Source organism: Lysinibacillus sp. FSL K6-0075 (genome assembly GCF_038592945.1).
Classification (GTDB): domain Bacteria; phylum Bacillota; class Bacilli; order Bacillales_A; family Planococcaceae; genus Lysinibacillus; species Lysinibacillus fusiformis_F.
In genome coordinates this window covers 346,030-461,372 of record NZ_CP151947.1, presented here as the reverse complement: position 1 = coordinate 461,372, position 115,343 = coordinate 346,030, and the positions used below count along the sequence as shown (strand labels likewise).

The 115,343-nt window shown below is 37.0% G+C and carries 108 protein-coding genes, 1 other RNA gene, 1 pseudogene, 1 riboswitch and 1 other annotated feature (2 of these 112 only partly in view); of the genes and pseudogenes, 45 read left to right on the top strand and 65 right to left on the bottom strand.

Annotation, left to right across the window (positions count from 1 at the left end; translation table 11 throughout):
* Together MHB65_RS02165 and MHB65_RS02160 are read right to left on the bottom strand one after the other, a co-directional pair.
* On the bottom strand, window positions 1-40 hold the start of the coding sequence (locus MHB65_RS02165) for an RNA polymerase sigma factor (protein WP_205446680.1). It extends 509 nt beyond the left edge of the window; only the first 40 of its 549 coding nucleotides appear in the window; its start codon is at window positions 38-40; its stop codon lies beyond the left edge, outside the window.
* Between the two features lie 303 nt (window positions 41-343).
* Window positions 344-1,474, bottom strand: coding sequence for a LuxR C-terminal-related transcriptional regulator (locus tag MHB65_RS02160; protein WP_342442350.1), 1,131 nt, complete (start codon window positions 1,472-1,474; stop codon window positions 344-346).
* 191 nt (window positions 1,475-1,665) lie between these two features.
* Here MHB65_RS02160 and MHB65_RS02155 point away from each other — a divergent pair, with 191 nt between their 5' ends.
* The 5 genes and pseudogenes from MHB65_RS02155 (at window position 1,666) to MHB65_RS02135 (ending at window position 6,971) form a co-directional block, all read left to right on the top strand.
* Entirely contained in the window at window positions 1,666-2,421 is a 756-nt protein-coding gene (locus tag MHB65_RS02155) for a glucose 1-dehydrogenase (protein WP_342442349.1), read from the top strand.
* 20 nt (window positions 2,422-2,441) lie between these two features.
* Complete coding sequence (locus tag MHB65_RS02150) at window positions 2,442-3,185, top strand: glucose 1-dehydrogenase (RefSeq protein WP_342442348.1); 744 nt, start codon at window positions 2,442-2,444, stop codon at window positions 3,183-3,185.
* Between the two features lie 15 nt (window positions 3,186-3,200).
* Window positions 3,201-3,362, top strand: a pseudogene (locus MHB65_RS02145) (thioredoxin reductase); the annotation flags it as partial.
* A gap of 175 nt (window positions 3,363-3,537) precedes the next feature.
* The gene (locus tag MHB65_RS02140; RefSeq protein ID WP_342442347.1) at window positions 3,538-5,349 is read left to right on the top strand and encodes an AraC family transcriptional regulator; all 1,812 of its coding nucleotides are present in this window, start codon (window positions 3,538-3,540) and stop codon (window positions 5,347-5,349) included.
* Between the two features lie 239 nt (window positions 5,350-5,588).
* Window positions 5,589-6,971 (top strand): dipeptidase, encoded by a 1,383-nt coding sequence (locus MHB65_RS02135; RefSeq protein ID WP_205446675.1) that lies wholly within the window; start codon window positions 5,589-5,591, stop codon window positions 6,969-6,971.
* Window positions 6,972-7,027: 56 nt separating this feature from the next.
* Here MHB65_RS02135 and MHB65_RS02130 read toward each other — a convergent pair whose 3' ends face one another.
* Window positions 7,028-7,600, bottom strand: a complete 573-nt coding sequence (locus MHB65_RS02130) for a nitroreductase (protein ID WP_342442346.1) — start codon at window positions 7,598-7,600, stop codon at window positions 7,028-7,030.
* 97 nt (window positions 7,601-7,697) lie between these two features.
* Window positions 7,698-8,192, bottom strand: a complete 495-nt coding sequence (locus MHB65_RS02125; RefSeq protein ID WP_205446673.1) for an amidase domain-containing protein — start codon at window positions 8,190-8,192, stop codon at window positions 7,698-7,700.
* A 181-nt stretch (window positions 8,193-8,373) separates the two neighbouring features.
* Here MHB65_RS02125 and MHB65_RS02120 point away from each other — a divergent pair, with 181 nt between their 5' ends.
* Complete coding sequence (locus MHB65_RS02120; protein ID WP_205446672.1) at window positions 8,374-9,396, top strand: DUF2804 domain-containing protein; 1,023 nt, start codon at window positions 8,374-8,376, stop codon at window positions 9,394-9,396.
* An 85-nt stretch (window positions 9,397-9,481) separates the two neighbouring features.
* On the opposite strand, the gene MHB65_RS02115 is transcribed toward MHB65_RS02120, so the two are convergent.
* Entirely contained in the window at window positions 9,482-10,198 is a 717-nt protein-coding gene (locus MHB65_RS02115; RefSeq protein ID WP_342442345.1) for a glycerophosphodiester phosphodiesterase, read from the bottom strand.
* 158 nt (window positions 10,199-10,356) lie between these two features.
* Here MHB65_RS02115 and helD point away from each other — a divergent pair, with 158 nt between their 5' ends.
* Entirely contained in the window at window positions 10,357-12,585 is a 2,229-nt protein-coding gene (gene helD, locus MHB65_RS02110) for an RNA polymerase recycling motor HelD (RefSeq protein WP_205446670.1), read from the top strand.
* A 536-nt stretch (window positions 12,586-13,121) separates the two neighbouring features.
* Here helD and MHB65_RS02105 read toward each other — a convergent pair.
* The 5 genes from MHB65_RS02105 to MHB65_RS02085 form a co-directional block, all read right to left on the bottom strand.
* Window positions 13,122-13,244, bottom strand: a complete 123-nt coding sequence (locus tag MHB65_RS02105) for a hypothetical protein (RefSeq protein WP_004229664.1) — start codon at window positions 13,242-13,244, stop codon at window positions 13,122-13,124.
* Between the two features lie 108 nt (window positions 13,245-13,352).
* Complete coding sequence (locus MHB65_RS02100; protein ID WP_342442344.1) at window positions 13,353-14,222, bottom strand: GNAT family N-acetyltransferase; 870 nt, start codon at window positions 14,220-14,222, stop codon at window positions 13,353-13,355.
* Window positions 14,223-15,027: 805 nt separating this feature from the next.
* Entirely contained in the window at window positions 15,028-16,860 is a 1,833-nt protein-coding gene (locus MHB65_RS02095; protein WP_342442343.1) for an ABC transporter ATP-binding protein, read from the bottom strand.
* Complete coding sequence (locus MHB65_RS02090) at window positions 16,860-18,581, bottom strand: ABC transporter ATP-binding protein (protein WP_342442342.1); 1,722 nt, start codon at window positions 18,579-18,581, stop codon at window positions 16,860-16,862. Before MHB65_RS02090 ends, MHB65_RS02095 begins: the two co-directional genes overlap by 1 nt.
* A gap of 64 nt (window positions 18,582-18,645) precedes the next feature.
* Window positions 18,646-19,539 (bottom strand): EamA family transporter, encoded by an 894-nt coding sequence (locus MHB65_RS02085; RefSeq protein WP_205446667.1) that lies wholly within the window; start codon window positions 19,537-19,539, stop codon window positions 18,646-18,648.
* Between the two features lie 186 nt (window positions 19,540-19,725).
* On the opposite strand from MHB65_RS02085, the gene MHB65_RS02080 reads away from it, so the two are divergent.
* A complete protein-coding gene (locus MHB65_RS02080) occupies window positions 19,726-21,753 on the top strand; it encodes an EAL domain-containing protein (RefSeq protein ID WP_205446666.1) in 2,028 nt (675 codons plus the stop codon).
* 41 nt (window positions 21,754-21,794) lie between these two features.
* On the opposite strand, the gene MHB65_RS02075 is transcribed toward MHB65_RS02080, so the two are convergent.
* Both MHB65_RS02075 and MHB65_RS02070 read right to left on the bottom strand, forming a co-directional pair.
* Window positions 21,795-22,262 carry a threonine/serine exporter family protein gene (locus MHB65_RS02075; protein WP_175400783.1) on the bottom strand — a complete coding sequence of 156 codons (468 nt, stop codon included), beginning with the start codon at window positions 22,260-22,262 and terminating at the stop codon, window positions 21,795-21,797.
* A gap of 21 nt (window positions 22,263-22,283) precedes the next feature.
* Window positions 22,284-23,036, bottom strand: a complete 753-nt coding sequence (locus MHB65_RS02070; RefSeq protein WP_342442341.1) for a threonine/serine exporter family protein — start codon at window positions 23,034-23,036, stop codon at window positions 22,284-22,286.
* Between the two features lie 336 nt (window positions 23,037-23,372).
* On the opposite strand from MHB65_RS02070, the gene MHB65_RS02065 reads away from it, so the two are divergent.
* The gene (locus MHB65_RS02065; RefSeq protein ID WP_342442340.1) at window positions 23,373-24,782 is read left to right on the top strand and encodes a polysaccharide deacetylase family protein; all 1,410 of its coding nucleotides are present in this window, start codon (window positions 23,373-23,375) and stop codon (window positions 24,780-24,782) included.
* 642 nt (window positions 24,783-25,424) lie between these two features.
* Here the strand turns inward: MHB65_RS02065 and MHB65_RS02060 are convergent.
* Window positions 25,425-27,524, bottom strand: coding sequence for a beta-propeller domain-containing protein (locus MHB65_RS02060; protein WP_342442339.1), 2,100 nt, complete (start codon window positions 27,522-27,524; stop codon window positions 25,425-25,427).
* Window positions 27,525-28,070: 546 nt separating this feature from the next.
* Between MHB65_RS02060 and MHB65_RS02055 the strand changes: the two genes are divergently transcribed.
* Window positions 28,071-28,229: a hypothetical protein gene (locus MHB65_RS02055; RefSeq protein ID WP_342442338.1), complete on the top strand. Its 159-nt coding sequence runs from the start codon at window positions 28,071-28,073 to the stop codon at window positions 28,227-28,229.
* A 111-nt stretch (window positions 28,230-28,340) separates the two neighbouring features.
* Here MHB65_RS02055 and MHB65_RS02050 read toward each other — a convergent pair whose 3' ends face one another.
* From MHB65_RS02050 to MHB65_RS02035, 4 genes are read right to left on the bottom strand one after another with little or no spacing between them, the layout of a single operon-like run.
* A complete protein-coding gene (locus MHB65_RS02050) occupies window positions 28,341-29,534 on the bottom strand; it encodes an acyl-CoA dehydrogenase family protein (protein ID WP_205446662.1) in 1,194 nt (397 codons plus the stop codon).
* Between the two features lie 9 nt (window positions 29,535-29,543).
* Window positions 29,544-30,716 (bottom strand): saccharopine dehydrogenase C-terminal domain-containing protein, encoded by a 1,173-nt coding sequence (locus tag MHB65_RS02045; RefSeq protein WP_205446661.1) that lies wholly within the window; start codon window positions 30,714-30,716, stop codon window positions 29,544-29,546.
* Between the two features lie 26 nt (window positions 30,717-30,742).
* Window positions 30,743-32,221, bottom strand: a complete 1,479-nt coding sequence (locus MHB65_RS02040) for an aldehyde dehydrogenase family protein (RefSeq protein WP_205446660.1) — start codon at window positions 32,219-32,221, stop codon at window positions 30,743-30,745.
* Window positions 32,211-32,408 carry a hypothetical protein gene (locus MHB65_RS02035; RefSeq protein ID WP_205446659.1) on the bottom strand — a complete coding sequence of 66 codons (198 nt, stop codon included), beginning with the start codon at window positions 32,406-32,408 and terminating at the stop codon, window positions 32,211-32,213. The genes MHB65_RS02040 and MHB65_RS02035 overlap by 11 nt, the downstream gene beginning before the upstream one ends.
* A gap of 407 nt (window positions 32,409-32,815) precedes the next feature.
* Here MHB65_RS02035 and MHB65_RS02030 point away from each other — a divergent pair, with 407 nt between their 5' ends.
* Window positions 32,816-33,616 carry a TIGR00266 family protein gene (locus tag MHB65_RS02030; RefSeq protein WP_004229711.1) on the top strand — a complete coding sequence of 267 codons (801 nt, stop codon included), beginning with the start codon at window positions 32,816-32,818 and terminating at the stop codon, window positions 33,614-33,616.
* Window positions 33,617-33,655: 39 nt separating this feature from the next.
* Here MHB65_RS02030 and MHB65_RS02025 read toward each other — a convergent pair whose 3' ends face one another.
* Window positions 33,656-34,618, bottom strand: coding sequence for a D-glycerate dehydrogenase (locus MHB65_RS02025; RefSeq protein ID WP_205446658.1), 963 nt, complete (start codon window positions 34,616-34,618; stop codon window positions 33,656-33,658).
* Between the two features lie 468 nt (window positions 34,619-35,086).
* On the opposite strand from MHB65_RS02025, the gene MHB65_RS02020 reads away from it, so the two are divergent.
* Window positions 35,087-36,424, top strand: coding sequence for an IS4 family transposase (locus MHB65_RS02020; RefSeq protein WP_342440973.1), 1,338 nt, complete (start codon window positions 35,087-35,089; stop codon window positions 36,422-36,424).
* A 595-nt stretch (window positions 36,425-37,019) separates the two neighbouring features.
* On the opposite strand, the gene MHB65_RS02015 is transcribed toward MHB65_RS02020, so the two are convergent.
* The 3 genes from MHB65_RS02015 to MHB65_RS02005 form a co-directional block, all read right to left on the bottom strand.
* Complete coding sequence (locus MHB65_RS02015) at window positions 37,020-38,312, bottom strand: globin-coupled sensor protein (RefSeq protein ID WP_342442337.1); 1,293 nt, start codon at window positions 38,310-38,312, stop codon at window positions 37,020-37,022.
* A gap of 293 nt (window positions 38,313-38,605) precedes the next feature.
* Window positions 38,606-39,439 carry an undecaprenyl-diphosphate phosphatase gene (locus MHB65_RS02010; protein WP_279381330.1) on the bottom strand — a complete coding sequence of 278 codons (834 nt, stop codon included), beginning with the start codon at window positions 39,437-39,439 and terminating at the stop codon, window positions 38,606-38,608.
* A 107-nt stretch (window positions 39,440-39,546) separates the two neighbouring features.
* Complete coding sequence (locus MHB65_RS02005; protein ID WP_342442336.1) at window positions 39,547-40,626, bottom strand: metallophosphoesterase; 1,080 nt, start codon at window positions 40,624-40,626, stop codon at window positions 39,547-39,549.
* Between the two features lie 308 nt (window positions 40,627-40,934).
* Between MHB65_RS02005 and MHB65_RS02000 the strand changes: the two genes are divergently transcribed.
* Window positions 40,935-42,083, top strand: a complete 1,149-nt coding sequence (locus tag MHB65_RS02000; protein ID WP_205446654.1) for an acyl-CoA dehydrogenase family protein — start codon at window positions 40,935-40,937, stop codon at window positions 42,081-42,083.
* Between the two features lie 36 nt (window positions 42,084-42,119).
* Here the strand turns inward: MHB65_RS02000 and MHB65_RS01995 are convergent, their stop codons facing one another.
* The 4 genes from MHB65_RS01995 to MHB65_RS01980 all read right to left on the bottom strand — a co-directional run bounded on the left by MHB65_RS01995 (window position 42,120) and on the right by MHB65_RS01980 (window position 46,112).
* Window positions 42,120-44,330: a histidine kinase dimerization/phospho-acceptor domain-containing protein gene (locus MHB65_RS01995; protein ID WP_342442335.1), complete on the bottom strand. Its 2,211-nt coding sequence runs from the start codon at window positions 44,328-44,330 to the stop codon at window positions 42,120-42,122.
* Between the two features lie 16 nt (window positions 44,331-44,346).
* Window positions 44,347-44,502, bottom strand: coding sequence for a hypothetical protein (locus MHB65_RS01990; RefSeq protein ID WP_342442334.1), 156 nt, complete (start codon window positions 44,500-44,502; stop codon window positions 44,347-44,349).
* Window positions 44,480-45,172 carry a response regulator transcription factor gene (locus tag MHB65_RS01985; protein ID WP_342442333.1) on the bottom strand — a complete coding sequence of 231 codons (693 nt, stop codon included), beginning with the start codon at window positions 45,170-45,172 and terminating at the stop codon, window positions 44,480-44,482. Before MHB65_RS01985 ends, MHB65_RS01990 begins: the two co-directional genes overlap by 23 nt.
* Window positions 45,173-45,248: 76 nt before the next feature.
* A complete protein-coding gene (locus tag MHB65_RS01980) occupies window positions 45,249-46,112 on the bottom strand; it encodes an EamA family transporter (protein WP_342442332.1) in 864 nt (287 codons plus the stop codon).
* Between the two features lie 155 nt (window positions 46,113-46,267).
* Here MHB65_RS01980 and MHB65_RS01975 point away from each other — a divergent pair, with 155 nt between their 5' ends.
* Window positions 46,268-46,498, top strand: a complete 231-nt coding sequence (locus MHB65_RS01975) for a DNA-binding protein (protein WP_205446650.1) — start codon at window positions 46,268-46,270, stop codon at window positions 46,496-46,498.
* Window positions 46,499-46,556: 58 nt separating this feature from the next.
* On the opposite strand, the gene MHB65_RS01970 is transcribed toward MHB65_RS01975, so the two are convergent.
* The 3 genes from MHB65_RS01970 to MHB65_RS01960 form a co-directional block, all read right to left on the bottom strand.
* The gene (locus tag MHB65_RS01970) at window positions 46,557-47,543 is read right to left on the bottom strand and encodes a homoserine dehydrogenase (protein WP_205446649.1); all 987 of its coding nucleotides are present in this window, start codon (window positions 47,541-47,543) and stop codon (window positions 46,557-46,559) included.
* A 464-nt stretch (window positions 47,544-48,007) separates the two neighbouring features.
* Window positions 48,008-48,394 (bottom strand): hypothetical protein, encoded by a 387-nt coding sequence (locus MHB65_RS01965; protein WP_205446648.1) that lies wholly within the window; start codon window positions 48,392-48,394, stop codon window positions 48,008-48,010.
* Window positions 48,395-48,729: 335 nt separating this feature from the next.
* Window positions 48,730-50,031, bottom strand: a complete 1,302-nt coding sequence (locus MHB65_RS01960; RefSeq protein ID WP_342442331.1) for an O-acetylhomoserine aminocarboxypropyltransferase/cysteine synthase family protein — start codon at window positions 50,029-50,031, stop codon at window positions 48,730-48,732.
* Between the two features lie 117 nt (window positions 50,032-50,148).
* Window positions 50,149-50,262: riboswitch (SAM riboswitch) on the bottom strand.
* Window positions 50,263-50,417: 155 nt separating this feature from the next.
* Between MHB65_RS01960 and MHB65_RS01955 the strand changes: the two genes are divergently transcribed.
* Window positions 50,418-51,050, top strand: a complete 633-nt coding sequence (locus MHB65_RS01955; protein ID WP_342442330.1) for a glycerol-3-phosphate acyltransferase — start codon at window positions 50,418-50,420, stop codon at window positions 51,048-51,050.
* Window positions 51,051-51,246: 196 nt separating this feature from the next.
* On the top strand, window positions 51,247-52,728 hold the full coding sequence (locus MHB65_RS01950) for a DASS family sodium-coupled anion symporter (protein ID WP_342442329.1): 1,482 nt from the start codon (window positions 51,247-51,249) through the stop codon (window positions 52,726-52,728).
* Window positions 52,729-52,813: 85 nt separating this feature from the next.
* On the opposite strand, the gene MHB65_RS01945 is transcribed toward MHB65_RS01950, so the two are convergent.
* Window positions 52,814-54,337 carry a succinate CoA transferase gene (locus MHB65_RS01945; RefSeq protein ID WP_342442328.1) on the bottom strand — a complete coding sequence of 508 codons (1,524 nt, stop codon included), beginning with the start codon at window positions 54,335-54,337 and terminating at the stop codon, window positions 52,814-52,816.
* Between the two features lie 365 nt (window positions 54,338-54,702).
* On the opposite strand from MHB65_RS01945, the gene chrR reads away from it, so the two are divergent.
* Window positions 54,703-55,434, top strand: a complete 732-nt coding sequence (gene chrR / locus MHB65_RS01940) for a class II chromate reductase ChrR (protein ID WP_342442327.1) — start codon at window positions 54,703-54,705, stop codon at window positions 55,432-55,434.
* Between the two features lie 204 nt (window positions 55,435-55,638).
* Window positions 55,639-56,064, top strand: a complete 426-nt coding sequence (locus MHB65_RS01935; protein ID WP_205446642.1) for a hypothetical protein — start codon at window positions 55,639-55,641, stop codon at window positions 56,062-56,064.
* A 41-nt stretch (window positions 56,065-56,105) separates the two neighbouring features.
* Here the strand turns inward: MHB65_RS01935 and MHB65_RS01930 are convergent, their stop codons facing one another.
* Window positions 56,106-57,785 (bottom strand): hypothetical protein, encoded by a 1,680-nt coding sequence (locus MHB65_RS01930; RefSeq protein WP_342442326.1) that lies wholly within the window; start codon window positions 57,783-57,785, stop codon window positions 56,106-56,108.
* Between the two features lie 132 nt (window positions 57,786-57,917).
* Here MHB65_RS01930 and MHB65_RS01925 point away from each other — a divergent pair, with 132 nt between their 5' ends.
* The 3 genes from MHB65_RS01925 to MHB65_RS01915 all read left to right on the top strand — a co-directional run bounded on the left by MHB65_RS01925 (window position 57,918) and on the right by MHB65_RS01915 (window position 61,025).
* Complete coding sequence (locus MHB65_RS01925) at window positions 57,918-58,568, top strand: lysoplasmalogenase (protein WP_342442325.1); 651 nt, start codon at window positions 57,918-57,920, stop codon at window positions 58,566-58,568.
* A 90-nt stretch (window positions 58,569-58,658) separates the two neighbouring features.
* Window positions 58,659-59,888 carry a peptidase T gene (pepT, locus tag MHB65_RS01920; RefSeq protein WP_342442324.1) on the top strand — a complete coding sequence of 410 codons (1,230 nt, stop codon included), beginning with the start codon at window positions 58,659-58,661 and terminating at the stop codon, window positions 59,886-59,888.
* A 174-nt stretch (window positions 59,889-60,062) separates the two neighbouring features.
* The gene (locus MHB65_RS01915) at window positions 60,063-61,025 is read left to right on the top strand and encodes a multidrug resistance efflux transporter family protein (RefSeq protein WP_205446638.1); all 963 of its coding nucleotides are present in this window, start codon (window positions 60,063-60,065) and stop codon (window positions 61,023-61,025) included.
* A gap of 264 nt (window positions 61,026-61,289) precedes the next feature.
* On the opposite strand, the gene MHB65_RS01910 is transcribed toward MHB65_RS01915, so the two are convergent.
* Window positions 61,290-61,721, bottom strand: a complete 432-nt coding sequence (locus MHB65_RS01910) for a DUF4395 domain-containing protein (protein WP_342442323.1) — start codon at window positions 61,719-61,721, stop codon at window positions 61,290-61,292.
* 119 nt (window positions 61,722-61,840) lie between these two features.
* Here MHB65_RS01910 and MHB65_RS01905 point away from each other — a divergent pair, with 119 nt between their 5' ends.
* The gene (locus MHB65_RS01905; RefSeq protein WP_342442322.1) at window positions 61,841-62,551 is read left to right on the top strand and encodes a Fe-S oxidoreductase; all 711 of its coding nucleotides are present in this window, start codon (window positions 61,841-61,843) and stop codon (window positions 62,549-62,551) included.
* Window positions 62,552-62,613: 62 nt separating this feature from the next.
* Here MHB65_RS01905 and MHB65_RS01900 read toward each other — a convergent pair whose 3' ends face one another.
* Window positions 62,614-63,297, bottom strand: coding sequence for a GNAT family N-acetyltransferase (locus MHB65_RS01900; RefSeq protein WP_342442321.1), 684 nt, complete (start codon window positions 63,295-63,297; stop codon window positions 62,614-62,616).
* A gap of 11 nt (window positions 63,298-63,308) precedes the next feature.
* The gene (locus MHB65_RS01895; RefSeq protein ID WP_205446634.1) at window positions 63,309-64,421 is read right to left on the bottom strand and encodes a dipeptide epimerase; all 1,113 of its coding nucleotides are present in this window, start codon (window positions 64,419-64,421) and stop codon (window positions 63,309-63,311) included.
* 80 nt (window positions 64,422-64,501) lie between these two features.
* Between MHB65_RS01895 and MHB65_RS01890 the strand changes: the two genes are divergently transcribed.
* Window positions 64,502-65,743 (top strand): hypothetical protein, encoded by a 1,242-nt coding sequence (locus MHB65_RS01890; RefSeq protein WP_342442320.1) that lies wholly within the window; start codon window positions 64,502-64,504, stop codon window positions 65,741-65,743.
* Window positions 65,744-65,798: 55 nt separating this feature from the next.
* Here the strand turns inward: MHB65_RS01890 and nhaC are convergent, their stop codons facing one another.
* From nhaC to MHB65_RS01865, 5 genes are all read right to left on the bottom strand, one after another.
* Complete coding sequence (gene nhaC, locus MHB65_RS01885) at window positions 65,799-67,247, bottom strand: Na+/H+ antiporter NhaC (protein ID WP_342442319.1); 1,449 nt, start codon at window positions 67,245-67,247, stop codon at window positions 65,799-65,801.
* A gap of 280 nt (window positions 67,248-67,527) precedes the next feature.
* Window positions 67,528-68,637, bottom strand: a complete 1,110-nt coding sequence (locus MHB65_RS01880) for an amidohydrolase (protein WP_342442318.1) — start codon at window positions 68,635-68,637, stop codon at window positions 67,528-67,530.
* A 204-nt stretch (window positions 68,638-68,841) separates the two neighbouring features.
* Entirely contained in the window at window positions 68,842-68,985 is a 144-nt protein-coding gene (locus MHB65_RS01875; protein ID WP_221679049.1) for a hypothetical protein, read from the bottom strand.
* A 207-nt stretch (window positions 68,986-69,192) separates the two neighbouring features.
* Window positions 69,193-69,744 carry a superoxide dismutase family protein gene (locus MHB65_RS01870; RefSeq protein ID WP_205446629.1) on the bottom strand — a complete coding sequence of 184 codons (552 nt, stop codon included), beginning with the start codon at window positions 69,742-69,744 and terminating at the stop codon, window positions 69,193-69,195.
* Between the two features lie 162 nt (window positions 69,745-69,906).
* On the bottom strand, window positions 69,907-70,668 hold the full coding sequence (locus tag MHB65_RS01865) for a 3D domain-containing protein (protein ID WP_342442317.1): 762 nt from the start codon (window positions 70,666-70,668) through the stop codon (window positions 69,907-69,909).
* A 298-nt stretch (window positions 70,669-70,966) separates the two neighbouring features.
* Between MHB65_RS01865 and MHB65_RS01860 the strand changes: the two genes are divergently transcribed.
* Both MHB65_RS01860 and MHB65_RS01855 read left to right on the top strand, forming a co-directional pair.
* Complete coding sequence (locus tag MHB65_RS01860) at window positions 70,967-71,149, top strand: YjfB family protein (RefSeq protein WP_205446627.1); 183 nt, start codon at window positions 70,967-70,969, stop codon at window positions 71,147-71,149.
* 36 nt (window positions 71,150-71,185) lie between these two features.
* Window positions 71,186-71,569: a response regulator gene (locus MHB65_RS01855; protein WP_342442316.1), complete on the top strand. Its 384-nt coding sequence runs from the start codon at window positions 71,186-71,188 to the stop codon at window positions 71,567-71,569.
* 253 nt (window positions 71,570-71,822) lie between these two features.
* Here the strand turns inward: MHB65_RS01855 and MHB65_RS01850 are convergent, their stop codons facing one another.
* A complete protein-coding gene (locus MHB65_RS01850; protein WP_205446626.1) occupies window positions 71,823-72,839 on the bottom strand; it encodes a GGDEF domain-containing protein in 1,017 nt (338 codons plus the stop codon).
* Window positions 72,840-73,290: 451 nt separating this feature from the next.
* Here MHB65_RS01850 and MHB65_RS01845 point away from each other — a divergent pair, with 451 nt between their 5' ends.
* The 4 genes from MHB65_RS01845 (at window position 73,291) to MHB65_RS01830 (ending at window position 77,659) form a co-directional block, all read left to right on the top strand.
* Window positions 73,291-73,980: a response regulator transcription factor gene (locus MHB65_RS01845; protein WP_342442315.1), complete on the top strand. Its 690-nt coding sequence runs from the start codon at window positions 73,291-73,293 to the stop codon at window positions 73,978-73,980.
* A complete protein-coding gene (locus MHB65_RS01840) occupies window positions 73,977-74,963 on the top strand; it encodes a HAMP domain-containing sensor histidine kinase (protein ID WP_342442314.1) in 987 nt (328 codons plus the stop codon). The genes MHB65_RS01845 and MHB65_RS01840 overlap by 4 nt, the downstream gene beginning before the upstream one ends.
* A gap of 103 nt (window positions 74,964-75,066) precedes the next feature.
* Window positions 75,067-75,828, top strand: coding sequence for an ABC transporter ATP-binding protein (locus MHB65_RS01835; protein WP_205446623.1), 762 nt, complete (start codon window positions 75,067-75,069; stop codon window positions 75,826-75,828).
* Complete coding sequence (locus MHB65_RS01830; RefSeq protein WP_342442313.1) at window positions 75,818-77,659, top strand: FtsX-like permease family protein; 1,842 nt, start codon at window positions 75,818-75,820, stop codon at window positions 77,657-77,659. Before MHB65_RS01835 ends, MHB65_RS01830 begins: the two co-directional genes overlap by 11 nt.
* A gap of 495 nt (window positions 77,660-78,154) precedes the next feature.
* On the opposite strand, the gene MHB65_RS01825 is transcribed toward MHB65_RS01830, so the two are convergent.
* Window positions 78,155-78,595 carry a DUF2269 family protein gene (locus MHB65_RS01825; RefSeq protein WP_205446621.1) on the bottom strand — a complete coding sequence of 147 codons (441 nt, stop codon included), beginning with the start codon at window positions 78,593-78,595 and terminating at the stop codon, window positions 78,155-78,157.
* Between the two features lie 172 nt (window positions 78,596-78,767).
* On the opposite strand from MHB65_RS01825, the gene MHB65_RS01820 reads away from it, so the two are divergent.
* Both MHB65_RS01820 and MHB65_RS01815 read left to right on the top strand, forming a co-directional pair.
* Window positions 78,768-79,406, top strand: coding sequence for a YfbR-like 5'-deoxynucleotidase (locus tag MHB65_RS01820; protein ID WP_342442312.1), 639 nt, complete (start codon window positions 78,768-78,770; stop codon window positions 79,404-79,406).
* A 103-nt stretch (window positions 79,407-79,509) separates the two neighbouring features.
* Window positions 79,510-80,022 (top strand): zf-HC2 domain-containing protein, encoded by a 513-nt coding sequence (locus tag MHB65_RS01815; protein ID WP_342442311.1) that lies wholly within the window; start codon window positions 79,510-79,512, stop codon window positions 80,020-80,022.
* Between the two features lie 51 nt (window positions 80,023-80,073).
* Here the strand turns inward: MHB65_RS01815 and MHB65_RS01810 are convergent, their stop codons facing one another.
* Window positions 80,074-80,412, bottom strand: a complete 339-nt coding sequence (locus tag MHB65_RS01810) for a zinc ribbon domain-containing protein YjdM (RefSeq protein ID WP_048393229.1) — start codon at window positions 80,410-80,412, stop codon at window positions 80,074-80,076.
* Window positions 80,413-80,659: 247 nt separating this feature from the next.
* Between MHB65_RS01810 and ssrS the strand changes: the two genes are divergently transcribed.
* Together ssrS and MHB65_RS01800 are read left to right on the top strand one after the other, a co-directional pair.
* Window positions 80,660-80,852: non-coding RNA, 6S RNA (gene ssrS / locus MHB65_RS01805), on the top strand.
* A 248-nt stretch (window positions 80,853-81,100) separates the two neighbouring features.
* Window positions 81,101-81,565, top strand: a complete 465-nt coding sequence (locus MHB65_RS01800; RefSeq protein ID WP_243456380.1) for a hypothetical protein — start codon at window positions 81,101-81,103, stop codon at window positions 81,563-81,565.
* Window positions 81,566-81,587: 22 nt separating this feature from the next.
* Here the strand turns inward: MHB65_RS01800 and ytxJ are convergent, their stop codons facing one another.
* From ytxJ to MHB65_RS01770, 6 genes are all read right to left on the bottom strand, one after another.
* Window positions 81,588-81,932: a bacillithiol system redox-active protein YtxJ gene (gene ytxJ / locus MHB65_RS01795; protein ID WP_342442310.1), complete on the bottom strand. Its 345-nt coding sequence runs from the start codon at window positions 81,930-81,932 to the stop codon at window positions 81,588-81,590.
* A 97-nt stretch (window positions 81,933-82,029) separates the two neighbouring features.
* On the bottom strand, window positions 82,030-82,443 hold the full coding sequence (locus MHB65_RS01790; protein ID WP_342442309.1) for a VOC family protein: 414 nt from the start codon (window positions 82,441-82,443) through the stop codon (window positions 82,030-82,032).
* A gap of 69 nt (window positions 82,444-82,512) precedes the next feature.
* Window positions 82,513-83,151, bottom strand: coding sequence for a 3-oxoacid CoA-transferase subunit B (locus MHB65_RS01785; RefSeq protein WP_342442308.1), 639 nt, complete (start codon window positions 83,149-83,151; stop codon window positions 82,513-82,515).
* Window positions 83,151-83,858 carry a CoA transferase subunit A gene (locus MHB65_RS01780; protein ID WP_342442307.1) on the bottom strand — a complete coding sequence of 236 codons (708 nt, stop codon included), beginning with the start codon at window positions 83,856-83,858 and terminating at the stop codon, window positions 83,151-83,153. The genes MHB65_RS01785 and MHB65_RS01780 overlap by 1 nt, the downstream gene beginning before the upstream one ends.
* A 95-nt stretch (window positions 83,859-83,953) precedes the next feature.
* Entirely contained in the window at window positions 83,954-84,850 is an 897-nt protein-coding gene (locus MHB65_RS01775) for a LysR family transcriptional regulator (protein ID WP_342442306.1), read from the bottom strand.
* Window positions 84,851-85,194: 344 nt separating this feature from the next.
* Window positions 85,195-85,833, bottom strand: a complete 639-nt coding sequence (locus MHB65_RS01770; RefSeq protein ID WP_342442305.1) for a LysE family translocator — start codon at window positions 85,831-85,833, stop codon at window positions 85,195-85,197.
* A gap of 227 nt (window positions 85,834-86,060) precedes the next feature.
* Here MHB65_RS01770 and MHB65_RS01765 point away from each other — a divergent pair, with 227 nt between their 5' ends.
* Both MHB65_RS01765 and MHB65_RS01760 read left to right on the top strand, forming a co-directional pair.
* On the top strand, window positions 86,061-86,483 hold the full coding sequence (locus MHB65_RS01765) for an SRPBCC domain-containing protein (protein WP_342442304.1): 423 nt from the start codon (window positions 86,061-86,063) through the stop codon (window positions 86,481-86,483).
* Complete coding sequence (locus MHB65_RS01760; protein WP_342442303.1) at window positions 86,483-86,803, top strand: metalloregulator ArsR/SmtB family transcription factor; 321 nt, start codon at window positions 86,483-86,485, stop codon at window positions 86,801-86,803. Before MHB65_RS01765 ends, MHB65_RS01760 begins: the two co-directional genes overlap by 1 nt.
* Window positions 86,804-86,842: 39 nt before the next feature.
* Here the strand turns inward: MHB65_RS01760 and MHB65_RS01755 are convergent, their stop codons facing one another.
* The 6 genes from MHB65_RS01755 to MHB65_RS01730 form a co-directional block, all read right to left on the bottom strand.
* Entirely contained in the window at window positions 86,843-87,622 is a 780-nt protein-coding gene (locus MHB65_RS01755) for a YqhG family protein (protein WP_342442302.1), read from the bottom strand.
* Between the two features lie 17 nt (window positions 87,623-87,639).
* Window positions 87,640-89,154 carry an SNF2-related protein gene (locus MHB65_RS01750; RefSeq protein WP_342443688.1) on the bottom strand — a complete coding sequence of 505 codons (1,515 nt, stop codon included), beginning with the start codon at window positions 89,152-89,154 and terminating at the stop codon, window positions 87,640-87,642.
* Window positions 89,155-89,259: 105 nt separating this feature from the next.
* Complete coding sequence (locus MHB65_RS01745; RefSeq protein ID WP_342442301.1) at window positions 89,260-90,096, bottom strand: AraC family transcriptional regulator; 837 nt, start codon at window positions 90,094-90,096, stop codon at window positions 89,260-89,262.
* 61 nt (window positions 90,097-90,157) lie between these two features.
* The gene (locus tag MHB65_RS01740) at window positions 90,158-91,207 is read right to left on the bottom strand and encodes an NAD(P)/FAD-dependent oxidoreductase (RefSeq protein ID WP_205446580.1); all 1,050 of its coding nucleotides are present in this window, start codon (window positions 91,205-91,207) and stop codon (window positions 90,158-90,160) included.
* An 806-nt stretch (window positions 91,208-92,013) separates the two neighbouring features.
* Window positions 92,014-93,351, bottom strand: a complete 1,338-nt coding sequence (locus tag MHB65_RS01735; protein ID WP_342440973.1) for an IS4 family transposase — start codon at window positions 93,349-93,351, stop codon at window positions 92,014-92,016.
* A gap of 295 nt (window positions 93,352-93,646) precedes the next feature.
* Window positions 93,647-94,648 (bottom strand): iron-siderophore ABC transporter substrate-binding protein, encoded by a 1,002-nt coding sequence (locus MHB65_RS01730; protein ID WP_342442300.1) that lies wholly within the window; start codon window positions 94,646-94,648, stop codon window positions 93,647-93,649.
* Between the two features lie 218 nt (window positions 94,649-94,866).
* Between MHB65_RS01730 and MHB65_RS01725 the strand changes: the two genes are divergently transcribed.
* From MHB65_RS01725 to MHB65_RS01710, 4 genes are all read left to right on the top strand, one after another.
* Window positions 94,867-95,445, top strand: coding sequence for a dienelactone hydrolase family protein (locus MHB65_RS01725; protein WP_342442299.1), 579 nt, complete (start codon window positions 94,867-94,869; stop codon window positions 95,443-95,445).
* 11 nt (window positions 95,446-95,456) lie between these two features.
* The gene (locus MHB65_RS01720) at window positions 95,457-96,413 is read left to right on the top strand and encodes a LytTR family transcriptional regulator DNA-binding domain-containing protein (protein ID WP_342442298.1); all 957 of its coding nucleotides are present in this window, start codon (window positions 95,457-95,459) and stop codon (window positions 96,411-96,413) included.
* A 146-nt stretch (window positions 96,414-96,559) separates the two neighbouring features.
* Window positions 96,560-97,408, top strand: a complete 849-nt coding sequence (locus MHB65_RS01715) for an ABC transporter ATP-binding protein (RefSeq protein WP_342442297.1) — start codon at window positions 96,560-96,562, stop codon at window positions 97,406-97,408.
* On the top strand, window positions 97,405-98,112 hold the full coding sequence (locus MHB65_RS01710) for an ABC transporter permease (protein ID WP_342442296.1): 708 nt from the start codon (window positions 97,405-97,407) through the stop codon (window positions 98,110-98,112). The genes MHB65_RS01715 and MHB65_RS01710 overlap by 4 nt, the downstream gene beginning before the upstream one ends.
* A gap of 17 nt (window positions 98,113-98,129) precedes the next feature.
* Here the strand turns inward: MHB65_RS01710 and MHB65_RS01705 are convergent, their stop codons facing one another.
* The gene (locus MHB65_RS01705; protein ID WP_342442295.1) at window positions 98,130-99,281 is read right to left on the bottom strand and encodes an ATP-grasp domain-containing protein; all 1,152 of its coding nucleotides are present in this window, start codon (window positions 99,279-99,281) and stop codon (window positions 98,130-98,132) included.
* A 118-nt stretch (window positions 99,282-99,399) separates the two neighbouring features.
* Window positions 99,400-99,984 (bottom strand): GNAT family protein, encoded by a 585-nt coding sequence (locus MHB65_RS01700; protein ID WP_342442294.1) that lies wholly within the window; start codon window positions 99,982-99,984, stop codon window positions 99,400-99,402.
* A gap of 96 nt (window positions 99,985-100,080) precedes the next feature.
* Here MHB65_RS01700 and MHB65_RS01695 point away from each other — a divergent pair, with 96 nt between their 5' ends.
* Both MHB65_RS01695 and MHB65_RS01690 read left to right on the top strand, forming a co-directional pair.
* Window positions 100,081-101,442 (top strand): PLP-dependent aminotransferase family protein, encoded by a 1,362-nt coding sequence (locus MHB65_RS01695; RefSeq protein WP_342442293.1) that lies wholly within the window; start codon window positions 100,081-100,083, stop codon window positions 101,440-101,442.
* 105 nt (window positions 101,443-101,547) lie between these two features.
* A complete protein-coding gene (locus tag MHB65_RS01690; protein WP_342442292.1) occupies window positions 101,548-102,354 on the top strand; it encodes an EcsC family protein in 807 nt (268 codons plus the stop codon).
* Between the two features lie 50 nt (window positions 102,355-102,404).
* Here the strand turns inward: MHB65_RS01690 and MHB65_RS01685 are convergent, their stop codons facing one another.
* Window positions 102,405-103,373: a zinc-binding dehydrogenase gene (locus MHB65_RS01685; RefSeq protein WP_342442291.1), complete on the bottom strand. Its 969-nt coding sequence runs from the start codon at window positions 103,371-103,373 to the stop codon at window positions 102,405-102,407.
* A gap of 64 nt (window positions 103,374-103,437) precedes the next feature.
* On the opposite strand from MHB65_RS01685, the gene MHB65_RS01680 reads away from it, so the two are divergent.
* Together MHB65_RS01680 and MHB65_RS01675 are read left to right on the top strand one after the other, a co-directional pair.
* Window positions 103,438-104,061 (top strand): hypothetical protein, encoded by a 624-nt coding sequence (locus MHB65_RS01680; RefSeq protein ID WP_342442290.1) that lies wholly within the window; start codon window positions 103,438-103,440, stop codon window positions 104,059-104,061.
* 52 nt (window positions 104,062-104,113) lie between these two features.
* Window positions 104,114-104,377 (top strand) — a binding site (T-box leader).
* Window positions 104,378-104,443: 66 nt separating this feature from the next.
* On the top strand, window positions 104,444-105,688 hold the full coding sequence (locus MHB65_RS01675; RefSeq protein ID WP_342442289.1) for an MFS transporter: 1,245 nt from the start codon (window positions 104,444-104,446) through the stop codon (window positions 105,686-105,688).
* 97 nt (window positions 105,689-105,785) lie between these two features.
* Here the strand turns inward: MHB65_RS01675 and MHB65_RS01670 are convergent, their stop codons facing one another.
* Window positions 105,786-106,514, bottom strand: a complete 729-nt coding sequence (locus MHB65_RS01670) for an IclR family transcriptional regulator (RefSeq protein ID WP_342442288.1) — start codon at window positions 106,512-106,514, stop codon at window positions 105,786-105,788.
* Window positions 106,515-106,951: 437 nt separating this feature from the next.
* Here MHB65_RS01670 and MHB65_RS01665 point away from each other — a divergent pair, with 437 nt between their 5' ends.
* Window positions 106,952-108,556 carry a M20/M25/M40 family metallo-hydrolase gene (locus MHB65_RS01665; RefSeq protein ID WP_342442287.1) on the top strand — a complete coding sequence of 535 codons (1,605 nt, stop codon included), beginning with the start codon at window positions 106,952-106,954 and terminating at the stop codon, window positions 108,554-108,556.
* A gap of 370 nt (window positions 108,557-108,926) precedes the next feature.
* Here the strand turns inward: MHB65_RS01665 and MHB65_RS01660 are convergent, their stop codons facing one another.
* The 5 genes from MHB65_RS01660 to MHB65_RS01640 form a co-directional block, all read right to left on the bottom strand.
* A complete protein-coding gene (locus MHB65_RS01660) occupies window positions 108,927-109,886 on the bottom strand; it encodes a methyl-accepting chemotaxis protein (protein WP_342442286.1) in 960 nt (319 codons plus the stop codon).
* A 127-nt stretch (window positions 109,887-110,013) separates the two neighbouring features.
* The gene (locus tag MHB65_RS01655) at window positions 110,014-111,198 is read right to left on the bottom strand and encodes an NAD(P)/FAD-dependent oxidoreductase (protein WP_342442285.1); all 1,185 of its coding nucleotides are present in this window, start codon (window positions 111,196-111,198) and stop codon (window positions 110,014-110,016) included.
* Window positions 111,199-111,243: 45 nt separating this feature from the next.
* Window positions 111,244-111,672 carry a DUF1641 domain-containing protein gene (locus MHB65_RS01650; protein WP_205446557.1) on the bottom strand — a complete coding sequence of 143 codons (429 nt, stop codon included), beginning with the start codon at window positions 111,670-111,672 and terminating at the stop codon, window positions 111,244-111,246.
* A gap of 83 nt (window positions 111,673-111,755) precedes the next feature.
* The gene (locus MHB65_RS01645; RefSeq protein WP_255349861.1) at window positions 111,756-111,887 is read right to left on the bottom strand and encodes a hypothetical protein; all 132 of its coding nucleotides are present in this window, start codon (window positions 111,885-111,887) and stop codon (window positions 111,756-111,758) included.
* 106 nt (window positions 111,888-111,993) lie between these two features.
* Window positions 111,994-112,662 carry a Crp/Fnr family transcriptional regulator gene (locus MHB65_RS01640; protein WP_342442284.1) on the bottom strand — a complete coding sequence of 223 codons (669 nt, stop codon included), beginning with the start codon at window positions 112,660-112,662 and terminating at the stop codon, window positions 111,994-111,996.
* Window positions 112,663-112,764: 102 nt separating this feature from the next.
* Between MHB65_RS01640 and MHB65_RS01635 the strand changes: the two genes are divergently transcribed.
* Window positions 112,765-113,556, top strand: coding sequence for a methyltransferase domain-containing protein (locus tag MHB65_RS01635; RefSeq protein WP_342442283.1), 792 nt, complete (start codon window positions 112,765-112,767; stop codon window positions 113,554-113,556).
* Between the two features lie 495 nt (window positions 113,557-114,051).
* Here MHB65_RS01635 and MHB65_RS01630 read toward each other — a convergent pair whose 3' ends face one another.
* The 3 genes in view from MHB65_RS01630 to MHB65_RS01620 are tightly spaced (at most 2 nt apart) and all read right to left on the bottom strand, a layout consistent with a single transcriptional unit that may run on beyond the window.
* Window positions 114,052-114,348 carry an AraC family ligand binding domain-containing protein gene (locus MHB65_RS01630; RefSeq protein ID WP_342442282.1) on the bottom strand — a complete coding sequence of 99 codons (297 nt, stop codon included), beginning with the start codon at window positions 114,346-114,348 and terminating at the stop codon, window positions 114,052-114,054.
* 2 nt (window positions 114,349-114,350) lie between these two features.
* Window positions 114,351-115,121, bottom strand: a complete 771-nt coding sequence (locus MHB65_RS01625) for an ABC transporter permease subunit (RefSeq protein WP_342442281.1) — start codon at window positions 115,119-115,121, stop codon at window positions 114,351-114,353.
* A protein-coding gene (locus tag MHB65_RS01620; RefSeq protein ID WP_342442280.1) for an ABC transporter substrate-binding protein crosses the window boundary here: on the bottom strand, window positions 115,096-115,343 show its end. Its footprint extends 814 nt past the window's final position; only the last 248 of its 1,062 coding nucleotides appear in the window; the start codon falls outside the window, past its right edge; its stop codon occupies window positions 115,096-115,098. The genes MHB65_RS01625 and MHB65_RS01620 overlap by 26 nt, the downstream gene beginning before the upstream one ends.

Genomic DNA, 115,343 nt, shown 5'->3' with positions numbered 1-115,343 from the left:
GATTGTATTCCTCGTATACGCCTTCTAATTTTTCATTCATTGTGTATGCCTCCGCTTCTTGTTCTTGCTTCTATACACATTCTCGCAAAATAATGTATTACACTCTATCGCATTGGCTTTCAATTTCATTACAATCGTGTAAGCTTAATCACTTTCACTTGTAATATTCGTAAAAATTGTTTTACTACTATACTGCTTTCCCTCCAAAAAAGCTTTTGATGACAATAGTTACCTATTATTCAAACTATATTTTCAATAATATTTATTATCAGAATATTATTTAGTCATTTATTGGCATTTGAAGAATCAAAAAATGCACTCCTAGTAGAAGTGCATTGGTTTGTTAGCTTAGCAGCCCTAGACGAAAAGCTGAGGCAACGACCTGTGTTCGATTCTTTGCTTTGAGCTTTGTCATCAGACTACTTACATAATCCCTGACCGTATGCTCGCTTAAAAATAATAAACTGGCAATTTTTTTATTATCATACCCTTCGGCAAGCAGACCAAGTATCATCGATTCCCTTTCAGTTAAATGAAGCTCTGTATTCTTTTCTACCTTCTCGCCCTTACGTGATAAAAATAGACCTAAACGCTTCCCTACTTCTTCAAGGAGTGATAATTCTTCCTTTGTACAATCAAACACCTCACCTAGCTGATCAAATGTTAGCCATCCAAATAATTGGTCTTGTCTCATAATAGGAATAAATATAATCGAGGATAAATTAAATAATTGAATATGCTCCTCTTTCACATAGTTTTTAGGGTTTTTTAAATAAATGGGTTTTCTTGAACTAAGTATCGTGTTTTCCCCAGTCAACTCCCCTTTCATGCTTTGCACCTTAGGTAGTTCTGCCCCAATAACTCCATAAAATTGATTGGTCCATGGAACATAAGCATAAAATACGCATCTTCTATAACTAAAATACTCCTCACACTTTTTTAAAATACGGGCTAAATCTTGATAGCCTGAGGAACTAATTAGCAATTTATCAAGCCTATCTAATAGCTGCAGATGCCTAAATTCCTGATTTTCTGTAGTTATGTTACTAGTTTGATTCTCTCTCTCACAGTCATCGTAAAGAAATACAAGAAATGTAAATATCGATAATACATACATTAAGATGGCGTTCGTTCGACTACTCTTCTGTTGAATCATAAAAGTAATCAATGCTTTCTCAAATATTAATTGAAATAGATTAAAGCTCTTCCTATCAATAATGGACAACTGTGATTGAAGCCATGTGTTAAAAAAATACTTATCATCATTATTTAATTCATCGATGTTTGCATGTGTCATTAAACGCAAAAACGAATCCAGTATCATTGCTGCTCTTTTTCGATCTGCCTCAGCTATAGAAGGTTCTAGATTAAGGTAAATATTCGTATTCTCTTCAATTTGCTTATGATGGATTTTAATAAATAATACAAACTCTTGAAGTGTTACTTCTTCAATCGACTGAAATGGATGCGCCATAGGAAATTCTTCTCCTTCACACTAAAATACCCCTATAAATGGAGGATATTCACTCACTATATTATACAGCATCTTATAGGATAGTATTTCAAATTGAAAAGAGTAAGATGAAAGTATCGCTAAACAATGCGAATACTTTTGAATCCTAAGGTAACCATATAACCAGAAATAATGAAAGGTGCGTGCTTGAAATGAGACTAGAAAATAAAGTAGCCATTATTACAGGTGGAGGTACAGGAATCGGGAAAGAAACTGCACTATTATTTGCTAAAGAAGGAGCAAAAATAGTTATTACTGATATAAATGAACAATCTGGTAACGATACAGTCCGTGATATCCAAGCTATTGGCGGTGAGGCATTATTTATCCGTCACGATGTTAGTAATGAAGAAGATTGGAAAAAGGTTGCAGATGAATCAATAAAAACATTTAACAAAGTGGATATTCTTTTCAATAATGCAGGTATCTATATCATAAAACCACTTGCGGAAATCGAACTTGCTGACTGGAACCGCTTAATGTCTATCAATGTAACAGGTGTGTTCCTAGGTATGAAACATATTATGCCACTTATGGCTAAACAGCATAATGGTTCTGTTATTAATGCTTCTTCTATTGCAGGCTTAACAGGTGCTGCTGGTCACGTCTTATACGGAGCGAGTAAAGGGGCTGTCCGCATTATGACAAAGGATGCTGCTATGGAATATGCTCCATATGGTGTACGTGTCAACTCCATCCATCCTGGCTATATTGATACAGGTATGGCAGACTATGCGTCAGCCGCAACTGGAAGCTCAAAAGATGAATTAGGCAAAAACTTATTCCCATTAGGACGTTTAGGCTCTGTTAAGGAAGTGGCGCAAACAGTATTATTTTTAGCTTCTGATGAGTCTTCCTTCTCAACAGGAGCAGAATTCGTCATTGATGGCGGAGCAACAGCAAAATAACAATAAAGGTGGTCATTTATATGAAACTAAAAGATAAAGTAGCAATTGTTACTGGTGGGGCTAGTGGGATTGGTGAAGCCACAGTTCGTCTCTTTGTAGAAGAAGGCGCTAAAGTCGTTATTGCCGATTTTTCTGATCGTGGACAAAGCGTCTCTGAAGAATTAAATAACAATGGTTTTGATACACTCTTCGTGAAAACAGATGTAACAAGCGAAGCAGACATTCAAAACATGATAAAGGAAACCGTTACTAAATACGGTAAACTTGATATTATGTATGCAAATGCTGGCGTGGCTGATGATGCACCCGCACACGAGCTCTCTTTTGAAAAATGGAAAAGAACAATTGATATTAATTTATCAGGTGTATTTCTTTCTGATAAATATGCCATTGAACAATTCCTTGCTCAAGGTACAGGTGGCGTCATCGTCAACGCTGGTTCTATTCATAGTTTTGTTGCCTTACCAAATCCTACAGCCTACTCATCTGCAAAAGGTGGCGTAAAATTATTAACGCAAAACCTATGTACAGCTTATGCTAAACAAGGCATTCGTGTAAATGCGGTTTGTCCTGGCTATATCGATACTCCTCTACTGGCTGAAGTAGATGCTCAAAAGAAAGAATATTTAGCATCCCTTCACCCACAAGGTCGACTTGGTAAACCAGAAGAAATCGCTAAAGCCGTTCTCTTCTTAGCTAGCGACGATGCAAGCTTTGTCAATGGTACAACGCTACTTGTTGATGGCGGTTATACTGCTCACTAATGAGACTTTGAATAGGTTCGCCTGATAGCTGGTGCATTTAATGATGCCATTCTAGCCGTTAATAGTGCGAAGCTATATTTAGATCCTACCGAAGTCGATATGGCTGGTGTATCCTCTCACAATGACCGCTTCGCTGAAAAAAATGAGGAAATTATTAAACGACATATGGCTAAGTAAATAGAAACATCTTGCATAACTGCACTTCAAATTATTGGAGAAAATCTAATAATTTGAATGCAGTTTATTTTTTTAAATAAATTTTTCACTTCTACGATACAAGCATCTATTTGAGAATCATTATCATTGATTGTATTATCGTAATATAAACTATTGAAAGAAGTGAATCCTCAAATTGAAAAATCTTACTTTAGCAGATTGGGACTCGGCAAAATTAACCATTATACATATATCTGATAATCCACTATTAAGGCCTGTCATTACTTGTAACTGCATTTTCGGTTTTATTGCTCAAGGAACTGGCGAATGGAACTTACATCATACTCCCCTATTACATAATAAAAACATCTTTTTGATTGTTCATGACCCTATAAACATACATGTCACGCAGGAACCATCTTCGGCATGTATATGGATCTATTGTAATGTTACTTTTGATAACACAAAATCTGAGCCCTTAGAGCCTCTCATTTTTTATGATGCACCGAAGCATTGGCTAACATTAATAGATAACATAAACACGCAATGGGAAAAGCACACAGACGCTAGTAAATATAAGACAAAGATATACTTAACAGAGTTAATCTATGAAATGTATACACTAGATTCAAATATACTGCATGAGGAACAGTTAACCTCTCAAACATTAGATTATATTAATAAACATTTTCATGAAAACTTATCTCGTCATACAATTGCAGAAAAAATGAATTACAGTGTATCTTATCTCTCTAAACAATTTAAATATCAAACTGGTTATGGTCTAATTGATTATTTATTACATACTCGTATCAAACATGCAAAGCGACTTTTAGTTGAAACACATCATTCAATCCAAGAAGTTTCGAAGCAGGTTGGTTACGAAGATTCTTCTTACTTTACTCGCCTATTTAAAAAACATACTGGATTAACACCTGGCCAATATAAAAGATTATATTTACCCACTTCTATAGTGTTGAATAATCCTAATTTTGAGTTAAAATCCTCCGGTGTATTCAATCGAGGACCTTTATATAATGATAATTGTTATCAATATGAAGGAGGCTTTATACCAATGAAATTTAATTGGAACCATACTATAGTAGCTTCATTTGTTTTATGTGCTGCTTTATTATTAACAGCTTGTACAAACAACGGCACTACTGAAGAATCAGAGGAAACAATGGTTTATCACTCCATCAATGGTGATATTACGTATAATAAAAATCCAAAACGTATTGTTACTGATTTTTACTTAGGTTACTTACTTGCTTTAAATGTCAAACCAGTTGGTTCGAATGAAGCACAGCTAAAAAACCCTTATATTCCTGAAAAAGATAAAAAAGGAATTGAGGTGATCGGAGACTCTATAGAAAAAGTACTTTCATTAGAGCCTGATTTAATTATTACAGGTAATAAAGAAATGTATGAGCAGCTTTCTAAAATTGCACCTACTATCTATATTGAATATGAAGAAAATATACCTAAACTCATTGAAGAATTTGGTATTATCTTAAATCAAGGAGACCGTGCCGAGGAGTGGCTGAAAAATTATCAACAACAAGTTCAAACCGCTCGTAAAAAAATTGCTCATATTATTAAGCCTGAAGAAACAATAACTGTTATGGATATACTGGATGGCCAAGGAACCATCACTATTTATGGAGATGGTTATACAGGGTATCCTGTTTATACTGGATTAGGCTTACAAATGGCGCCAGCTGTGAAAGCACAAACTACTATAAAAACGCCGTGGACACAAATTTCTTCAGAAAAAATTTCAGACTTTGTAGGGGACCGTGTTATCGTAGCAAGAGCTGCCGACACACCTAAAGTCGACTTTACAACCGCTCCTGTATGGAAAAATTTAGAGGCCGTTAAAAATAATGAAGTTTACGAAATAGATAATTTCAAGTTTTGGTTTACAGATCCCATTTCTGTTATTGGGCAAATTAACGATCTAACTGACTTATTTATCGAGCGTGCCAATGATAAGAAAACTAAGTAGGACAAGCTCTTTTTAGACCATATTCAAAATGCGACAAAACTCTCTATAGACTCTGTCGCATTTTTCTTAACCATCTTCTGCTCTCTAATTCATCATTCAAAGTTAATTGAAAAGTTTTAGATATAACGATTAGACTCCTTCCAAATAAAAATAGCATTGGCTTCTGATATTACGGCACTTCCCTTCCACATTATGCTATACTATTTCTATTATCGAAATATTGGAAAGAGGGATGCTAAATGACTAATTTACAGCAAATAGATGCTTATTTTGCAGAACATCGTGAGGCACATTTAAATGAACTGAATGAATTTTTACGAATCCCAAGTATCAGTTCGTTATCCGAGCATAAAGAGGATATTCAACACGCAGCTCAATGGCTAGCCGATGCGTTTGAAAAACTAAATCTTGAAAATATCTCTATTACACAAACAGCTGGACACCCTGTTGTTTATGCAGATTGGTTACATGCAGAAGGTAAACCAACTATTTTATTTTATGGTCATTATGATGTTCAACCTGTTGATCCATTAAATTTATGGGACAGTGAGCCTTTCAATCCTACGATTCGTGACAATAAACTATTTGCTCGTGGTGCTAGTGATGATAAAGGACAAGTCTTTATGCACTTAAAAATGATTGAGGCATTGTTTGCTACAACAGGGACATTACCAGTCAATGTTAAATTCATTTATGAAGGTGAAGAAGAGATCGGAAGTCCTCATCTCCCTGCCTATGTTGAACAATATAAAGAAAAACTAGCGGGAGATTTAATTTTAATTTCTGATACGGGCCTTTATGGTCCTGGTAAGCCTGCGGTGTGCTATGGACTACGTGGCTTAACAGGCATTCAAATTGATGTTCGTGGAGCTAAAGGAGATTTACACTCCGGTCTTTACGGTGGTGGTGTACAAAATGCCATTCATGCATTGGCTGAAATTTTAGCTTCCTTCCGTGATGAGCATGGTACGATTCAAGTTGAAGGTTTCTATGACAAAGTGTTGCCATTAACAGAAGAGGAACGTGAAGCTTATCTTGCACTTGGCTTTGATGAAGAATCGGTTAAACAGGAAGTGGGCGTAAAAGAATTATTCGGTGAACAAGGATATTCTTATTTAGAACGAACTTGGGCGCGCCCAACCTTAGAGGTTAACGGTGTATTTGGTGGTTTCTCAGGTGAAGGCATCAAAACAGTGCTACCAGCTGAAGCTGGCGCTAAAATCACATGCCGTCTTGTACCAAATCAAGAGCCAGATGAAATCGTAGCACTTTTAAAAGCACATGTTGAAAAGCACAAACCTGCTGGTGTGGAAATCAACATTTCTGAATTTGATAAAGGCCGTCCATTCCTGACACCTTTCGATCATCCATTTATCCAGGCTGCTGGACGCTCCTATGAAAAAGTATATAATGTACCCACAGCTTACACACGTGGCGGTGGCTCTATCCCTATCGTAGCTGCGTTTGATGAAATTTTAGAATTACCTGTGGTATTAATGGGCTTCGGTCTATCAAGTGAAAACTTCCATGCACCAAATGAACACTTCCATTTAGAAAACTTTGATAAAGGCTTACGTGTTCTAAGTGATTATTTATATGAGGTTTCAGGATTACAAAAATAAATATCGATTAATTAGAAAATCCCCTCACTTTTAAAGTGAAGGGATTTTTTGTTTGATTACTCACCAAAAATCGTAACAATATCAGCTGATTGTTTGCGTTCTTTGCCTTTTGGCACTTCATCAAAATAACCAACTTGTAGCATGGCAATGACACGCTCACCTGGCTGCACCTTTAAAGCTTCACGGAATTTAGGGTTATCTAAGAAGCCTGGCGTTTTCCAGCAAGAGCCTATGCCTCTATCCCATGCGAGTAACTGCATATTTTGAATAAATGTACTTGCCGCTGCATAATCTTCTAAACGTTCTTTTTGACGTGCATCCTCTGGCACGATAACAAAGGCATAGCCACCTGGCAATGTAAATTTCAACATCTGCTTCGCTAAATCTTCGCTTGAAAGCTCCTGCCATTTCGGAATTGTCAGGTCACGTAATAGCTGATGAAGGTTTTCCAATTCCTTTCCACAGGCAACAACTAATCGCCACGGCTCGCGATTACCATGGTTTGGAGCCCATACCGCATCGTCAATAATAGACATTAAATCCTCACGCTCTACAGGCTGACCATTAAATTTTTTAATCGATCGTCGTTGAATAATTGCATCTCTAACAGATAAAATTTGTTCGCTCATATATCTATTCTCCTTCTACCTTAAGACAACATATTAGAGTTTATCTCTTCTATCTTTCACATTATCATAAAATTGTATGCTTTAAAACTATCTGTTCTTAAGCAAAGCTGTCATCTATATGATAGAAAAAGTAAGTCATGCTTGGCGTATAGGCGGTGGAATCCTCGTAAAAGTAAGGTCGATTAATACTATCTGAGGTATGGGCATTCACATAAGGAATACCATTTTGAATACTTGTGACAATAACGGAGTGGTCAATTCTTCCATTCCCTTGAAAATCATAAAAAATGACATCCCCTAGCTCTAATTCCTCTGCATTTTGAACACGTCTACCCTTTAATCCTGTTGTAGACCCTTCTAAATACCATCGTAACGAATGGGCAACAGACCAGCTAAAGCTCCAATTCCCCTGCTGAATCCACCAGCCTTTATCTCTACTTGGTGCCCCTCGCATCGGTGCACCCCCTGCAAGTAAGCATTGAGATATATAGTTCGTGCAATCTACATCAAAGTTTGGAAAAGCTGGATTTCGTCTGTTCCACCACAAATTGGCGTATTGAACTGCAGCCTGCCTATTATACATTTTTGCCATACATCCCCTCCTCATGCCATCATATGTCTATTCAAGTATTTCTATTAGTTAGGTCCTTACTCTTATTCTTATTGAAATCCATTATATTCGGCATGTTCCTTTCCAATTTCAAGAACATTTTTGCTACAATAAGAATGAAAGATATGTCAATTTTATTTTATGATCAGAAGGGATGTTGAATGTGAAGCAGCATGCTGAGAAAGAGATTTTACAGCCAACTCTTTTATGCGATAAAAAAGGTAATTTAAATCCAGCAGCCATCGGATTTGCACGTAAGCCACTTATTAACAGCAATTTAAGCGGCCATCTCATGCGCAAAAAGAAATGGAACTATTGGTGTGTCTATGGTGATGAAATTTTGTTTTCAGCTACGATTAGTCATCTAGATTACGCAGCAGTCTGCTTCGTTTATTTTCTTGAATATGAAACACAGCGCTATTTCGAAAAAACGATCACAATTCCCTTCGGTGGTAAACTAAAAATGCCTACACAGGTTTTAGAATCTGTTTCATTTAAAAATAGCGAAATGATGATTGATTTATTATATATACAAAATGAAACGCATCTATCTGTTTCCATACCAAACTTTGATGGAGATGTTTTACGAGCAAAGCTTATCATTCAGCACCCACCAGCGGACGAAACATTAAATGTAGTCATTCCTTGGAATCGCAAAACATTTCAGTTTACAGGCAAGCATCACATACTGCCAACCTCAGGTGTTGTCACAATTGGTACTCGACGTTTTAATTTCTCAGCTGAAGAGAACTTTGCTGTGTTGGATTATGGACGAGGTGTATGGCCCCGTGAAGCATTGTGGAATTGGGGAATGGCCTCTCAACGTGTACGAGGAAGACGAATCGGACTTAATTTAGGGGGTAAATGGACAGATGGCACTGGTATGACTGAAAATGCTGTTTTTGTTGATGGTAAAATGACAAAAATACATGAGGATTTAATATTTCAATATGATTCCGGAGACTATATGCAGCGTTGGAAAGTGAAAACAAAATTTTCTAATCAGGTCTCATTAACTTTTTCACCTTTTTTTGAGCGTACTGCCCAAACGAATGCCAAACTAGTTAAATCAGAAGTACATCAACTATTTGGTTATTATGACGGTTCCATTTTACTCGACAATGGTGAAACACTAGTTATTCAACAAATGCTCGGATGTATTGAGGAACATCGTGCGAAATGGTAGAACAAATCTTCTAGAAGACGTTGCTTTCCGTGGGTATTTTAAAATGCAAATGATTCCACGGAAGCCTTTTGTCTCCTTCTTTGTTCTAACTAAGGGCAAGTAATATTTTTTCAGGGTCATCTGTAAATATCGCCTGTACACCTAGTTGTTGTAAACTTCGAGCATCACGTTGATCATTAACGGTATACACACGTACTGTTGCGCCTTCAGCGAGAGCTAGTTTAACTGATTTACGAAATGAAGTTGGTAGACTTACATGTAACGCCTTAGCTGGAATGAGAGCAATGTAAGTAGTAAAATCTACTAACACCTCTGCAAACAATGCTGCACTTTCGATATAAGGCGCTATTTTCGATATGGTTTGCAGTGATTCATGATTGAAAGATGAAATGATGACCCGCTCTGTCATTTGCTGTGCCGCTACTTCTTTGAGTACAAGCGCTTCAATCCCTTCATATGCAATGATATCTGTTTTCAGTTCTATGTTGATACGATGATTGGTACCTGCAAAAAGCTCTAGCACTTCCCCTAACGTAGGAATTACTTCATCTCCGAACTCCCGCGAAAACCACGAACCAAAATCAAATGTACGCAATTGCTGTAATGTAAAATCTTTTACATAGCCCGAGCCATTGGAGGTACGATCAATGGTTTCATCATGAATGACCACTACCTCTTTATCCGCGGTTAAATGAACATCTAGCTCGATCCCTGCTATAGGGAGCTTTGATGCTGCTTGAAAGGCTGCCATCGTATTTTCTGGATAGTTTATCGAAACACCTCTATGTGCAAATATATCCAAAATCATGAACCTCCTCTATTTATTATTTAAAGAATAACCTTCCATCCCCCATGTAATAGTAGCATAATTAACTTTTTAGCTTTCACTTGATGGTAAATATTATATATAGTAGTATGATAATCTACTTTGAAATTGTAAGTACCTAGGAGGTGCTAAAAATGACTGTACAACATCCAGATTTTCAGGCTGAAGTAGAGCGGTTAGCGTATACCCAAAGTTATATGCAGCAAATATTAGACGAATCACAACGAGATTTACAATCTGCTCAAGAAAATATCCGCAAATCCATGGCTGATCTCGATTACTTAGATTCAAGTTTAAGTTATTTAAATATCTTAACAAATGCCAGATTCTTTGAAATGGCACGTAATCAAAAAGAAGGTCTAGAGGCCGTTCGCAAGAAGCCCTATTTCGCCAGAATCCATTTCCAAAAAACAGGTGACCCTGAAGAATTTCTTTATATTGGGAAGACCTCACTATTTCATCGTGAAACCCATGAACCCATTATTGTTGACTGGCGCTCACCCGTAGCCAATGTTTATTATGATGGTCGTCTTGGTGATATGGAGTACGATGTCCGTGGAGAAGTTCATAAGGGACATCTCTTTGCTAAAAGGCAATACAAGATCGAGAATGGCGAATTACTCGATATACGAGATATTGACTTAACAACAAATGATGAACTACTACAAGAAGCATTGGCTGGAAAAGCAGATGTTCGTCTAACGGAAATTGTTTCGACAATCCAAAAGGAACAAAATGAAATTATTCGAGCACATCTTCGTCAACCAATTATTGTGCAAGGTGCTGCAGGCAGTGGAAAAACGACCATTGCTCTCCACAGAATATCCTATTTCCTTTACACAATGGGTGAACATTTTAATCCTGAGCAGCTCATGATTTTAGCACCGAATAAGTTATTTATTGATTATATAGGCGATGTTTTACCAGAGCTTGGCGTCGATAAAATTTGCCAAACTACTTTTACAGACTACGTTCTTTCTGCCACTAAATTAAAGCTTAAGCTTCAAAATCCAAATGAGCAATTAGAGTCGCTCGTTGCTGGAGGTAGTCATCAGCCTACTGCCTGGATTGCTGAAATGAAAGGCTCACTTTACTATCGTGATGTCATCGAACGCTACGTACAAAAGCTGGAACAAAAGATCGCAGAGCAATTCGAAGATGTCTATATTGAAAAATACTGTATCATGCGCGCTTCCCACCTGAAGAAGCTGTTTTTATATGAATTTTCATATATGCCTATCGAAAAGCGACTTGAACATATTAAAAAGGTGTTAGCAAGCCATGTTCGTCAAAAAAAACAGGCTGTTTTAGCTACACTCCATAAAAAGTATGATGAAGCATTGGGTAAAGCCTTAAATGGCATTCGAGATGATGAAAAACGACGACGTGTTGTCACAAAATTCATCGATGAGCGTGATGAGCGAATTCCTGCCATTGAAAAAGAAACGAAGACAACGGCATCAGCTTATATGCGTCGCTTTACCAAACATAATATTAAAACACTCTATCGTACCCTTCTCACAGATGCAGAACTTTTAGCAGAACTCGCCCCTGAATGGCATTACCTTGAACAGCAACAATTTTTACAGGCACATCGTAAAGAACAATGGGCACTCGAAGATTTAGCGGCACTATACTATTTACAAGCACGTTTAAAAGGCATTGCAGATGAATGGAAGATGCGTGTTGTCTTTATCGATGAGGTCCAAGATTATAGTTTATTTCAGCTTGCTGCTTTAAAAGCCGGTCTTGATACGGATATGTTCACAATGGTCGGTGATTTAGCCCAAGGTATTCATAGCTATCGTTCATTGACAGCATGGGAGCCTGTCCAAAACTTATTTCCTCGCGCAAGCTTCCGAACTTTGCAAAAAAGCTATCGTACAACCATTGAAATTATGGAAGTCGCGAATCAAATTTTAGCGCAAATGAATGAACAGCTCCCCCTAGTAGAACCCGTTGTGCGTCATGGTAACATACCAAGTTTTATTCAAGCAGAGCAATTTGATGCCTTAAAAATTAAAGGAATCTTTGAAGCCATACGTCAAAACGGCCATCGATCCATTGCTTTAATTTGCAAAACTACTGCAGAAGCCATTACTATGCAACAGGCATTAAAAGACAATGCTATTGCTTCACAACTACTAACGGAAAATGAATCTATTAATCAAGAAATGTTACTTGTTGTACCAAGTCATCTAGCCAAGGGACTTGAATTTGATGCCGTCATAGTAGCTGCCTACGATACACCCTTTTACGATACGCCAATTGACCGAAAGCTACTTTATGTAGCTCTTACACGAGCCATGCACGAGCTATACTTAATCGGTCCATCCAAAAAGACATTCCTATTAGAAAATTAAAAAGTCGCGAAAAGGCGACTTTTTCATGTTGTTGAAAAAAGAACATGTCACTAACAGAAAAAGACCTTTTAGCAGGGTGAGAGGTTGATTTCCGTTCCGCCAGCGTCCTTTCCAGGGGGCGTCCGATGAGCCGCTAATCCCCTAGGAGTGAAGCTGGCTCCTCTCCAATCAACCATTCTTCAAAAGTGGCTTTTCCTCTTTCATACTAATAGTAGTGAACAAAATAGCCCATTATCTGTAGTATTTGAGAGAGGATAGGCTCATATTTTCAAGGTGGAAAAGTGATTATTTACAACCCTCCTCAATAAAATGAGTAGTAAAAACCCTTGCTAAAAGGTTTGGAGTGGAAGCTACTTGACTCCCGTGAGATAGCGAGACAGGCGAGCCTTTAAACGGAGCGGCGCGGAGCTCACCCACAGGAAAGCAAATAGCCTGCAACGGAAATCCATTTTCACCTTTCACAAAAATGCTATTGATTATTTTGTTTTTCAACACTATGAAAAAGTCGCGAAAAGGCGACTTTTTTCTTTGCATCATTAATTTCTTGGTGGTAATTTATAAAACTTCCCTTTGGATAAATAAGCTTTAACAACTTTCCACCATGAACTAGGGGCTTCCTTTGGAGGAGACTTCTTCTTTGGCAATGCTGGCATGCGCATGATCACGACTCCTTTCTTAAAGCTTATTAATATTATATGAAGATAGTAGGTAATTATGATAAAAAAGGGCGATGAGTTGATATGAAATACCACTCATCGCCCTTTTTCCTATTGTTTTACATAATAATCAATTTGCTGCGCTTTCATAAAGCCTGCTTTTTCATAGACAGATAGTGCTTTTTTATTGTCTACTTCTACATCTAGCATGACGAATGCTGCACCAACTTTACTCGCATAATCCTTTGAGAAAGAAAGAAGTGCTGTCCCAATACCCTGTCCTTCACAATTTGGATGTACAGCAAGTGCTGTTACCCACTGGATTTCATTTTCCTGAGCTGTTGTCACTGTCCCAACAACAGCGCCATCCCGATAAGCAATCCAAAGCTTTCGTCCATTTGTTGATGTATTAAAGGCAATAAGCTCTTCTGATTCTTCTGGTAAATCTCCAAATGCTTCACAATAAATAGTAATCAGTTCAGCTTGCTCACCATTATAGGGTTGAATATTAATATCTTTTTGTAATGTAACGGGCTCTGCTTTTGTTTCTAAAGTAGCTTCTGAAAAACTATAGGTAAAACCTTTGTTTTCAATAAATGTGTGTCCATAAGGAGAGCCATCAATTACTACAGCTAATTGCCCCTCTGCCCCTCTTTCTTCTAGCCCAACTTGTATACCATCAACTAACGCAGTTCCAATACCCTTTTGTCGATATGCAGGTGTTACCACTAATGACCACTCATATGTATGAAGCCCCATTAAGTCAATTGCACTAGCAGCACCAACTAATAAATCCTTATCATCCTCATACGCTAGTACCATAAAGCCCTTAGTCTCGAAAGAGCTAGCCATTGGTACATTCATAATGGTTTCATATACTCGATAATCTTGAACTGTTGCTTCTTCACATAATAACTTTACTTCTTTCAATGTTTCTCCATCTAATGGAAAAGACACTGTCATCACTGAAATATTCATCATTTACTCCGTTCCTGTAACAGACTATTGCCTTATTGTAGCAAGAATGAAAATAAGCTGGCAACAAAATATATTAATGCCCCCTATTAATCAGAATTTTACTTCAAATATTGGAAAAATAAAAGGATTTATACTATAAAAATTTAGTAAAATGACTGAAATTTACTAGAATTAATAGATATAAAATAATATACTAATTTCTCGAAAATAGTGATCTTTATCCTTTTATAATCTATTACTTTTAAACTATATACTGCTTCCCATTTTACTAATGTTTTATAATAATTATACTATTTATTCAAATTAATAACATTTCGTTTCAATAAAAAGATGATGTCAACGGCAGAAAAAGCAACTTTGCAAGGTGAGAGGTTGATTTCCGTTCCGCCAGCGTCCTTTCCAGGGGGCGTCCGATGAGCCGCTTCACTCACTTACGTTCGCTCTCATACTAGCATAGCAATCAAATAGCCCAATTTCTGTATTCTTAGCGGGGATAAGCTCTTATTTTCAGTGTGGAGAAGTGATGCGTGACAACACCTCTTCATAAGGAATAGTGAACACCTTCACTTTATTTGAAAACCTTTGCTAAAAAGGTAACACTTTTGTTGATTGGAGTGGAAGGCTACTTGACTCCCGTGGGATAGCGAGACAGGCGAGCGGTAGCGGAGGAAGCGGCTCGGCGCTCGCCCACAGGAAAGCAAGTAGCCTGCAACTGAAACCATTTTCACCTTTTACAAAAATTCTATTGATGGTTTTGTTTTTCAACAATATGAAAAGAGCAATTTCAAATGAAATTACTCTTTTTCATCTATTCCTCAAGATGGTGTGAGGATGAATGCAGCATTTGTGCATAAAGACCACCTGATTCGATTAGTTTTTGCTGGGGTCCAGCTTCAACTAATTCCCCTTTATGCATAACTAAAACCATATCAGCATTATGGACAGTATTTAAACGATGAGCAATAACAAAGCTTGTGCGACCCTGCATCAACGTATCGAGTGCCTCTTGTATCGCCAGCTCTGTCACCGTATCGATACTGCTTGTGGCTTCATCTAATAGTAAAATTTTCGGATCAGCAATAAGTGCCCTTGCTATAGATAGTAATTGCTTTTGACCTTGTGAAATCTCGCGTCCATCTGCAGCAAGAATGGTATCATACCCATCTTTGAGTTTCATAATGAAGTCATGGGCATTAGCACGCTTGGCCGCTTCTTCAATCTCTGCATCACTCGCATCCAGTCGACCATAACGGATATTTTCGCGAACAGAAGCCTCAAATAAAAATGGGTCCTGCAATACAAAAGCCATCTGTGAACGAAGGGATTGACGATCAATTTGCTGCACATTTATACCATCAAATGATACCTCACCCTTTGTTACCTCATAAAACCTTGCAATCAGTTGAAGAATTGTCGTTTTCCCAGCTCCAGTTGCACCAACGAGGGCTACTGTTTGTCCAGGTTCCACTTTAAAATCTACATTCTTTAATGTGTATGCGTCTTCTTCTAGTTCATATTTAAAGTACACCTGCTTAAATGCCACATGCCCCAACAACTGATGCTTTTGTGCAGACACGGTTTCCTTCTCTGGTTGTTCATCAAGCAAGGCAAATACGCGCTCTGCACCAGCAATGGCTGATAGTACCGTATTAAACTGGTTTGCCAAATCATTTAAAGGACGTGTAAATTGTCGTGCATATTCAGTGAATATAACAATTACCCCTATGGATACATGTCCATATAGTGCGAGAACTCCTCCTATACCAGCTACAATGGTAAAGCTCATATTATTTAAGAAGTTCATGACTTTAGGAATATAACCCGAGTAAGTCTGTGCCCAAAAGCCGGTCCTTCTTAAGCGCAAACTTTTTTCACGAAACTCTGCTTTCATTCGCTCCTCTTGGGAGAATGCCTTCACAATCCGCTGTCCTGAAATTGTTTCTTCTATCATACCGTTTAAGGCGCCAATAGCTACTTGCTGTTCTTTAAACAGTGGTGCTGTACGACGTGTAATCCATCGCATTGCCCAAAACATCAGTGGAATAATGACCATCGTCAGAACTGTCAGCAATGGGCTTAAACTGAGCATAATAATGACGGTTCCTCCAAGCGTAAGTACACTTGAAAATACTTGGATAAAGGAACTGTTCAATGTGGAGCTAACCGCTTCAATATCATTCGTCATTCGACTCATCAATTCACCATGCTGACGACGATCAAAGAATGCCACTGGCAGCCGTTGAAAATGAGCAAATACACTTGTTCTTAATCTATAGATCGTTTGCTGGGCAATACCAATCATCCAATAGTTTTGTAGAAAAAGTGAAATCGCTAAAAGAACATAAATACCAATTAATGCGCCAATCCCCTTACCTAAGCCTGAAAGCTCACCGTGCATCACATAGTGATCAATCATTTGACCAATTAAATAAGGGCCAACTAAAGCTAAAATGGAGCTAATCATCACTAACAAAAGCACCACAATGAGAAGTGCACGTTGTTCGTCAACAATTTTCCATAACCGTAGCAATGTATTTTTCCAATCAGCTGCACGTGGCCCCTTCTTTTTCTTCACAACCTGTTTCAGATCATCTTTTGTCAAAATCGGTTCATAGCCAAAAGGTTTCTGGAAAAATCCCATTAATCCTCCACCTCCTGTTGAGAGATAGCTATTTTTTTATAAAGAGAGGAAGTCTGTAAAAGCTCTTCATGTGTGCCATACGCAACTACTTTTCCAGCATCAATCAGTAAAATGCGATCTGCACCTTTAGCTGTACGAATTTTTTGCGTGACAACAAGCATCGTTGCCTGTTCTTCACTCAATGCCTCCCATAAAGACCGTTCAGTTTTTACATCTAAGGCACTGGTACTATCATCAAGCATTAAAATATGTCCTTTTCTCAAAAGGGCTCTAGCTATGGATAGCCTTTGTTTCTGTCCCCCTGATAAATTAACACCTTTTTGCCCAACCTTGGTATCGTAACCATTTGGAAAATCTTCAACAGATGCATGTATTTGTGCCTGCATTGTAGCCTGTAGTACAGCATCCATTTCAGCCTGTGTATCTCCCCACCGTACATTATCTGCAATACTTCCGGTAAATAACAATGACTGCTGAGGGACATAACCAATTATTTCTCGCAGCTCTTGTAATTCCCAGTGTTGAACATCCTGTCCTTCTACAAGTATTCTACCTTGTGTCACTTCATAGAAACGAGGAATGAGCTGTAATAATGTTGATTTTCCTGCACCAGTTGCCCCCATAATCGCTAATTTTTCACCAGACTTAACTTGAAAGCTCACATCCGACAGAACAAGAGCATCTCCTCCTGGATAAGTAAAACTAACATGTTCAAATGTTAATTCTCCATATTGTGTTGTATGGCCTACTTCTTCTATAAGGGAAGTATCTTCAACCTCATTTTCTATAGAAAGGATTTCTGCCATACGTTCTGCAGAGGCCTTTGCACGTGCGTAGAAGATAATAATAAACGCGAACATTGAAAATGAGCCTGTCATACGCATTGCATAATTCACAATAGCGACAATATCACCAAGCGGCGTTGTTCCTGTCGCAATTTGTTTTGTACCAAACCATAGAACTGCGAGCAAGCTCATATTCATAATAAATAAAAGAACTGGCATAATATATTCCATTATGCGTAAAGCCTTTACAGTATCCACTTTTAAACGCGATGCAACTTCATCGAAGCGAGTAGCCTCATATGCTCCTCTTAAGTAAGCCTTCACCAACCGTATCGCCTGTAAATTCTCCTGTAAAACCCTATTTAAACGATCGACTCTCTTCTGTACACGTCCAAAATAAGACACACCTTTTGCCACCATAAAGATAAGAAAAATAAAAATAATCGGTGCACCGATGACTAAAAATAAAGCCAATTTCGCATTTACGACAAAAGCCATAATAATACTTCCTATAACAGCAAGTGGCGCCCGAAGCATAATACGAAGGCTCATAAACAGCACTGTTTGTACCTGTGTGACATCATTTGTTAATCGAGTAATAAGCGATGCAGTGGAGAATTTTTGATAGGTTGCTAGCGTAAAGGATTGAATTCTATCAAACAGGGCATTTCGTAGATCATACGAAAAGCTTTGAGCTGTATGTGAAGAAAAATACGAATTGATAACTCCCGCTAGAAAGGCAACAAAAGATAGCGTTAATAAAACCGCTCCCCATTGCAAAATCATCCCTTGATCTTGAGCCCTTACTCCTTCATCAATTATTTTTGCCATAATGAGTGGCTGCACAAGCTCCACGAATAACTCTAAAAGCATTAAACATAAAGCAAAAATAGCTGTCCATTTATAGGGCTTTACATAGGAAAAAACTTCTTTCATATTCTTTCCCCCTTGTTGTAGATAAAATTTAAGGTAGTCAAAAACTCCTAACTCTATAGTATATTTATGATTTTTCTCCAGCTATTGAAAGCCATGTTACACAAACAAGCATAACGAATACACCTATTAATTGCCAGAAACCTAAGGAAGTACCGAAAACAATAACTGAAATAACCATTGCTGTTAATGGTTCAATACTGGAAAGAATGCTCGTTTCAACTGCCGAAATGTATTTCATACTACTTAAAAATAAGATAAAAGCAACTGTTCCAAAAAATATTAAAGCAACTAATAACATAAAAATTTTAAAGTCCATTAGTACGCCCCATTGATTGGACTGCCAAACACGGCTTACTACACCTAAAGTGAAGCCACCCACCAGCATCCCCCAGCCAACTACTAAAAGCACACTCCACTCCTTCATTAAGCGTGCAGGATACAAGGTATAAAATGCAAATGTTAAGCCTACTGCTATACCCCACAACAAGGCTTTTGGACTAATAAGCAAACTTTCAAATGATGCGTTCGTTAGTAATAGAAATAACCCTATAAGGGTACCAATAATACCTAACACTTGATATTTTGGTGGCCATTTCTTTAAACTAAGAGAGACATATGCAACAACAAATATTGGCGCTAAAAACTGTAGTAAGGTCGCCAGCACAGCATTACTTTCATTAATTGCAGCAACAAAGGCAAACTGTACACCTAGCATACCTGCAATACCAAAAACAATGAGCTGCCTTCCCCATAGCTTGTGCTGCCAAATACCAAAAATATTTTTTCCTGTTAACAATAAGTATGTAAGTAGTAATATACCTGCAACCGATAAACGGATCGTTAACATAAAGGATACGGTCAACGGTGTATGATTAAGTAACCACTCCATTAAAGGGCCAGTTGCTCCCCATAGCATAGCACCCGAGACAATAAATATTATTCCTTTTAAACGTTTCATACCAATCCTGCTTCCTATATACGTACTAAAAATTGTCACTTTTCTTCAAATCATTTCTTGTACTTCACGAGAAAAGTCCTACTATTTTTCATTATCAAATATTTACAAATATATTCATAATGACTAATTCCCGATTATTATCTATAATATTAGTATATATTGATTACCCAAGGAGATCGAATAATCATGAGTCATATGCATAAATCATTTACGATTGATGAACATTATTTAAATTCACTTCCTTTTCCTGCAATTATCATTAATCAAGATGGACAAGCGACAGTCTGGGGAAAGAGCGCTGAACATCTGATTGGATTATCAGCTAATGATATTAAAGGAAATACTACTCCATCTATACACGAAAATCTACTGCGTCAGCTTCCTGTCGAAACATTTCAATCTATTTTACAAAATGAGGACAGCACGTATCTAGAAAAAATTCAAGTTCTTACCACTTCAAATGCAGAAATAACGACAGCTCTGCTAACTAAACCTTTTACAGATGAAGGAGAGCGTTTTATTCTATTGATTTTTATGCTACCAGAATTAATGACGCAAGCTATCTCCCATTGCAGTACCTTTGTAAACCTTAAGCAAGGTTTAGATGCAACCTTTATGACTGTTACACTCGATCACGACGGATTTATCTTAGAATGTAATAATGAATTTCTAAAAACAAGCCAATGGACACCAAAGCGTGTTATCGGCAAAACTTTTTGGCAGCTATTCCCGGATAATGAAACGAGTGAAAAAATAACACATACGATTTGGCGTAATTTAAACAATGGTCATACGTGGCAAGGAGAAGTTGAAAAAGTCACAAAAACAGGGCAATCCTATTGGGTACTACTAACGGCTATCCCTCTTGTCAACCTTGAAACAAACGAACAACAATTTATCTTAATTGAAAAAGATGTGACGAAGTCAAAAACGATTCAACATCAACTTGAAAAAATTGCTTACATCGATACAGAAACGGGTCTGATGAATGCACATCGACTTGAAAAAGTAATTGCCAATATGATTGACGATGAAAGACATTTTTCATTTGTTTATCTAAGTATTGATAAATTTTATACGCTTAAAGAATTGCATGACCAACAAATCGATCAAAGCCTTATTGTTGAATTTACAAATCGTATAAAAATGTATTTCCAAGATAGCACGATGGCCCGTATCAATGAAAATGATTTTGTTGTCATCACGCCTTTAAGTGAATGGTTTATTCAAGGCTTTTTATCTTACTTACAACAACATCCGATTTATAGTGGCAATATTGCTGTACCAATTTCTATTAGCGGAGGCATAACTAGATATCCTGAGGATCAATCAACATTCTCTCAGCTTATGAAGGCATCCATTGCTACTATTTCAACGGTACGTGAAGCTGGTGGAGACAAAATTGTTTCTTTATCAACAGCAACACATAAAGCTTTAAATCGTAAAGCATTAATTGAAAAGCGCTTACTTCAAGCACTTGATCAAAAGAACTTAAAGGTACTCTATCAGCCACAAATCGATGTGTATTCTGGAAAAGTTACTGCTGTTGAAGCACTCGTACGTTGGGAAGATGAGGAAATAGGCGTCGTTAAGCCTGATGAGTTAATTCCTATCGCAGAAGAAACAGGTCTGATTAACAATATTGGGTCCTTCATGCTGGAAAAGGCTTGTGAACAAGCTTTACTTTGGAAAAAGGCTGGCTATGATTTAAAAGTATCTATTAACTCTTCTGTACGTGAATTCCGTGATAAAAATATGGCAAAATCCATACTTGAAATGATCACAAAAACAGGTTGTCCAGCGAACCTATTACAAATTGAGATTACTGAAAAATTTGCTTTAGAAGCTGAAGCCGCAACATCTATCGCACAGCAAATGCGTAAGCTTGAAAACGAAGGCATCTCCTTTGTATTAGATGATTTCGGAACGGGCTATGGTTCATTTAGATATATGCAAATATTACCAATTGATACGCTAAAAATCGATCAAACTTTTACAAATTCACTATTGAAATCTGAAAAGAGCCAAAAGCTTATGCATGGTATGGTACAACTAGGTAAATCCATGGAATTGAAAGTTGTAGCTGAAGGTGTTGAAACAGCTGAACAAGCAGATCTATTAATCACTTATGGTTGTGATGCCATTCAGGGCTATTATATTAGCAAACCTGTTACACCCGAAGAGATTGAACTATTACTGACTAAAAAGCAATAAATGAATAAGGAGGCTGCGTGTATTGTGCACGCAGCCTCCTTCTATTTTTTATAAACCTTTTGCAATTTTACTTTACTTGAACGAACGGAGCGGAATATGAGTTGAATAATTACTTCTGCAAAAACAAGGCCAATAACAATGGCACCTGTAATTAAAAACGCCTTTAAGCCATATTGCAAGCCTTGTAAGTAATCATCTTCTACCACATTTCTCATCGCATTATAGGCCATGCCCCCTGGCACTAACGGTATAATTCCACCAACAATAAAAATAATCATCGGTATTTTAAAACGTCGGGCATACAAATGAGCAACAATCGCTATGACAAATGAGCCAAAGAAAGAGGCTTTGACAACATCCATCCCTTGCTCTGTTAGAACATAGTAAATAATCCAGCCAATTACCCCAACAAGACCGCAATGAAGTAATGTTTTTCTAGGAACATTAAAAATAATGGCAATCCCAGCCGTCGCAAAAAAACTAACAATTAATTGTATAATAATGTCCATCATCTGCATATTGTCCGCCTCCTAAAATCCTAGTGTGACGGCAATTGCTGCACCAATAGCAAAGGCTGTTAAAAAGGCCTCTGCTCCCTTTGCCATCCCTGACATAAAATGACCTGCCATTAAATCACGAACAGCATTTGTAATCAAAATACCTGGTACGAGTGGCATGACGGAACTAATAATAATTTTATCAAGTTCAGTACCATAACCATACTTTACTGCCAAGAAGGCCACAAAGCCGAGGCCGAGTGATGCTGTAAATTCAGAAAAGAACTTTACCTTTGTTAAATGATTGATTATTACAAGTACTAGGAAACCTAGTCCACCTGCTAAACAAGCTATAGGAAAATCAGACCAACCACCTTTAAACATAATTAGGAAACAACCACTAGCAAGTGCAGCTGCCAAAACTTGTAAATAAGTTGGTAAAAAATAATTTGTTTTTTGTATCGACTTTAGCTCGTCATAAGCTTCTTCTAATGTTATGATTTGAGATGTGAGTCTACGAGATACTGAATTTACCAAGGCTATTTTTTGCAAATCTGTAACCCTACTGGAAATTGATGTAATTCTTGTTGGCTGTGTCTTGCCTAACGAAAAAATGATGCCAGTTGGTGTGGCATAACATTGAGCATTTGGCATATTTTGAGAATGTGCCATACGCAGCATCGTATCCTCTACGCGATATGTTTCTGCACCACTTTCAATCATAATGCGCCCTGCAAGCAACAAACAGTCAATCGTAAGTTCATTATCCGCATCTTGTAAGACCATTGCAGCTATCTGCCTCCTTCAAAAGGTTCCTTGCCAATATTAACGAACTGCTAATAAAAACTCAACTGAAAATTTTTTCATAAGCAATTAGTTATCTTTCAATTTATTTTCACAGTCTCACTAATATTGCGCATGATTTTTTCTATTTTAGTAGGTATTTTACAACCTCTTAAAAAGAAGTACAACTACAATTAATTCACTAACTATAGAAGGAAAAGTGATCTTTATAAATTCCCACAAAATAACCTAAAAAGATTATAGATTTGTATAACTTTTTTAATGACTGACACGTCTGATTGTATAGAAAATAAAAAAGAGGGGAGCGTATCCAACACCATGCAGGAACGCAGAAAAAGACGCGGTCCAATAATTGATTTCTTATTACTTAGCCTTATTGTGACCTTAACAACTATTATACTTTTTATTATCCTTTCAAAGGATGAATTTAAGTTTCAAAAGATTAGTGCTTCAAAAGAATCCGAGACGGAATCGGTGAATAGTCATTTATCGACCGAAAGTTCTGCGTTTCCCGGCATACGTATTGTGACAGACGTTTCAAATGACAAACGAACACCATTTGCTATTCATTACCCACAAACAGATAACGAAGTTTTTAATGATGCCGTATTACAATACATATCGGATTCAAAAGAAAACTATCTAACATCGATGAAAAAAATTAAAGATAAAGAAGCTATGGGTGAATTAAATATTAGTCTTGAAACGTTTCCATACCGAGAGCATTACTATTCCTTTGTGCTAACAAAGATGCTATATCTAGGTGGAGCCAATCACGAAGTCTCAACAAAAACATTCTTTATTAACAACGAAACTGGCGAACAAATTACGATCCAAACACTCTTACAAAATGATGAGAATAACTTATCTACGTTGGCGGTAAACGTCCGAAAAGATTTGCAAAAAAACCTCCAATTAAAGGATGAGCTTTTCAACGATGAACTATTAAAAGCTACGGAACCAAAATGGTCTAACTTCAATCGCTTTGCTATTGTTGACGATTCATTACAATTCTATTTCGATGAATATGAGATTGCTAGTGGAGCAGCAGGTACCCCAATAGTGAAACTACCCCTTTCGCTTATTAACCCATTGTTAGCCTCCGAGTTTCAAATCGCAATGGAAAATGTAAAACCAATTAATCCACCGCCAACTGGTGATCCAAATAAAAAACGTATTGCCTTAACGTTTGATGATGGTCCACATCCAAAAGTGACGGAGCAAATTTTAAATATTCTCGATAAGTATCACGCAAAAGCTACCTTCTTCATGCTTGGTAGTCGTGTACAATATTATCCCGACATCGTAAAAGATGTTCTTGCGCGCGGTCATGAAATTGGAAACCATTCATGGAACCACCCTGTATTAACAAAGCTTACGCAAGAACAAGTAATGAAAGAGTATAACACTACTGCCACTGAAATAGAGAAAGCAATCAATCAAGGTGCGACTGTTTTTAGACCACCCTATGGCGCAACTAATGATACAATTAACGCGGAGATTCCTGTCCCTGTCGTGCTCTGGACGATTGACACATTAGATTGGAAACATCGCAATGCACAGCAACTATTGCCACATGTAAAAAATAATTTACACAATAATGCCATTGTCTTAATGCATGATATTCATCAATCCACTGCAGACGGACTTGACGCTGTTCTTGCCTATTTACAAGAGCAAGGCTATGAATTTGTAACTGTTTCAGAGATACTGCCATATCGCCAATAGTATTGACAAATAAAAAGTCCAATGAATTTCGATATTCATTGGACTTTTCTTTGTATTGAAAAACAAAACAATCAATAGAATTTTGGTAAAAGGTGAAAATGGATTTCCGTTGCAGGCTACTTGCTTTCCTATGGGCGAGCGCCGAATCGCTTCCTCCGCTACCGCTCCGTTTAGGGTTTTGCCTGTCTCGCTATCCCACGGGAGTCAAGTAGCCTTCCACTTCAACCCACTGACTTTTTAGCAAAGGTTTTCAAATAAAGTGAAAGTGTTTACTACTCTTTATAGAGGGGTGTTATCACGCTTCACTTCTCCACATTGAAAATAAGAGCTCATCCCCTCTAAGAATACAGTTAATGGGCGATTTGATCGCTATGCTGCTATGAAAAAAAGTAAAGACACTTTGCAGCATGGTTGATTGGAGTGGAGCCAGCGTCACTCCTAGGGGATTTAGCGTCACAGAGGAGACCCTGGAGCGAACGTAAGTGAGTGAAGCGGCTCATCGGACGCCCCCTGGAAGGGACGCTGGTGGAACGGAAATCAATCCCTCTTACCTTGTCAAAAAATCTTTTTCTACAAGTGACAATATCTTTTTCAACAACATGAAAAGCCCAATGAATTTTGTTATTCATTGGACCTTTCTTATTATTTTATTGTTAATGTATCTAATGGCTTGAAGTCATTTAGCTGATAGCTCTTTACTTCGTTACGCGCAATTGTATAAAGAGTGTCATCTATATAGACAACTCGTTGTACAACCTGCTCCCACTTTTCATATGACTCATCATTATTACGATTGATTATATTTCCTTTCAATACAATCCCTTTCTCAGCAGTAATCTCATAAATTTGAGCACCCTGACCTTGATATACAACTTCATCTCCCTTCCCCGCCTCATACAGTACTACTGGGAAGCCAAAATAGTTGAATTCTTTATTGCGGAATAGCGCTTTAGGATTGTATTGCACTTCAGAAGAGGAGCCTTTCCCACCAATTTTTACGGTCGATTGCTCTTTCGGATTTCGGAAGTCTGATACATCGAATAGGGACATCTTCATATTGGTTGTCACGGTAAAATTACGTTTTGTATAAGAATCATAGCGCTGCTCCGTATCATAACCAATACCAATTAAATGCGTTTCATCTAATGGATGTAGGTAATTACTGAAGCCAGGAATCTTCAATTCTCCTAGTACAGTGGGCTTTTTAGGATTCGCTACATCAATAACAAACAGTGGATCTACTTGTTTAAATGTCACCACATATGCTTTTTCCCCCATAAAGCGAGCTGAATATATTTTTTCTCCAGGGGCCATATCTTTAACTGAACCGAGCGTTTTTAAATGTTCATCCAAAATAAAGAGATGGTTATAGGAAGTACTTTTCTCATCCCACGTATTACCTTCTGTTGTAAAGATTCGGAAGTTCCCCTTATATTCATCCATTGAATACTGATTTAAAACAGTTCCCTTTACTTCAGTACTTCCAGCAAAGTTCAAAGTCGTTCCATCGACATTCCATTTAAAAATTTGGGTGTCAGCTGATCTCGGTAACCAAATCATATCCATAACACGCTTTTCTGATGAAATATCATTACTGCTTTCATACATTGGTGTCGTTAGATACAGGGCGTTTTCTGACATATAAAGACCACTACTTCCACCTAAGTACCCTTTCGTATTGGCCGTTGTCTTAGCCCCATTTTTTAAATCGACAGCCGTAATTAAACTATAGGTACCATCCATCGTATTTGGTAATATTGAGATTTTTTCTAAAGGCAGATTTTTGTACTCTGATCCTGCCATACTATCAAATGTTTTCGGCTTTAAATCGGTTTTATTGTCTTCTTGTAGCATCCAATAATTCGGATACATATTACCGATTAAATATAATGTGTCCTTCGTTATTCGAATATCCTGTAAGAAGCCTTCTTGCCCCACATCACGTACATGCTTTGGATTGCTTGGATTTGAAATATCATAAAATGATGCTGTTACCATGGCTGTTCGTGCTTTTTCAATATATTGATCCCCGATGACAATTAATAGATTGTCATATAGCGCAAGCTTAGAAATGTATTGGGATTCTTTTAATTTAATACTTGTAGCCATCTTTAAATTCTGAGGATCTTTAGCATTCACAACTGTAATGCTCTGATCTTTTGCAGTGTAAATAAAGCCATCTTTTACAACAACTATGTCTCCCTCTTCTACCCCTTCTACTTGATTATTGGTTGTAGACTCATTATTAGCAGTTGCTTTATCTTCACTTGCTGAACTTTGGGCACTCTCGTCTTCTCTAATTTCTACTCTTTGAGTTGTTAACAACTTTTTAAAATACTGCTGTAACTCTTTCTCCGATTTGACAGCTGTTAATGTCTCGATAATTGTAAATGGAATTGTCTGTGAAGCTACATTCAGTCCGCCTTGTGCAAAGGCCTCCTTTTTCACATGCAATTGATAACTACCTGGTGCTAAATTTTTCACCACTACCGTTTTCTGATCTTCCAACAATTCAATTGTTGCAGTTACTTTGCGTCCTTTTTCCGTAGTGATAAAGACATATTCTTCAGTAATTTTGTTTTTCTTTAAAGCAACTGAAAAAGATGCTTGCCAGTTTTGTGTTGCCATACTTGCGCTAGCGGCCTTTGCCGTCACATCTGTATTCACTATCCATGTGAAAATGCCAGGCACGATAGCTAAAACGATAATCAGCATAATTGCGAACCATTTACTTTTCATCATTTTTCCTCTCTTTCATATACTTGTTTATGAATTAGACTAGTAAAAATGCGGAAAGTTACATTTTTCTGAAATTTTCTAAGTATGCTGTGATTACATAAAAAAACGAGAGGGAAATACTTCCTTCTCGTTTCTTAGTGTTGAAAAACAAAACAGTCAATTGAAAGGTAGAAATGGATTTCCGTTGCAGGCTACTTGCTTTCCTGTGGGCGAGCGCCGAACCGCTTCCTCCGCTACCGCTCCGTGCAGGGTTTCGCCTGTCTCGCTATCCCACGGGAGTCAAGTAGCCTTCCACTTCAACCCACTAACTTTTTAGGAAAGGTTTTCAAATAAAGTGAAGGTGTTCACTACTCTTTATGAAGAGGTGTTGTCACGCATCACTTCCCCAATAAGAGTTTATCCCCTCTAAGAATACAGATAATGGGCGATTTAATCACTATGCTACTATGAAAAAAAGAAAAGACACTTTGCAGAATGGTTGATTGGAGTGGAGCCAGCGTCACTCCTAGGGGATTTAGCGTCACAGAGGAGACCCTGGAGCGAACGTTAGTGAGTGAAGCGGCTCATCGGACGCCCCCTGGAAAGGTCGCTGGCGGAACGGAAATCAACCCCTCGCCTTGCAAAGTTGCTTTTTCTGCCGTTGACATCATCTTTTTTCAACAACATGAAGAGGCTGGGACAGAACTCGATTATATTGAAAAACAATAAAAATGGATATTAGCTTTTTCACTTTAAGAAGTTAAATATGCCTTCCTAAATCAAAAAAATGTTAGACCAATTATATCTTGGTCTAACATTTTTTCTTTTTGTCCCAGCCTCTTATTCTTCAAATGGCCATTTAGGCAACATATTTTTTAATGGCTTATCTTGTCGTCTTCCTAACACATAATCAGCCTGCATAATAGTATGAATTTCGCGAGTTCCTTCATAAATTACAGGTGCTTTGGAGTTTCTTAAATAACGAGCAACTGGGTACTCGTCTGAATAGCCATATGCTCCATGAATTTGTACCGCATCATCAGCAGCCTTATTGGCAAAATCACAAGACTGCCATTTTGCCAATGATGTCTCTCGAGTATTTCGAACACCTTTGTTTTTCAATTCACCAACACGATAGACAAGGAGACGACTCATTTGATAGCCCGCTTCCATGTTAGCAATCATTCGTCCAACAAGCTGGTGCTCACCAATAGGTTTACCAAATGTCTCTCGCTCATGACAGTATTTCACACTAGCCTCTATGCAAGCTTGGATCAAACCAACAGCACCTGCCGCTACTGTAAATCGACCATTATCTAGCGCAGACATGGCAATTTTGAAGCCCTCGCCCTCTTCGCCAAGTCGGTTTTCAACTGGCACGCGTAAGTCTTCAAAAAAGAGCTCACCTGTATTACCAGCACGAATCCCATATTTGCCTTTAATCGCTTTAGATGTAAAGCCAGCCATGGAACGTTCTACAATAAACGCACTAATCCCATGATGTTTCTTCGATTTGTCTGTATAGGCAAAAACGATAAAGTGATCTGCAATATCACATAAGGAGATCCACGTTTTTTGTCCATTGAGGATATAATGGTTTCCATCATGGACAGCAGTTGTTGACATGGCAGCTACATCAGACCCAGCACCTGGTTCTGTGAGACCAAATGCTCCTATCCGAACACCTTTAGCTTGCGGAACAAGGTATCGCTGCTTTTGCTCTTCCGTCCCCCACTGCATTAAGGTCATGCTATTTAAGCCCGTATGGACAGATACAGCTGTGCGAAATGCTGTATCTCCTCGTTCAAGCTCCTCACATACGATAGCAAGTGCATTATAATCCATCCCACTACCACCGTATTGTTCGGGAACACAAACCCCCATTAAGCCAAGCTCAGCAAGCCTCGACCAAATTTTAGCATCAAAGCCACCTTCAGCATCCCACTTTGCAATGTAGGGAATGATTTCTTCATCAACAAACTGTCTTACTGTTTTTCGTAGTATTTCCTGCTCAGTGGACATTTCAAAGTTCATGGTCAGCACCTACCATTTCACAATCATAGTAGACTTATGTGATGTCTCTTTAATCACCACGCCACGTTTAGCCATCTCTTCAATATACGTATCACCTGGCACGATTGCTTCAGGCGGGAATACACCAGGCTCTGTAATAGCACCCGCACCAATCATCTGAGCTACAACTGAAATCGTATTTGCGGTAGCACGTGCCATAGCTGTTTCATTAATTGTCATATCCTTACGTACAACCATTTCATATTCATATGTCACCTGCTGCTGGGCTTTTTCACCAGCTACAATCACACGTAACAATACAGCATCAGGTTTTGTACCCAATTCAAGTTTCTTTTTGAGTGCCTCTCGTACGACTGCACGAACAGGAACTTCTTGGTTATCCACTTCGACCTTATTTGCAGAATCAAGGAAGCCTAAGTCTGCTAAAAGTTTAAATTTCTCTGCATGGCCTTTATAGCGGATTGTTTTATATTCTAATGTGCGGACATTCGGGAATGTCTTATACAATGTGGAGATTCCACCAGATGTATAAAATGCCTCAAGCACACCGAAATCATCAAAATAAATAGGTTCAACGCCTGATAGGGATGGAACTTCTTCAAGCTTGCCCTTCTGAATCGTTTTTGAAGGCTCAGTATAATGATCGAATACGCCATCTAGAGAAAATACACGTGTATAATGAAGTGGAGGTTTTGGCTCAGTTGGAATACCACCAACAAATAGTTTAATAGATTCTACTTCGTCTAATTTTGAGGCACCATAGCCCGCTAGAATATTGACCATACCAGGAGCAACGCCTAAGTCAGGGATAATTGTAACGCCCTTTACTTTTGCCTCCTCATGAAGATCTAGTATCTTCTCTGTAACACCACCGATATGGCCTCCTAAATCTACGGAATGTACGCCTGCCTCAATCGCTGCTCTCGCTACTCGCTCATTGAACGAATAAAATAGCGCATTAACGACAACATCACCTTTTGAAATAACATCCATTAACGAGTCGTCTCGTTCTGCATGAAGCTCTACAACCTCAACCTTATTTGAGCCCAGCGAGTCGACAAACTCTTGTGCTACTTTTACATCGATATCTCCTAAAAACACACGCCCAACTTTATCGTTTTTTATTAAATCACGAGCTACCTCTTTCCCCATTAAACCTGCACCTAATACAACAACTTTCATCAAGAACATCCCCTTTCGTTGATCTGTTACTCTGTATCGATTTGTGCTCTTTGTAATTTACCGCTGTAGTCTACATAAATACTTTTCCACTCTGTATATACATCCAGGGCAGCTACACCTGAATCGCGGTGTCCATTTCCAGTCCCTTTTGTACCTCCAAATGGCAAATGGATTTCAGCACCTGTTGTGCCGGCATTTACATAAACAATACCTGTGTCTAAATCACGCTGTGCGCGGAAAATTGTATTGACATCTTGTGAGAATATTGAGCTAGACAAGCCAAATTTCACACCATTATTTACTTCAATTGCTTCTTCCAAACTTGCTACTTCAATTAGAGAAACGACTGGACCAAAGATTTCCTCTTGGGCAATAATCATGTCAGGCTTCACATTCGTAAACAATGTTGGCTCATAATAGAACCCTTTATCATAAGGTGGTTCATTTAATATCCTGCCGCCTGCTAATAATGTGGCACCTTCCTGTTTACCTATTTGCACATAGTGATTAATTTTTTCCAATGCTGCTTTATTAATCACTGGCCCAATTTTAACTTCCTCGTCTAGACCATCCCCAATTGTGAGTTTTTGCATTTCATCTAAGAGACGTTTTTCTAATTGTTCTCTTACATCTTTATGCACAATGACTCGGCTACATGCTGTACACCTTTGCCCAGCAGTACCAAATGCGCTCCATAAAATCCCTTCTGTAGCTAGCTGTAAATCAGCATCATTCATGACAATAACAGCATTTTTTCCACCCATCTCTAATGAAACCTTTTTCAAATGCTTCCCGCCAAGCTCAGCTACTTTACTGCCCGTTGTCGTAGATCCTGTAAACGAAATAACCTTGACGTCAGGATGTTCAATTAATGCTGTCCCTACTGTAGGTCCTGTACCAAATACGATATTGGCTACACCATCTGGTAAGCCTACTTCCTCAAAAATTTTACCCATTTCATAGGCCATCATCGGTGTCTCATTAGACGGTTTCCAAATGAATGTATTCCCTGCAACAATAGCAGGAAATGACTTCCAAGTGGCAATAGCAACAGGGAAATTCCAAGGTGTAATGAGCGCTACAACGCCTATAGGTGCCCTTACACTCATAGCAAATTTATTGGCAAGCTCAGATGGTGTTGTTTCACCAAACAATCTGCGTCCTTCACCAGCCATATAGTATGCCATATCGATTCCTTCTTGTACTTCTCCTCTAGCTTCTTCAATGACCTTGCCCATCTCTTTTGTTAAAACGGTCGCCAAATGTTCTTTTTTCTCTTTCATTTTTTGACCGATGGCATATAAATAATCTGCACGTTTTGGAGCTGGTATAAGTGCCCAGCTTTTTTGTGCTTGTTTGGCAGCAGCTACAGCCTCGCCTACCTCATTTGAAGTAGAGCGCGGTATGGTAGCAAGCTGCTCACCGTTTGCAGGGTTCGTCACTGCTATACTTTGTAAATGTGAATGTGTGATCCATTTACCACCGATATAGTTTTTAATCTCCACTACATACACCCCCTGAAATACTCTTTGATGCCTCAGCTGTTGTACCAGTCGTATTCCATAGGTATAAGTCTATGAATTTAACCAGAATCCATTTCGCCTTGGAATAATTGCGTCCGAGCAGTGTAATGTGCTTGCACGTTTCACTATCCGTGACATCTACCATTGGCTTTATCTCCATACAATCCATATTTGATCCTCCACCAAAAGAATAGAATATCTTATTCATTTTGAAGGTAGGAATCTTTTACTTAACGAAGATAAAATATGTCAAAATTCCGAATTTTCAATATACATCACACCATGTAATACTAGCATTTCAATAATAATCGGTGACAACTGCCAGAGGCTTTATTTCCACTTAACTTCATTACCTCAATATAGAGGATGACCTCTAAATTTAGAAGCCTCTTAAGGTTATGTATATTCACAATACCCTTCGTTAAATGAAAATAAATAATACACATTCTAGTTTTTTATATTCGACATTTTCTAACTAATTCCCTTTTTTTCTAAAATATTTAATTTTCTATTGAAACCAATGTAGCTTATAATCGTATACAGTATCATTAAATTTATTTTTGGAGGAATCCCTTTATGAATAATCATGAAATTGACTACAAGTTATTTGGTGACGACATGCAATATGTGCAAGTTGAGCTTGACCCTCAGGAAACAGTTGTTGCAGAAGCAGGAGCGTTAATGATGATGGATGATTCGATCCATATGGAAACTATTTTTGGTGACGGCTCACGAGGTGGCTCACAAAGTGGTCTAATGGGAAAATTATTAGGTGCTGGAAAACGACTAATAACAGGTGAAAGCTTATTCATGACAACATTCACAAATGTTGGCTCAGGTAAAAAACATGTTTATTTCGCTTCACCATACCCAGGTAAGATTATTCCAATGGATTTAAGCCAATTAAACGGTAAAATTATTTGTCAGAAAGATGCATTCTTAGCAGCAGCTAAAGGTGTGTCTGTTGGCGTTGAATTTCAGAAAAAAATCGGTGTAGGCTTCTTCGGTGGTGAAGGTTTCATTATGCAAAAGCTTGAAGGTGACGGCATGGCCTTTGTACATGCAGGTGGAGCCATTCACGAAAAAACATTACAACCAGGTGAAGTTTTACGTGTAGATACAGGATGTCTTGTAGCAATGACATCCAATGTGGATTACGATATTGAAATGGTTGGAGGCGTAAAAACTGCACTGTTTGGTGGCGAAGGAATCTTCTTTGCTACATTACGTGGTCCTGGCACAGTGTGGGTACAATCATTACCATTTAGCCGTTTAGCCAGCCGTGTCTTTGCAGCAGCACCTATTTCGCAAGGCGGAGGCGGTCAGTCTAAAGGTGAAGGCGGTATCGGCGGCTTATTCGATTTATTCAATAGATAAAAAAAATGGAGCATATCTTTCGCCGATATGCTCCTTCTTTTAATCAATTCGATTGGATATTGCCTTACCTTGTCCATATGCTGTCAATGCTTTTACATTTAACATCAGCATGGCCGTTCTCGTTTCTAATGATGCACTACCGATATGTGGCAGAGCTACTACATTCGAAAGTGTTAATAAAGGATGGTTCATCGCAATCGGCTCTTGTTCAAATACATCTAATCCTGCAGCCCAAAGCTTCCCATTTTTCAGGACGTCATACAGGGCATCCTCATCAATAATTCCACCACGTGAGGCATTAATTAATACCGCATCCTCCTTCATCAAAGCAAGCTCCTGTGCTCCAATGAGTCCTTCCGTATCACTATTATAAGGCGTCATAATCACAACAAAATCAGATTGCTTTAAAATATCCTCCAGCGAAACATACTGGAAGCCATACATTTCTTCCGCTTCATGACGACGTCTGCGATTATTATACAAGATTTTCATATCAAAACCTTTTGCTCTTCTAGCAACGGCTTGGCCAATTCTTCCCATGCCAATAATGCCGATTGTGGCTCCTGATACATCCTTGCCAACCAGTTGCATTGGATACCAGCTTTTCCATTTGCCCTCACGTAAATATCTTTCGCTTTCTGGAATTCTACGGGCAGTTGCAAGCAGTAAGCCAAATACTAAATCCGCAGTCGTATTAGTTAATACCCCAGGCGTATTCGTCGCCATAATGCCTCGTTTCTTTAAAGCCTTCACATCGATATTATTATATCCAACTGCTAAGTTCGTCACTAATTTTAAGTTGGGTGCATGTGAAAGTAATTCTTCATCTACTTGATCTGCAATCGTTACCCACAGCACCTCACAGTCAGCGACAGCTGCTAGCAATTTTTCACGTGGGATCACTATCTCTTCCTCATCCCATTGTGAGATTTCGTAAAACTCCTGTAATAGTTCAACAATATGTGTAGGAAACTTACGTGTTATAAATAATTTCTTTTTCATGCTCCAAACACCCCTCTAATCAATTCCCTAATTCGCCTATAGCGTAACACTTAAAACAAGCATTTTCTAGGGTTTTGTAGTCTTCATCTATCTATAAGAGATTGTTATTAGCTAATTCATCAGCCTATTAGTTGATTTATCCATAAAATAAGACCTTTTATCCTAATTCACAGTACTAAAAAACTATGCATAGATTGTATGCATAGCTTCATATTGTTGAAAAACAAAACCATCAATAGCATTTTTGTGAAAGGTGAAAATGGTTTCCGTTGCAGGCTACTTGCTTTCCTGTGGGCGAGCGCCGAGCCGCTTCCTCCGCTCCCGCTCCGTGCAGGGGCTCGCCTGTCTCGCTATCCCACGGGAGTCAAGTAGCCATAGCCGTGTCCTTAGTGATTTCCTTTATTCGTGGGTTCATATTTCTCTTATCAAGGTATAGATAAGTACACTTGATAAAGGAGGTCCAGCAAAATGAAACCAGAAAATATTCAATTACTTGCGCCACTTTTTCAGATACTTGGGAAAAATGAAGTAAAAGAGGTGGGTAGATTATCGGGTTTTATTCAACGCGAGCGTTCGTTTAGTGCGGCACAATTTTTACACTTTCTGTTTTTGAAAAAGAGTGAGATTATCAGTGATTCGCTTGAAACGCTTTGTACGGACTTGGCGGAGCAGGATATATTTATGACGAAATCGGCTCTTAATAAACGCTTTGATGAACGGGCTGTTACTTTTTTGGAAACCATTTTTGGACGATTATTCAAAACGCAGCTTCAACTCGCCTTCCCCAAGCTAACGGGATACACATTTACTCGAATACGTATTTTAGATAGCACAACGATCAAATTGCCAGATGCCTATCAGGGAAATTTTCAGGGTGTCCATTGTTCGTCTGTTAAAGTGCAAGTGGAGTTTGATTATTTAACCCAACAGCTACTTTATTTTGATTTAATGAACGGACGTGATGCCGATAATCCAGCAGGAATGACGCGATTACCTTTGATTCAGGAGAGAGAACTGGTTCTACAGGATTTAGGCTATTTTCAATTCGATTTTTTTAAAAAGGTGCACGCAAAAGGTGCTTTCTATATCACAAAAACGAAAAAAGATACGCAATTGTTTGTCGAAGTAAGTCATCCACCTCGTCATCCAAATGGGAAATTGATTGAAAGTCGCCGTTACAAACAAATTCATTTAGAAGAAATCGCATTAGAAATGGTACGTGGCGAATACAAAGAGTGGTCCCAATTATTTGTAGGACGACACGAAAAAATGCCTGCACGTTGTATTCTCTATCGCCTCTCAGAGGAACAGGAAAAAGAGCTACACAAGCGGGAAAAAAGAAGACGTCAAAAGAAACAAGGGCAAGTCCATAAAAATGAAGTAGAACAAATACCTGGAGTGGTCATCTATTTAACAAATGTACCAGAGGATATGCCAGCAAGTGAAATTCATGAACTTTACCGATTACGCTGGCAAATCGAGCTCTTATTTAAAACATGGAAATCAGATTTAGAAGTCGATAAGATGAAGAAGGTGAAGATTGAACGATGGTTATGTCATTTCTATCTTCAAAGTATTGTGCTTTTATTGACTGAAATGATCATGGGAATGATGAGAAATGATCTGTGGGTGACAAGAAAACGGAGGATTAGTGAAAGAAAGACGGTCCGGTTGATTGCGAAACAAATAAATCGACTTTTAAAAAGTATGTGGCATTCGAAAAAACAGCTATATGTCTATTTCGATACGCTCACCCGAAACGTTTCGTCATTTTGCCTAAAGTGTAAAAAACGCAAAACTTCTTAAAAGTCGATGTAAACCCAATATTTGGATGGATAATTTGTATAGTTTATTTAGTGAGGCCATTTTTCCCTCACTCCTTGTGTAATACCCATTTTAAACAGAAGATAAACACACGAAAATCTGGCATAGGATGTCTGATGTTTTCTTAAGGACACGGCTATGGTCAAGTAGCCTTCCACTTCAACCTACAAAAGTGTTACCTTTTTAGCAAAGGTTTTCAAATAAAGTAAAGGTGTTCACTACTCTTTATGGAGGGGTGTTGTCACGCATCACTTCTTCACATTAAAAATAAGTGCCTCTCCTCTCTCTAATAAGACAAATAGTGGGCTATTTTGTTCACTACTACTAGTATGAAAGACATTTTCAGAATGGTTGATTGGAGTGGAGCCAGCGTCACTCCTAGGGGATTTAGCGTCACAGAGGAGACCCTGGAGCGAACGTTAGTGAGTGAAGCGGCTCATCGGACGCCCCCTGGAAAGGACGCTGGCGGAACGGAAATCAACCTCTCACCTTGCAAAGTTGCTTTTTCTGCCGTTAACATCTTCTTTTTTCAACAACATGAAACTATGCATAGATTTTATGCATAGCTTTGTTTCTTTTAAAACTCTCTGATTGTTGTATTTAAGCGATTAGCCACCCTCTCTAATTCTTCAGATGATTCACCAATTGACTCAATAATAGTCGCTAATTCAGATACTTGATTGCCGACTTCTTGAAAATTCGAGATTGAATCCTCTACAGATCCAGAAATCGCATCAAATGCCTTTAAAGATTCTGCATTCCGTTCAATACTACTATTCACAAGCTCCTGTATGTCCTGAATGGCTTGTACTACTTGTGTTGTGATACCATTCGACATCATGATCAACTCAGCAATTTGTTCAACAGAGCTTTTCGTTTGATCCGCAAGCTTGCGTACTTCATTTGCAACAACTGCAAAGCCTTTACCATGTTCACCAGCACGTGCGGCCTCAATTGCAGAGTTCAACGCAAGTAAATTTGTTTGCCCTGAAATACTTTTGACAATTTCTACAACGGCATTAATCTTCGAAGAAGACGCATCTAATTGCTCCACCATATTTGCCATTTCAACGGTTTTATGATGAATCTTCCCTGTTTGTTCATTAATAGATATTATTTTAGTATAACCTTCACTAGACACTTTTTGCATAGATTCAGCCTCATGCATACTATCCTTCAAAGAAGTGTTGACACGCTGTGCGCTATATACAAGTTCTGCTACTGTTTCAGTCGTAGTTTGTGATTGAACCTCTAATTGTGTAGAAATTCCACCTATGACTTCCTTTACATGGTCCCTAACATTATTACGTTGTTCCTCAATTAATATACTTGCATAGCTATCGTATTCTTCTAAAACAATTTGTTGTTCAAAATTACATATTTTACTGATAGCATCACAAAACTTCTCTTCCTCACCTTTAGGTAATCGAAGCTCATAAATTATTTTCCGGAGTGATTTCTCTAGAATTTGAAAAGCTGCTAGATACCACTTCGGATATAAATTAATCTTCACATGCATTTTTGCCACACGTCTTCGCTTTTCTAAAAAGGCTTCATCTCTTCGCCCTTCAAACATTTCAATAATATGGTGACGCAATGTTTGACGTAAACGCTCGCTGGAACTATGTGATTGAATAACCTCCTGTAAAGAAGGAACACTTTCTATTGCATGATAAAATGCCCCTACCACTTCTACTACATTTCTTTCTACATATGGTTTTAAACTATTAATCAGTTGAAGATCATGCACACTTAACCCTACAAGATTTAATTGTAGTAGACGGTCTGAATCTTCAATAAAAATACCGATAGTTGTTTCATTGCTTATTTCAATTGTATTTTTCTTGGATCTATTGATAAGTTGAAACATTTTCTCCACCTCATATTTTAATCATATACTTTAATAAGTCTATACTCCTATAATCCATAAAAAAACAACAAATAATTAGATACTTTATGTATCAATTATAATCTCAAATCAACCAAATGAACAATATATAGGTAAATGATGTCTAATATTATTATAATTTGCTATTATTCTATGTTTAAATATGATTCTTTATACTCATTTCCCTTCACTTTAATGAAAAAATGGATGAATGATTCAATAATTTTAACGCAAAAAAAGCCACTGCTTCTTCGAGAAGAAGCGTGACTTATTGTTTACATGAAAATGATAACGCAAAGAACTGCGGCTAAAACTAAACGATAAATGGCAAAAGGCATTAATTTTACCTTTGAAATAAGTGCTAAGAAAAACTTAATGGACAGTAATGCAAAGATGAATGAACTAATAAATCCGACAGCGTAGAATCCAAAATAGTCCATTGATAAAGTATCCCAGTTTTTCAAAACGGATACGAGGCTAGCTCCTGCCATGATTGGAACAGCCATAATGAATGTAAAATCAGCTGCAACACGGTGACTCATACCAAAGAGTACCCCACCAGAAATAGTTGCACCTGAACGAGAAAATCCTGGCCATAGAGATAGACATTGTACTAGCCCTACCTTAAATGCTAAACCATAGGAAATCTTATCTAAAGAATCTACCTTTGGTTTTCTCGGTGCCAATTTATCTGCCGCAATCATTAGAATTGCTCCTGCCACTAGCGCATAAATAACATGTTCTACTTTAAAAAGATGGTCATCAATAAAATCCTTGAATGCAAAACCTAAGACAACTGCCGGTAGCATCCCAACAATAACATGCAATAAGTTAAAGCGACCATTTATGGACTTAGCTTGACCTTCAATATTATATAAACCAACTAAGCTTAGCATGCGTTTCCACATAACTACGATAACCGCTAATATGGATCCAAGTTGTACAACAATTTTAAATGTGTTGGCAGGATATTTTCCCAAAAACTCCTCTGTCTTTAACCACATATCATCCACGATAATCATATGACCCGTAGAAGATACTGGTGCAAATTCTGTCATACCTTCGACAAAGCCTAATATCAACGCTTTTAATAACTCTATAATTTCCACCATGTCACCTTACCTTTTTTAATCAAATACCCACTTATTATAAAATACTCTGTTTTCATATACTACTGCCATTTCACCTAAGAAGCCTATTTCCAGATTATCACATACTACTGAAATTTTATATCTACTACCCAAAGCTCTGATCTACTGCCAATTCGCATCGGCGGGCCCCAGAAGCCATAGCCTGATGAAACAAGTGTATGCATCTGTTCCTTCAACTTATAACCATAATCCAGTTCAAATACACGAGCTGTTATATATTGATTTGGCCATAGTTGTCCCTTGTGTGTATGACCAGACATATGTAAATCAACACCCATTTTCGAAGGTGTGATCAAGTCATCAGGTGTATGGTTCATCACAAGCCATGGTAAGTTAGCAGAATGCTTTAATACTTCAAGTGGTTTTCTTTCTTTATTCGTCCTGTCTTCTTGCCCTGTTAATATAAACGCATCTTCTATAAGAATTGTTTCATCTAGTAGCATTTTTACATTGGCGTTTTCCATTTCCTTGATAAATTCAGTAATTTTTTTGCCATAATATTCATGGTTACCTAATATACCATATGTTCCATATGTAGATGTTAATTGTTTCATGACATCTGCCATGCCCTCTTGAACAAACCATTTCGGGTCATCATCCACGATATCCCCAGCTAACAACACGATATCTGGTTGTGCTTCATTAGCTAAACTTACAAAACGTTGTAAATGTCTTTTATGTGATAAAACACCTAAGTGAAAATCAGACGCCACAACAGCTCTTAGTGTGTTTAACTCACTGTCTTTTTTATCAACTGTTATTTCTAAATGACGAACAACTGGAGAATAGGCTAAATAAGAGCCAATGATACTTAGCAAAAATAAGACTGCAACTGCTACACTACCAATTATTTGTACATTTTTAAAAGGTGTTAACCAAATAATGAACTGTGCAGCTAAACATAGCAATAAGCCATATTCAAAGATAAACATCCAGTAATTACTGATTACAGAAAACACTCGTAAAGACTCGTGTAATCTTCCGATTATAATACTAAAAGCAACAATATACAGCACCAACCAAAACAGGACTGGAAAACGGAACCATCCCATTGCCACAAGCCACTGCTTTACTCCCCACCCTAAATAGAAAGTCAACGCACTATAAATACTAATTAAAAGAACACCGCCGATTACTTTTGGCATAACCAACTCCTCTACTTTCTTTCTATAATTTAATTGATTATATCATTATACTTAACAATCATATTGCTTGAAGCACTTGAATAATCTTCTAGAGAAAATAGGAACTTGTCACTTTATTCAATGACAAATATAAGTTTACCTTTTCATTTCATTAGTTACTCTCGTTTTACATGACATTTCATTGTATATAGATGACATTTTTGTCATTCTACCTGAAAAGTTACTTTGATTTTCACAAATCTTCCAGTAACATAGTAGATGAACGAGCAAATTTACGCATTTACGAGGAAAAAGGGGTGCTATTTCAAATGACACGTTATAAATTTGAAACAACAGAGCATGAGTTATTTCGTAAAACCTTTCGTAAGTTTTTAGCTGAAGAAGCTGAACCGCATTATGCACAATGGGAAAAGAATCATCTTATTCCGCCTTCTTTTTGGCGTAAGCTTGGTGATATGGGCTATCTTTGTCCACAAGTAGAAGAACAATATGGTGGACTGGGCCTGGATTTCAGCTTTGGTGTCATTATTCAAGAAGAACTTGAACGTATAGGCTCCAGCCTTATTGGGGTCGGCTTGCATAATGATATTGTCGTACCTTATATTGAGGCATATGGTACACACGAACAAAAATCACGCTGGCTACCTAAGTGTGTTACAGGCGACTATATAACCGCTATTGCAATGACCGAGCCTGGTACAGGTTCAGATTTGGCGAATATCCAAACATCGGCTATTCGCGATGGTGACCATTATATTGTAAATGGTCAAAAAACCTTTATCACAAATGGTATCCACACAAACTTAGCGGTTGTCGCAGTGAAAACAAATCCACAGGCTGAAAAAAAGCATCGTGGCATCAGCCTACTTGTTATTGAAGAAGGTACACCTGGCTTTACAAAAGGAAGGCAGCTCGAAAAAGTGGGTATGCATGCCCAAGATACTGCTGAACTCTATTTTGAAGATTGTCGAGTGCCTGTGCAAAACCTACTTGGAGAAGAGGGCAAGGGCTTTCATTATATGATGGAAAAACTACAACAAGAGCGATTAGCCGTAGCGATTGCCGCACAAACAGCCGCTGAGGATATGCTTGCATTAACGCTAGACTATGTGAAATCACGCCAAGCTTTTGGTAAAACAATTGGTGACTTCCAAAATACACAATTTAAATTAGCTGAAATGGCTACTAAAATTGAGCTTGGTAAATCATTTTTAGAATCCTTGATTGAAGAGCATATCGCAGGGAATGATGTTGTGACTAAAGTGTCTATGGCAAAATACTGGATTACTGAAAATGCACGTGACCTTGCTACGCAATGCATGCAATTGCATGGTGGCTATGGCTATATGGAGGAATATAAGATTGCTAGAAGGTATAGAGATATACCTGTTATGTCCATCTATGCAGGAACCAATGAAGTCATGAAGGTTATTATCGCCAAAAATTTAGGTCTATAATAAAAAAGGCGGCAGAAGTTTGCCGCCTTTTTACCATTAAACTGCTGGAATTCGAACAATTACTTTAAATAAATCTCCATCTACATCAATGGTCATCCTTGCTCCATGTAAATCGACAATGGATTGTGCAATGGCTAATCCAAGCCCCGAGCCCTCTGTATGACGAGAAGCATCTGCACGTTTAAAGCGTTCAAATAATTCCTCAGCATCCTCACTAATTTCATACTTCGCTACATTTTTCACTGTAAATTCAGCATCGCCATCAGCCGTACGCTTTAATGTCACATAGACACGAGTTCCCTCAAGCGCATATTTCAAGACATTGACAATTAAATTATCAATGAGTCTCCACCACTTTTGACCATCCACATATGCATAAATTAGATCATTTGGCATCGTCATTCGTAAATCTAAATTAGATTGTGCTAGATCTTCCTTATGCTCTCCTACTGCTTGCTGGATAAGCTGTGTCAAATCAACTCGACTGCGATGAAGTTCAATATTACCGCTTGCCATTTTCGATACTTCAAATAGATCTTCAATTAGCACCTTTAAACGTTCAGATTTTTTATCGAGAATATGAATGTATTGTTGACGTTCTTCTTCTGTAATATTTGGTTTCTTCAGTAAATCGGTATACGTTATTATAGAGGTTAAAGGAGTCCGTAAATCATGACTCACATTTGTAATTAGCTCTGTTTTTAAACGCTCACTTTTCGCCTGTTCATGCATAGACGTACGCACGCCTTCTCGTAAATGATTGAGGTTTTCTGCATGACCTGCAAGCGGTGATTTCCCTTTTATCTTTACATCGCGGTTTAAACGACCTTCAGCCATATCCTTCGTATCTTTCATAATGCGATTTAAATAACCCATTCTTGATAGGAAAACAATCATAGCAGGGAATCCTATAAGCATACAAATACCAAGCACAAGGACTGCGAAACCTCCTACTCCAGCCATGAAAGCGACAAGGCTACCTCCTCCAAAGAATGCTGCAGCTAGCATCACAATGGAATGCAATGCAATCGAACGATTAATAAATAAATCAGTAAGGGAATCCCCAAGTGACCATAAATAGCTCGATTTCACATTTCCCTCTAGCTTTTTCAAAGTATCTACTCTTGTATACAACCATATTAATTGCACAAAGAAGGCACTGCCAATTACCATTAAAACAGCTATTTTAAAGGCAATATCAAGTATAAAACGCACATAATTATAATTATATATTGAATTATATTCAATCGATTCAAAAACAACTTGTGCTGAAATGAAATACATAAGGCCCGTTATTAACAAAAGAATAATTTGCACATCAATTTTATACTTTGATAAAAGATCTTTTTCCTTCATGCTCCTAACAATTTGTAATACGTCCTTACGCCCCCTCCAAACAAAGACGGCCATTATAATACTTGTAATCCAAATAAAGTAATGGGTATATTGATTGCGTTGAAACTGTTGAAATTGTTGGTATCCTCCTTGTATCACATCTTCTGACATTACTGCTTTTTTAGAGATAGCTACTACACCTGTATATTCTGTCGTTTCGTAAAGGTCATCTACATTCACATACGTTTCTGTACGGTAAAAAATATCTCTTAAATTATCACTAATATTCCATGCATATAGCGGTTTTCGATCAGTATACTTTATTTTATAGGCACTACTTTCAGAAACATCACCAGAACGGTAAATTTTACCTGTTTCTGTATTTGTCAACTCATAAGACCAATAGTCGTAGGTCTTACTAAAGCTTTTGGATTCACTTTGTGCGGCTTTGATATATTTATCAATAAGCGCTTCTTTTTCTGCAAGAATCTTCTTTCGTACATGTTCATCATTTTCAAAATTTGCTGTAATATCTTTAATTTTAGTATCGCGTTCAGTCTCTAGCTTTGTCTTTAATTCTGTTGCATTGGCATCTACAGCTTCCTGAATGCGCTGTTCGTATTGTGCTTTAATATTATCGATCTGCTGTCCTAATGTACCGTAGTAATTACGATGATCCTCTATTTCAGTTTGGGTAATCTCTATTTTATTTTTTAATTCCTGTGCATTCGGAACGTTGATTACTAACGGTCCTAGTTCTGCAGTGAAATTATCGATTTCATGCTGGAAATTTTCTGATTCGAAATATGATTTACCAATATACTGATAACCCACATGATAAAAAGTAAGTACACCGAAAACCGTCCAGATTAAACACATTAATACGAGAAGGGATTTCCATTTTTTCACCATAAGTCTTTACACTCCTCTAAAAAATTCTTTCTAGTAACTGTAAAACTTCTGAGGAGCGAGAATTGACAATTTGATAGGCATAAACACCAAAATAAATGAGTCCAACAACGCCTGCTACAAATCCTGTAATTGTCATATACTTCTCTAGTTTATTTTTCCATTTTATAGCCAACGCCCCATACCACCTTTAGATAGCGTGGATTTTTCGGATCAGCTTCAATTTTCTCACGTATCTTCCGAATGTGAACAGCTACAATATTTTCAGCATTATAAGCTTCCTCATTCCAAACACGTTCATAAATTTCACGAATCGAAAACACACGCCCTGCATTTTTCATTAATAATTCCGTAATTTTATATTCTATCGGGGTTAGTCGAACAGGCTCTCCTTCTAATACAACCTCTTTTGCCTCTTCATCAAGAACAAGTCCGTCGATTTCCACCTTTGCAGCACCCTCATTATACGTCCCTAGCTGAACATAGCGTCGTAGCTGAGATTTTACACGTGCCAATAGCTCTAATGGATGGAATGGCTTTGTCACATAATCATCTGCTCCAACCGATAATCCATGAATCTTATCGCCATCCTCCGCCTTTGCACTCAGCATGATAATTGGAATATTGCGCTCTTCCCTAATTTTAAAGGTTGCTGTAATTCCATCCATGTTTGGCATCATGATATCTAAAATAATTAAATGTACTTCATTGTTCTCTAGCTTTTTTAATGCATCTAAGCCATCTGCTGCTTTAATGACATGATAGCCTTCATTTTTTAAATAGATTTCAATACCATCACGAATATCTTGATCGTCATCTGTAACAAGAACTGTTAATTTCGTCATGATATACACCTCGCTCTCAAATATAAGTGTATCGCTCAAATCTTAAAAACCAGCTATTATAAAAATGAAGAATTTCTTAAGGTTTTAGCTTTTTTCTTCCACCTAGTGTTAAAACAACAATGCCTCCTAATAACATTGCTACCCCAAGCCAAGATACTATACTTAAATGTTCTCCAATTAAAAACACACCAAGAATTGCTGCAGTCAATGGTTCTGCTAATGAAAGTGTTACAGCTGTGGATGAACTAATTTTTTGTAGTCCATTTAAAAACAATAAATACGCTACGCTTGTACACATAATCCCCATAAACAGCATTGTCCATAAGTTGTGCACATTTCCTAACCAAGAAAATCCATTTTCTAGGGAAAACGGCAGTAAAAACAACGTGCAAATGGAAAACGTCATAGCAACTGCTGGTAATGCATCTTCCTGTGCCATTAATTTTTTACTTATGTTTGTATAAAATGCGAAGGCTAGACCTGCACAAAGTGCTAGTGTGAATCCGCCAATGTGAACAGACTCTTCTCCATTATTCATAAATAATAAAAGACATCCGATAATGGCCATCATTGTAGCAAGTCCCCATACCGCTGTGGGGCGTGTTTTCCATACTAGCCACTCTAAAACACCAGAAAACACTGGTGCACTGCCAATAGTAGCAACAGTTCCAATGGCTATACCTGTTAGACGAATGGATGAGAAGAAAAGACCTTGGAAAAGAGCTATACTAGCCGCAGCTAAAATCGTCCATTTCCACGACCACCTTAGAAAGTTAATTTTCCGCAATAAAACCGTAATGGCTAATAATAAACCGCCACCAATTGCAGAACGAATTGTGGCCACTGCTATTGGAGATACACCTTGGTCCAAATAGGTTTGGGCAGTTCCAGTCATCCCCCATAGAATAGCTGCTAGTAATACAAACAATGGATTTAACATTTATCAACTCATCCCCGCTTCACTACTTTCTCAATACTAATCATACATATTTATCCAAAATCAAACAATTATCATTTTTACTTTTCTTTTCATTACCACAGTATGCTTTCTCAATAATGGACGTTATAATAAAAACAGTAAAAGGAGCGAATCGTATGTATAAAACAATTGAAGAGACAGCTTTTGATCTCGGTATGCCTGAGGATCAAGTAATGCGTCTAGTTTACGAAGGACGCATCCGTTCTGTTTACGATGGACAACAAATTCTAATCAATAGTGGCCAATTCAGCACTTATTTTAAACAATTGGAACGTATTAAAGAGGAAATTGAAATTTGGCGTTCTACTCCTATTCCAGAGGATATTGACGTCAAAGATGAAGACTAAAAACCCACCATTCATACAATTAAACATTGTTGAATGGTGGGCTTTTTTAAAGCTTTTATTAGATTGTGACAACAAATCCTGCTCTTTTCCCAATGATTTCAGCATAATCCTCTACCATGACACTCGCAGTTGGGTACATCCCTGCTCCAGGACCAACTAATGTTAATGTACCAATATAGTTAGTCTCTAATGCCACCGCATTAAACACATCATCGACTGGATAAAGTGGATGCTCTTTATCAACTAGTTGTGGACCGACTTTAGCAATAATTTTACCGTCAGCCCGTTTCTCCACTTCAGCTACATGGCGGTAACGCAGACCATTTTCACACGCTTCACGAACTTGTTCAGCAGAGATACTATCGATCCCAATCACTTCTACATCTGACCAATCTGGTTGCTCTCCAAAAGCTAAGGCACTTAAAATCATTAATTTTTTAAATGCATCCTGCCCAGATATATCATTATATGGATCTGCTTCAGCATAACCTAAGCCTTGTGCCTCTTTTAAAGCTGTTTCGAAAGACCAGCCCTGTGCACGCATTTTTGTTAAAATATAGTTACATGTGCCATTTAAGACGCCTTGTATACGACTTACATCATTTACAAGTAAAATATTTTTCATTGTTTTAATAACAGGTACACCACCAGCAGTAGTAGCCTCATAGCCTACAAAAACGCCATTAGCTTTTGCAAGATCCTGCAACTCTAAACCTCGTTTGGCAAACATCACTTTATTGGCTGTAATAACATGACATTTATGTTCAACTGCTCGCTTTAAATAACTGTATGCAGGCTCTTCGTTAACAATTGCTTCAAACACAACCTGCATACCTGGTTCTGCTAAGACTTCATCCATGCTTGTTGTCATTAAATGTGCTGTTCCTGGCACACGTTCGCGACTAGCATCTGTCACTAAAATCTTCGCTACCTCTAATTCAATACCTAATTTATTTTTTAGCTCTTCTCGTTTTTCATTTAAAATATGGTAGATCCCCTGACCTACCGTTCCAAATCCTAAAATCGCTGCCTTTATAGTTGCCATTCTTGTTATTCCCTCCAACTTACATTCCGCAGTTTCATTAAAGCTAATTCTCCATGGGGTTGTGTCATGACTATTTGACACCCACCGCAGTCTTTAGCCAACAACTCTTCTTTGTATGAGTTTCGCTATTTCTATATGTGTTGGAACACATACAAATTCAAATAATTCAAAATTTAACTTAAAGAAAATTGTAACGCAAATACATACATTGCACAAGAAAAATCTTTCTAGGAAGGACATTTGTTTTCTCTAGATGTGCAAAAGAAATCGGTTTCATTCCCTTTATTATACGTTTTATTAATCATTCTATAAGATTTGAACAAATATTGACTATTTACATTTCAATATACGAATGTCTTTCTTCTATTATATATATGTATGCTCGGACATTCATAACAATCCCTTTAAAGAAAAAACTCATTCCCTGTAGCAGCAGAGAATGAGCTTAAATATATGAGGGGGTTTTAACTTGCTTTTGAAAGCAATTGATAACGATATTGTGCTAAAGCTTGTTGAACAAGACTAATTTCTTCTTCTGTAAAATTTGGTATTGCATACGTACGTTCCACTAATTGAAATGTACCATACTTTAAGTAAATCTCTGTCGCAGGAAGTGAGATATGGCTCACACCGTACTGTTCATATGCCTCAAATACTTCCTTAACAGTATAGTCTTCCTCTTCAGCAAAAACATGTTCTTGAAATGCTGTATGACCAAAGACTTGCTGCCATTTTCTTTCGACTGATGTAAGAAGGTGTTGAATGGACTTATTGTTGACAAAGACATGCCCTTCATTTAGCTCATATATTAGATAGGATACAATGTTTTGTGCACTATAGATATTACCCATTTTAAACACTCCTTTATCATCAGTTTTTTTGGGAAGAGCAGTTACTGGCTAGGCAACTGCTCTTCTATATATTCAAAAGTGGGGGAGCACTTATGAAAACATTTACCTTTTTTAACAAGAATTTTCGTACCCTTAACTTATTTCCTAGTATATAACAAGGATTTAATTAAGTCAATAATACATATAAAATTACTTGGTATTATTTTTTATAAGGTTCTGATAATTAACGGATGTAGCAATTGGTTGATGTAGCAACGTTTAACGCATTACCAAATGAGGCCAATCGAATGAGAAAATACGTAAACGCTACAACATTCTTCCCTATGTTCTAAAGCTTAGGCTTCTACTGTTTGTTCAGTAGTTGTTGCCTGTGTAATGGCTTGATCTAAATCAGCAATAATATCCTCTATTGCCTCTAAACCGATGGATAAGCGAATGAGCGACTCGGTTACACCAGCTTGAACTAATTCGTCTGCTGATAGTTGCTGATGTGTAGTGGAAGCAGGATGAATAATTAATGACTTAGCATCACCTACATTTGCTACATGTGAAAATAGCTTTACGCTATCAATAAGCTTTCGCCCAGCTTCACGTCCACCTTTAATGCCAAATGTAAGCACTGAACCGAAGCCATTTCTTAAATATTTCTTTGCCAATTCATGTGTTGGAAAATCTTCCAGGCCATTATAATTTACATACTCCACAGATGGGTGGTTTCGTAAATATTCAGCCACTGCCAATGCATTTTCATTGTGTTTAGGGATACGCAAATGAAGCGTTTCTAAACCTTGTAATAAATTAAAGGCAGCATCTGCACTTAATGTTGGACCAAAATCACGTAATAATTGTACGCGTAGCTTCGTAGCAAAGGCCGCAGAAGCTGTATCAATTCCATAACGTAAACCATGGTAAGAAGCATCTGGTTCAGTAAAACCTGGGAATCGACCACTAGTCCAATCAAACTTACCAGCGTCTACAACAACGCCCCCTAAAGTTGTACCATGACCACCTATCCATTTAGTTGCTGAATGTACTACAACATCTGCACCGTATTCAATAGGTGTAGAGCCGTAAGGAGAAGCAAACGTACTGTCAATAATTAATGGTAGACCATTATCATGTGCAATTTTAGCTACTGCTTCAATATCTAAAACCTTTAAGCTTGGATTACCATACACTTCAGCAAAGACTGCTTTTGTTTTATCAGTAATCGCCGCCTTGAAATTCTCTGGGTTTGTTTCATCTACAAAAATCGTTTTAATACCATAGTTTGGTAATGTGTTAGCAAATAAATTATAAGTACCACCATATAAAGAACTAGCTGCTACTATCTCATTACCAGCTCCAGCTAGATTTAAAATGGAAAATGCGATAGCTGCTGCACCAGATGAAAGTGCTACTGCTGCTGTTCCACCTTCCAATAAAGCCACACGTTTTTCAAACACATCAACAGTTGGATTGGTAATCCTTGTGTAAATGTTCCCTGCTTCCTCTAGGGCAAAAAGACGTTGCGCATGAGCAGTGTCTTTAAATACGAAAGCAGTTGAGCGATAGACAGGAACTGTTCGAGAACCCGTCACTGGGTCTGGCTCTTGACCGCCATGTAACAGCAATGTTTCTGGTTTAAAATTTGTCATTGTGTACCTCCAAATGGTTATTTTTTTTACGATGGTACCGGAGATGAGGAGGATTTTTCTGTAGAAAACAAAAACCCTCTTCAGCTAAGAAGAGGGTTGCGGTTGCAAGTTTTCCTCCCCTTATCTGCCAGATCCAAGTAAGAATCTGTAGGAATTAGCACCTTAGTAAGCTCGTTACTTACTGGTTGCCGGGCATCATAGGGCCTATCCCTCCGCCGCTCTTGATAAGAGTATGAGATTCAATTTCCATCGTTGTTACACAGTATAAACATAGAGTTTTTTTCTGTCAACATGTAAATTTTATTTTTTCCGAAACTTCTGTCTGCTCTTATACGTAATATGAACGCATACACTATTTTAGAAAAAAATTTGAGAGGAGGATTTTTATGGTAAAGGCCGTGATCACTTTTCTTATTATTGGCTATTTAATTGGCTGTATTCACGGCTCTAAAGTGGCACAATTTTTATCGGGGGTTGATTTAAAAAAAGCGGGCCACGGCAATGCCGGTGCCTCTAATGCTACTCTTTCCCTCGGCTGGAAATATGGCGTTTTAGTAGCCCTCATCGATATTGGCAAAGGCGTTGTAGCTATTATCGGTGCACATTTTTATCTAGCGGACGTCACTCATTTAACAGAAGAACAAATATGGCTGCTTACCTACATTATGGCTGCTGGGGTCATTTTAGGTCATAATTTCCCTTTCTATATGGGCTTCAATGGCGGAAAAGGAACTGCCTCCATTATCGGAATTTTACTTGCTGTCGATTGGAAGATTGGTTTATTTGCACTTATTTTATTTGTTATTTTATCCTTTGCAACAAATTATTTAATTGTTGGTGTTCTAGAGTTTTATCTCGTTTTTTGTACAGCCACTTATTTATGGATTCCTGGCATTGGCCCAACCATTATAGCTGTTCTTCTTTTTGGCATAGCCATCATCCTGCACATAGAAAATATTAAACGTTTAGTCAATGGTACAGAGCCTAAAGTAACTTCTGCCTTTAAGAAAAAGAAATAATATTTTTATGGATATTTTTGTATTTTTTGTGACCATGTATTTTCTCTTTATCTACTCATATTGCTGTAAAAAACACCTATTCTGCGTAGTTTTTTTTCTACAATAAAAAAGATATATTCTTATCTTAATAAAACATTATCCAGGCCGATGTTATGGATAATAATCGTCATTTTTATCGTAGAAAGGATGAGAAAATATGTCTTCACCAAATCAAGAAGCTTCAAAACGTAATTTAAAGCCACTATGGATTGGCTTGGCCTTCGCTTTACTGATTATTATTACTTTTTTACCTAATAACGGTGATTTACCTATAGCTGGACAACGAGCTTTAGCCATCTTAGCTTTTGCAGTCATCCTTTGGGTAACAGAGGCCGTTTCATATCCTGTTAGCTCGGCCATGATTATTGCACTTGTAACTGTTTTACTAGGACTCGCTCCATCAATGGATGATCCTACCACAGAGCTAGGTACAGCAGGCGCATTAAAATTATCCTTAAGTGGATTTAGTAATTCTGCTGTTGCTTTAGTAGCAGCCGCTCTTTTTCTAGCGGCTGCAATGCAAATTACCAATCTACATAAACGACTTGCTCTTTGGATTCTTTCACTGGTAGGAACCAAAACAAAAGCTATCGTATTTGGCGCCATTTTAGTTTCTATCGTCCTCGCATTTTTTGTTCCTTCTGCTACAGCACGAGCTGGCGCAGTAGTGCCAATATTGCTTGGAATGGTTGCCGCATTTGGTTTACCACGTGATAGTCGGCTCGCTGCCTTACTAGTTATTACTTCCGTACAAGCCGTTTCCATTTGGAATATCGGCATTAAAACGGCAGCCGCTCAAAATATGGTTGCCTTAAATTTTATTCAAGAGCAATTTAATGTAGATATTTCTTGGGGTGCTTGGTTACTCTACGCTGCCCCCTTCTCGATTATTATGTCTGTTGTCTTATTTTTCATTATGATCGCTTTAATTAAACCTGAGACTAGCAATATCGAAGGTGGTAAAGAGGTCATCAAAAAACAGCTTGCAGCGCTTGGCCCATTAAAAGCTCCTGAAATTCGCTTAATCATTACATCCTTAGTTTTACTATTTTTCTGGGCAACTGAAGGGAAGCTGCATCCATTTGACACGACCACAGTCACAATTATTGCCATCGCTATTCTATTAATGCCTAAAATCGGTGTGTATTCATGGAAGGAAGTTGAGCCTCATATTCCATGGGGAACAATTATCGTCTTTGCAGTAGGCATTATGTTAGGAACCATTTTACTGAATACAAAAGGTGCTGCATGGTTATCAGATAAAGTTTTTGGTTCACTTGGACTAGATACAATGCCTTTACTAGCAACCATCGCACTCGTAACTTTATTTAACATTTTGATTCATTTAGGCTTTGCAAGTGCAACTAGCTTAGCATCAGCACTTATACCTGTGTTTATCGTGTTAGCCTCCACATTAACAGCTAATGTGGATCAGGTTGGTTTTGTTATTGTGCAACAATTCGTCATAAGCTTTGGCTTCCTATTACCAATTAGTGCACCACAAAATATGCTTGCCTATGGTACAGGTGCCTTTACAACAAAGGATTTCTTGAAATCTGGGATTCCATTAACCATTATCGGTTTCCTTCTCGTTCTTTTGTTCTCTGCAACTTATTGGAAATGGATTGGATTACTATAAGTCGCTGATAATCTCAGATAAATTAACATGTAAAAAGCCTTGAAGGCACAGATTAACTGTCCTTCAAGGCTTTTAAGATGAAATTTTATTGTTTCGTGAAAGCAGGGTCCTTCATCGTACCGTTTTTCGCATAATTAACATGCCATGAAAGTGCTTTTTCTAGGTTATGTGGTGTATGATGTCCACCCGTTGCCTCATTGGCATCATTAAAGTACTGCCACAGCTGCTCCCGATAATCAGGGTGTGCACAGTTATCAATGATAAGTCCCACTCGTTCTTTTGGAGCAAGTCCTCGTAAATCGGCTACGCCCTGTTCAGTTACAATGACATCAACATCATGCTCTGTATGATCAACATGCGAGACCATTGGGACAATACTCGAAATATCTCCACCCTTAGCGTAAGACTTTGTCACAAATATCCCTAAACGTGCATTACGTGCAAAGTCACCAGACCCTCCGATACCATTCATCATCTTTGTACCAGAAACATGTGTTGAATTAACATTGCCGTAAATATCTAATTCCAAGGCTGTATTCACTGAAATTAATCCGAGTCGACGGATAATTTCAGGCTGATTTGAAATTTCTTGAGGACGCAATACTAATTTATCAGCATATTTTTCAAAATTCCCATAAACACGGTTTCCTACTTGCTCAGAAAGGGTAATAGAAGTAGCAGAAGCGAAATTTACTTTTCCTGCATCAATCAATTCAAATACTGCATCCTGGAGAACTTCTGAATAAACTTCTAAGTTCTCAAACTCAGAATCTTTAAAACCTAGCAATACAGCATTTGCTACTGAGCCTACCCCAGATTGAATTGGTCGCAAACTTGTTGTTAAGCGACCTACTTTAATCTCTTCACGCAGGAAATTTAATAAATGATTAGCCATAACATCCGTCTCTTCATCAGCAGGGACAATAGTTGATGGTGCATCTAATATATCCGAAATAACGATGCCTTTTACTTTATCTAAATCTAGTGGAATTCCAACTATACCAAGACGATCAGAAACATTCTGTAAAGGAATTGGATCACGTTTTCCTTGTGGTGCAGGTACGTAAATATCATGTATACCCTCTAATGCATCAAGCTGTGCTACGTTTAATTCAATGATGACTTGGTCTGCTTCTTGCACAAAAATCGGAGAGTTACCAACTGAAGTTGTAGGAATTAATAAGCCTTCTTCTGTAATTGCAGCCGCTTCAATAATCGCAAAATCAATTGGTCCTATAATACCTTGGCGGACAAGCTCAGCATTATGAGAAAGATGGGCATCCACAAATGTGATGTCACCACTATTGATTTTATTACGAATGCCAGCATCTGCTTGGAAAGGACCGCGTTTACGAATGACCCCTGCTTCTGCTAAGTATTGGTCTACCTCAGGGCCAAGTGATGCACCTGTAAAGACATCTACTTGGAAATTCTCTTTTTTCGCTTTCTCTACAAGTGCAAGAGGTACAACCTTTACATCGCCAGCACGTGTGAATCCGCTCATCCCTAATACCATGCCATCCTTAATCCAAGATGCTGCTTCTTCTGCTGTTACAACCTTGCTTCGCAATTGTTCATGGCGAAGCTTTTTCGCTAATTTTTCTTCCATTCCCTATTCCTCCATTCCACTTTATTTTGTTCAACTCGCATATTTGGTTCCAGTAAATCTGTGACGTCCATCAGAGGCTATATCTTTATTCTAGGAGGATTTCATCGCCTAATAGCTAATGCTGTATAAACATTTGCGAATAAAGATAATGTAATTTTTGGTAGTACAACCAAATAAACAGTCGCTTCTATAATTTTATACTATTTAGAATATTTAATCTATATCAAATGAAATATTTTACTTTACGAGATAATTTCTACATTTTTAAATTATGTATATATAACTTTTTATACCTCACTATTCGATTTTGACGGAAAAGCGTGCTATGCTCATGGTATAGAACAGACACAAAGGAGAGAGTTTTAATGGTTAAAGAATTATTACGCAACCATTCCTCGGTACGCATCTATGATGGAGAACCGATTTCAAAAGAAATCATCGAAGATTTAATTGGAACAGCACAAATGGCTGCAACATCACATTTTGTGCAAGCCTATAGTGTGATCTGGGTAACAGATGCAGATAAAAAAGAAAAATTAGGCTTACTCTCTGGTAATCCACGCCAATATGAAACTTCAGGCGGAGCATTTGTTTTTTGCGTAGATTTCAAGCGACTTCAAATGGCTGGGAAGCTAGAAGGAGTAGATATTGTGGCTGATTCAGCTGAAAATGTCCTTGTCGGCGTAGCTGATGTATCATTGTTTGCACAGAATTTTGTTATTGCAGCAGAATCAATGGGTTATGGCATTTGCTATATTGGAGGAGTCCGCAATAAAACTTCTGATATCAGTGAATTATTCAATCTACCCGATTACGTTTTCCCATTATTCGGGCTAACAATCGGCGTTCCTGCACGTCGCAATGATGTAAAACCACGTTTACCTGTGTCTGCTGTATTACATGAAAATGAATACAATGTTGAAAAATATGAAGAGCTTTTACCAGCTTATAATGAGACAATGGAAATATATTATAATAGTCGTTCATCAAACAGAAAAATTGATAACTGGACAAAACAGATGGCTGATTTTTTAATCGAACAACGCCGCCCTCATATTAAAGAGTTTTTAGCAACCAAAGGATTTAATTGGAAATAACTTAATGAAAATGGGGTTACTATCGTATGATACTAATCCCATTTTTTACATAAAAATATTACCTATTTATATTTATTCTAGGTATATCGCCATATTCCCTAGTTTAACTATAACCCTAAATTAAACGAAAAGACTCTTCCCTTTTCCAGCTATTCCATTCATATTAATAAATGATACCTAACAAAGAAAGGAGTCATACAGACAATGTCCAATATCAATAAACATCTTGCTCGTACCTTAGAACAACAGCATAAGAGAAGTGTAAGAGGTTTATTTTTAAAAATAGAAGACTTAAATAATGAATGCACCCAATTAAGAAAACGACTAGAACCACATATTGATATGAATGTATATAAAAAATCCATTGATTATGTCAATCAGTTCGTCTCCCATACTACTATTCTCAATTTAAAATTCGTTACGAATACGCAAAATTTAGAAGTAGTTGTCTTGCATGCTCTTTTATTATCCTATATTTTAGAAACCAATCCTGGCCATACTTTTGAATACGAAGATAGATTGCTAAAAGGATATTTACAGGAAATTTTCACACTAAATGATCATGCAAAAAAACTATTTATGAACCATAAAGAAAAAATGCTTACCTATGTTCAAGAACAATCTACATAAAAAAGACGATCTTAATTATTTCAAGATCGTCTTTTGTTCTGTTATTGTAGTCCTTTAATAATGAGAGAGCGAACTGGTAGGAACTGCTCTCCTGTATCTCCATAAGTGAGAATTACCTCATCACCCTCTTGTAAATAAATTACCAAAGGTTCTGTTTCAGCACTCACTAAATAATTTTCGCCATTGTTTAATAAGAAAGATACAGTTGTAAAATCGCCTAGACGTTCTTTATATACGCGCAATACCTTACCACTTACTTGTTTCTCTTCCGCGTTTGAGCTACCATCTACTGTGTTTCCTCCTCGACTTAAGGCAGTTTTATATAATTTCAATGCCTCCTTAGGAGTAGTAGCGTAAACGGAAATTTCAGGATTGGCTGCAGACACGATAAAATAGTTTTGTAAGAAACCATTGGAATCTAGCACCGCTGTCAGCCAGCTCGCCTCTCCATAAAAGTTATACAACACCGGCATTTCACCATTCCACTTTTTCTCAATAAATTTCTTCTCGATTATTTGTAAATTACCTTGGGAATCCATGTAGCTTGAATCTTGATTCCCTGTATAGTATGTTGCATTCCCTGTTCGTGCGTTAGTTAGAGAATAGCCTAACATTGAATCGACACCTTCTTTAGGACTTGTAAAATCCGTAAAGTAATACATGTCACCCTTCTCATCGAAAATTGGGCTAACATTCGATTCTGTTCCTTCATCAGAAGGAATCTTTACATCCTTTTTACCAAACATACTATTCCAAAAACCATGTACATAATTACCGAAATAACTGTTTTGTAAACTTACTGTCTCTGGTGATACAGCACCATCAATAAATTCAGGTATTTGATCCAGTTTAATTACCTCTGATTTCCCCGTCAGCGCATCAACCAAGACAATTCCTTTCACATCAAAGCCATTACGTGCAGAAATAAATTCCCCATATGAGCGAATGTAGTATGGCTTTCCTTCATCATCTACCTCAAGCTGTACGTCACCATAAAAAATAAGAAATGGATTTTGTAAACGCATATGACGTTCTAAATTAGCATTTAAATATGCCGAAGGAACATACTTCATTTCCTCTTTGATAAATTTAGGATTATCTGCTGAATCGGTAGCACTCATTATGAAGTAACCAGGTGTTGTACCACCATTCATCCATTTAAAGAATCCTGAAAATTCAACTGGTGCGATATAAACATATTCGCCTTTCACTTTTTGGATTTGTAAGCGCCCTAATTCATAGTAGCTCGTGTTTGGCACTTGTCCGAAAGCCTTTTTCATTTTATTGCGAGCAAATTTCGGTGGAACACTTGCAGGTGTTTGTGTCTCATCGAATGGTTTTATCTCAACTTCTTCCTTCATTTCCGATGACTTAAATTTTTCATTAGCATTCCATAAAGGTGCTGATAATACATACACAGCTACACCTAAACTAGCTAAAAATAAAACACCTTTTATTTTCCGTTCGATACCACTTGCAAGCAGGGCACCAGCTAACGTTAATAAAATAATAGCAGGCCAAAAAACAAGCCAGTTTACATCAATTTTTGTTACATATAACGTGATTCCTGTGGCTAGAAATCCTAATACAAAGACTCCAATAAAAAAGTATCCAATTACCTTTTTCGATTGTCCATCTTCTCGCTTCTTCGTAATAAGCGGCGTCACTAACACAATCGCGATTAATGCAATGACTGCAGAAGCTATCAGTAGCTTAGTCATTTGGTTCATCCTCTCTTCATCTTTCTCTCTACTTACTTTACGGTTACATACTAAAAAAGTTTCATACATACGTTGTACAGAAAGGAATTCTACCATAAATATTGAATTTCAAAAGGAAAGGAGCTGAAAATTTTGTTAAAAAAAATATTAATAGGTGTCATTATTTTATCTGGTCTTTATTATATTTTTTTCTTTTCCCATATTGCGGAAAGTTTAAAACTCATTTTTAAAGTGATTCCCATGTTGCTCATCATTATTCTAGCTGCGATTCAGAAGCCATTACATATTAAAAAATACCAACTTTTAATTATTGCTGGGCTTCTATTTTGCATGATTGGAGACTATACATTGCAGTGGTTTTTAATTGGTCTAACTAGCTTTCTTATCGGGCATATCTTTTATATTTTTGCTTTCTCTACCGCAAACGAGCGGCAAATACCCACGTGGGCAAAAATACTCTTACTGCTTTACGGAGCAGGCATGACCATCTGGATTGCAGGGTCCGTCTTTAAAACAGGTGAAATCATACTCGGTATCGCAGTGATCGCCTATATTTCGGTGATTCTCACGATGGGATGGACGGCTATTAAAACCGGTTCTACTTTGGCAACAAGTGGCGCACTATTATTTATTGCATCTGACTCCTATTTAGCTATTAATAAATTTGTCATGCCACTAGCATTTTCACATGAAATTATCATGCTAACTTATTATAGCGCCCAATTACTTATTGCTTTAAGTATCCTTCAATATTCCGAAATCCGAAGTAAAGTGTTACAATAATATCAATTATGCCAAGGCATAATTGCGTCTGGAATCGGCTTTGTGAATGCACAAAGAATTTTAACATATACACATTAGGAGGCCATACTTATGAAAGAACAAGTAATTGAGCGATTAATACGCTATGCAAAAATTGACACACAATCAGACTTCACAAGCGAAACAACTCCTTCTACACAAAAACAATTTGACCTATTGCATGTTTTAAAAGACGAACTTGTCGAAATTGGTTTAACAGACATTACATTAGATGAAAATGGCTATTTATTTGCTTCATTAGAAGCTAATACAGATAAAGAAGTACCAACTATCGGCTTTTTAGCCCATGTTGATACAGCCACTGACTACACGGGCACAAATGTAAAGCCACAGCGCGTAGATAATTATGATGGCGGAGATATTCAGTTAAATGAAAACTTAATTATGTCTCCAACTGACTTCCCTGAGCTTAAAAATTATGTGGGCCAAACACTTATCACAACAGATGGCACTACATTATTAGGGGCTGATGATAAGGCTGGAATTGCTGAAATTATGACGGCAATGGAATACCTCATTAAAAACCCTACTATTAAGCATGGTAAAATTCGTGTAGCTTTCACACCAGATGAAGAAATTGGTCGTGGGCCACATAAATTTGATGTTGCTGCTTTTGGAGCAGAATATGCCTATACAATGGATGGTGGACCACTCGGTGAGCTGCAATACGAGAGCTTCAATGCTGCTGGCGTAAAAGTAGTTACAAAAGGAACGAGCGTCCATCCTGGTTCTGCGAAAAATAAAATGGTGAATGCTATTACAATGGCTATCGCCTTCCAGAATGAAATGCCTGCTGACGCAGTTCCTGAAAAGACTGAAGGTTATGAAGGTTTCATTCATTTAATGGGCTTCAAAGGGGCTCTTGAGCATACTGAGCTATCTTATATCGTGCGTGACCATGATCGCCAAAAATTTGAAGAGAAAAAACAATTAATGCGTGATGCTGCAGCTAAAATTCAAGCACAATGTGGCGAGCATGCACTGAGTATTACCATTGAAGATCAATACTACAATATGGGTGAAAAAATTGAGCCTGTAAAAGAAATTGTTGACATTGCACGTACTGCAATGGAAAAATTAGATATTACGCCGAATACCCTGCCAATTCGTGGTGGTACAGATGGCTCACAATTATCATATATGGGCTTACCAACACCAAATATTTTCGCTGGTGGCGAAAACATGCATGGTAAATTTGAATATGTATCTGCTGAAACAATGGAAAAGGCAACTCAGGTAATTATTGAAATCGTTCAGCTTTTTGAACAGCAAGCAAAATAGTTTTTTGGAGTGAACTCGTTTATTTCGATAAGCATTCACGTAAGGAATAATGAAAATTTTCATAGTTACGAAGAGAGGCTTTTTTCTCTCTTCGTAATTTTTTCAGTAATAATTACTGAATTTTCAAATTACATAAAGGGTTTGAGGTTATAAACTCAAATTGAGGTGATCTTTATGAAAGAAATTGCATTAGGTATTTTAGCTTCACTTTTCTTTGCCGTGACATTTATTTTAAATCACGCAATGGAAATGCAAGGTGGTAGTTGGCTATGGAGTGCATCATTACGCTATTTTTTTATGCTCCCCTTCTTGCTCATCATTGTCTTTTATCGTAAAGGCTTTTCACAGCTTTCTGGTGAAATAAAAGCACAACCCATTTCGTGGCTACTGTGGAGCTTTGTTGGATTTGTTTTATTTTATGCACCATTAACATTTGCTGCAGCTTTTGGTCCAGGTTGGTTGGTTTCTGGTACATGGCAATTTACAATTGTTGCTGGTGTATTATTAGCTCCCCTTTTTGTTTCGGTCATTGCTGGTAAAACAGTTCGTCAAAAAATACCTTTCATATCTCTGCTTATTTCATGTGTCATCTTAGTAGGTATTCTGCTTATACAAATACCTCATGCACAATCAGTGTCGTTTAGAAGTTTAATGCTTGGTATTTTACCTGTTATCGTAGCAGCTTTTGCTTACCCTCTTGGCAATCGCAAAATGATGGAAGTTTGCGGTGGACGAATCGATACTTTTCAGCGAGTATTAGGTATGACGATCGCTTCGATGCCAGCATGGATCATCATGGCTTTTTATGCCATCCTTACAGTAGGACTTCCCTCAGCAAGTCAGATGTTCCAATCATTACTTGTCGGGATTAGTTCAGGCGTTATTGCAACGGTTCTATTTTTCATAGCAACGGATCGCGTAAGAGACCATCAGGGTAGACTAGCTGCGGTGGAAGCAACTCAGTCAACAGAAATTCTTTTTGTTATTATTGGTGAGGTATTACTATTAGGAATTGCCTTCCCTAGCCCTATCGCACTTGCAGGTCTTGGTGTCATCATTGTTGGTATGCTATTACATAGCTACTATACAATGATCATTGGAAAAAAGAATGCTGTACAACAAAATACAACTTCCTAACAGCTCATTTTATGGGCTGTTTTTTAGCTAGCACAAAAAAGACGACTCTATTCTAAAATTAGAATGAGTCGTCTGAGATTTTCACGTTCCCAAAAAATGAGGGGGGTTTTAGGAGCGTAATCATGAACTAGCAAACTTCTGGAGAAAAGTAGCTAAAGTTCATCCTCTCTACACTGTATTGTAGAGGAGGAATAATCTTTATACGATAATGATAATCATTATCAATTAAAATGTCAATCATAATCTAATAATTTTTTTACTTTTTTAAAAAGATTTTTTTAATGAGCGTCGGTACTGCCATTGCTTCAACTGAAAATGTAGAAAACAGCCTATACAAAAGCCTGCTATTGCGATGGAAGATGCAATAGCAACCATGCCGGTAAAGATATGACCAACAACCTGCCAATGTAATAGATAACCTAATAGACCCGCTGCTAAACAAAGGCTGGCAATACTAGAATTAAATTTTTGTTGCTGAGCATCCTCTGGTATATACGCTGATGAGGGCTTTGTTAAAAAGAGCTTCCCTACACGAAGTATTGGGTTATAGTTACATAAAATACCTAGTAAATTTGCAGCTAGTGGTATAACCAATATCCATGTCAACCCTGTTATCCATGATAAAATAACACTTAAAAGAATAGTCCACTGGTTCAGTCTAACTAGTGGCCTTGGAATTGTATGAAGCAGTGACATCCTAAAACCTACCTTTCAGATATGTTTAATGTATTTTACTACATGATATTCCATTTGTGAAGCAAAAATGATTACTTTATAATGAAATTAACAGAAGTTCAAAGGAAAAGAGGATGACCATGCCAGCTTTAACAATGGATCAAGTTCAACAATTAAACTCCTATAGTATTTATACAACTGAACCTAAGCGAACTTTATTTACCTTAGCTGATATACATAAAGACTTTTACCATCCTGATTTTTTAAACCTCATGATGGGTTTAACAGATGCAGCAACAGAAACGGCCGCTATTTCTCACTTTGCACGCCGCTATGGTATGTTTTTTGCTATGCAGTTTTATATGCTTGCCGCTTATGACGAAGTATGGGATGGTAAACCGCTTGAATTGCGTTTTGATGCTGCAAAGGAATTTAATAGCTTTACTGTTGCCATGTTCGCTAACCCTAATGACTGGCGCTACGTTGATGAAGATGAACGTCAAGCTGTTATTGAAAAAATTCTTTACGATGGCCATATCATTGTCCAACAGCTTCGTAAAGTAACATCCATCTCCCCTCTTACCATTTGGGAAAATTTCTTTGGTTATTTGCTATGGCATTATCATATATTATTATCTAATCCTGGCTTAGCCGACCAAGCCATGGAGGATATCGAAGCTTTAGAAGATCCTAAAACATGGGCACGCTTCTCCAATAAATCTTGGTGGGCACAATATACAGGTGGCCTTAGTCCGACTAATTTAGTCAATGTTCCTGTAAGAAAATCATGCTGTTTCTCTAAAGATATCCCAGGTTTAATGGCTTGTGGTTTTTGTCCAATGAAGAAATAATAGAACCCTATAAAAAAGCCTTACCCTCCACAAATTCATGTGAAAGGGTAAGGCTTTATGCTTTATTTTTCGTATACAACAAACCAATCGTTGTTTTCTTCGTACATAGTCGTGCCAAGGAAACCTTGTTTTAAAAGTTGCTGTTGCGCAGTCGTGTCTCCCATTGATATCACTTGTTTTTCAGTGAAGATGGAGGGCATCTCTTGCCTTAGGTCTTTATAGAAGATATAACGAAGCTTATCTACATATTTAATTTTCAAGCCTTTAATAACGAGATCTTGCGAGAATTTATCCTTTAAGCTCGGAATATTATATGGCTTTACAGTGGAGCAAACATAATCGTATTTTTCTAAATCGATATTTTCCATCACTACTGTAGCTAATGTTCTCTGTAATCCGTAACCTCGATATTTCGGTGAAACATTCGATATTTCCTGATATAAAACACGGTGAAATTCGTTTTCTGCAATTCCACAATCATAACCAAGATGTTCTTCATCAATAGGCGGATTTAACAGTGCACGAAAGGCAATCAATTCTTCCCCTACATAAGCACCTATCATCATTCCATGACCAGTTAAAATATATTCAAATTCCTCTGTGCTCAAGGGTTGTAGGATACTTTGGTCTGCTAATGCTTCATAAACCTCAACTTGTAGCTCCTCGATTTGCTGTAAATGCTGGGGCGTTAATTTGATGACAAAAAACGGTGTCTCACCAAGCATACCATCATAGATAATTTCCATATTGCGCCTCCTTAGGCTGTGACAACAGTTGAAAACTTACATAATTCCTGGATTACATCTTCATCTACATCTACACCTAATCCTGGTTTTTCATTTAAGCAAATAAATGGTACATCATAGTGTAAGTTCCCAACATCTTTTGAGAATTTTAATGGACCCGTTAGTTCTACACTCGTCATAATCTTCTTAGAGAATGCTACATGGAAACCAGCAGCAGAACCAACTGACGACTCTACCATGGAACCAACTTGACATTCAATACCTGCCATTTCCGCCATAACAGCAAGCTTCATAGCAGGATAGATGCCTCCACACTTCATTAATTTAATATTTACTTTATCTGCTGCACGCTTGGCTATAATTTCACGCATTTCACGTACGCCTCGTAGTCCTTCATCAATCATTAATGCTACATCAGACTTTGATTTAATTTCCACCATTCCATCAATGTCTTCGCTATCAACAGGTTGCTCTAACCAATCGATATTTAATTCTTTCATGGCACGTAAGCCTTGTAACGTAGTGGCTGCATTACCCCATCCTTGATTTACATCAACTCGAATGGCAATGTTTTCACCTACTCGCTCACGTACCGCTTTAATACGGGCAACATCACGAATAACCTCTGTACCTACCTTCATTTTAAACGAACGATAGCCCATTTCTACTCGGTTTGCTGCCTCTTCTGCCATTGCTTCAGGTGTTCCAATACTGAGTACATGTGTGATTGGGAATTTTTCATGATAACGTCCACCTAAAAGTTGGTATACAGGAACCCCTAACGCTTTCCCAGCAATGTCGAAGCAAGCAATATCGATAGCTGCTTTTGCTGCTGGTACATCTTTCACAACTTTATTCATTTTATCGTGCAGTTTTTCAAAGGCCATTGGATTTTCTCCAATAACCGCCGGGACAAGTTGATGTTTTAGCACAGCATATGTGCTTTCCCATGACTCACCTGTTACATGTTCATCAGGAACTGCTTCACCATACCCCACAATACCTGTATCGGTAGTTACTTTTAAAATAATGGAAGGCATTGTATCATATGTAGCATAACTAATGATGAATGGATCAATTAGCGGTAAATGTATAGCAAAAATTTCTACTTGTTTAATTTTCATCGTAATCAGTCTCCTTAGTCGTTAAAATTGTCGCTAATACGTCGCTAAATGTTTAAAAAAATAGAAAAGGATCGATGCCCATGTCTACCAAAATAGCGATTATTTGTTCAAAAGCATTTATGACTCGTATTATTAGTATCGCACAAAACATAGCCGATATTCAATTAGAATTTTATCTTTACAGCCACCCCTCTGAAGCGCCTACTTTAATGAAGCAAATAAAACCATGTGATGCAATATTATTCGGAGGAACATTACCCTATTTGCACACACAATCATTACTTTCAGAAATACCAATACCTTGGAATTATATTAAACAAGATGAAACAACCATTTCTACAACACTGTTATCACTAGTAGCCAAGCATGCTGTAGCAATCGACAGGATATCCATTGATGTAATGAATCCCGCATTCGTTGATAATGTTTTAGCAGAAATAGAATATCATGGTCAAAAACCACATGTTCAGCATATTTCGATTACTGAACCAACTGAGAATATCTTAAAACGCCATATCGCCTTGTGGAATTCTAAAAGTATTGATTTTGTCATTACAAGTATTCATAGTGTATTTGACAAATTACAAGCACTTCAAATACCAGCAATGCGAATGTTAGATGCTACCAAGTCTATTATTCAATGTCTTGAAGAAACAAAATCCAAATCATTATTAACGAAATCAGAATCTTTTAAGGCTGTAGTGGGACTATTAGAAATCCCTAAAGATTCTTCAATTGAATCAACTGTTCTAAATCAAATTGTGAAAGCTACCTTTTCAACTTATAAGCAAATTTCAGCGCATTCCTTTGAGCTATATACAACGGCTGGACATCTCCAAAACGCCCTAGAAAAGGAAAACTTAGAACAGCTAATACAGCAAGTTGAACAACCATTTAAGTTAGCATTCGGCTATGGTTATTCCATTTTAGAAGCCACACAAAATGCTCAGCATGCTTTAACATTTACTAAACCGTTCGAGATTTATATTCTTGATGAACATAAAAACTTATTAGGACCTTTCCCCAATACAGAAGGTAAAGTTTCTTTAAAAACAGATGATCCTTATGTTTTACAAATGGCGAAGCTCACAAGTTTAAGTCCATTAAATATTTCTAAATTAATTAATTTTAGCAATGAACGACAATCAGCTCAATTTACATCTCAAAATCTTTCAGAATACCTACAAGTAACTCGACGTACTACAGAGCGTATTATCAAAAAATTAGTTGATAATGGTTATGTAAAAATTGTGGGCGAAGAAATGACCCATCAACAAGGACGTCCTCGTAAAATTTATCAATTGAATTTTGCAACCTACTAAGCTGCCCTATAAAAGAATTCTCGTAGATACAAACGGATCTACGAGAATTTTTATTTTAGTCAGCCATTACCATATTATCTGTATTTTCCACTTCTCGTTCCTTTTTACGCTTCTCAGCTTCTGCCATTTCTTCTGGTGTTAATTTCACAATGGCAAATCCAATATAGCCATAAATAATAGATATAATCGGTACTACAAAATTAAGGATTGCATATGGCGCATATTCCATAGCACCTACACCTAAAGTTGCTAAAATAAACACGCCACAAGTATTCCAAGGGAAGAAAACAGATGTTAATGTTCCCCCATCCTCTAATGCACGAGATAGATTTTTAGAATGTAAACCACGTTGTTGATAGACACCTGCGAACATACGTGAAGGAACAACAATTGAAATATATTGCTCTGAACATGTTGCATTGGTTGTTACACATGCTGCAATCGTTGAAGCAATAAGACTTCCTGTAGATTTAGCAAACTTTACAATTACATTCATCAATGCCTTTAACATTCCTGAATACTCTAAAATACCACCAAATGTCATTGCTACGATCGTCATTGAAACCGTATTCATCATAGAGTCTAAACCACCGCGGTTAAATAAATCATCCACCATATGATTACCTGTTGAGATTTCAAAGCCCGCCTGTAATGCTTGTACAGCACTTGCAGCTGAACCACCTTGTACAAAAATTTGTAGTAAGAAACCGGATACAATGCCAATAATTAAAGCAGGAATTGCTGGTACTTTCTTAGCCACTAATACAATAACTCCCACTGGCACTAGTAATAGTAAAGGAGAAATAACGAAGCTTTCTTCCATCACTTTTAACGTAGTTAAAATTTCTTCAGATTGCATTGAAACTTCTGCAAATTTTCTACCCAAAAACCCAAAAACAACAAGTGAAATAATCAACGCTGGAATCGTTGTGTAAAGCATATGCTTAATATGATCAAAGAGGTCAGTACCTGTTAACCCTGCTGCTAGATTTGTTGTATCTGATAACGGTGACATTTTATCTCCAAAGTATGATCCTGAAATAACTGCACCGGCAATCATAGCCGCTGGAATACCCATACTTAAGCCAATACCCATACCTGCTACACCAATTGTTGCCATTGTTGACCATGAACTACCAATTGCTAATGACACGATTGAACATAACACCATGATTGTCACTAAGAACCACGCAGGAGAAATTAACTTTAGTCCATAGAAAATCATTGTTGCTACGACGCCGCCGCCAATCCATGCTCCAATTGTCAAACCTACTAAAATAATAATAACAATGGCAGGTAATGCCAGACGTATCCCTTTATACATCATCTCTTCAATTTCTGCCCATTTATATCCATGCATTTTGGCCACAATTGCTGCTACAGTTGTGCCAACAAGAAGAGGTACGTGAGGACTTTGCTCTAAAACAACTACTGTAATCAACATAGTAATAATCATAATTGCAAAAGTTAGTAGTGCCCAGCCCGCATTAATATCCTTTTTCATTTTTCCATCCCCTTTTTTTGCACCAAATCCCTTTTCGGTTTTTCTAAGACGCAAATAATTTTTTACGTTTTTTAGCTTAATATTCAAAAAATTAAAAGTCAACGCAAAAAATTTATGCTTCCCTAGCAAATCCCTTTATTTTAGCGTAATAAAACGCTTTCAAGTAGCAATAAAAAGCAATGCAAACCCTTGAATATCCATGCATTATTAAAAATGTTCATACAAAAAAGCTATATGAAAAAATAGTTACATTTTTTCATATAGCTTTTAAAAAAATTTTTTATTCAGGCTTTTTTTCTAATACACATGCAAGTACTTTCGCAGCATCAATTAAGGCACTACGATCAAATGTCATTTTAGGGTGATGCAGTCCTGGCGTTAAATTTGCGCCAATCCCAATCATTGCCGCTTTTAATTCTGGCTTTTTAACTGTATAGAAATGGAAATCATCACTACCCGGTGTAGTGATTTCGTCTGCTAAATGTTCTTCCCCTAAAGCTTCGATGATGGCAGCTTTCGCCATATTTGCAGCGATCGATGAAACTTCAGCACCTGGTGTGAAATCTATCCAATTCCAACTCATGTCAATATCATATTGTTGCTGTATCGATTTCAAGCCAGATTCAATTTTACTGCGCAGCAATTCAAGTTGCTGATTATGTTGTGCGCGAACATCCATTGAGAAACAAGCATTACCAGGAATAATATTTGTACTACCACCATCCGCAATAATTTTTGTTAACTTAGCAGAATGCGGTTCAAATGGTGATAAATGAATACTGTGTAGCATTTGTTGCACGGCCATAATAACATCAATGGCATTTTTACCTTGATGTGGTCTTGCACCATGGGCATCAATACCTTGAATAGTTCCCTCTAAAAAATAAGCAGCACCATGATGAATAGCAGGCGAAACTTTGCCAAGTGGTAATTCTTCTATCGGTCTTAAATGAACACCAAATAAATGTGATACTCCCTCAACTGCGCCTCTATCAAACGTTGCACATGCGCCATTTCCTAATTCTTCAGCAGGTTGGAAAATAAAACGAACACGATGTTGTAAGTTGTGATCTTTCAGTAGTAATAATGCACCAAGAACCATTGATATATTGGCATCATGTCCACAAGAATGGTTGGCTTGCCATTTTCCATCAACTTCCTGCCATAAAGCATCAATATCAGCACGTACTGCAACGATTTCATTCCCTGTTCCAATTTCAGCTATTAATCCAGGTATATCACCTAGTAAACGATAACTAACATGTAATTCATCCAGTATTGAAGCAATTTTCTTAGTGGTCTCGAACTCTTTCCAACTTACTTCTGGATACTTGTGAAAATGATCAAACCATTGGTAAATCGTTTCTTCAACTGTTAAAGCTTTCGACATAACTACACCTCTATACGCATTTTTGTTTCCCATTATACATGAATCTATTTCAGAAAAGTACATATGTCTTCAGACCTAATCAACTTATTAAAATGATATACTACATTCATATGCTCTGAAAAAGTCATTTATAAATAGAGGCATAAAATACAATGGGCTATGTTAAAAGTTAATATACTTTCAACATAGCCCATCAAATTTTCATTATAAACTTGTAAAAAACCCTTCTGGATACTCTTCATACTGAATCTTCACCATTTGCTCCTCATTTTTCTCTTCCTCTTCACGTAAATCAAACTCTTGATCCATTAAATACGTTTCAAACTTTGAATTTAACAACTTACCCATTTTACCACTCCTTATTTAATTGAATTTTCTGATAAAAGAATTATACAATAGGATTTTAGCAAAATGCAATAAATTATACACATTATGCATTATAAATATAAAACCTATCGCATAATTAGATCAATCCCCATTATGTTTCCATTTTTTTGAAAATAGCACAAAAAAAACTGCATCTTATGTCGTTCAGATACAGTTTCAAATTTTATTCTATTGAATGGCACCGCAAGCTATTCTCGCACCGGAATTACCGGCAGGATCTGTTTTATAGTCATCCGCTGATTCATGAATAACAATGGCACTTCCATCACTATCTAATAAAGAATTAGGTTGATCTTTTTGTAAAGTTAATCCCTCAGCTAAAAAATTAAGATCCACATTGCCATCGTCACCAATCTCCAAATTTGGTAAGTCCCCTAAATGATAGCCATTAGGATTTAATTTACCATGTTCCTTTTTTGTTGGATTAAAATGGGCACCTGCCGATTCAAATTTAGGTGGCTCACATTTTCCTACTTCATGAATATGGATACCATGTGTGCCTGGTGGTAAGCCTGTTAACGCGAGCGTCATCATAACGCCATTATCTTCTTCTTGAAAATATGCATTCCCATAGCTTTCATTATTAGCACCAATTACTTTTGCAGTGGCTGTTAAAGGGGACGACGCATTTACCGTTACCTTTTCTTCTTTCTTATCAAAAAAACTACAACCCGCAACAAAAAATAATAATGAAAGGCCAATTAAACTTAGTTTTTTCATAAAAATACCTCCTCTCTTTCTGATGATTTCCAACTTACCCAGTACTTATGCACAAATAATCAATTACGCTTCGGCAATGATTCTATTTCATTGGCTGTTTGAATAGCCATTCAATCAAGAGAAAAGGGATTTCTCAAAGTTAGAGAAACCCCCTTTCCATATCTAATTTAAAATTTTTACCGTTACTGTTTTAACACCCCATTGAAGTGCTTGTCCTTCAGTAGGAATAAATACATCGATTTTATTACCTTTAATAGCTCCACCTGTATCAGCCGCTACTGCTTCACCATAGCCTTCCACCCAAACCCTCGTACCAAGAGGAATTACTCGTGGATCTACTGCAATTACTTTTAAATTAGGATTAGATCTTATATCTGTACCATTTGCTGTAATTCCTGAACAACCTTCACAATAGGCTGTATAGGCAGTAGCACGCATTGTTAATGTTTTACCAGAACCTGTCGCTGGTGCACTTGCAGGTTTTGTTTGTGCTGATGTTGCAGGCTTTGCAGATGCAATTCCCGCAGAAGCTTTTGGTTTCGGTTTTGCAGCCGAAGCCTTAATAGCTAATGATTCGCCAGCTAAAATCAAATCTGAAGCTAGGTTATTCCATGTCTTTAATTCATCTACTGTTACATTATTAATACGGGCAATCGAAAACAATGTGTCACCACCTTTGATGACATATTCATCACCCAATGGTTCTTCGGCTTTTGTCGTGTCTTTTACTAAGTCTTGCTCTGGATAAAACCATAACGACTCCATCTCATTTAGTTGCTGGAACTCACCTACAGTTAAATTATAAATTTGCGGGAGTGCCCATAGTATATTGCCTGGCGATTTGTCCTTAGCAAAGGAAGGACTAGCATAGAGACCCACACCAAATATCAATACTACCGCTAAAGCTAATGCTCTTTTCTTCATGTTTAGTAATACCTCCATCATTTTATTATTTGTTGCAAATCTGTTGCTAGCACACTAGAGTTGAACGCTCTATTATGTAAACAACAATAAGTTTGCAAATTAATAACTCAGGACTAGCTGCCTGATATTAGGAATTATTACTATAAAAACGGAAAAATATACAATTTCAATTAATTTTTTAGTAATTTAACCAATTTGTTGCGAATAAATCTATAATTTAGTAGGGCCATTTAGGACTTTTTTATATTAGATATTTGCTATTTTTAGCCGATAAAAAAGAAAAGGAGGGAATGTAGAAATGGAAATAAATTCACTTATGTCTTCCCAGCTGATGGAGCTTCAACAAACCGTACAGATGAGCGTCATGCAAAAAGCACTTAATTTAAACACATCTACAGCTATTGAATTACTACAAGAACTACCTCAGCAGCAAGCTCCTACACACCCATATAAAGGATCTAAAGTAGACATCTCAATCTGATCCTATAGTCATATTTATCGAAAGGTGGTTCCTTAAGTGATTCGGGTAATTGTGGTGGACGATGAGCCATTAGCTCTTGTAAGCATGAGAAAACATTTAAACAAATTTGATAATATCGAGGTCATTCAAACTTTTACTACAGCTAAAGACCTACTTTTAGAAGGGCCAACTTTGGATTTTCAAGTAGCATTTTTAGATATTGAAATGCCAGAAATGAACGGCATAGAAGTTGCTCAATTATTAAAAACTTGGGACAAAAATATTTGTATTATTTTTGTAACTGCCTATCGAGATTATGTTGTTCAGGCAGTTGATGTACAACCTTTCGAGTATTTATTAAAACCGATTTCAAAAACTCATTTAGAGAAGACGATTAACAAAATAGAAGAGAAGTTCCAAACTAAGATAAAACCGTTGTGAACTTAATCTCATCAAAAAAATTTACTTATGATGTTTTGGAGAATTTGCCGTTTCTTATAATGAAAATGCTATTCATTTTCGAAGTTATTATAGTGAGTGTATGTCTACATCGAACTATTCTTGGAGCTAGGTATATAAAATAGAGAACGTCCATTACAAATCCATATTCTTACAAAACGGTCAGCAAGCTTTTAATTCTTTCATTTTAATTGGGGACACGAAAAAGCATGCTAGTACCGTACACTAGCATGCTTTATTTAATAATCATTTGTCTCATATTCCTAACGACACATAAACAGTTTCTTCCTGATTGTTTAGCCTTATACAAAGCATGATCTGCAATTTCTATTAATTGATTTGGACTCTGGACATTTGGTGTAAAAGCCGTAATTCCAGCAGACATGGTTACTGGTCTACCACACACTGTTTCCTGTAAAGCCTGTTTAATCCGTAAGTTTTCTGCTAATTGTACAGCAGCATCTATGTTCATTGAAGGCAAGATGACCATAAACTCTTCTCCGCCATATCTAAAGCATAAACCCGGGTCCTTTATACTACTTTGCATATGATTAGCAAAAGCCTTTAGAACCTCATCCCCTACTGTATGACCATATGTATCGTTTATACTTTTAAAATCATCTAAATCAATTAAGATGATTGCATGTGGCACTTTATGTACAATCAACTCTTGTAAAGTTTGATCCATTCTTCTTCGATTAGGAATTCCCGTCAATGAATCTAGGTTCAATTGCTCTGTTAAATCAGTGATTTTACTTTCGGAACAAATCATCATATTTTGCACATTATTTTTCAATAATTTTACTTCGTAATACCAATCAGCAATACCCTCTGTTCCCTGTAATGTCTCCCCTATCTCTATTCTTGTTGCAAGATCCTTTAGTGGTTGCGTAATTTTTAGGGCTAACCATATAGCTAGTCCCGATACAATAACTACTACTATAATGATAGGGACAATGGTTTTCTTAAAAAGCAAACTAAAAGAAACAACTCTTTCATCAAGTAAAGTATCAACGACCTGCTCCACATATGGTTCTAATGAACGTTCATCTGTCATAGAGCCTTGTAAATAGTCTTCTGTAAGTGTTGAAACTTCCTTTACATAGGTTTCTTTCATATCTTTTTTATTTTCCTGCAAAATTTCATTAAAATTTAGATAGCTACTCCAAATGCTAATACTAGATGCCGCGAGTACAACTATTATCGTCATACTAACAATAAGAAACGATAACTTTAACTTGAATTTACCCACAATAGATCATTTCTCCCATTGAGATGATTTTTTCGTTAAACTTTATCTATGTTTCAACTCAAACTTCGATATATTTATTCAATCATCATACGTCATATCTCTTAAAGAATACTTAAAAACTATTTAATTCTCCCTCTATTCTGAATACAATAAAAAAATAAATCGAACTATAATATCCATATAGTTCAATTTAATTAGTCTTAAAGTTTTTATTTCTATATGAAGAACAATCAGCAATTTATAGCTCTTCCTCACAACCTTTTACTACACAATCCCCCCTCATTTCAGCTTTACTTTTATAATTTAAAAGTGTTGTTACTAAAAATAGTCATAACATTCTCTATTCTGTTTTGTAGTGGCTCTTCCACCAAGTTTCAAGTTACAATTCTTCTATAGATTTTTGGAAATCAGGGTACATTATACATATAGGACAAAGGAAGGGTCGATAGGTATGTACAAAATTTACATAATAGAAGATGATGCAAATATAGCTTCACTGATTGTCGAGCATTTATCCAAATATCAGTTTGAATGCTATACTGTACAACAATTCCCACATATTATAGAAGAATTTAGCGCTATACAACCACATCTAGTCATTATGGATATTAATCTCCCAACTTATGATGGCTATTTTTGGTCACGAAAAATCCGTCAACTCTCAACATGTCCCATCGTCATTGTCTCCGCCAGAGTAAATGATATTGATCAAGTATATGGAATTGAAAATGGTGCGGATGACTTTATCACGAAACCATTTTCATTAGATGTCTTTATGGCAAAAGTTAAGGGGCTACTTCGACGTACCTATGGAGAATATGCTTTAACCGAGACAACTACCATGACCATAGCCAATACTACACTTAATCCAGATACAGTTCGTCTTCAAACGAAAGGCAATGAGAGCCTGTTAACGCTAAAAGAAATGCAGCTTAGTAAGTTATTATTCGAAGCCTACCCTAATGTAGTGCCTCGTCAAAAGCTTTTAAGTGCTATTTGGGATGATGAAACATTTGTTGAGGAAAATACTTTGTCTGTGAATATTGGTCGGCTACGTAGAAAATTGGAAGCTGTTCACTCTCAACTTGAGATTAAAACCATTCGTGGTCTTGGTTATCAATTGGTGGAGGAAGGTAAATGAAGTTATTCTTTCGGGATCATCTTAGTATCATCATTCTCTATAGCATAAGCTTTCTACTATTACCTTTGATTATTCATGTATTAGATGACCTATCATCACACTATGCCTACTTTATCTTTCTTGTCAGCTTTCTGTTTATTCTGTGGCTACTTGGTCGCTATTATCGTAGAAGAAAGTTTTATCATCATTTACAAAAAAAGATCCACACACAGGATGACCTCCATCTATTTGAACCACGTGCATCTATTGAGCAGTACTATAGCGAAAAGCTAAGACAAATGCAGTATTTATTTTTAACCCAACAACAAAGATTAGAGGAACAAGCACATGAAAAGCAACTAGTTCTATCACATTTTGCACATCAAATGAAGACGCCTTTATCTGTTATTCAATTAATTGTTCAATCTACATCCAACAAGACCCCTGACGCATTGCAGCAATCGCATATTATTAATAAGGAGTGCGATAAATTGACATTTACCCTCAATCAGTTATTAACGTATGAACGCACCTCTCATTTAGTAGCTGATTTAAAAATTGAACCTATTGTTTTAAAAGGACTCGTGCAAGAAGTCATCAATGATTTGAAGGATTACTTTATCACAAAGGAAGTTTTCCCAAAGCTGACGCTTGCTGAAGACCAAATCATTTATTCTGATCGAAAGTGGTTAAAAATCGTACTTTATCAAGTGTTAAATAACGCCATTAAATATAGTGAAACGGCAAGCACAATCCATATTCACTATGACCATGCTGCTTTACACATAAAAAATCGGGGTGAGACGATTCCTACTAGCGAAATAGCACGAGTCTTTGATTTATTTTATACAGGCATGAAGGGACGAACGAATGGCGAAGCAACAGGTATCGGATTATATTTAGTGAAAAAGATTTTAACTACACTAGAGCATCCCTTCACTTTACAATCTTCTGACCATATCACTACTTTTTCTATTCGTTTTTCAAATAGTCTAAAAAAATGAAGATGACAACTTTGTCATCTTCACGTCATCAAGCGAAATAGGTTATGTACCGCTCCTTTTCTATACTAAAGGTATCTAATGACCATAAAGGAGTTGTTTCAATTTGGGCAACACAATACTACAAGTAACCAATTTGCAAAAGGAATACATCGGAGAGATCACCTATAAGGCGTTAAACGGTATCGATTTTCAGCTACGTCAACAAGAATTTGTAGCTATCATGGGACCTTCAGGTAGTGGGAAAACAACATTTTTAAATAGTGTATCCACTATTGATCGTCCTACCGCTGGTGATATTGTCATAAACAATCATAATCCTTATGCATTAAATGATGAAGAGCTCGCCAAATTCAGACGCTCTGAATTAGGTTTTGTATTTCAGGATTTTAATCTTGTGCATACATTAACAGTGAAAGAAAATATTTTATTGCCATTAACGTTAGATAGCCTACCTGCTTCAAAAATGCATCAACGTTTAAAGGATGTCGCTCAATTTCTCGGTATCGAGGAACTATTGCCTAAACGTATTTATGAAATTTCAGGTGGACAGAAACAACGAGTAGCCATCGCTCGTGCTGTTATTCATGAGCCGAGTTTATTGTTAGCAGACGAACCTACTGGAAATCTGGATTCCAAGGCAGTCAATGATGTCATGAATTTATTTTCTGCTATTAATCAAGGGCTTAAAACAGCTATTCTCATGGTGACACATGATCCTTATGTAGCGAGCTTTGCCAATCGCATTATTTTTATTAAAGACGGTAAGTTATATAACGAAATACACCGGGGCAACAACCGCAAGCAATTTTATCAGGAAATTATGGACACGCTTGCTTTTCTAGGTGGTGGACAGCATGAGCTTTAACCATATTGTTATCCAAAATATTTTACGTGACAAATGGACATACGTTTCTTATTTCTTGAGTAGTATGTTTTCCATTATTATTTTCTTTCTATTTTCTGTTATCGTCTTTCATCCCAATCTGAAAAGCCTTGATCCAGACTCAACACTTGGAATATCTTTGATGTTAGCTAGTATGCTCGTTTATTTATTTTCTTTTATCTACATCATCTATTCAATCAGGGCATTTTTACGTAAGAAGACTAAAACTTTAGGGATATTTATGATTACTGGGGCTTCCATGAAGCAAATTCGTAAGCTTGTCTTCCGAGAAAATCTATTGATTGGCATTTTAGCTATTCTGACAGCTATCGTTCTTGGACTTGTCATTACGCCTCTTTTCTTGATGGGGGCAAAAGTCGTTTTAAAAGCAGATACATTTGGGATGTACATGCCTCTTCAAGCAATGGGCTTAACCATAGGCTTATTTCTGATTTTATTTATAGTGATATCGACAGTCGTTACGAGGTTCATTAATAAAGAAGCTTCTATCCAGCTCCTAAAAAGTGATACAGTTATCGAAAAACCCATTAAGCCACATTATGTGCTATTAGTACTAAGTATTATGATGACTGCCACATTAGCCTACTTGCTAAAAATCGAGCATTCTATTGTAGACACTTTAAGTGTTCTTTATTATCTGTTATTTTTTATTAGCATTCTTAGTACGATTTATTTAGTCATTGCACAAGGATTTCGTTTGTTTTTGAAAATATATGAAAAGTCTCCTGCCTATCTTCAAAAAACAAATATGCTTTTGGCATCTAATTTAAATGCAAAAATGAAATCACATGCAAATATGCTGTTTCTCATTACTATCCTATTAAGCGGTGTCTTTCTATGTACAAGCATTTTATTTAGCTCTTATTACAATGTAAAAAAGGCTAGTGAAGAAAGTTATCCATATAGCTTTCAATATATTGCTGATCCAAAAGCTGATGACAATATGGTAAAGGCTGATCTTGATTATCTTGAAAAAACTTTATCAACGGTTCAAGCTCACAAGTATTATATTGAATTTAAATCACACGAGGACCAACGTATCGGCTATATGGCATTATCGGATTATAACCTGTTACAACAGCAGGATACTGATCTAGGTAAAGATGAGTTTATTGCCGTTGCTGGCAGTCGTGATGTAGCGCCAATAATAAACACTGCCAACGATCTGTATATAAACTCTTTCAAACTAGCCAGAACCCAAGAACAAAACCTGCTATCTACTGGTTTTCAACAAAGTTATTTCATTATTCCTGATGACATTTACGATGCTATTGACTACCCTGTTTATAAAACCTATATCTATGAATTAGACGATTGGACAGCCCATACAGAATTGGCGAATACTATTACCGGCGACATACCGTCTTTACCTGGAGAACGTTATGTAACATCTAAAATTGATTTATATGACACAGAGATGTTTGTCAAAAGCGTTATGTTTTTTATCGGCTCCATGCTAAGCCTAATTTTCTTAAGTGCTGCCATGAGTATACTGTACTTCTATTTACAAACAACATTACAACAAGAGAAGGAAAAGTATATTGGTATCCGTAAGTTGGGTCTATCTAAAAAAGAGTTAGCTACTGTTATTGCTAAAGAATTGGCGATTCTTATATTTGTACCATTCTCCATAGCCATTACACTCTTACTAATTACGCTCTTGTCTATGCGAACAATGGTTTCTACAGCATTTTTACAAGTTTCCATGGCTAGCTCTTTCTGTTTCTTTGTACTCTTCCTCATCAGCTATCTATTAATTCGTAAAAGTTATTTTAAACGTTTAGTAAGCTAAAAAATCGCACTCCTCAAGGGGTGCGATTTTTTTATGGTGTTGAAAAACAAGTCCATCAATAGAATTAGAAATGGGTTTACGTTGCAGGCTACTTGCTTTTCTGTGGGCAAACGATGAGCCTATTTTTCCGCTACCATTCTGTTTAGAGGCTTGCCTGTCTCACGATTTCACGGGAGTCAAGTAGCCTTCCACTTGAACCTACTTACTTTTTAGCAAAGGTTTACACTGCTCATTTTATGGAGAGGTGTTGTTACTCATCGCTTCATCACATTTTTCACTACTGTTAGTATGAAAGAAAAAGACACTTATGCACTTGGTTGATTGGAGTGGAGCTAGCGTCACTCCTAGGGGATTTAGCGTTACAGAGGAGACCCTGGAGCGAACGGAAGTGAGTGAAGCGGCTCATCGGACGCCCCCTGGAAAGGACGCTGGCGGAACGGAAATCTCCCCCTCCCCTTGTCAAAAAGTCTTTTTCTGCAGGTGACATATCTTTTTTTACCAAAGAACGGGCTTTGCTACCATCAACCAAAGCATGATGAGCAATAATAAAATATACATCCATGTTTTACGATGCAAAAGTGAAACAAATTGTTGTTGATTATACGCAGGCGTGTTAAATGTGCGCAACGTCGGTTTAAACGCTCTCGCTAAAAATACGATCGATGCAAGCATCACGAGGAAGGTTAATACAATCCACGAAGTACTCCAATGATAGCCTGCATGCCACATTAACAAAATACCCGATACTACCAGCACATGCCCTGAATGTTTGACAAGCGCAATGGCACCCTTAAAGGCTTCTATATATGGCGGCATTTCATCATTGGAAGCTGTGCGCATTTTTTTTACAATAGTTAGCACAACGAACAAAGGCCCAATCGAAAGAATCGCACTTAAAATATGTATATAAAGAAGAAGTGTATAAATGGAAAACATGATGTGTACGCCCCTTTTCATCAGTCCCCTACATTATAGCATTCAACCTGAATCTACTTTATCAGCAATTGTGAATCCTTTGTAAACACAGCTTGAATCATTGTTAAATTGTTTGAAAACCGTATAAAGAGGGTATTGTTTATAGTAACATGCACTTATAGAACAAAAAGGAGTGATTTTTATAGGAATTCATCAATTTTTTACAAGCCTTAATGATTTAGAGCGTATTATTCGTTGCCCAGGTCGCTTCAAATTTGAAGAGCACAACGTGGCAGCCCATTCATGGAAAGTATCACAATATGCGATGTTCTTTGCAACGTTAGAAGAAATGCACGGTGCAACAGTTGATTGGAAGTCTTTATATGAAAAAACGATCAATCATGACTTTGCTGAAGTTTTTATCGGGGACATTAAGACGCCTGTGAAACATGCTAGTCCAGAGTTGAAGCAAATGCTAGCACATGTGGAAGAAAAGATGATGGAAAAATTTATTATCAATGAAATCCCACAAGAATTTCAGGCTATTTTCTTTGAACGGATGAAAGAAGGAAAGGATACTACTTTAGAGGGTCGGCTACTTGAATTTGCGGATAAACTCGATCAGTTTTATGAAGCTTTCGCAGAATTAAAGCGTGGCAATACTGACAAAGAATTTGTCTATATGTACCAATCAGCCCTTTCAAAACTTTTGGCCATTCCACTTGAAGCGACCGTTCATTATTTCCGCACAGAAATTTTAAAAGACGCAGTAAAGGAAAAAACACATATCGATATTCAAGCATTAACAAATGAAGTACTAACAGCAAATTAATAGGGTGCATGTACAAGTTTTCCGATTGAAAAATTCACGGAAGGCTTTTTTTATTTTCTACAAAAAGTCGTATAATAGGGAGAGATTGAATGGAGGGAAAGTATTGTCACAGGAATGCTCAATTGTAGAAGATTTAATACCTCTTTATAAAAAACAAATGCTTCAAGCATCAACAATAGAATTTGTTGAACTACACCTAACGACCTGTCAGCAATGTCAGCAGCTAGCAGCCAAGTCAGCAACTCAAAACGAATACTTACCCATGAAAAGAACAGTATCCTTTTTTCATATCATATTTATTGTCTTATCCTTTATGTTCGCCATTAACTCATCCTTACTCGGCAATCAAAAGGGCTTCGTCATCTCGTATGCACTTTTCGGCTGTCTTTCTTATCTTTTCTATAAAAACATCTGGATTGTCTTTATCATAAGCTCTGTGCCTGTATTCGTTTGGGCTATCATTAATAATCTTAATAATGAGCTCTATATTACAACCTTTTCTTTAACAGAACTAGGAGCACTAGTAATTGGGGCTGGCTACATCGCACTTTTACATACCATTTTTGCCTTAATTGGCGCAGCTTTTGCCATTCTATTACGTAGGATTTTTCAATAAACAAAAAAGCACCTTAAACTTTGTTACCAAAGTTGAGGTGCATTTTGTTTATTAGGCCTTTTTCACAAATTCTGACTTTAATTTCATAGCACCAAAGCCATCAATTTTACAGTCGATGTTATGATCACCTTCTACAAGACGGATACTTTTTACCTTTGTACCAATTTTTAAAGTGGAAGAACTACCCTTCACCTTTAAATCTTTAATAACGGTAACTGAATCGCCGTCAGCTAACAGATTACCGTTTGCATCTTTTACAATAAGTGCATCTGATTCCTGTTCAGTTGCATCCATACTCCATTCATGCGCACATTCTGGACATACATAGTTTGCTCCATCCTCATACGTATATTCTGAATGACATTTTGGACAATTTGGATAAGCTGCCATTTCCACTTCCTCCTTTTACATTTTTGCTAGGAAAATCCTCTTTATGCTCCTATCTTTACATAGTCGACCTTATTTAGCAAAGGTTGTTCGTATTTTCCGTTCGCATTTGTGAAAAAAATATGAAACATCAGCATCTTTTTGAACGTATTTCTAGATGTTCATCACGCTATTTGGAACACTTGCCCATTGACTAATTTGCCATTATCATCTTACTTGCATGTTTGTTGATCATGCTTTATTATATCCATAAAGGCTGCATTGTTCGTATAATATTAAGTTTTAACCTTTAAGCTGTAAAAGGGAGTTTTATTATTGGAGTTGGAATGACGGGCCTCACACTACGGTGCATGAGGATAAGCAGGAAAACTTCTGCGAACACCCACTTTGAGGAGTGGTGGTTTAAAACTTTCTATAATAACTACGGCATACGCGGCTTTTTACATTACATTATTTATACAGCACCTTAGCCATTTTGGTTAAGGTGCTTTTTATACATGTTCTCCCCTCCTAAAAATTTCAGTATTTACAAAATTAATATCATTAATTTTCACATAACCTGATCGCTCCTAGTTCCCCTTCTTCTCTATCCAATCAAGTACCGATCCATTCATAAAAAGTGTGGACAACCTTCTTGTATTCTGTATAATTCCCATCTATTTTGCACATAGATGGAGTAACAAGGGAGGTTATGACATTGAAGAAATTAATTTATCTATTGGTTTTTACTTCACTACTGTTAGTAGCTTGTGGAAAGAACGCAGAACCAAAGGAAGTAGCAGTCGATCAAAATACGAATGTTGAAGACATTGTGGGTGCGATTGTGAAAAATGAATTCTCTGTGGAAGAATCGAAAGACGGTGTTGTCACAATTTCCATTCAAGATACAGATGTGACAGAAGGATCGAAAAGTCAGATGTTGAAGGATTCTACTAAAATTTTCGCTGATTTGTCCAAATTAAAAAGCGTGAAGACACCTGCTATTACTTGGTTTGCTCCTCTCACGGAACCTGATGGGGACAAAACGATGACTGAGGTTTTGAATATTTATTTCAGTGAAGAGGATTTTCACAAAGTAGACTGGGCCAATTATCTACAAGTCGATATCGAGTCTAGCGCAACAAATTATCATGAAGATGAGGCTTTGGAGGATTAACCACACAAAGATACCCCACAACCTATTGTGGCGTATCTTTTTTTACATACTGTTCTATAGCTGCTACTAAAAGAGGTTGCTTTATTTTATAGTGCGTTGCTTGCCAAATTCCTTTCTTCCCCTGCAGGATTATTAGCTGTGGTGATTCGTGCTTCACTTGAAGATCACAGGCAATAGCATTGGAAACCACACGATCCATTTGTACGATGACAAGGTATTTAGGCAATTTCGTTTGTAATGCTTTGTATTCCTTTAATGCTGAAATACTACTTATACATGTCATGCTAATTTTTAATACAAGACAAGGTTTGAGCTTCGATTGCTCCAAAACCTCGCTCCAATTGTCCAATGTCATTATCCGTTGCATTTGGTAACCCCCTAAACATATTATATACTACATAGGGTATTTTAGGTCATAAAAAAACACGAGACTACATACATAGCTCGTGCTTCAAATTCTTTATTTAAATGCCTTCTGTATTCATGAATACTAGACGCCAGCCATCAGGGTCTTCAATAGTTACCCCCTTCTCAGCCCAATATGGATTTTCAGGCTCTACTTCGGGATAGCCCATGAGCGCAAGTCGTTCGGCAATATGGCGAATCATATCTCTGTTTGGGATATAAAGTACGAGAAGATTGTCCTTACTTGGTGCTGGACAAGGGCTACCGTCAATATGCTCTGTAAATTCTAAGTGGTAATTTGCATTTGGAAGACCAATCATTAGACCATCATAGCCACGATGTCCTGCAAAAGAGCCTATTTTCTTTAATCCGACACCTTCACAGTAAAACCGCTCTATTTCCTTTAGCTGATCGGTTGGTCTTGCCACACGCACCTGTGCGACTGCTAATTCATTTGTCCATTGTTGTTCCATCGTTATAAATCCCCTTTTAGCCTATTGTAAAATGAGATGATAGCGCTGGAAACAGTCCTAGGTCTGAAGTTATTGTACTAAAGCAACGCTAAACGAAGCAGCTGTTTTCTCCTTTACTTCATCTAAAGAAACACCTTCCGCTAACTCTATCAGCTGCATACCATCTTTCGTAAAATCAAATACAGCCAAATCTGTAATTAATCGATGCACGACACCTTTACCTGTTAGTGGAAGTTCACATTGTTTTTTAATTTTAGATTCCCCATTTTTATTCACATGCTCCATGACGACGATTACTCTTTTTGCTCCGACAACAAGGTCCATAGCACCGCCCATACCCTTCACCATTTTTCCTGGAATCATCCAGTTCGCAAGGTCTCCTGTTTCAGATACCTCCATACCACCTAAAATGGCAAGGTCTATATGGCCACCTCGAATCATCGCAAATGATTCAGCGCTATCAAAGAAGGATGCTCCTGGAACGACCGTAACCGTTTCCTTTCCGGCATTAATTAAATCAGGATCTACCATATCTTCAACTGGGTAAGGACCAATACCGAGAAGTCCGTTTTCAGATTGTAAGAGTACATCATAGTCGGCTGGGATTGCATTGGCAACAAGTGTTGGGATACCTATACCTAAATTGACATTCATACCATTTTCTATTTCTTTCACTGCTCGGTTGACAATTTTTTGTCTTGTATCCATTATACTTCCCCCTTTTTCACCGTCAAACGCTCAATACGCTTGTCATAATTTTCGCCTACTAATACACGTTGTACGAAAACTCCTGGTGTATGAATATGATCTGGATCCAGTTCGCCTACCTCAACAATTTCTTCTACCTCCGCAATCGTAATTTTTCCAGCCATAGCAGCTAATGGATTAAAATTGCGTGATGTTTTTCTGTAGACTAAATTTCCTAGTTTATCGGCTTTCCATGCTTTGACTAGAGCAAAATCAGCAACAATTCCTTCTTCCAAAATATACTCTTTTCCATCAAAAACCTTCACTTCTTTTCCTTCAGCAATCGGCGTTCCAACGCCCGTAGCTGTGTAAAACCCAGGAATTCCCGCTCCACCTGCACGTAAACGCTCTGCAAGAGTTCCTTGCGGTGTCAATTCTACTTCTAGCTCACCACTTAAAAATTGTTGTTCAAAAATCTTATTTTCTCCTACATAGGAAGCAACCATTTTTTGTATTTGCTTGTTTGCTAATAGTAGACCCAATCCCCAGTCATCTACACCACAGTTGTTACTGACAACCGTTAAATCCTTTGTTCCCTGTTGCACTAATGCTGCGATTGATTTTTCGGGTATACCACATAGCCCAAAGCCGCCTACAGCTAATGTGTCACCATCCTTAATATCCGCAATCGCCTCTTCAAACGAACTCCATACTTTCCCATTCCCCATCTCGAAACCTCCCTAAATTGCTCACTTATTAAGGAAAATTCTACATCACCGCTATTTTATAAGTAAAGGAATTAATTAGAATACTACTTATTCCTTTATGGAATAAATTTACCTTTTCCATTCCCGCTAATCATTTCTAGTAACTGTTTCAATGCATAAGATTGATAGGTATTTTTCTTCGTAATAATCCCTAAACGCCAAGGCATTTCAAAATTATGTAACGGAATAATTTTTACATTGGCATTTGTTTGCTTGGCAGCAATTGAATGTGGTAACAATGTAACCCCTAAATTGGAGGACACTAATTCCACAATCAAGTCCCATTGTGAACTTTTATAGCCGACTGTAGGTGTAAAACCTACGCTTTCACAGGATTTAATTATATAGTCGTGAAGCGTGAACTCCTCTGCAAAGATAATAAACGTTTCATTTTTTAAATCTTGCAAAGCTATTGATTCCCTGTTTGCATAGGGGTGAGACTCATTCATAAAGACAAAAAACTGATCTTCTATAAACGGTTGAACAGTAAACTTCCTTTCATCTACTGGTAATACGACGATGCCCATATCCACATCGCCATTTTCAACTAGCAGTTCCACCATCTTTGCACCGCGTTCAACAAGCGCTAAATGCACTTCTGGATAGAGTTGATGAAATCCTCTAGCAATCTCAGGGAAAAATAGTGTTCCAATTAAAGGTGGGATACCTAACTTGATAGTGCCTGTTTTAATATTTAATAAATCATCCAGCAAAATATGCAATTCTTGTACAGCATGTATTATTTTTTGACCTTGTTTATAGACAACACTGCCCGCATCAGTTAACTCTACAGTACGCGTAGATCTGTTCAACAGTTCAACTTTTAATGATTCTTCTAATTTTTTGATGCTTTTGCTTAGTGAAGGCTGAGATACAAAGGAATCATTTGCAGCCTTTGTAAAACTCCTATGTTCAACAACAGCCATAAAGGCTTTTAAATCCCTTAATTCCATCACTATCTACTCCATTTATGCTTATTTGTTATGAAAATATCTGAAAGCAATACCCTTTAGTAATAAATTCTCCACATTCCTTTTTAATCCTTTGCAATTGAACTTCAGAGTTTGTGAGAGTTATATGTCCTACAATCAATTATATATTGTAATAATTTACTAAGTATTGAAGTGGAGCCAGCGTCACTCCTAAGGGATTTAGCCTCACAGAGGAGACCTTAGAGTGAAGACTGGTGGAACGGAAATCAACCTCTCTCCTATCAAAATTGCTTTTTCTGCCGTTGACATCACCTTTTTTCAACAACATGAAAATACACCACCTTAAAAAGTGGTGTATTTTATACTTAGTGTGCTTTTTCTAACGCTAACTTAATGCCAAATGCAATTAATATTGCACCTGTTAATCCTTCAATTACTGCCTTAGTTGATGGCTTTTTCATAAATGCGCTAATTCGATCTAAAAGGTACACATAGAAGATAAACCATAGCATTGTTAATGCTGTATAAATGAGACCCATGATTAAAAAAGGAAAAAATGTTCCACTATTTCCATCTACAAATTGAGGGAGAAATGTTAGGAAAAATACTGCGACCTTTGGATTTGTCACATTTGTGAGAAATCCCTGTTTAAAGCAAGACTGTTGAGAATATTTGTGTTCTATACTTGCTTCATCTTGTACAACTGGAGATTGTGTCCGAATTGTTCGAAGTGTCCACAAGGTTTTGATACCTAAATAACATAAATAAACCGCACCAACATATTTTAGAACAGCGAATATATAGGCAGATTTCACAATAATCGCCGAAAGTCCAATAACAGCCGCACAAGTATGAATTAATAAACCGCAGCAAGAACCTAGGATTGTTTGTAAACCGCCCTTTCTGCTTACAGTCAGCGTGTTCTTTGTAGCAATCGCTGTATCAGGGCCAGGTAAAATAATAAGTAAAATGCACATAACTAAGAACACAGATATATTAACCATATTACGCCCCTCTTTCTGTCAGAAAATTATAAAAGTAATTGTAACATACGTAAAGACTAACAGAAAGATACAAATTGTTTTCATTGACATATAACCATAAGGTGTTATATATTCGTAACACCTTATGGTTATATTTTCTGTCTACTCCTCTGCTATAGTGGACTCGAATAACGTTGAACACCATTACGCCAAGGTATCACTCATCAATCAAAAAGGAGTAATAGAACATGACTGAAAAATTACAGGATATTGTCAAAACAATTACATTGGATGCCCCTATCGAAAAAGTTTGGGAGACTGTCGCTACGGCTGACAAAATTGCTTCTTGGTTTATGCCAAATGATTTTCAACCGATTGAAGGCCACGAATTCACAATTCAATCACCGTTTGGCCCATCACCCTGTAAGGTAGAACGTGTAGATGCACCGCACTTTCTGCGATTTGCTTGGGATCAAGATGGCTGGTTCGTAACTTTTGAGCTAAAAGAAGTAGGCGAGCAAACTGAATTTACTTTAACACATGGTGGCTGGAAGGAAGCTTCACATATTATTCCTAAAGCGAACACTGCCACTGAAGCCGTACGTACTAATATGGATGGCGGCTGGACAATGATTATTAATCATAAATTAAAAGAGGCTGCTGAATCCTAATGACACAACCAGCTATAAAGTATGATGTTTTTCAAGCAATTGCTGATCCGACAAGAAGAAATGTTTTACAACTCCTTGCAGCAAGTGATAGACCCATTTCCAATATTTCTGAGCATTTTGAAATTAGTCGAACGGCTGTTGTAAAGCACTTAAAAATATTGGAACAAGCGGAGCTGATCTCTGCTCAAAAAAAAGGGCGCGAAAAAATCTATACGTTGCATAGTGAGCGCCTTAAGGAGATTGAAGACTGGCTCCAATACTTCCATTTATTTTGGGACAATAAATTGGCTCAGCTTCAAAGCATGGTTGAAGATCATTAAAGCAAGAAGGAGCTGTCTTTTTATCAGACAGCTCCTCATTTAAAAGAGATAAAATAATCCCCCATTAATGACTTCAATTTTAATTTTTGCTTCATATTGCTCTTCTAATGCTTTTCTTTCAATTTCATAACATTCTGGTTTATCCTCTACATCTTCATAAAAATAATCTAATACACGTTGATCACGTTGCCATCGTTTTTGTGCTTCCGTTGCCCAAGAATGATCATCCTGCTCAATAATTGACTCAATTGTTGCCTTTAATCTTTCAATTGCTCGGGCAGGCTTAATAATATATTGCACATGAAATACATTCTCTTCGGGTTCTGTGTCAAAGTCCGATGAACAAATCGTTTCATGAAAATCTTCCTTGATAACACCAGTTAATAAATTGATGCCAAATGAGTAAAGCATTTCTTTTGTACGATCACAGCAATAAGAAACTTTAAAGTTAACACCTAACCAAGGTGTTAAAATAACCTGCCCCATATCACGATCAACCTTTTCAAACAATTGAACGAATGCGCCTAGTTCTCTTGTAGCTAAAAATACCTGATTTAAACGAGGCGAGCCGTAATGAATAGCTTCTCCAAATATGTTTCCAACCATTGCTGTTTGATTTGTAATGAAGGTTACTTGAGCCGGGTTTGGCTCACTATTTGTCGCTTCAACGTATTGCCAATAAAATGGCCTATTCATAATTCTTTTATCTATGTCTACCGTTAATTGAACGGTTAGATAATGAGCCTCTTCTCCTAAAATTGCACAGTCATTTTCCATAAAAAATTCCTTTAAATAATGGTGAACTTGTTGCGGATACATAGCTGCACCTCCCTACCTTATACAGATTCTTTAAAATTCGTTAAAATGGCATCTAAATCGCCAACCACCTTCTCAAACACATCAATTTTTGTATGAAGTAATTCCAGGATTTTTTCTTCAATCGTATGTTCAATGGCAAGATTATAAATATGGACATCATGTTCTTGTCCCAAACGATGGACACGGCCAATACGTTGCTCTAGCTTCATTGGATTCCATGGTAGATCATAGTTGATTACATGATGACAAAATTGAAGATTTATCCCCTCTCCACCTGCCTCGGTAGCGATGAGTACCTGTGCTCTTTCTTTAAATAGGTGCTTCATATAATCTCGTTTACTTTTATTAAACTTACCATTAAATAGCACACTTGAAATGCCATTAGAATGTAAGTACCATTGCAAATAGATTTGCGTAGCACGATATTCTGTGAAAATAATAACCTTGTCATTTGCTTGTTTAACAATTTCCAATGTCTTTTCTGCCTTTGAATTCACTTCCAAGGTCATTAATTTAGTTATAATCGCTTCAATTTCTTGTGGTTGTACATGATCATCCAGCATATTCGTTAATGTTAATGCTGTAGCTTCCTTGCTACTACACATTTCTTTTTGCAACGTAATTAAGGAAAATGATCCTGTGTTTTCAAGGTTTCCAAGCATTTCGTAAACTTCTCTTTCTTCGTCCGTAAATGTAATCGGTACAATTTGGACACAACGATTTGTCCATTCAATCCCTGTATCTTCTCGACGATTTCTTACCATTACCTGGTTGACCAATTCTTTTAAATAATCATCATGTTCTAAATCATGCTTACTAGCAGAGAAGGCCGATTGGAAGGTATCATAGTTACCTAGATGCCCAGGCTTTAATAAGGAGATTAAATAATACAATTCAAAGACATCGTTTTGAATAGGTGTGGCCGTTAATAGTAAGCAGAACTTTTTCTTTAAGCCTTGTACAAACTCATAAATTTGTGTTTTATTATTTTTTAACTTATGTGCCTCATCAATAATAATCATGTCATAATCCTGCTCATAAATGCGCTCTCTATGTGGACTCTTTTTAGCCGTATCCATACTCATAATGAGGACATCATAGCGCTCTATCGGACAATTTTTTTTATATGCAACGGCAGGAATATGAAATTTTATATTTAACTCTTCAATCCACTGATTTATTAGAGAAGCTGGAGCCAAAATCAATGCTCTTTTCACAAGGCCTCTAATAAGGTATTCCTTTAAGATTAGCCCTGCTTCAATCGTTTTACCTAGTCCTACTTCATCGGCTAAAATAGCTTTTCCATTCATACGTTCAATAACTGTTTCAGCTGCTTGTAGCTGGTGCGCCAAAGGTTGTAAATTAGGTAAATAATTCGTAGCCTGCAATCCTGTAAAATCAGGTATTAATTTCATTTTCACAATATCATAGTTCATCTTATACAATGTCCAGCTATGCCAGTTTTCAAGATGATTTAATCGGTTGATAAAGCCTTCTTCCCACTCGGACGACCTTTCTATTTTCATGATCATCACCTCATGTCATTTTTTCTATCTTAGGATGTCCCAAAAAGGAAAAGCTATGTTCTTTCTATACGAAAAACACCTAATGAAAGTTATTTTTCCACTAGGTGTTTGTTAATTCATATATTTACGGAAGAGACTTGGCGATAACCCTGTGATTTTTTTAAATACACGACTAAAATAAAAATAGTCTGTATAGCCCACTTTTTCTGCAATTTCTTTAACAGATAAATGGGAAGTTCTCAGTAAAATTTTAGATTTTTGAATACGCAAATCAGTGAGATAAACATTTGGACTAACACCCATTTTTTTCTCAAATAGATAGGCCAGTTTTCTTCGTTCCATATTAAAATGTTTTGCGATATCCATGACAGTCATATTCTTTGTATAATTTTCTTGTATATACTCCATAATTAACGTTATGTTTTCTTTTTTATATTGATAGTCCATCATTTTAATGGTTAAAAGCATTTCCTCTAAAATGTTTAAAAAAAGAGCCTTAGATTGAAGAAAAGATAAATGACTACGCATAAGATAATTTTGTATTAATTGCTGCAGCATATTCATTAACTTGATTTGTTCTCCTACCTGTAAAGTAAAGTGACGATTATAGAGAGGGAACTTTGCATTATCTCCTTCTGCTAGTTGAAAATGAATGACTGCATACTCGAATTTAGTGTCGCTCGCAATTATACGATGTATAGGTAAATTGGGACCCACATGGACAATCTGCCCTTTTTCTAAGCGGTAATTTTCACCTTCAATTTGTACATCAGCTACTCCCTTGATCGGAAAAATTAAACCTGCTGCGTTGGTCATCGTCTTGTAATTCGTGACAACTGTTTCGGAAGAAATCTTCTCCGTAATGACATCTATAAATGTTAATGGAGCAGTTGTATAGAATTCTATTATTTCTTGTGTGTCTATGTTGAACGCCTCCCTTCTTTTCATATTGTTACATCAAGACAAAAAGAAAGGAACACTAATAATACATTAGTGCTCCTCAAATCGATTATTTTAAACTTTCCTGTAATAGCTTACGATTACGTTGTTTGAAAATATCATTATGGGAGGAAACGATACCGCCCTCAGAAGCATCAGGTTGAATATACTTCTTCGCACTATTCACTGCATGAAGTGCATCATGAAATGCTGCTGCAATTAAATGAATTTTACCATCATGGCTCAAAATATCACCAGCAGCATAAAGGCCTGGAATGGATGATTCACTATTAATCGTACCAGCAATAAAATAATCATTTTTGCGATCAATGGCTAACGGACTATTATCTAACAATTCTTTATCACGTACATATCCATGACTGATGACCACTTCATCAATAGGAATTTCCGTTACAGTACCTGTTTCATGATTTGTTAAAGCAATTGCCTTAATCATTCCGGCTTGATCGTCTGCAATCAGCTTCGTAATTTCAGAATTGAAATGGCATTCAATCGAACTATTTGTAAGCTCTGTAATTTGAGCCTCGTGTGCAGATAAAGTATCTTTTCGATAGGTTAAATAGACCTTGGATGCTATCTCCATTAATTCTAATGCCCAGTCTACCGCTGTATTACCACCACCTGAAATAATAACTGCCTTATCCTTAAATTTTTCATAGGATTTAATTGTGTAATTTAAATTAGATACTTCAAAGCGTTCAGCGCCCTCAATCTCAATTTTTTGAGGATTTAGGATGCCACCACCAATAGCAACGATAACCGTTTTGGAATAATGAATATTTCCTGACTCCGCTGCGATGACAAAAATACCATCTTCATTTTTAGCAATGGACAGCACTTTTTCATTTGTATATATAGAAGGATTAAAGGTTAAGGCTTGCTCAACTAATTGTTTAATTAGTTGTCCCCCTGAAATAGGCGTTACACCACCAACATCCCAAATCATTTTCTCTGGATAAACATGAATTTTACCGCCTAGCTGTGGCTGTGATTCAATTAGCTTGGTTTTCATTTCACGTAAACCACAATAAAAGCTAGAATATAAACCTGCTGGTCCACCACCAATAATGGTTACATCATACAATTCTTGTTCTAACAATACTTAACACACCTTTCTTTTTGTCATTACCTATCTAAACAATTGGACTAATACTGCATGACAGCCCTACTGTATATTTCTACTTGTATAAATTACTTTGAACTTCCTCCTTAATACCATTATACGATAATGATAATCATTATCAAACGAAATTATTACAAAACATGATAATAATACATATTCCGTCACCATTTATTAACATTCTTCTTTATAAAGGAAGAAATAGTATGCATTAGGCATACTATTTCACATGTTGTTGAAAAAAGATGATATCAACGGCAGAAAAAGCAACTTTGCAAGGCGAGGGGTTGATTTCCGTTCCGCCAGCGTCCTTTCCAGGGGGCGTCCGATGAGCCGCTTCACTCACTTCCGTTCGCTCCAGGGTCTCCTCTGTGACGCTAAATCCCCTAGGAGTGACGCTGGCTCCACTCCAATCAACCATGCTGCAAAAGTGTCTTTGCTTTATCTTTCATACTGGTCGTAGCGAACAAAATAACCCATTATTTGTATTCTTAGAGGGGATGAGCTCTTATTTTCAATGTGGAAAAGTGATGCGTGACAACACCTCTTCATAAAGAGTAATGAACACCTTCCCTTTATTTGAAAACATTTGCTAAAAAGTGGGTTGGAGTGGAAGGCTACGTGACCATAGCCGTGTCCTTAAGAAAACATCAGACATCCTATGCCAGATTTTCGTGTGTTTATCTTCTGTTTAAAATGGGTATTACACAAGGAGTGAGGGAAAAATGGCCTCACTAAATAAACTATACAAATTATCCATCCAAATATTGGGTTTACATCGACTTTTAAGAAGTTTTGCGTTTTTTACACTTTAGGCAAAATGACGAAACGTTTCGGGTGAGCGTATCGAAATAGACATATAGCTGTTTTTTCGAATGCCACATACTTTTTAAAAGTCGATTTATTTGTTTCGCAATCAACCGGACCGTCTTTCTTTCACTAATCCTCCGTTTTCTTGTCACCCACAGATCATTTCTCATCATTCCCATGATCATTTCAGTCAATAAAAGCACAATACTTTGAAGATAGAAATGACATAACCATCGTTCAATCTTCACCTTCTTCATCTTATCGACTTCTAAATCTGATTTCCATGTTTTAAATAAGAGCTCGATTTGCCAGCGTAATCGGTAAAGTTCATGAATTTCACTTGCTGGCATATCCTCTGGTACATTTGTTAAATAGATGACCACTCCAGGTATTTGTTCTACTTCATTTTTATGGACTTGCCCTTGTTTCTTTTGACGTCTTCTTTTTTCCCGCTTGTGTAGCTCTTTTTCCTGTTCCTCTGAGAGGCGATAGAGAATACAACGTGCAGGCATTTTTTCGTGTCGTCCTACAAATAATTGGGACCACTCTTTGTATTCGCCACGTACCATTTCTAATGCGATTTCTTCTAAATGAATTTGTTTGTAACGGCGACTTTCAATCAATTTCCCATTTGGATGACGAGGTGGATGACTTACTTCGACAAACAATTGCGTATCTTTTTTCGTTTTTGTGATATAGAAAGCACCTTTTGCGTGCACCTTTTTAAAAAAATCGAATTGAAAATAGCCTAAATCCTGTAGAACCAGTTCTCTCTCCTGAATCAAAGGTAATCGCGTCATTCCTGCTGGATTATCGGCATCACGTCCGTTCATTAAATCAAAATAAAGTAGCTGTTGGGTTAAATAATCAAACTCCACTTGCACTTTAACAGACGAACAATGGACACCCTGAAAATTTCCCTGATAGGCATCTGGCAATTTGATCGTTGTGCTATCTAAAATACGTATTCGAGTAAATGTGTATCCCGTTAGCTTGGGGAAGGCGAGTTGAAGCTGCGTTTTGAATAATCGTCCAAAAATGGTTTCCAAAAAAGTAACAGCCCGTTCATCAAAGCGTTTATTAAGAGCCGATTTCGTCATAAATATATCCTGCTCCGCCAAGTCCGTACAAAGCGTTTCAAGCGAATCACTGATAATCTCACTCTTTTTCAAAAACAGAAAGTGTAAAAATTGTGCCGCACTAAACGAACGCTCGCGTTGAATAAAACCCGATAATCTACCCACCTCTTTTACTTCATTTTTCCCAAGTATCTGAAAAAGTGGCGCAAGTAATTGAATATTTTCTGGTTTCATTTTGCTGGACCTCCTTTATCAAGTGTACTTATCTATACCTTGATAAGAGAAATATGAACCCACGAATAAAGGAAATCACTAAGGACACGGCTATGGCTACGTGACTCCCGTGGGATAGCGAGACAGGCAAAACTCTAAACGGAGCGGTAGCGGAGGAAGCGATTCGGCGCTCGCCCACAGGAAAACAAGTAGCCTGCAACGGAAATCCATTTCTACCTTTCAATTGACTGTTTTGTTTTTCAACACTAAGAGAAATAGTATGCATTAGGCATACTATTTCATTTTTAGCATAATCTTATTTATCTTTTAATAAATCTACAACTATATCTATTCCATACATGGTTGCAATTGGGGCATCCTGTGCAAATAAGGAACGATCCACAATATAAACATTTTTATTTTTCACTGCATTGATGTTATTCCAAACTGCACTCTCTTCATAGGATTTTAAAAATTCCTCTTCACTCATGGTAATTCCACTCTTATCAAGGAAAATAAATAAGTGATCTGGGTTTAAGACCGACATTCCCTCCATACTTACTTCCTTTGTTATATCTTCTGGGTAATTTTCTGGAACTTTAATACCTAAACCATGTTCAGGATTCGTTGGCGCAATATTTTTACCATATATCCAAAACCCTTCTTTCGTATTTACAGATGTAAAAACTACTGTTTCTCCTTTGGCTGTAAAATTCTTTAAAGCTTCACGGCCGTCTGTAATTTTTTCGCTGACTTCTTCTAATAGCGCCTTTCCTTGTTCCTCTTTCCCTAATACCTTTGAAATTTCTGTCACGGCTAACTCTTGATCAGTAGACATCGCTCTTTGATTTAAATATACAACAGGTGCTATTGCTGATAATTGGTCATATAGCTGATCATGCACACCTGAAGCAGCCAAAATTAAATCCGGTTTTAGTTCTACTATTTTTTCAAGACTTGGACTTCTAACATCACCAATATCTTTAAATTTTTGTTCTTTCACAAAAGATTGATAGGATTCCCATAAATTAAACATAGTATCAGCATTTGCAATACCTACTGGCTTCGTATCTAATGCTAATAAAACATCTGGGTATAATACATGCATCAAAGAAATAACACGCTTCGGCTCTTTCTCAATGATTACTTCTTTTCCTAGAGCATCTGTATATGTCAGAGGATAAATGGAAGGTTCCCCCTTCATCTCCTCTTTTTCTTTTTCGGGTTGATTCGCTACTTTCACTTCGGCATTATTACATGCTACTAGCAACACTGATAGTAACAATGTGAATAACATCATTATCCATGGCTTCTTCATTGTATATCCTCCTTTAGTTTTCCAATGCAATAATGAGAATCATTATCAAAAAGATAATAGCAAATCCGTTTTTCGGAGTACATATAATACCCGATGAACAAATTTGTGTTTTTTTGTGCATAAACGTAAAAATGTCCATCGTTGCACTTTTTGAAAGCTAAATATACGTTATACTTACTTTTTGATACACTATTGGAAAAAAGATAATAGAGGTCGTAATGAAAAGAAAAGTTTTTATATTACATGAAATCTATGGGGTTAATCATTTTATTGAAGAACAGGTGCAAGTATATTGTGATGAAGACACTACCGTTTCCCTTATTTCACTCTATCCTGAGGGACTTTCCTTTCCATATGAACAGGAAAAACAAGCCTATGATTTTTTCGTACAGACAGTTGGCTTCGATGCTCCTCTTGAGTTCCTTTCACAAAAATTATTGGAGGCTTGTGAAAATTACGATGAGGTAATATTAATTGGCTATAGTGTAGGTGCAACTTTAGCCTGGCGATTAATTACACTCCCCCTACACCGTGTCATTTGTGTATATGGATCACGGATCCGTCAATACCTTGATAACATACCATCTTGCCCAACTTTGGTCATTTTACCTAGCCATGAAAGTAGCTTTGATGTTCAATTATTAAAGAAGGCACTTGCTAGCATACCGAATGTTCAGATCAAACAATACCCAGGCTTACATGGCTTTATGGATGCCTCTAACTCAAACTATTGTCAAATGAGCCACTCACAAGCACACACTGATATCAAATACTTTTTACAAGCTGGCAAAATTTAGGAGGAATGAACGTGGAACAAAATATTGATATTCAGGTTGATCCATATATTGAAGCTGGCAATGTTATTTATCCAAGCTTTCATCTTTCTCTACAACCTGGCACGATTATCGGCATCTACACAGACGTTTCCAAAATACATACTTTAATGCAATGGTTTATGAAACAAAATGATACTAGTACTTATTTTCGTGAAAGTGCATTATATGAACGACTCACAGCTCGCGAGTACATCCAGTTCTTTTTGAAACTTTTTAATCGCCCAACTAATGAAACAGAGAATTTATTGAAGCTTTTTAAGCTTACTGAACAAAAAAACAATAGAATTAGTAAGCTTTCTAATAGTGAAAAGCAGCGATTAAAATTATTGAATACGTACCTACATCCGGCATCTATTCAAATTTTAGAAGAACCCTTTCAAAATATAGATGAATTTTCGAAACAAACTGTCCAACAGTTATTAAAAAATCTTGTGAAAGAGCATAAAATTATCATTTTATTATCAAATAATCTAGAAGATTTAATGGTTGCAAGTACATCTATACATCGATTAGATGGAACTGACTTACATGCTTTAGACATAAAAGAGGTTGACATAGAGCAAACGCCTCAGCCCCTTAAAAATACACCCATTCGACTGGATAAAATCCCAACAAAGAAAAATGATAAGATTATTTTATTTAATCCACCAGAAATTGATTATATTGAAAGTGTTGAAGGAGAAGTATCTATTTATGTAGCGGGTGAAGCATACCCGTGTACTCTATCACTAAATGAACTAGAACAAAAATTGACACCATTCGGCTTTTTTAGAAGTCATCGTTCTTATATTGTTAACCTACAAAAGGTTCGAGAGATCATTACTTGGACACGTAATAGCTATAGCCTAGCACTCAACAGTACAGAAAAAACTGTGGTTCCACTGTCGAAAAATAAACTTGCAAATTTAAAGGAAATACTCGGAATTTAGTAGATTTCCCAGGAAATAAACGACTCCTGTCACCTTCGATATTGTTCTTCCTATGCTCAATTTTCTGCTGTTCACCCATTTTTTACTGTGTTCCTTTTGCTTGTTATTTATAGTGTAGACATCAACAACAAACAGGAGGTTTACACATGAATGCAGTGATTGATGTACAAAACTTGAAAAAGACATTTAATAATGAAACAGCATTACAGGATGTTTCTTTTATGATTAAGAAAGGGGAAATATTCGGCTTTCTTGGGCCAAGTGGTTCTGGTAAAACAACTACTATTAAAATATTAACGGCACAAACAGATAAATCGGCAGGCAATGTTCTGTTATTTGGGCAACCAGCCTCTGAAATGAAGAAAAGTCAAAATCGTAAACGTTTTGGTATTTTAACAGATAATAGTGGCTTGTATACAAGACTAACTATTGAAGAGAATTTATTACTTTATAGTAATTTATATCAGCTATCTCACTCTGCTGTAAAAGAAGCTTTGGACTTTGTAAACTTATATACAGAACGTAAAAAGAAAATCAGTCAGCTTTCAAAGGGAATGATTCAACGTGTCACACTTGCTCGTGCAATTATGCATAAGCCCGAATTATTATTTTTAGATGAGCCTACTTCTGCTTTGGACCCTGTGAATACCCAGCATATTTATAATGGCTTACGAAGATTAAATGACATGGGTACGACGATTTTTTTAACTACTCATGATATGAGCGAAGCAGAGATACTTTGTGACCGTGTAGCCTTCCTTCATAGGGGAAAAATTCGAGCAATAGGTACACCAAAGGACTTGAAAAAGGAATTTGGCACTGATTCCATAACAGTTGAACTCAAAAATGGTTTACAAGAGATTATACAAAACGGTGCACAAGATGCAGAGAAGCTGTATCAATGGATGCATTCCAATGAAGTGACAAGAATTAATACAAACGAGCCGACATTGGGTGATATTTTTATGCAAATAACAGGGAGTGATTTGGTATGAACATTTCAATGACACGTATTCAAGCAATATTAGTGAAAGATTATAAGGAATTTTCTCGTAACTATGCCGTATCAACGATGATACTTCTGCCTCTAATTTTGGCATTTTTATACAACAAAACAGGTGCGTCTACTATCAATGCTTATTTCCTACCCATCAATATAACGTTTTCTATGGTAACAACTTATATACAATGCTGTTTAATCGCAGAGGAAAAAGAAAAAAATACTTTACGTAGCCTTATGCTTTCCCCTGCTTCACTTGGAGATATTCTAATTGGTAAAAGTTTATTTGTTCTCATCGTGACCGTTGTTGTACTGGCACTGTCTATCTTTCTAGTTGGATATACACCTGCCAATCTAGCTATCTTATCTGTAGCATTACTAGTATCTACTGTATTCTATATTGCACTTGGAACAATATGTGGATTATTTGCTAAGTCTATTATGGAAGGCTCAATAATTGTTTTACCTGTAATCTTTCTTTTCTCATTCGGTCCTCTTGCCCTGACTTTTGCTTCTACTTACCCTATTTTAAAAATAGCGGAGTGGCTACCTAGCTCTCAATTATTACTTTTAGCAGAGGCATTAGAAGGGAAGTACTCCACGACAGATATAATCATTCTAATGGTAACGTTTATAGTATGGTCCCTTATTTCTTGGTTCATCGCAGCAATTATTTATAAGAAAAGAATGGTCGATTAAAGACCATTCTTTTCTACCTATAATAATTCCTTTTCCAGCTTTTCAATCTCTTCTAGCGTATCTGCGTACCATACACCGACAAATCTAGAAGCTACGGGCTCCTCAAAATAATCTCCATCATAGAAAGATAAGGGAAATAACATTCCCTGTTCTATAAATTTTTTGATTGTTTGATAGAAGTAATCATTCTGTTGTGGGCTTTGTGCTGAATAGGAGCTAAATTTATTGATGGGCTTTCCTAAATCCTCATGAAACATCAGCATAGAGGTTGAACCATTTTGACGGAAATTTAAGTCTATCGCTTGAACATCACCAGCTTCAGTGACAATTAAATCAAAGCCTGCCACACCAACAAAGCCCTCCTCAACACCGCGTTCCATAATATGTTTTCCTACTTCAATTACTTTTTCGGGTACTTTATCTACAATGATATTCCCCTCATAAATGCCGTTGTCATCCGTAATTTGCTGGGAAGCTCCTAAGTATTGAATGCCAAGCTCCTCCGAGTAAACAAATTGACAGCTATAGTTGTCCTTTGTCTGTAAAAGCTCCTCAATGATTATACTTTCAGTTCCCGTCATCCGAAATTGACGTAAACCTTCTGTCAGTTCCTCTTTGTTATGACAAATGGTTACGCCATATCCTCCCGATGTTGGAGAATCATCGCCAGGCTTTAGTACTACAGGTGGCTGCCAATTTTTAATGGCATCTGAAAGTCTATACGTCTCCACATTTAGACGACTTGGCACAAATTTGCTATCGATTAAATGATCGATATATGCTTTTGTATTCAACTCATTAAATTTCTCTGCATCCATCCAATAACATTGACGATCCATATGCTCCAGGTCATGTATATATTGGCATACAATGGTCTTCCCTTCCTCACACCAAGTTTGGATCAGTGCCAAATATTCCTCCTGTGTCTCATAGCTATAGGGCTGTTCAATCCATGGTAATCCTGCTAGTTGATGAAGCTCTTGGGATTTTTCTGTTTGTGTGGCTCGATGTACTAGCACCGGGATATCAGCAATAGCAACTTCTCTTGAGGTTAAAGCATCCAGCTTATGAGGATCATCCATCATCCACGGATTATCACTATACGGTGTTCTTGGTGTGTACACAGCATTATCACCATAAATTTGTCTTAAAGTATATTTTGGTTTCAAGTAGATTACCCTCTTTCAATTTTTCGGTACTCTACTCTACCCTTTCCTTTATTTTTTGACACTTTTTATAAGAAAAAACGGTTTTATGAATTAAATAAATACCATTTTATACCTATAACTATCCAAATTGCACTAAGAGCTTTTCTAAATGTTTTTTCACCTGTGGCCATTCTTCAATTGTAATGCTATACATAACGGTATGCCTTGTTGTACCATCCTTGCGAATCATATGATTACGCAATATCCCCTCTTTTGTGGCACCAATTCGCTCAATTGCCTTTTGGGAACGGATATTATCATGATCCGTTTTTATTTGAACGCGTTGTAAATGAAAGTGCTCAAAACAGTGTTGTAAGAGCAAATACTTACAGTTAGTATTAATAGCTGTACGCCAGTATGCGGGTGTTAGCCATGTATAGCCAATTTCTAATCGCTGATGCTTGTCATCAATATCCATAAAACGAGTAGAACCAATAATATCCCCTGATTGTTTATCCACAATCACAAATGGAAATTCTGTTTTTTCGTCTTTGGCTCTTAATGCGTTTTCCACAAAGTTATTCACATCCTCCTTTTTTTCTATCGTTGTGGACATATGTGACCAAATTTCTGGATAACGCCCTGTCTCTAAAATTTCTGGTAAATCGCTCAATTCTAAAGGTTTTAGTTTAACCACTTTATTTTCTAATGTTATAAATTCCATTACACTTCACTCCTTTTTTACTTATTTAACGGTAAAATTGATATGATAGATATAACCAATTACTAAAAAATCAACCATACCAAAGGAGGCATCTATGTGGAGCTAGCCATTATATTTAGAGGGGATTTGGCGAAATACATTCAAATCTATGAAGAAATAAAGCATGCTATTATCACTAAAAAATTACTTGCTCACGAACAATTGCCTTCTAAGCGAGCTCTCGCCCTAACATTGGATGTGAGTGTACACACTATAAAAGAAGCCTATGAGCAATTACTTGCAGAAGGCTATATTTATAGCAAAGAGCGATCTGGCTATTTTATTGCTCCCTTTGAATTTGATTGGCTACAGCAAGTACCCCAGCATGAGTCTGCTACAAGTAATAGTAACCCTAACAATATACAATTTGATTTTACTAATGGGCATGTGGATAACGAGGCTTTTCCCTATACTGCTTGGCACAAGCTTATAAAAAAGCACTTTAATAGTAACAACTTATCAACAAGCCCTTGGGCAGGAGAGACAATTTTACGCACAGAGATTGCTCGCTATGTAGAACGTTCTCGTGGGGTTAGTTGTGATGCTTCACAGGTATTTGTTTATAGTGGTACACAAAGCCAGCTTCAGGCTCTTTGTCATTTTCTTGGTCCAGCGACACGCGTTGGATTAGAGGAGCCAGGCTTTAAACGAGTACGTGCCATTTTTCAGCAATGTGGATTGTCCACAGAGGCGATACCTGTGGATTATTCAGGAATTACCCTACCTCTAAAAACAATTCACATGTTATACACAACACCCGCTCATCAATTTCCTTTAGGCATGATTATGACCATGGAAAGAAGAGCAGCACTGTTACAATGGGCTAACTTGAACGAGGCTCTTATTATAGAAGATGATTATGATTCCGAATTTCGTTATAAGGGGCTGCCAATTCCCTCTTTAGCCAAAATGGATCAGCTTCAGCATGTCATTTATTTCGGAACATTCTCGAAAACATTGCTTCCATCATTACGCATTAGTTATATGATCCTTCCAAAGTCTCTAGTAGGACCGTTTATGACTTTTCATGATGAGCAAAAATCAGTCGTTTCCAAAGTAGACCAGCTTGTCTTAGCAGACTTTCTTGCACAAGGTCTATTCGATAAGCATTTAGCAAAAATGCGAACAATCTATCGTAAAAAGCAGCAAGCATTATTGACCGCCATCTCTACACATTTTTCAAATGAATTTCAAGTAATCGGTGAAAAATCTGGACTACATATTGTCATCAAGCTACCCCAACATCTCACCGAGAGTAGAGCGATCCAGCTTGCTCAAGAGGTAGGAGTTCAAGTCTATCCATGCTCTACCTCCTATCAGGATGGTACGAATGAAACGATGGTCATTATAGGATATGGTGGACTGACGCTTCAGCAAATAAATGAAGGAATTGCACTCCTTGCGTCCGTTTGGCAATAGCATGTGATTCATTAGTTTGTCGAAATCTCATTTAAATAAAGCGAAACTTTATATAGTATTTTTCGTATTTAAAGTTAAATGGACACATAAGGGGATAAGACAATCATGGAGAACCGAGAGTTATTAGAGCAGCATTTACAAGAGATTCAAGTGTGGGAAAAAGATCAAAAGGATTTATGGTTTTGGGAGAAACTAGGGAGAATACCATTTAAATTATTAGATAAAGTGACACCCGCCTTTCTTCAAAACAAAATTGCTTTATTGGTCGATGAACTTGGCAATTATATTCAGTCAGGTGGAAAGTATTTAATCAATGAACAAGCCATGATACAAAAAATCCGTGACTATTCTTCCACACAGCATATTTTAACTATATCTGATATTGGTCAGATTCCTTTAGAGGACATGATCACTCTCAGTGATCAATTACAAAATGACCGTGTAAAATTTGCTACTGTACAAGGAGCCTCTACTGGCTTTGGTGGCATCTTTACTTTAGCTATTGATATTCCAATGATTTTAGGAACTGCACTCAAAACATTGCAAGAAATAGCGATCATTCATGGCTATGATCCGAATGATAAAATGGAACGTATTTTTATTGTAAAATGTCTACAATTTACTTCTGCTGATATTGTTGGTAAAGAAGCAATCCTACAGGAGCTTTCTACTATGAACAGCTCGAAAAAGGCTTCAGATAATATGATTTCTCAGCTTCAAGGATGGCAGGAAGTATTTTACACGTATCGAGATCAACTAGGCTGGAAAAAGCTGTTTCAAATGATTCCTATTGCAGGGATGGTTTTTGGAGCCTATGCCAATAAAGGCATGATTCAGGATGTAGCCGAAACTGGTACGATGCTGTACCGAAAAAGACGTATTTATGAAAAGCTTACTGAACTAGATTGCTGATAGACGTTGAAAAGATGACACCCATTTTGGAGCGTCATCTTTTTGTATTTTTATATTTTAATAAGTATTTTCCCTTGATGCTGGCGACTTTCCATAAATTCATGGGCCTTTTGCATTTCCTCTAAGGGAAATATTTTAGCAATTGGCACCTGGAAACTATCATCTTTTAACAAAGAAAAAATATCCTGTGCAACCTGCTGTAACAGTTCTGGCTTCAATGCTCTTGTCGTACCTAAGCTAAATCCTTTTATATTGCGGCAGCTACTGTGTAAATCTGATGTTTTTATATTGCCTGCTCTGCCTCCACTATTCCCGAATTGAACAAGCGTGCCATAGGGCGCTAAACAAGTTAAACTTTCCTCTGTGACAGCTCCTGCAATGGAATCATACACGATATCAACGCCACGACCCTTTGTTAGTTCATTGACATGTGTACTGAATTGATCATATGTAAGCACGTGATCTGCGCCGAGCTGATAAACGATTGAGGCCTTCTCCAAATTACTCACCGTACCAATAATCAGTTTAGCTCCTAGCCTTTTTGCCATTTGGATAAGCATTGTCCCGACTCCACCAGAAGCAGCATGAATTAAGACGGCATCCTGCTGACCAATTGCTGCTATTTGATGTGTTAACATATACGATAAAAATAAAACAGTCGGTACAGCTGCCACCTTCTCGATTGGTACATCACTAGGAACTTTAAAAACCAGTTGTTCCTTTGCTACAACAAATTCTGCATAAGCACCGTTTTTCGGGAAGGCGATAACTTGGTCACCCTTTTGAAAGCCACTGTTATCATTAAAAACTTCTTCTATCACCCCTGCAACATCTAAACCAAGAACCATCGGAAATTTTGCTTTAGCTTTATTACCTGTACGGTTTTTAATATCTGCGAAATTGAGGCTTGTATAGGTTGTCCGTATTAAGATTTCACCCTCAGAAATAGTAGGCTTTGGACAATCAATAGGTGTTAAAACATTAGGTGCACCAAACTCATTGATAATAATAGCCTTCATAAATTTCTCCCCCTTTGCTATAGTACAATTATAAACTATCGTTACTATAAATGGAGGAATCTTCATGAAAATCAAACCTAAGCAAGCCATGTATAACGGTACATCCTACAACTTTTTTGATAGAAAAAGCGATAAGTTATGCTTTATGTTCTCCGGCACGGGCTATACCTATGATAAACCTATACTTTATTATTCTACGGCATTAATGCTAGAACTTGGCTATGATGTCATTCAAATCAATTATACGTTTGAGCAACAGCAATTCGAACAGGACTCACAAGCCATATCAAAAATGGTCTATCATGTTGCCAACCCTATTGTAGAAAACAGTTTGCAATCAAAACCTTATAGAGAAGTCGTCTATCTAGGAAAATCTTTAGGTACTATGCCTATTATCGACTTTTATATGCAGCAGACTCCTTTTATTCCTGCTCGTTATATTCTCTTCACCCCATTACTATCTCTTCAACATACAATGGCAAATCTATTAGACAAACATGCATTTTTGGCAATCGGTACTGCGGATCCTTATTATTCACAGGAAAAACTGGCGCAACTTACTACTCTTCAGCTTGCTGTTTTTGAGGACCTCGATCATTCCCTTGAAATTCCTTTGAATGTTGATTTATCCATACAGCACTGCCAATCGCTGATGACACAATTAAAAATCTTTCTACAAAATTATTAGTAATATTTTTATAGTACTATTTACCAGAATCATGTACATATGCTACACTAGCAAAAATACATTGAAGAGAAGAGTAAATAAGGCTGTTCTTCCCAGAGAGCTCGGATTGCTGAAAACGAGTAAGAACGAATTATTGAAACAAGTCTCGGAGTAGCGCATTGGATTTTGTTTGAATGATGGTGCGACGGGAACTCCCGTTATAGAGTTACAGTATAAGCATAGACACTATGCCGTACTGAAAGGCTATTATGGTGACATAATAGTGAACTAGGGTGGCACCACGTGAGTATATAAATTCCACAATCTCGTCCCTAAGACTAATCGTCTTGGGGGTGGGATTTTTTATTTTGCAAATCATCATTTTGCTTAAGGAGGAATTTATATGAGAAAATCTTTAGAGAGCTGGCGGTATCCTGCCATTCTATTATGTAGTATTGGTGTTTCCAGTACTGGTGGATGGATCTATTTTATTGCCTTAAATCTCCTTGTATTAAATCTTACACAATCTGCTCTGGCTGTTTCTGGCTTGTATATAGTAAGAGCAATCTCATCCTTGTTCACTAATTTTTGGTCAGGAAGCCTAATCGATCGTTTTAATAAGAAAAAGCTAATGATTATTTTAAATATTTTTCAATCTATACTCATTGTCATACTCCCCTTCTTTTCTAGCCTAGTGTGGATGTATGTCTTTGTCTTTATCATTACAGTTGCTAGCTCTATGTATCATCCAACATCTATGACTTATATCACTAAGTTAATACCTATCGAACAAAGGAAACGTTTTAATTCATTACGCAGCTTGCTCGACTCTGGTGCATTTCTAACTGGACCAGCTATTGCAGGCTTGCTATTTACAGTCGGAACACCTCATATGGCTATATATTTAAACGCGATTGCTTTATTTCTATCAGCCTGTATAACGTTCAAAATGCCCAATGTTGAAGCCTTTGAAAAGTTTGATCGTAATACTGAAAAAACATCGCTTTATCGCGTATTGCTTCAAGATTGGCAAATGGTCATACGCTTTAGCTTAAAAAATTCCTATGTAATGGTCATTTATTTATTGTTTAGCATCACTATTGTCTTGATGACAGCTACTGATTCTTTAGAGGCTGCCTTTGCAACACAAATATTAGCTTTATCTGAAGGAGAATATGGTATTTTAGTCAGTATTGCGGGAGTGGGTGTATTAATTGGCTCGCTAACTAATTCCGTTATTGTTGAAAAAATACCAACTTCTTGGTTAATAGGTATGGGATCTCTCATAACAGCATTAGGTTATTTAATATTTACATCATCATTTTCTTTTTTTATAGCTGCTTTAGGTTGCTTTGTCTTATCCTTTGCAACCGCCTTTGCGAATACAGGATTTTATACATTTTATCAAAATAATATCCCCTCTAAGAGCATGGGTCGAATAGGAAGTATTTATGGATTTTTTGAAGCCCTTTTTATTATTATACTTACTGCTATTTTTGGGATTTTTGCTGAATGGATAACAATACGCTCCGTTGTCGTTAGTGCATCCTTTATGATGTTGGTTGTAGCTGTTATTCTACTATTGCTAAATGTACAACCTACGAAAGGTCACTATTATCAAAGGATTGTGAATAGCAGGCAACAATAATTGAAAAACTAAAGTAACCCCTTTTCATGAAAAAAATTAACCATCTAACGTCAACATAATATTGACACTAGATGGTTTTTATCTAAGTAAGAAATTATTATATATACCCTAATTCATAGGACAGCTGCTGAGCTGTTTTAATGACTTCCTGTGTTATACTCTCTAATTTTTCCTCATCTGTATCATATTCAAAACACTCTGCACTAATGGCTGCAATTATTTGTTTATTTGAATCAAATATAGGAGCTGCTATGGATACTGTCCCCTTTGTTTTTTCTCCAATGCTTATGGCAAAGCCTTTTTCTCTCACACCATTGAGGTTCTCAATCAATTTTTCTTTCTCTGGCTCCTCAAGTTGTTTCAAAAATTGTTCCTGTACATCGCTTTTAGAAAACGCAAGCAACACTTTATTAGGAGCTCCGATAGGATAAGGGATTTTTTCGCCAATCATATCAATAATACGGACATTTTTAGGACTATCAATTCGATCAATAATAATGGATGCAAACTGTTTGGCGATACTTAAATAGATTGTTTCGCGAACATTATATGCAAGGTTTTCTAACAGAGGATGCGCTTTTTCTCTAATATCCGTCTCGTGATACATTTTCATGCCAAGTTGCAACCATGTATAGCCCAGTCGAAATTCCTTTTTATTCTCATTTCTCTCTACTAAATCAAAACTTTCTAATGTATATAATAATCTGTAAATTGTGCTCGTTGGCAAGTCTGTTTCATTAAAAATTTCCTGCACAGTAAAAAAACGTTTCGGATGCTTCGCCAGTATATTTATAACTAACATAGCTCTTTCGATTGATTGAATCATTACAATTACTCCCTTTCATTTCCCCATATGATCACTATCTTAAGGTTTTTATAGATCCAGTTAGCACTAAGTGGAATCATTATGAAAATAATATTCATGCAACTTATCAAATTTTTATGTACCCTCAAATTTTTACATGTAGCCCCTACTTTTGAATGTAGTTTCATTTTATTTTAACTAATTTTTATGCATATAAATAGATGCTACATGAAATATATACATAGTTCCACTTAATTAGTAAGGAAAATTACGAGTATTCACAAAAATTAAAATTGACAATTTGTTGTTTTCCATTTACGATGAATTTATATTCCACTATGTAGATTTAATTTCATATAGTGAAAAATAAATGACAATAAAAATATTTAATTCCCTTCTAATTTTCTATTTATATCATCTTGAAAGTAAAACATTTTACTATAAAAGGAGAAAAAATAATGAATACTTTTATGTGGGATACACCTGAAAAACTACGTGCCCTCTTATGTGAACTTGTGAGCTGGGAAAGCAGAACATTAACGAAGGGTGAAAATGAATTTGCCTTTCGCTTAAAAGATAAATTGTTAACGCTTCCATATTTTGATAAACACCCGGAATTGATTGAATTACATGATGCAGGACTTGGCAGAAACGCGGTTACAGCCTTCTATAAGCATCCAACGGCAACGGAAACGGTTGTATTAATTAGCCACTTTGATACCGTGCATACGGAGGAATATGGTGAACTAGAGCCGTTAGCCTTTTATCCGGAAGAACTAACGAAAAAGCTACTGGAGCCTAAATACCTAAAAGACTTACCAGAGGCAGCTCGCATTGATTTGGAGTCAGGGAATTATTTATTTGGTCGCGGCACAATGGATATGAAAATGGGTCTTGCCTTACACATGCAGTTAATTGAAAAGGCAAGCTTTGAGCAATGGCCGATTAATTTGATTTTAACAACCGTTCCTGATGAGGAAGTCAATTCTGCTGGTATGAGAGCGGCTGTTGTGGAACTGGTGAGATTGCGTGAACAGCATGGTTTAACCTATCAATTATTTTTAAATAGTGAGCCTTCGTTTTCACAAGGGCCATCGGATACGAATGAATATATTTATTCAGGCACAATTGGTAAAATCATGCCTGCTGCCTTGTTCTATGGAAAAGAGACACATGTGGGTGAACCATTAAAAGGGATGACGGCTACCTTTATCGCCTCCTATATGACACAGCATATGGAGTGGAATCCGCTTTTCCGTGAAACAGATTTAGGGGAAAGCACGCCACTACCCGTCTCTCTACAATTAAAAGATTTAAAAATGGAGTATTCTACACAAACACCATATCGTGCGGCGGCACTTTACAATGTCTTCTTGTTAAAACGGACAGCAGCTGAAGTGATGGCTATTTTTGAGGAAGTTGCATTACAGGCTATGGCTGCTTGCAATGCGCACTATCAGGACATTTGTACACGAGAAAATGTGCAGGGTGTGGGCAAAGTAAAGGTCTTACGCTACGAGGCATTATTGGAGCACGCCATCGATAAATTAGGCGCTGAGGAAGTACAAGCGATTAAGCAGCAGGTTCTGCAACATAGTGCATGGGATGATCGTGAAAAATCCATTCGCATTGTGGATCAGCTCATGATTCGCTGTCAGGAATTAGCACCTGCCACAGTTCTGTTATATGCGCCACCTTACTACCCAGCCATTAATTCATCCAATCATCCATTAGTGAAACAGTCGATTGAATTAATGAAGCAAACAGCTCGGACATTCGATATTGAGGTGGAGCAGATCCACTACTTTAACGGCATTTGTGATTTAAGCTATGTCAACTATTCCGATGCATCCAATGAATGGCTAGCATTTGAGCGGAACACACCAGTATGGGGCGACACGTATCATATTCCATTTAAAGAAATGGCGGCATTACAAGGTCCTGTATTAAATGTCGGTCCATTTGGTAAGGATGCCCATCAAAAAACAGAACGATTGCATGTGGATAGTGCGTTTAAAGAAATGCCTGTCATGATTGATACATTGATTAAAAGTTTATTTTAAGTAAAGAGGAGCTTCATGCAAAAATTGCTTTCACATCCTCCCATCTGAATTGTTACCTACTAATCTAGGATGAACAAAACAGAATTGAAAGAGGTTTTATATGGCGTAATGCTTTACCTTATCCTTGTTTAGGATTGGTCATCGAGTCAGCGTTAGCACAGGTTTAATCGCAGGAGAGTTTTGTGGAAGACCGCGGCTGGTGTTCAAGCCTTTGAAAGATGCGGTATGAAAGATGTAATTGTGGAATGAAATGACTGAAGTTGGCGATTTGAAATAATTAAATGAACCCTGTAGTAGTCACTAAGAAGTTGAGGAGGTGCTATGCAGGGTTCTTGCTTTTTTAAACTTCCATTGAATGAAGTTAGATTATTTATCTTTCTGTTGGGAAATGCTTTACTTGATCGACTGCCTCTAATAATTTTTTCGTCACAATTTCTGATTCATCAATATGGCTTTTTAGTACGCGATTTGTTTCATCAAATAAGGCAGTAGTCGTATTAAATTTATGCATAACATCTTCGTTTGATAGCTTTTGATCTTTGATTGAAGCTAATAGCTCATTAATTCCCGTTTGAACATTCGTCATAATGTGCAGTAATTGATCAATTTTTACTGAGGTTTTAGCGCTTTTGTCAATACCTTCCGTGACAAGCTGCATGTTATTTTTATTATCCTCGTAAGCAAGTCCAATTTGTTCTTCAATTTTCTTTGTTAAATTAGCAATATCTTCTGTGCTAGTTTTCGTGTTTTCAGCTAGTTTGCGAACTTCCTCAGCAACAACTGAAAAGCCCTTACCATGCTCCCCAGCTCTTGCTGCCTCAATAGATGCATTCAAAGCTAGTAAATTTGTTTGATTTGAAATTTCTCCAATAACATTTACAATTTCTGCTATTTGCTTTGAGCGCTCACTTAAATTACTCATGCTTAAAGATGTTTTTTGAGACTGCTCTCCTAACGCATCAATCAGCTGTTCTACCTCCTGGACAGCCTGCTTGCTTTCAACCGATAACGTCATCATTTGATCCGAGGAAGAAATTAATAAATTGCCTTTATCAAGCGCATTTTCAGAAATTTTATTGGATTGAATAGTGCTATCCTCAACTTTATTAAACTCTCCTACAATATCGGCGACCATTTCTCCTAAAATAGTATGCTGATCATTTACCTTGTTATGTTGTTCAATCGTTTCAATGATATCCTTATGTAACTCATTTAAAAAAATTTGAAATTCATGATCTTTCTTGTCCAGCTTTGCATTTAGTTCATCAATTTTAGCCTTAAATTGCTCTATATCTACTTTTTTTGATTGAAACATTGTTAACACAGCCATCACCTCAGAAAATAGAATATTGAATATGTAATTATTTTACTGGATTTAAAGTGATTAATATACATTTTTAGAAAAAAACACTCACTACTAGCAGCTTCATATCGTGATAGTAGTGAGTGTGATGTTTTTAATAGGCTAAACCGAATAAAGCTTTAATATGTGTTAGGTAACGAATATTAGAAGCTTCTTTCATTAATGTTGCAGGAAGGCCTTTAAGCTCTGTGTTGCTCGCACCTATTGTAGCAACAGCATCTTTACGACCTAAGCTTGCAAGTGTACCAGAGTTTACAGCTGAGAATGATTGCATGTCTTGGTTTTTGTATTGTGCAAATACATTATAACCAGCACATTCACCCATTTGCCATGCAACTTGTGCTGTTGGAGCGTATAGTGGACGACCTCCATCAGCTGGTAGTGCAACAGATGCGTCACCAATAACAAATACATCTTCGTGAGATGTAGATTGTAAGAATTCATTAATCGTTGCTTTACCACGATCAGCTGCTAGACCTGATTCGCCTACGATTGGAAGTGGAGCTACCCCACCTGTCCAAACAAGTGTATTTGCAACAATTGGTTCACGATCTTTTAAAGAAATAACGTTGCCGTCAACACCTGTTACTGGTGTACCTGTAATAAATTCTACACCACGTTTTGCTAAGCTTTCAGTAGCACGTTGGATAAGTGTATCCGGAAGCACTGGCAAGATTTTTGGACCAGCTTCAACAAGTTTAATTTTAAGATCAGCAAAATTAACACCGTGTTTTGCAGCGATTTTCGGGAAGTTGTCCACGATTTCACCAACAAGCTCAACACCTGTTAAACCGCCACCGCCAATAACGATTGTTGCATCTGCTTCATCTTTAGATTGTGCATATGCTTTAATGCGGTCTTCAATATGTTTGTTAATTTTATTGGCATCATTTACTGATTTAAGAACCATAGAGTTTTCTTCTAATCCTGGGATACCAAAGAACCCAGTTTGGCTACCTAAAGATACTACAAGTGTATCGTAAGTTAATGTATAGCCATTATCTAGATCAACTTTTTTAGTATCCACATTGAATTTTGATACTTTTGCAATGTGTAGGTCGATATCTAAACCTTTAAAGATTTTTTTAAGTGGTAATGCAACAGCACCTTCTGCAATTGTACCACCTGCTAAACGGTGAAGCTCAGTGATAATTTGGTGTGTTGGGAATTGGTTTACTACAGTAATTTTTGCTTCATCAGCTGATAGATACTTACGTGCTGTTAATGCAGTTAAAACGCCAGCGTAACCTGCACCTAAGATGACGATTTCTTTTGACATGATTAATTAATCCTCCGTCCTTACGAATTGAATTTACCTTGAGTCTTATTTAGCTTTACGTTCTGAGCTTACTTGTAAGAAAGCATTAACAAAACGGAAAACATTTTGAACTTGAGGGTCTTTTAACATTTTCACAAGACCGAATAAGCCAATTACTTCATGGCTTTCAGATGCACGGTCTTTCGCTTCAATTGCAGTTGCTGCAAGGTTTTTCGCAGAACCAACTACAGGACCAGCCATTTCTGTTACTGCTCCAACAGTATCGTTTTTAAGCACTTCGTCTGTTGCAACAGCTTGAGCAAACTCGTATGATTTCGTTAATAATGTCATCATTTCAGTTAACTTTGGTAATTGCTCAACTAAAGTTGTAAGTGATTCTTGAACTTCAGGCTTTAATAATTGATCTAGTACATCTAATTGCTCTTTACTCACAGTTACTTGTTCAGCCTGTGTTTGGTTATTCGTTTCTGACATTTTGAACTCTCCTTTGCCATCACTAGTACTATTTTTTATTGCTTACATGTAAAAAAGACCATTAAGGTAAAACTTAACAGTCGTTACAGCGTATATCTTACACAATCACCAGTCACAAGGGCTGGATAGCGATTCGTATGACTTGTTATTACAATGTTTACTTTAAATCGCAAAAAGCGCATCATAATACCATCCTTATCTTGTCTTGGTGACATTACAACCTTCATTATAAGACTGTTTGTACATTATTTCAATGAGCTATATCACAATTTCGACAATCTTTTCAAAATTCATTGATTTTATCAACTATTAACTGTCTTGCTATAATAAATTTTCCAAAGCATCATAATTTTTAATGATAATTCTTTTTCCTGTCATCTCTATATACCCTTCTTTTTGGAATACAGATAAACGACGACTTAAGGTTTCTCTTGTAGTATTCAATAAGGAAGCTAAATCTTTTTTTGTTAGTGTCAATAGAAATGTGTCACTCTTGGCCAAGGTAGCTGATTTTAAAATAAAGGCAGCAAGTCTTTCACTCACCTCTTTAGAAATAGCTTCACTCAAGTGATTTTCTGTCTCCTCTAAACGTGCAGAAAGCTGGGCAAGCATATGAAACAAGGTAATAGGTGTACCAGCTAATATCTTCATAAGTTCCTCACCATCAAGCGAGCAAATTTCTGTTTTTTCCAGTGCCTCTACTGTCGATTTTTGTGGTTCATCATTAAACAAGGTAACATCACCAAAAAATTCCCCTGCTTCTAATATTCTCATGACATACTCCCGACCATCTGCAGATATATGAGAAACTTTTGCTCGTCCATGTCTTACGATAAATAATTTTTTCTTACGATCACCTGCAAGTAATATAATGTCTCCCTTATCAAAATGATGATGCGTTATAATACGTGAAATTCCCTCCATTTCATGCCCTTTTAGATTTTGAAATATCGGTACCTTTGAGAAGCAATATTGTTTTTGACAGACCATTCATATACCCCCAAATTTGATTTAGATCACATTATCAATTAATACATTACCTATATAATAATGAGAATAATAATCATTTTCAACTAAAGGAGGATTTTATAAATGAAAAAACATACCTTAAATTATGAAAAAATGCCAGGACATTGGCTGCTCGCAAACTTGGGAAAAACAGTACTTCGCCCTGGTGGCATTCAAATGACACGACAAATGCTTAAGCATCTAGCCATTACAGAACAAGACTATGTTGTAGAGTTTGCGCCTGGGCTTGGTATTACCGCAAAAATGACCTTGGAAAAAAATCCTACCTATATAGCGATTGAACGTGATGAGGAAGCTGCTACAAAAGTAAGAAGTTATTTAAATGGGGAAACTCAACGTTGTATTATTGGTAGTGCTGAGCAAACTGGTTTACCAAATACTTGTGCAACTGTTGTATATGGGGAAGCCATGTTGACCATGCAATCTGCTAAACAAAAAAATGCCATTATTAGTGAGGCAAAAAGAATATTAAAGCCTGGTGGCACATATGCCATCCATGAGATGTGTTTGACCCCTTCTACTATCGCTAGTAATCAACGTGAGGATATTCGTAAAGATCTGGTCAATGCTATTAAAGTCAATGCACTACCACTAACAATGGAGGAATGGGAGGATGCTTTAAGGCAACATGGTTTTGTTATAGAGCATGTTGAAACGGCACCTATGCACCTCCTCTATCCGAAACGCTTAATTGAAGATGAGGGGTTATTTGGCGTCCTAAAAATCCTAAAAAATGTAGCAACTAATTCGCAAGCTTGGAAGCGTGTATTGTTAATGCGTAAAACGTTTATGAAGCATAACCAGAATCTGCAAGGCATCTCCATCGTTGCACGTCTGCCGCAACATGGATTATAGTTCTTTAGAATAAGCATATAAAAAGCTCCATATTGAATAGGAGCTTTTCACTTTGTTGAAAAAAGATCATATCACTAGCAGAAAAAGATATTTTAGCAAGGTGAGGGGTTGATTTCCGTTCCGCTGGCTTCACTCCAATCAACCATTCTGTAAAAGTGTCTTTTCCTTTTCTTTCATACTAACAGTAGTGAAAAATGTGGAGAAGTGATGCGTGACAACACCCTCTTCATAAAGAGTAGTGAACACCTTCACTTTATCTGAAAACCTTTGCTAAAAGTTAAATATTTATGGGGTTGAGTGGAAGGCTACTTGACTCCCGTGGGATAGCGAGACAGGCAAAACTCTAAACAGGGCGGTAGCGGTGGAAGCGATTCGGCACTCGCCCACAGGAAAACAAGTAGCCTGCAACGGAAATTCATTTTCACCTTTCACAAAAATTCTATGGATTGTTTTGTTTTTCAACACTATGAAAAGCTCCATATTAAAGTAGGAGCTTTAATTTAATTTAATTACAATAACACGAACGTCTGTAATTGCTTCTAAGCTATGCTTTTCAGATGGTTTTAAGGTTAGAATAGTATCTTGTGTTAAAATTTCCTCTATACCTTCAACAAGAAAGCGAACTTCACCAAATTGAACAATAATTAGAACTTCATTGTCTGTATGATGCTCAGGAATTTCTTCACCTGCACGTAATTGAATGTTCAAAATATCTGCACCATCGATACGCCCTAATTTACCAATATGTTTTGCCTTTTCTTCTAACATTGCTTGAATTGGTATAATTGCCATTGTCATTCCTCCATATTCCATTTCATCATTTTTGCTTTTAATGGGTTTAAGATAAAGCTATCAATTGCTAAAATTACTAACACACTTATCAATGTCCAAGCGAATACTTTATCCGTGTTAATATTGATACGTGCCATGGTTAAAGCAGCACCAATACCACTGCTTGTTCCTAATAATTCAGCCATAATGGTAATTCTTACTGCACCTCCTGCTGCCAACGAACAGGCTGTAAAAAATGGCACCATTAGGCTTGGTAAAATGATGAAGCGTAATGTTTGCCACGTCGATTTTTTATAGACCGTTGCCATTTGTAAGAGTTGAATATCTATTTGACGATAACCATTTGCAATATTCATGTAAAAAGTCGGAAACACTAAAATACTTACGACAAAAATTGGTATGATTGAATTAGTACCAAACCAAACCATTGCAACCACGACCAAAATAATAGGTGGAATACCTAATAAAAAGGCAATAATGGGGCGGAACATTTCGTAGATAACTGCAAATCTACCAGCCAATAAACCTGATAGAATGGCCAACGACATCCCTATTATTAAACCTACTAACATACGAACCATTGTTAAATAAAGTTGATGAAGCAACTCCCCACTAACTGTAATGTGCCATAGTGCGGTTAGTGTTTCATATGGGGAGGGTATTAAAATGCTCGGAAACTTTAAAGATAATAGTGTCCAAATGAGCACGATGCCACAGCAAGTGCTCATTTGAATAATCAAGCTTTTTTTACGGTTCATAATAGAAATCATCATCCGGTAATTGCCCACCAATAATATCTGGCGATAGTGAAGCTAGTTGTTCAAAGAAAAACTCAAGCTCTTCCTTGGCTTCTTGCGCAGTGACAAATTCGATATTTAAATAGGGTAATAATCCTGCAATAAAGGTTGGATCAAGCCCTTCCTGATATGATGCTAATAGCTCGCCAGCAGCTTCAGGGTCATCTTTTAAAAATTGAATAGATTCCTCTATTTTTT

Bases quoted from the DNA above. Each gene is read 5' to 3' on its own strand.
- MHB65_RS02160 (WP_342442350.1), bottom strand. From the start codon at position 1,474: ATGGCGCATCCATTTCAGTCGATTGAAGAAGTAACACTTCAAGAGTTT.
- MHB65_RS02155 (WP_342442349.1), top strand. From the start codon at position 1,666: ATGAGACTAGAAAATAAAGTAGCCATTATTACAGGTGGAGGTACAGGA.
- MHB65_RS02150 (WP_342442348.1), top strand. From the start codon at position 2,442: ATGAAACTAAAAGATAAAGTAGCAATTGTTACTGGTGGGGCTAGTGGG.
- MHB65_RS02135 (WP_205446675.1), top strand. From the start codon at position 5,589: ATGACTAATTTACAGCAAATAGATGCTTATTTTGCAGAACATCGTGAG.
- MHB65_RS02130 (WP_342442346.1), bottom strand. From the start codon at position 7,600: ATGAGCGAACAAATTTTATCTGTTAGAGATGCAATTATTCAACGACGA.
- MHB65_RS02125 (WP_205446673.1), bottom strand. From the start codon at position 8,192: ATGGCAAAAATGTATAATAGGCAGGCTGCAGTTCAATACGCCAATTTG.
- helD (WP_205446670.1), top strand. From the start codon at position 10,357: ATGACTGTACAACATCCAGATTTTCAGGCTGAAGTAGAGCGGTTAGCG.
- MHB65_RS02105 (WP_004229664.1), bottom strand. From the start codon at position 13,244: ATGCGCATGCCAGCATTGCCAAAGAAGAAGTCTCCTCCAAAGGAAGCC.
- MHB65_RS02100 (WP_342442344.1), bottom strand. From the start codon at position 14,222: ATGATGAATATTTCAGTGATGACAGTGTCTTTTCCATTAGATGGAGAA.
- MHB65_RS02095 (WP_342442343.1), bottom strand. From the start codon at position 16,860: ATGGGATTTTTCCAGAAACCTTTTGGCTATGAACCGATTTTGACAAAA.
- MHB65_RS02090 (WP_342442342.1), bottom strand. From the start codon at position 18,581: ATGAAAGAAGTTTTTTCCTATGTAAAGCCCTATAAATGGACAGCTATT.
- MHB65_RS02085 (WP_205446667.1), bottom strand. From the start codon at position 19,539: ATGAAACGTTTAAAAGGAATAATATTTATTGTCTCGGGTGCTATGCTA.
- MHB65_RS02080 (WP_205446666.1), top strand. From the start codon at position 19,726: ATGAGTCATATGCATAAATCATTTACGATTGATGAACATTATTTAAAT.
- MHB65_RS02075 (WP_175400783.1), bottom strand. From the start codon at position 22,262: ATGGACATTATTATACAATTAATTGTTAGTTTTTTTGCGACGGCTGGG.
- MHB65_RS02070 (WP_342442341.1), bottom strand. From the start codon at position 23,036: ATGGTCTTACAAGATGCGGATAATGAACTTACGATTGACTGTTTGTTG.
- MHB65_RS02065 (WP_342442340.1), top strand. From the start codon at position 23,373: ATGCAGGAACGCAGAAAAAGACGCGGTCCAATAATTGATTTCTTATTA.
- MHB65_RS02060 (WP_342442339.1), bottom strand. From the start codon at position 27,524: ATGATGAAAAGTAAATGGTTCGCAATTATGCTGATTATCGTTTTAGCT.
- MHB65_RS02050 (WP_205446662.1), bottom strand. From the start codon at position 29,534: ATGAACTTTGAAATGTCCACTGAGCAGGAAATACTACGAAAAACAGTA.
- MHB65_RS02045 (WP_205446661.1), bottom strand. From the start codon at position 30,716: ATGAAAGTTGTTGTATTAGGTGCAGGTTTAATGGGGAAAGAGGTAGCT.
- MHB65_RS02035 (WP_205446659.1), bottom strand. From the start codon at position 32,408: ATGGATTGTATGGAGATAAAGCCAATGGTAGATGTCACGGATAGTGAA.
- MHB65_RS02030 (WP_004229711.1), top strand. From the start codon at position 32,816: ATGAATAATCATGAAATTGACTACAAGTTATTTGGTGACGACATGCAA.
- MHB65_RS02025 (WP_205446658.1), bottom strand. From the start codon at position 34,618: ATGAAAAAGAAATTATTTATAACACGTAAGTTTCCTACACATATTGTT.
- MHB65_RS02020 (WP_342440973.1), top strand. From the start codon at position 35,087: ATGAAACCAGAAAATATTCAATTACTTGCGCCACTTTTTCAGATACTT.
- MHB65_RS02015 (WP_342442337.1), bottom strand. From the start codon at position 38,312: ATGTTTCAACTTATCAATAGATCCAAGAAAAATACAATTGAAATAAGC.
- MHB65_RS02005 (WP_342442336.1), bottom strand. From the start codon at position 40,626: ATGCCAAAAGTAATCGGCGGTGTTCTTTTAATTAGTATTTATAGTGCG.
- MHB65_RS02000 (WP_205446654.1), top strand. From the start codon at position 40,935: ATGACACGTTATAAATTTGAAACAACAGAGCATGAGTTATTTCGTAAA.
- MHB65_RS01995 (WP_342442335.1), bottom strand. From the start codon at position 44,330: ATGGTGAAAAAATGGAAATCCCTTCTCGTATTAATGTGTTTAATCTGG.
- MHB65_RS01985 (WP_342442333.1), bottom strand. From the start codon at position 45,172: ATGACGAAATTAACAGTTCTTGTTACAGATGACGATCAAGATATTCGT.
- MHB65_RS01980 (WP_342442332.1), bottom strand. From the start codon at position 46,112: ATGTTAAATCCATTGTTTGTATTACTAGCAGCTATTCTATGGGGGATG.
- MHB65_RS01975 (WP_205446650.1), top strand. From the start codon at position 46,268: ATGTATAAAACAATTGAAGAGACAGCTTTTGATCTCGGTATGCCTGAG.
- MHB65_RS01970 (WP_205446649.1), bottom strand. From the start codon at position 47,543: ATGGCAACTATAAAGGCAGCGATTTTAGGATTTGGAACGGTAGGTCAG.
- MHB65_RS01965 (WP_205446648.1), bottom strand. From the start codon at position 48,394: ATGGGTAATATCTATAGTGCACAAAACATTGTATCCTATCTAATATAT.
- MHB65_RS01960 (WP_342442331.1), bottom strand. From the start codon at position 50,031: ATGACAAATTTTAAACCAGAAACATTGCTGTTACATGGCGGTCAAGAG.
- MHB65_RS01955 (WP_342442330.1), top strand. From the start codon at position 50,418: ATGGTAAAGGCCGTGATCACTTTTCTTATTATTGGCTATTTAATTGGC.
- MHB65_RS01950 (WP_342442329.1), top strand. From the start codon at position 51,247: ATGTCTTCACCAAATCAAGAAGCTTCAAAACGTAATTTAAAGCCACTA.
- MHB65_RS01945 (WP_342442328.1), bottom strand. From the start codon at position 54,337: ATGGAAGAAAAATTAGCGAAAAAGCTTCGCCATGAACAATTGCGAAGC.
- chrR (WP_342442327.1), top strand. From the start codon at position 54,703: ATGGTTAAAGAATTATTACGCAACCATTCCTCGGTACGCATCTATGAT.
- MHB65_RS01935 (WP_205446642.1), top strand. From the start codon at position 55,639: ATGTCCAATATCAATAAACATCTTGCTCGTACCTTAGAACAACAGCAT.
- MHB65_RS01930 (WP_342442326.1), bottom strand. From the start codon at position 57,785: ATGACTAAGCTACTGATAGCTTCTGCAGTCATTGCATTAATCGCGATT.
- pepT (WP_342442324.1), top strand. From the start codon at position 58,659: ATGAAAGAACAAGTAATTGAGCGATTAATACGCTATGCAAAAATTGAC.
- MHB65_RS01915 (WP_205446638.1), top strand. From the start codon at position 60,063: ATGAAAGAAATTGCATTAGGTATTTTAGCTTCACTTTTCTTTGCCGTG.
- MHB65_RS01910 (WP_342442323.1), bottom strand. From the start codon at position 61,721: ATGTCACTGCTTCATACAATTCCAAGGCCACTAGTTAGACTGAACCAG.
- MHB65_RS01905 (WP_342442322.1), top strand. From the start codon at position 61,841: ATGCCAGCTTTAACAATGGATCAAGTTCAACAATTAAACTCCTATAGT.
- MHB65_RS01900 (WP_342442321.1), bottom strand. From the start codon at position 63,297: ATGGAAATTATCTATGATGGTATGCTTGGTGAGACACCGTTTTTTGTC.
- MHB65_RS01895 (WP_205446634.1), bottom strand. From the start codon at position 64,421: ATGAAAATTAAACAAGTAGAAATTTTTGCTATACATTTACCGCTAATT.
- MHB65_RS01890 (WP_342442320.1), top strand. From the start codon at position 64,502: ATGTCTACCAAAATAGCGATTATTTGTTCAAAAGCATTTATGACTCGT.
- nhaC (WP_342442319.1), bottom strand. From the start codon at position 67,247: ATGAAAAAGGATATTAATGCGGGCTGGGCACTACTAACTTTTGCAATT.
- MHB65_RS01880 (WP_342442318.1), bottom strand. From the start codon at position 68,637: ATGTCGAAAGCTTTAACAGTTGAAGAAACGATTTACCAATGGTTTGAT.
- MHB65_RS01875 (WP_221679049.1), bottom strand. From the start codon at position 68,985: ATGGGTAAGTTGTTAAATTCAAAGTTTGAAACGTATTTAATGGATCAA.
- MHB65_RS01870 (WP_205446629.1), bottom strand. From the start codon at position 69,744: ATGAAAAAACTAAGTTTAATTGGCCTTTCATTATTATTTTTTGTTGCG.
- MHB65_RS01865 (WP_342442317.1), bottom strand. From the start codon at position 70,668: ATGAAGAAAAGAGCATTAGCTTTAGCGGTAGTATTGATATTTGGTGTG.
- MHB65_RS01860 (WP_205446627.1), top strand. From the start codon at position 70,967: ATGGAAATAAATTCACTTATGTCTTCCCAGCTGATGGAGCTTCAACAA.
- MHB65_RS01845 (WP_342442315.1), top strand. From the start codon at position 73,291: ATGTACAAAATTTACATAATAGAAGATGATGCAAATATAGCTTCACTG.
- MHB65_RS01840 (WP_342442314.1), top strand. From the start codon at position 73,977: ATGAAGTTATTCTTTCGGGATCATCTTAGTATCATCATTCTCTATAGC.
- MHB65_RS01830 (WP_342442313.1), top strand. From the start codon at position 75,818: ATGAGCTTTAACCATATTGTTATCCAAAATATTTTACGTGACAAATGG.
- MHB65_RS01825 (WP_205446621.1), bottom strand. From the start codon at position 78,595: ATGTTTTCCATTTATACACTTCTTCTTTATATACATATTTTAAGTGCG.
- MHB65_RS01810 (WP_048393229.1), bottom strand. From the start codon at position 80,412: ATGGCAGCTTATCCAAATTGTCCAAAATGTCATTCAGAATATACGTAT.
- MHB65_RS01800 (WP_243456380.1), top strand. From the start codon at position 81,101: ATGACATTGAAGAAATTAATTTATCTATTGGTTTTTACTTCACTACTG.
- ytxJ (WP_342442310.1), bottom strand. From the start codon at position 81,932: ATGCAACGGATAATGACATTGGACAATTGGAGCGAGGTTTTGGAGCAA.
- MHB65_RS01790 (WP_342442309.1), bottom strand. From the start codon at position 82,443: ATGGAACAACAATGGACAAATGAATTAGCAGTCGCACAGGTGCGTGTG.
- MHB65_RS01785 (WP_342442308.1), bottom strand. From the start codon at position 83,151: ATGGATACAAGACAAAAAATTGTCAACCGAGCAGTGAAAGAAATAGAA.
- MHB65_RS01780 (WP_342442307.1), bottom strand. From the start codon at position 83,858: ATGGGGAATGGGAAAGTATGGAGTTCGTTTGAAGAGGCGATTGCGGAT.
- MHB65_RS01775 (WP_342442306.1), bottom strand. From the start codon at position 84,850: ATGGAATTAAGGGATTTAAAAGCCTTTATGGCTGTTGTTGAACATAGG.
- MHB65_RS01770 (WP_342442305.1), bottom strand. From the start codon at position 85,833: ATGGTTAATATATCTGTGTTCTTAGTTATGTGCATTTTACTTATTATT.
- MHB65_RS01765 (WP_342442304.1), top strand. From the start codon at position 86,061: ATGACTGAAAAATTACAGGATATTGTCAAAACAATTACATTGGATGCC.
- MHB65_RS01760 (WP_342442303.1), top strand. From the start codon at position 86,483: ATGACACAACCAGCTATAAAGTATGATGTTTTTCAAGCAATTGCTGAT.
- MHB65_RS01755 (WP_342442302.1), bottom strand. From the start codon at position 87,622: ATGTATCCGCAACAAGTTCACCATTATTTAAAGGAATTTTTTATGGAA.
- MHB65_RS01750 (WP_342443688.1), bottom strand. From the start codon at position 89,154: ATGATCATGAAAATAGAAAGGTCGTCCGAGTGGGAAGAAGGCTTTATC.
- MHB65_RS01745 (WP_342442301.1), bottom strand. From the start codon at position 90,096: ATGAAAAGAAGGGAGGCGTTCAACATAGACACACAAGAAATAATAGAA.
- MHB65_RS01735 (WP_342440973.1), bottom strand. From the start codon at position 93,351: ATGAAACCAGAAAATATTCAATTACTTGCGCCACTTTTTCAGATACTT.
- MHB65_RS01730 (WP_342442300.1), bottom strand. From the start codon at position 94,648: ATGAAGAAGCCATGGATAATGATGTTATTCACATTGTTACTATCAGTG.
- MHB65_RS01725 (WP_342442299.1), top strand. From the start codon at position 94,867: ATGAAAAGAAAAGTTTTTATATTACATGAAATCTATGGGGTTAATCAT.
- MHB65_RS01715 (WP_342442297.1), top strand. From the start codon at position 96,560: ATGAATGCAGTGATTGATGTACAAAACTTGAAAAAGACATTTAATAAT.
- MHB65_RS01710 (WP_342442296.1), top strand. From the start codon at position 97,405: ATGAACATTTCAATGACACGTATTCAAGCAATATTAGTGAAAGATTAT.
- MHB65_RS01700 (WP_342442294.1), bottom strand. From the start codon at position 99,984: ATGGAATTTATAACATTAGAAAATAAAGTGGTTAAACTAAAACCTTTA.
- MHB65_RS01690 (WP_342442292.1), top strand. From the start codon at position 101,548: ATGGAGAACCGAGAGTTATTAGAGCAGCATTTACAAGAGATTCAAGTG.
- MHB65_RS01685 (WP_342442291.1), bottom strand. From the start codon at position 103,373: ATGAAGGCTATTATTATCAATGAGTTTGGTGCACCTAATGTTTTAACA.
- MHB65_RS01680 (WP_342442290.1), top strand. From the start codon at position 103,438: ATGAAAATCAAACCTAAGCAAGCCATGTATAACGGTACATCCTACAAC.
- MHB65_RS01675 (WP_342442289.1), top strand. From the start codon at position 104,444: ATGAGAAAATCTTTAGAGAGCTGGCGGTATCCTGCCATTCTATTATGT.
- MHB65_RS01670 (WP_342442288.1), bottom strand. From the start codon at position 106,514: ATGATTCAATCAATCGAAAGAGCTATGTTAGTTATAAATATACTGGCG.
- MHB65_RS01665 (WP_342442287.1), top strand. From the start codon at position 106,952: ATGAATACTTTTATGTGGGATACACCTGAAAAACTACGTGCCCTCTTA.
- MHB65_RS01660 (WP_342442286.1), bottom strand. From the start codon at position 109,886: ATGGCTGTGTTAACAATGTTTCAATCAAAAAAAGTAGATATAGAGCAA.
- MHB65_RS01655 (WP_342442285.1), bottom strand. From the start codon at position 111,198: ATGTCAAAAGAAATCGTCATCTTAGGTGCAGGTTACGCTGGCGTTTTA.
- MHB65_RS01650 (WP_205446557.1), bottom strand. From the start codon at position 111,672: ATGTCAGAAACGAATAACCAAACACAGGCTGAACAAGTAACTGTGAGT.
- MHB65_RS01645 (WP_255349861.1), bottom strand. From the start codon at position 111,887: ATGTCACCAAGACAAGATAAGGATGGTATTATGATGCGCTTTTTGCGA.
- MHB65_RS01640 (WP_342442284.1), bottom strand. From the start codon at position 112,662: ATGGTCTGTCAAAAACAATATTGCTTCTCAAAGGTACCGATATTTCAA.
- MHB65_RS01635 (WP_342442283.1), top strand. From the start codon at position 112,765: ATGAAAAAACATACCTTAAATTATGAAAAAATGCCAGGACATTGGCTG.
- MHB65_RS01630 (WP_342442282.1), bottom strand. From the start codon at position 114,348: ATGGCAATTATACCAATTCAAGCAATGTTAGAAGAAAAGGCAAAACAT.
- MHB65_RS01625 (WP_342442281.1), bottom strand. From the start codon at position 115,121: ATGATGATTTCTATTATGAACCGTAAAAAAAGCTTGATTATTCAAATG.